Consider the following 115,343-nt stretch of genomic DNA (forward strand, 5'->3'; position numbering starts at 1 on the left):
GTGGCTGCCGCCACCACGTCTGGAGATGAGACCGCCTTTGTCCAAGCTGGCGGTTGCCGGGTCGGTGTGTCTTTTAGCGCTTGCGCTAATCTCCCGGTCATGTCTACCGTGGGCCGACACGAGTTGCATTTCTGCGAGAAAGGCGGGCCTGGCGCTTAACGCAGGTCCATCTTTGGAGGATTTGCGGCGAGTGCTCTTTATTCGGCTTTCTTGGCTTCCCGGCTTTCGAGTCGGGTGAGGCTGAAAACGAGGGCATGGCAGCAGGGTCGGCGAGAAAAGCGAGATCTTTCTGGCAAAGCGCGATTGGCGTCTCGCTTTTGGAGCGCGCCGGCGTATGGTTGGATGGCAAGGGTTCGTCTTGAACCAGGCCCGGACGCTGATGACGACGGCGCTGGCAGGCTTAAGGTTGCACTTGGGCCCTAGGGCTTCAGGCGCCAGAAGTGCCCGGCGTTGCCGCCCAGGGTTTCCGGCCGCAGCGCCCCTGGTCCGCATCGGCAATATGAGCGACAAGCACTACCGAGGGCAGCCCTTGCTGGCGCTCCCTCTCAATCCCCTGAAACAGGGCAAGGATATATCATGAGCGACAATAATCTCCTGGTGGGATCGTATGTGACGAACGAGAAGGCGCCTGACTGGGGCGTGGGCAAAATCGTGGAGCTGAGGGACGGAGGGAACTGGCGGGTGCTCTTTGAGTATTCCGGAGTGAAGATAATGCCTTCCGCCAGCCTTGCTTCGTTCTCTCCTCCGCATAATCATCCGTTGCTGAAGAATGTTACTCCGGCCACGGACCTTTCGGGCGCCAAGTCCTTTGCGGTCATGGAGAATGATTTTGCGGTGCAATTCAAGAACGGCGGCTTTGAAGATCCTGAGTATCTCAAGGAAGAGCGGACCTACAAGGTTGAAGCCTCCGACACCTTGCGGGCCCTGTGCTCCAAAGAGGAGCTTGATGCGCTGATCCAGGCGGGCGATTATGCCGAGGTGTGCGCCCGTGCAACGCGGCCTGTCACCAAAACGAACCTGCTTTTTGCCATTGAAGTCATCAAGCTGGCGGACGGGCTGAAGCGTGTGCCGGAAGCGCAAAAGCTGTTCGCTACGCGTTTTTATTCGTTGCTGCATGGCGCAGGGGAGATCTCGGAAAGGTTCAACGCGTACACCGAAGCGCTGGATAAGTTGGATGCCTGCAAATGGCCTGTTGCGACATATCCCCTGTTCCTGTTCAAGCCTGAGGAATATCCTTTTGTGAAGCCCCGCTATATTACCGAGGCCGCCAAGGCCTATTCCTACGATATCAAATATGAGGTGCATCCCAGCTGGAAAAGCTACTCCAGCATCATCGCCTTTGTTCATTATGTGGCTGGTGCGTTGGAGCGCCGGGGCAAGCTCAAGCCGCGCGACTTCATCGACGTCCAGGGTTTCATCTGGAGCTCCTTGCACGCCTCCCTGGCCCCCAAGAAAAAGGTGGCCTAGCGCAGGGGCCCTGCCGGGGCGGAACCGCCTTGAAACCGAGGAGTGATCCAGGCGCTGATGGACTTCCCCGCCCGCATGGGTTTCGCCATCGGAAGCTAGGGGCCGGTCCAGGTTGCAGCAAGCGGGGGCGGCTGCTCCAGCGTGCAGCAGGTCGCTGACGATTTAGAATATCTACGCAGATTCAGGCGGTCAGGGGAAACCCTGGCCGCTTTTTTTGCCCGGCGCTTTGCTCTCGCCTGTTTTGCCGCCGCCGCCTGTGCCAATGAGAAGCCGCTGGCCTTGAGCTCCCCCGCTTGCTCCTGCCAGTACTTTTCGGTAGATGTGCGTATGAGGTCAGAAGCACGTTTTGGCCCGCCATGAAGGTCTGCGCACACTCGCCGCGCCCCTGTTCTTTCAGCCTGGCCCCGTCGCTTAGGGATACTGCCGGTTTGTTTTCGCAGCCGGAGAGAGGGACGCGTAAGGCCGTCTTGCATCGTGCATCCTCTGCACCCGCCAAGGAGCTCCATATGGCCTGGAACCGATGGTACAGCATGATGAGCAACCTCCGGTCCTCGATCTGGGTTGTCCCGATCATCTCCTTGATTGCAGCGGCGACGCTGAAGCGTTTGGCGGAAAAGCTGGGCGGCTGGATGGTGGACCAGGGCTATTATGACCTGAAGGTGGCGTTCTTCGGATTGAACCGGGAAGAGGCGCACGCTTTCCTTGACCGCATATTCTCCATCAACATGGCGTGCCTGGTGTTCACCTTCGGCTCGCTTCTGGTGGCGATCCAGGTGGCGGGCGGGCAGTACACGCCGCGGATCATCGCCACCACGCTGCTCCGCGACAAGGTCATCCGCTCCATTGTCGGGCTGTTCGCCTTCACCCTGCTATGGACCAACAGGGCGATGATGCAGCTTGGGTTTGACCCCAATGTTCCGCAACTACAGGTCTTTCTGGCCGGCATGTTCGGTGTGGCCAGCCTCATCGCCTTCATCGTGCTCATCGACTATTGCGCGAAGCTGCTCCGTCCGGTGAGTCTTGTGGGCCGCGTCGGCCAGCAGGGAATCCAGGCCATACGGAACATCTATCCCAACCTGACCACCAACGTGCGCACTCCGCACGGTCATTATGGAAAGCGCGGCATGCCGCTGCCGCCCTGGCGCGCAGGCGGCGTGACCGCCGCCATGTCCCCGGCTGTGGAGCGCGGGCCGGCTGACCGCACCATCAGCCATGCCGGTCAATCCGCCATCGTGCTTGCTGTGAATCTGCAAAAGCTGGTGCATGAGGCGCAACGCGCCGACAGCATCATCGAGCTTGTCCCCCAGGTCGGCGACTTTGTGGCCGTGGACGAGCCCCTGTTCCGCGTGTACGGCAACGCAGAGTCCATCGACGCCAGCGTGTTGCGCACGCTTGTGGCTTTCGGCGCCGAGCGCACCATCGAGCAGGACCCGATGTTTCCGTTCCGCATCGCGGTGGATATCTCCCTGAAGGCGCTGTCGCCTGCGATCAATGACCCCACCACGGCTGTGCTCGCCATCGACCAGCTGCATCGTCTGCTGCGCCAGGTGGGCGAGCGCTCCCTCCACGGTCAGGAAATGCTGGACAGCGCCGGGCGACCCCGGCTGATCTTCCGCACCCCGAACTGGGAGGACTTCGTGCACATCACCTTCAGGGAGATACGCCATTGCGGCATCGGCAATCTGCAGGTGGTCCGCCGCTTGCGTGCTGTGATAGAGAATCTGCAGCAATCCCTGCCAGAACATCGGCATCCCGCGCTGCTTATTGAACTGGAGCTTCTTGATCGGGCGGCGGAGCGGCAATACGAATTCCCGGAGGATCTCGCCCTGGCCAGAATAGCTGACTCCCAAGGCCTGGGAGGTTCCTCGGGATCTTCGGAGAACTGAACAGCCGCCTGGGAGGCTGGCGCAGATGTTGTTGCTGGGCGCGCTTTCGGCGCAGCCAGACGAGAAACCCTTGTGCTGTGTTCGTCGTAGGGATATGGAGTAGCAATCCTGATAAGGTCAGTGTTGCAAGCCCAGCCGGTCCACGTGGCGCCGGAGTCGGCAAAAGGCTTCACTGCCGGGCGGTTCCCATGGCCATGCGTCGCCTTGGCTTACCCATATTCCTCCTTTCGGCAGTCGGCGTGGCGCTGTTCTCCTGGTGGCTAGCCCTGCGCGTGGACAAAGACATGCGCGAAGAGCAGTTGGCCACCGCCAAGCTCGTCTCCCAGCTTATCTCCCGCGACCACCTCGCCGCGCTGAATCTGAGTCCCGCAGCCCCTGCCCCCAGAGAGCCCGGTCTACTCCACCTTCAGCTCGATACCATCCGCCGCACCCTGCCCGGCTGCAGCCGAGTGCTGCTGCTGGGGCAGTGGGCCACGGGCGCGCCCGCCTTGCTGGCTCAGTCCGTGGGGGGAGAGCCCCTTTCGTCCCGCAGCGTCGCGCCTCTGGCCGAGAAAGACAACGAGGCCCTGGCTCTGGCCTTTTCCAGCGGGCAGGCCAGCGTCATCGGCCCATTGGACGAGGATGGCCGACAACGGGTGGGGGTGTACATGCCCCTGGCCGGAGCTGGCTCCATGTCCCTGGCCCTTGGGTTGCACCTGGACGCGGAAAACTGGTCCATGGAGCGCGCCGGGCGCATGGCCCTGCCCTTGGGCATGCTGGTGCTGGGATTGGGTCTGGTGCTTTGGCTGCTCGGCGCTTCCGAGGGGGGGGTGCCCAGGGCGCGGCCTGTCATGTGGCTGCTGCTGCCCCCGGTGCTGCTCATGGTTGTGGTGCTGGTGGTGGGCTTTGGCGCCCTGTTGCGCTATCGCGAGCATGAACGCATGCGCGAATCCATACAGCAGAACGTGCACGACCTCTCCCAGGCCTTCCAGAGAACCATGCTTCTGCAGGGGGCGCACCTGCGGGCGATTCTGGGCGGCATCGTGTACGCCGAGGCCAAGACGCTGCCGCCGCTTCTGAAGGCGCAGGACGCGGAAGCCCTGTGGGCCATGCATGAGCAGCTCTACAGCAATCTGCTCCATGAGCACGGCTTCACGCATATGTATTTCATCAGCTTGGACGGAACCTGCATTTTGCGCATGCACGCGAAGGCGATCCGCGGCGACCGCATTGACCGCAAGGTCTTTCAGACGGCTCAAAGCACCGGGCAGGCCGTTGCTGGCATCGAGCTTGGGCGAATGGGCTCCTACACCCTGCGCGCCGTGCAGCCCGTGTATTGGCGCGGAGCCTGCGTGGGCTACATGGAGATCGGCAAGGAGATAGAGGACTTGGTCCATGCCATGCGCGGCGAGCAGACCACGGAGCTGGCCGTGCTGGTGCGCAAGGACCACCTTGAGCAGGGACGTTGGGAAGAGAGCATGCGCCGCTCCAACCGCAACAGCGACTGGAACACCATGGAGCGCGAGGTGCTGTCCTACAGCACCATGGGCTTTTTGCCGCCCGAGGTCACTGCAGCCCTCAAGGGCGTCGGAAATTCTGAAGTCTCGATGCTTGAAGTCAAAACCATGGGCCGCGACTGGATCCTGTCCTCTTTCCCCCTTCCCGATGTGGTGGGCCGGGGCGACGCCCGGATGCTGGTCATGCAGGACATCAGCGCGGTCAAGGCTGAATTCCGGCGTCTGACGGTGCTGGCCGGAGCAGGCCTGGGCGGCCTGCTGGTCCTGCTGTTCGCCCTCGTCTTCGTGCTATTGCGCCGCACGGACCAGGGCATACTCCTGCGGGAAATCGCCCTGCGCCAAAGCGAGGACCGCGCCCGCAAGCTATCCCGCGCCGTGGAGCAGAGCCCGGTGACGGTGGTCATCACCGATCTTGCGGGCACCATCGAATATGTGAACCCCAAGTTCACGCAGACCACGGGCTACACGCCGGAGGAGGCCCTGGGCCAGAACCCGCGCATCCTGAAGTCTGGAGACATGCCCTCCGAGGACTACCGCGAGATGTGGACGGCCATAAGCTCCGGGCGCGAGTGGCGCGGCGAGTTCAAGAATCGTCGAAAGGACGGTGCGGTTTACTGGGAATTCACCTCGGTTTCGGCCATACGCAACCAGGCCGGGGACATCACCCACTACCTGGCCGTGAAGGAGGACATCACCGAACGCAAGGAGGTGGAGCAGGCCCTGCGGGAGAGCGAGGCGCGTTTCCGCAGACTCTTCAGCTCCTCCACCGTGCCCATGGCCTATCTGGGCGGCGATGGCGGCATCCAGGACCTGAACGACCGCTTCTTCCTGGTTTTCGGCTACTCCAGGGATGAACTGTCCACCATTGAGGACTGGTCGCTCCTGGCTCAGCCTGACCCGGCATACCGCAAGCAGGCCATAGCCCAGTGGCGCAGGGCCGTCGCCAAGGCTATGGAGACAGGAGCCGACATCGAGGCCCAGGAGTACCGCGTCACCTGCAAGGACGGAAAGGAGCGCATCGTCGTGGTTTCCGGGATTCTGCTGGACGGCGGAATGCTGTTGAGCTTCTACGACATCACAGAGCGCAAAAAGGCCGAGGACGAGGCTCGCGAGCTGGCCGAGCGTCTGCACAAGATCGCCAGCCGCGTGCCCGGCATGGTGTTTCAGTATCTGCGCCGGCCTGACGGCACCGCCTGCTTCCCCTATGTCAGCGAGGGCATCCGCGAGATCTACCGCGTGGAGCCTGAGGACGTGCGGCAGAGCAGCGCCATGGCGGTCCGGGCTGTCGACCCCGACGACCTGCCCCTGCTTGAGGCGTCCATCCTTGAGAGCGCACAAAGCCTTAATCCCTGGCAATTGGAATACCGCGTGCGCTTTCCGGACGGGGGGGTGCGTTGGCTGGCCGGCAACGCCGTGCCCCAGCGCGAGCCGGACGGGGGCACCCTCTGGCACGGCTTTCTTTCCGACATAACCGAGCGCCGCGCGGGTCAGGAGGCCTTGCGCCAGAGCGAGCAGACACTGCGCGATCTTTACGAGCACGCGCCCGTGGGCATCTTCCGCTCCACCCCGGAAGGCCGCTACCTTGAGGTGAACCGCTACTACGCCAGTATCTTCGGGTACGACAGCCCGGCGGAGATGGTGGGCAGCGTCACTTCCATCGCCACGCAGATCTACCGAAATCCGGCGGACCGGCAACGGCTCATGGAGGCTCTGGACCAAAAGGGCGAAGTGCTGAACTACGAGGTGGAGCGAAGGACGCGCAACGGCGAGGTGCGCTGGGTCTCCTTAAGCATCCGCGCCGTGCGCGGCGCCGGCGGCGAAGTGACGCACATGGACGGATTCTGCTCGGACATCACCGAACAGAAGCTGGCCCAGCAGGCTTTGGTCGAGAGCGAGAGCCGCTTCCGCATGCTGTTCGAGAATTCGCCCGTGGCCTACCAGTCTCTCGACGAGAACGGCTGTTATGTGGATGTCAACGAGCAGTATACGTTTCTCCTGGGTTACTCCCGTGAGGAGCTTTTGGGCCGCCGCTTCAGGGATTTTCTGGCCCCGGAGTCCTCGGAGCGTTTTGACCGCAGCTTTTCCGAGTTCTTGTTCACCGGGCAGAGTGCCGGCGAATCGCGCCTGAGGCACAAGGATGGCCGGACCATTGTCGTCATGTTGGAAGCGCGTGTGCAGCGCGACACCTCGGGCCGGTTCCTGCGCACCCACTGCGTGCTTTATAATATAACCGAGCGTACGGAGATGGAGGCCGCCCTGCGCGAGGCCACCGAGCGCCACCAGCGCATCGCCGATACCGCGCCCCTGGTGCTGTATGACTTTGTGCAGGATGAGAACGGAGAGAGCTGGTACCAGTACCTGAGCCCTCGCTTCAGCGAGATCTTCGAGGTGGAGCCTTCGGCTGTGCTGGACAGCCGCCTGGGCATCGAGCCCTGGGTGGAGCCGGGGGACCTCCCGCGCTTTCAGGATGCGGCCCGCGTGTCTTTGGCCACGGGCGGCGTCTTCAACGTCGAGGTGCGCATCGTCCCGCCGTCCCGCAGGATGAAGTGGGTGCATCTCATGTCCCTGCCGCGCAAGCTGGAAGGCACGCCCTTGACTGTGTGGAGCGGGTTCATGCTCGACATCACCCTGCGCAAGAACATGGAGGAGCGCGTGCTTGAGGCCAGCAGGCAGCTTGAACTCACCACCGCCCATGCAGAGGCCCTGGCCGCCCAGGCCGAGGCGGCAAGCCGCGCCAAGGGCGAGTTTTTGGCCAACATGAGCCACGAGATCAGGACGCCCATGAACGCGGTCATCGGCATGACGCACCTGGCGCTGACCACCGATCTTTCGCCAAAGCAGCGAGACTATTTGAACAAGATCGATCGCGCGGCGCGCTCGCTGCTGGGCATCCTGAACGACATTCTGGACTTCTCCAAGGTGGAGGCGGGCATGCTTACGGTGGAGGCCGTAGATTTCGACCTTGACCTTGTGATGGACGACCTCGCCGGGCTGTTGGCCGTGAAGGCCCACGAAAAGGGCCTGGAGCTTTTGCTCGATGTGGCTGGCGACGTCCCTCGCAGGCTCACGGGCGACCCCCTGCGCCTGGGCCAGGTGCTGGTGAATCTCGCGGGCAACGCCGTGAAGTTCACCCAAGCGGGCGAGGTGCGCATCGCCGTGACCTCGCTGCCCTCGCCAGCGCCGGAGCAGGCCCGGCTGGCCTTCGCCGTGCGCGATACGGGCATAGGCATGACGCCGGAGCAGCAGGCCAATCTCTTTCAGGCCTTCACCCAGGCCGACGCGTCAACCACGCGGCGTTTTGGCGGCACCGGTCTCGGGCTGTCCATCTCGCGCAGGCTGGTGGAGCTCATGGGCGGCGACATCACAGTGACCAGCCAGCCGGGCCAGGGCAGCGAGTTCCGCTTTGAACTCACCCTGCCCCTGGCGGCGGAGCAGGGCCGCGTGGCCGCGCCGCAATCATTGGCGGGCAGGCGCGTGCTGGTGGTGGACGACAGCCGCTCGGCTCGTGAGATAATGGCCGCTGGGCTGCGCCGCCTGGGCCTGCAGACGGAATTGGCCTCAGGCGGGAAGGAGGCTTTGGCTCTGCTTGCCGAAGCGGCCAAGGCCCCTGGCGGCAAGCCGTTTGAGCTGGTTCTGCTGGACTGGCGCATGCCGGGCATGGACGGAGTGGAAACGGCGCGGCGCATGCGCGAGGATGCCGGGATTTCTCCACAGCCCGCCGTGGTCATGCTGACGGCCCATGACCGCGAGGCTTTGGCCCGCCTGCCGGAGAGCGGCCTGGCCAGCGCGCTGCTCATGAAGCCTGTGGGGCAGTCGCTTCTGCTCAACACCCTGGTGGAGGTCTTCGGCGGCAAGGCTGTGACCCCTTCTCTGGCGGCGTTGCCCCTGGACCCCGGCGCTTGGTCGGCTTTGAAGGGTTTGCGCGTGCTCTTGGTGGAGGACAACGAGATCAACCAGCAGGTGGGGCAGGGGATTTTGGAGCGCGTGGGCGTGGCGGTGACCTTGGCGAGCGATGGCGAGACGGCGTTGGCGCTCCTGGCTGTGCAGCCCTTCGACGTTGTGCTCATGGATATTCAAATGCCTGGCATGGACGGCTTCGAAGCCACCCGGCGCATGCGAGAGAACGAGGCGCTGCGCGCCTTGCCGGTCATCGCCATGACGGCCCACGCCCTGGCCTCGGACCGGGAGCGCACCCACGCCGCAGGCATGTGCGACCATGTGACCAAGCCCATCGATCCCCTGACGCTGTATAGGGCCCTTGCCAGGCACGTGCGGAGCATTGAACCGGGCGGCGAGGAGTCTTCGCCTGTTCTTGGGGAGGCGGCTGCGGAGGCCCCAGCGGCAGATTTTTTGGCGGCCCGTCTTGTTGAGAGGCTGCCGGACGTGGATGTTGGCGACGCCCTGGACCGTCTGGGCGGGGACGCGGAGCTGTATCGCGATCTTCTGAGGCACTTCTCCGTCCAGTATGCCGACTGTCCGGCGCAGCTGCGCCAGGCGGTCCAGGCCGGGGACCTTGTGGGAGCCCGGTTCCTTACCCACAGCCTGCGCGGCGTGGCCGCCAATCTTGGCGCGCGGGCAGTAATTCCCGCTGCAACAGCGCTGGAGCGCGCCCTGGCCGAGGGCGCGGACGAGGCTTCGCTTCTGGATCTGTGCGCTGGCGTGGGGCAGGCCTTGTCCGCCCTTTTGTCCGCCCTGCAAACGCTGGATGCCGGAACCGCGACTCCGCCGGATGCGGTTTTGCCGACGGCAGAGCCTTCGGCCCCGGCAGAACGCCGCGCAGCCCTGGAGTCCCTGATTCTGGCCCTGCGGTCCCGCAGGCCCAGGGCCTGTGCGGTCGCGTTGCGCGCCTTGCGCGCCCTGAGCTGGGCGCGATCTGATGCCGCAGCGGTGGAGGCCATCGCCGCCTTTGCCGGGCATTTTCAGTATGCCGAGGCGCTGGCAGGGGCCGAGGCGATGCTGAATTCCCTGAAGGAGGGCGTCTGACGTGAGGTCCTTGCCGGAATGCGTGATTCTTGTGGTGGACGACGCCGAGATTAACCTGAGCATACTGACTGAAGCCTTTGCCGACGAGTACGAGGTGGCCGTGGCCACCAATGGCCGCACCGCCCTTGAGGCCGTGGCCGACTCTCCGCCGGATCTCATTCTGCTGGACGTGATGATGCCGGGCATGGATGGCTATGAAGTGTTGCGCAGGCTCAAGGAATACCCGGCCTGGGCGGATATTCCGGTGGTCTTTCTTACAGCCCTTTCCGATGTGGGGAGCAAGGCGCGCGGGTTTCGCCTGGGCGCGGTGGACTACGTGTCCCAGCCCATTGAGCTGGAGGAGGTGCGCGCCCGCGTTGCCACCCACCTTTCTCTGCTGCTGGCCCGGCGCGAACTGGCGCATCAGAACGAATTGCTAGAGGAGAAGGTGCGCGAGCGCACCCAGGAGCTCATCCTCACCCAGCAGGCGGCCATGGAGGGCCGGGGCAGCCAGTTCGATCCTGACCTGACCGATTTGTTTTTGACCATGCACGAGGAGTTTCGCTCGGTGGCCTTGGCCTTTATGGAGAACGAGGACGAGCGCCCCGGGCTTTTGGCCGCTTGCGGCGAGGCCGCTGTCTAGCCGGACAGGCGGGCCAGTTCGGCCACAAGGTTCTTGATGTCGTGCGGGCCCAGGGGCTTGGGCAGGAAGGCCAGCGGGCCGAGGGCCAGGGCCCGCTCCTGCGTCGCCGCGTCGGTGTAGGCGGAGGTGAAGGCCACAGGCGGCCCCTGGCGGTCTTGTATGGCCTGGGCCGTGGCGATGCCGTCCAGCTCCCCTTCCAGGTGGATGTCCAGCAGCACCAGGTCCGGCCTTTGGCTGTCCAGGGCGGCCAGGGCCTCCTCGCCCGAGGGCACACAGCTGACGACGCGATGCCCAAGCCCCCGCAGCATGCTTGCCAGGGCCAGGGCGATGATGCGCTCGTCCTCCACAATCAGCACGGCGAGACTGTTCAGGATCTCTCCTCCGCCTGCGCGTTCGGAGGCTGCGAAGCCGTCAGGCATGCATCTCCCAAGGGCATCTCCAGCCGGAACAGGGCCCCTGCGGGGGTGCTGTGCGCGCTTATCTGACCGGCAAGCTGCTCTGAGAGGCTGGACACCAGGGTCATGCCCAAGGTCGGGGTTTCAGTGATGTCAAACCCTTCGGGCAGGCCCGGGCCGTTGTCCTCCACCTCAAGGACCAGCAGCACCCCTTCGCACAGCAGCGAAACGCGCAGGCGGCCCTCGGCTTGTGCGGAGTTGCCGAGCCGGAAGGCATGCTTCACGGCGTTCATCACCAACTCGTTCAGGATGAGTCCGCAGGGAATTGACCGCGTCACAGGCAGGAGTATTTTGTCCACCTGGCAGTTGAGCTGCACCGGGATGTCCGCGCTGGTAAGCACCCGCTCCACAAGCCGGGGCACATACTGGCGCATGTCCACGGAGGAGAGGTCCTGGGCGCCGTAGAGCTCCTCATGCACCAGGGCCATGGCCTGGATGCGCTTCTGGCTTTCGGTGAACAGCTCCTTGTCCTGGGGCAGGCTCACGTACTCCATTTGCAGGAACAGCAGGCTGGAGATGATCTGCAGGTTGTTTTTGACCCGGTGGTGGATCTCCTTCAGCAGGATTTCCTTTTCCGCCAGGGAGCGCTTGACCACGTCCATGGCCTCTTTGCGAAGAGTGATGTCCATGCCGTAAAGATTCACATAGCCCTCGGGGGGGACGAGCCGGGTCACGAAAGCAAAGGTGCGGCCATCGTGCGCGACTTCGAACTCCACCATGGCCTTTGAGGAAAGGGCCGCCAGAATGTTGGCCCCGTAGGGCTCCGGTAAGGGCAAGCCGTGAACGCACTGCTGCTCCGTAAGAACGTTTCGGCTGGCCTTGTTTGCGAAGCGCAACAGGCCGTCTGGCCCCACGCGCAGCACGGGGTTCGGGTTCTCCTCCGGGAAACGCGCCTGGCTCCTGGCCTCCTGGTCGGAAGCAAGGGCCTGGGTGTAGGTGCTGGCGAGATCCTGCTGCATGTGGTTTACGGCCATGCACAGGATGTCCAACTCGTCGCCCGCCCATTTTTTGTCCAGGCGGAGCTCCCGCATGTTGCTTTCCTTGGGGCTGATGCGCGTGGACTGGAAGTGCCGGGCCAGGGCGGTCAGGTGCTGGGAAATCATGTTGCGTGTGAGCAGGAAGATGGCCAGGGAAACCAGCGCCACCATGCCGGTGTCGAACCCCAGAGAGATCAGGGCGGCGCGCAAGGCTTGGCTGCGGGCCAGGCCCAGGTCGATCTGGATCCGCAGGGAGCCAAGGCGCACCGGGCGTCCATCGTGCTGCCGCACCAGGGCTGCCTCGTGCACCAGCACATCTTTGGTTTTGCTCTGGCCCCGCTCCACCACAACCTTGTCTTCGTCGACCACGGCGGCGTAATTGATCCCTGGGATATTGATCATGCCCTCAAGCTGCAGGGCGAGCTGCTCGGTGTTGACCTCCCAGAGGCTGTTGGCGAGGGACTTGAGCTCTGCGCTCTTGATGGTGCTCAGGTGCTGGTCTGCTTCAGCCAGCTTCTGGCGATATTCCCAGGCTGCGCGGAGCCCGGCGATGATAAGGATAAGGGCAACGGAGAGCAGCAGCAAGCGCCGCAGCAGGCGCATCGTCAGGGGCGAGGTGACGGTGAAGCTTGGGACGCTCACTGTCGGGCCCCGTCCATCACGGCCTTGGTGATGCGCTGCTGGGTGCCGTCCCGGCGCATGCTGCGCAGGGCTTCCGCCAGCTTTGGAACCAGGGCGGCGTGGCGCTTGTTCAGATAAAGATACATGGGCTCGGTGGCCAAGGGCGGGCTCAGGGCGCGCATGCCCTGGTAGCCGTGAGTGCGGATGATCTCGCGCCCGGTGTAAAGACCGCCCACGATGGCCTCGACGCGGCCCTTGTCGAGCAGCGCGAAGGTGGCCTCCTCATCGCGGACGCGTTGCAGGTGTTGCCCGTTCCTAAGGTTCATCTCCACAATCTTCCAGCCGTTGACGACGCCCACGTGCCGGCCTTGCAGGTCGGCCCAGGTGGTGGCGTTGAAATCCGGCGAGCGGGTGAACACCGTGAAGATGAGCTCGCTTACAGGCTCAGGCACCATGATCAGATTTGGATATTGGGCAAGAGGGAGTCCTGCGATGCGGGTGTAGTTGCCATCGTCGATGCCGGCGTTGGCGTTTTGCAGGCAGCGCTCGGACGGCAGGATGATCAGCTTTACTTCCACGCCGATGCGCCGGAAGGCCTCGGCCACGATGCGGTCCTCGAAGCCTGTGCCGTTTGGCCCGGAATGGGGCGGGGCGCCGTCGGTGTTCAAAACCAGCGGGCGGGCCTGGGCCGCATGCGCAGGGAATGCCGCCAGCAGCAGGCAGACGAGAGTGCCAAGCACTCGCTTGCAATAAGTATCTTTACTGACCATGTGCCACATTAGCCCTTTCGTGCAGCAGAGGGCAAGCGTTGTGTTTGAAAAGAGGGCGCTCGTCTAAATGCCTCGTGTCATTCGTTTGCGCCCGTACATCGTCGCCAAATATCCTTGGCGAGCGTCATCGCATGGGAAGTTCGCGGGCCGCATCTAGGCTTTGGGGGCAGGCGCTGCGCAGATGTCCTGAAAATGTTTCTGCCTGGGGAGGTTCCATAACTCCTGCCGCTCCAGGCACCGCATGAACTGCTCCACGCTGTTGCCTTGCCCGAAATGGAAGCAGGGCGCGCAGCTTTCCATGCTCCAGCACTGCCGGATGGATTCCAGCATGGCTTTGCGGTTCTCCGGCACGTTGTGGATTGACTCGTGCAGGAACCGGCCCTTTTGCCGCGACCCCACATTGATGGTGCGCACGCCATAGATGGGGGCCTCGCGGATGCCTGCGCTGGAGTTGCCGATGATGAAACGCGCGTTGCGCATCAGTTGCAGGAAGAACTCAAAGCGCATGGACGGGAAAAGCCGAAAACGCGAGTTGCCCTTCAGGGCCTCGTAGGCCTTGTGGATATGCTCGCTGCCTGCGTCGTTGTTCGGCGAGATGACGACAAAGTCCAGCAAGGAGTCCTGCAGGGCCAGGGCGAAGGCCTGCGCGCGCTCCACCTGTGTCGCCGGCTCGGTGGTCACCGGATGGTAGAGGGCAACGGCGTACTGCGGGAACCGGATGTCATAGCGTTCGCGCACGGCGTCCAGGTCCGGCAGGTCTGGCGAGAGCATGATGTCGATGTCCGGCGAGCCGATGACGAAGACCGCGTCAGGGTGTTCGCCCATCTGGAGCAGGCGTCCGCGCGCCTCTTCATTGGCCACGAAGTGCAAATGGGCCAGCTTGGTCACGCTGTGGCGGATCATCTCGTCGATGGTGCCGCTTCGCTCGCCGCCCTCCACATGGGCCACCAGGATGTTGCGGAAGGCGCCCACGATGGCCCCGGCCAGGGTCTCCAGGCGGTCGCCGTGCACCACGATCATGTCGGGCGGATCTTCGGCCACATATTTGCCCAGCGCCTCCACCGTGTTCGCCAGCACCAGGTCCATGGCCTCGCCGCCCACCTGGTTCATGGCGGTGAAGACATTGGAGAAGCCTTCGCGCTCCACCTGGCGGTAGGTGTAGCCATAGCGCGCCAGCAGGTGCATCCCGGTGACGAAGATGTGGCACTCCATGTCTGCGCTGGTCTCCACCGCACGCATCAGCGGCTTCAGCTTGCCGAAATCCGCCCGAGTCCCGGTGATGAAGAGTATGCGCCGTTTAGCGGTCATGGACCATGTCCCAGTCGATCTGCGTGTTCACGTCGATGTCCTGGCTGGCCGTCTTGCCCAGCAGGCTTTCGAAGTGTTCGGCCAGGATCTTTCCGGTGCCGGGGCGCTTGACCCACAAATTCGCCTTGCTGAAGGCCTCGCCCTTCTTGATCGCGCCGATGGTGACGCAGGAGGCGTAAGCGAAGTCGATGGTCACCTGCTCCTCGGGCAGCACGCCTTTTGTGCCGCCCAGGGCCTTGTGGATGATGGCCGAGCCTTGGATGAGCTCCTTCATCTCCTGCGGGTCCATGGACAAAGACACGTCCGGTCCGGGCCAGGCTTTGTCGGATGTGAAGTGCCGCTCCAGCATGGTGGCGCCCAGGGCCGCCGCGCCAAGGCAGGGGTAGATGGTCAGCGTGTGGTCGGAAAGGCCCACCACGGCGTCGGGGAAGGCCTCCATGAGCTGCACCATGGCCCCCAGGCGGACCTTCTCCGGCGGGGTGGGGTACATGCTGGTGGTGTGCATGAGGCCGAAGGGCACGCCGCGCCTGCGCAGGATGTCCACGCTCTTGGCCACGCTCTCCATGCTGTTCATGCCTGTGGAGAGAATCACCGGTTTGCCGAAGCTGGCGATGTGGTCCACCAGCGGGTAGTTGTTGCATTCGCCGGAGCCGATCTTGTAGCCGGGCACCCCCATGGCTTCCAGGCGGTCTGCCGCGGCGCGGGAAAAGGGCGTGGACAGGTAGATCATGCCCAGGCTCTGCACCAGGTCCATGAGCTTGCGCTCGTCGGCCTCGGAGAGCTGGCAGCGGTCCATGATCTCGTAGATGGACACGTCGGCGTTGCCGGGGATGACCGCCTTGGCCTGGGGGCTCATCTCGTCCTCCACCACGTGGCACTGGAACTTCACGCACTCGCAGCCGACTGCATGGGCATCGCGCACCATGCGTTCAGCCTTGGCGTAGTCGCCCTCATGGTTGATGCCGATTTCGGCGATGACGAGGGGGGCGTGGTCCGGTCCGATCTTGCGTCCGGCCAGGGTGATTTCGGGCATTGCTGGCTCCTTTTCATGACTCGCGTCAGCGTGGGCGGACGATAGAGAAAAGGGCGCGAAGAATCAAGGCGGGCGGCGGCGCGGGGAAGCCGGTGTGGAGGGGGTGCGCGCCGACTCGATGGCTCGCGGCGTGGATGCTACTCCAGCGGATTGCGCCGGGTGATGAGCCGCACCGCGCGCTCGGACAGGAAGTAGTCCACGGCCCAGTTGGCCAGCACGAAGAGCCGATTGCGGAAGCCGATGAGATACGCCAGGTGGATGGCCAGCCAGAGCAGCCAGGCCGGAAGGCCCTTGAGCTTGAGCGGACCAAGGCGCGCCACCGCCGCCCTTTTGCCGATGGTGGCCATCATGCCCTTGTCCAGATAGCGGAAAGGCCGGACTTCCTGCTTGCGCAGGAGTCGCAGGATGTTATGCGCGGCGTGGCGGCCTTCCTGAATGGCGGGCGGCGCGAACATGGGCAGGGGCCGCCCCTGGTGGTCGGCGCGGCAGATGTCTCCGGCCAGGAAGATTTGGTCGTGCTCCGGGCTTTGCAGGCTTGGCCGGGCCAGAAGCTGGCCGTTGGGGGCCTGGGGCATTCCCAGGCGCGCGGCCAGGGGCTCGCCTTTGACCCCGGCGGTCCAGACGGTGGTGGCGGCGTGCAGGGACGCCCCGTCCTTGAGCTCCACGCCCTGCGGGCCCACGCTGCTTACCTGGGCGTTTACGCGCACGTCCACGCCAAGGGCCGTGAGCTTTTTTCGGGCATAGGCGCGCAGGCTGTCCGGGAAGCCGGGGAGCAGGTCGTCGCCCGCCTCCAGCAGGGTCACGCAGGGCCGGTCCAGGCCCAGGCGCGGGAAGTCGCGCTTCAGCGCTCCAGCCATGAGTTCAGCCATGGCTCCTGCCAGCTCCACGCCGGTGGGCCCGCCGCCAACCACGATGAAGCACAAGCGGTTCAGGCGCTCCGCAGGGTTCGCGGTCCAGGCTGCGGCCTCGAAGCTGCGCAGAATGTGGTTGCGCAGGCGCACGGCCTCCTCCAGGTTTTTGAGCGAATAGGCGTGAGCGTCGGCCCCGGGCACGCCGAAGGTGTTGGTGACGCTGCCGGGCGCCAGGAGCAGGTAGTCGTAGGGCAGACGCAGGATGTTGCCGTCTTGGCCTTCTGCCGTGAGCACGCGCTGCGCCAGGTCCACGGCCTGCACCTCGGCCATGAGGAAGTCCAGGTTGGCGGCGCGGCGGCCCAGGGCGCGGATGATCCCGCGCACCGGGGCGGCGATGTGCTCCGACTCCACGGCTGCCGTGGCCACCTGGTAGAGCAGGGGCATGAAGGTATGGGCGTTGTTGCGGTCGATGATGAGCACTTCGCAGGGGCCGCCAGCCAGCTCGCGCGCGGCGAAGATTCCGGCGAACCCGGCTCCGACGATGATGACGCGTGGCTTGGTATGCTGCATCTGTCCTCCCCAAGGGTGCGGACTCTGCGCGGCCGTGTTTCGCGTGCCGGGGCCAGCCCCCGGTGAAAAGCTGCTCCGCCCTATGGTTCCAGCATGGCCAGCAGCCGGGGCAGCACCGCCTCGGGCGTAAGCCCGGTGAGGCACTTGAGGTCGTGGGGGCAGCCTGTTTCGCCGCAGGGCTGGCAGGGCAGGCCCAGGGCCACGTCCTCATGCCCAGGGCCGGGGAAGGTCCAGGCGTCGCTGCTGGAGCCGCGCACCGTGAGGGTCTTGGTGCCCACGGCCACGGCGAAGTGCCGGGGCGAGGAGCAGTTGCCCAGGTGCAGCGCGGCCAGGGATAGGATGGCGGCCATCTCGCGCAGGGTGGTCAGGCGCGGGGGCACCATGAGCTGCCCGGGCGGCAGGCCGGCGGCCAGGGCGGCTTCGCGCACCTGCTCAACCATTTCGAACTCGCCGGGGCCGTAGAGCAACAGGAAGCGCAGGTCCGGGCGCTGCTTGGTAGCCAGGCCCAGGAGCTTGGCGTAGTGCCCGGCGGGCCACAGCCGCCAGATGCGCCGGTGGGTCGCGTCCACGGTGACGAGGCGCTGGCCGGGCTTAAGGCCCCAGGCGGCCAGCTCTGCGCGGGCGTGGTCCCTTTCGGCGTCGGTCAGGTGGATGCGCGGGGGATCGTTCTCCCAGGGGAGATTGAAGGCGTGCATGAGCACCCCGGCCTTGCACTTGGCGGCGTATGGGCCGGAGACCTTGGCCCAGTGGGTGTACACGAGTTGGTTGTACCAGGGCGGCGGGTAGGAGAGCTTCACCGGCGCATCGGAGAACAGCAGCACCCAGCGGATGCGCGGCAGCTGCTGGAAGTCGATGACCAGATCGTAGCGGCCCATGCCGCCGCCGGTGCCCACCTTGCGGTAGTAGCGCAGGGACTCCAGTACGCCCATCTTGCGGTCCATGGCCCAGACGTGGTTGACTTCCGGGTTGTTCTCCAGCGCGGGCGCGCATTTCTTCTCGGTGAACACGTCGATTGCGGCGTCCGGCCAGCGCTTTTTGAGCATGTGGATGCTCGGCGTCAGCAGCAGCACGTCGCCTATCTGGCGCAGCTGGCAGCAGAGGATGCGCCTCGGGTTCAGGCGCTCCAGGCCGTCGATGCGGCAGGAGGTCGGATTGGCCATCTACAAAATCTCCGGGCTGGGAATGGGGGTGACGAAGCGTCCTCCCCATTGGCGGATATAGTCCAGCTGCGACATTAATTCATCCTTGATGTTCCAGGGCAGGATGAGCACGAAGTCCGGCTTCTGCTCGCGGATGGCCTCCGGGGCAAGCACGGGGATGCGGCTGCCGGGCAGGAACAGCCCTTGTTTGTGCGGGCTGGCGTCGCACACGAAGGCCACCTGGCCGGGTTTGACCCCGCAGAAGTTCAGGAGCGTGTTGCCCTTGGCCGCCGCGCCATAGGCCGCGACCTTCTTGCGAGCCAGGGTCTGCTCGGCCAAAAATCCCAGCAGTTCTGCCTTGATGCGCTCCACGCGCTCCTGGAAGCCCTGGTAGTAGGCCGGGCTCTGCATGCCCGCCGCCTGCTCCATGCGCAGCAGAGCGTTCAGGCGCTCGGTGCCCTGCGCCAGGGGATCGGCCTCGCGCCGGGCGTGGATGCGCAAACTGCCGCCGTGGGTGGCAAGCTCCTCCACATCGAACACGTTGAGCCCGTGGGCGGCGAAGACGCGGCGCACGGTGGTGAGGGAAAGATATGAGAAGTGCTCGTGGTACACGGTGTCGAACTGGGCAGACTCCACCAGCCGGTACAGGTGCGGAAACTCCATGTTGATGAGTCCGCCGGGCTTGAGCGCCAGGGCGAGCCCGCCAACGAAGTCGTTCAGGTCTGGGACGTGGGCCAGCACGTTGTTGCCGATGATGAGATCGGCCTGTCTGCCCTCGCTGGCGAGCCGGGTGGCCAGGCCCACGCCGAAAAACTCCTCCAGGGTGTCCACGCCCTTTTCCCGGGCCGCACGCGCCGTGCTGGCCGTGGGCTCGACGCCCAGGGCCGGAATTCCGGCCTTGCGCACGTACTGCAGCAGGTAGCCGTCGTTTGAGGCGATCTCCATGACCAGGGAGTCCTTGCCGAGGCCGAGCCTGGGCAGGGCGGATTCCACGTAGGCTCGGGCGTGATCGAGCCAAGTGCGCGAGAAGGACGAAAAGTAGACGTATTCGCTGGAGAATATTTCCGTACTGCTTTTGACCTCGTCCACCTGCACCAGGAAGCAGTCCGGGCAGACGAAGAGCTTCAGCGGATAGTAGGCCTCAGGCCCGTTCAGCTCCTCAGGCTTGAGGAAGGAGTTGGACGGCGGAGCGGCGCCCAGGTCCAAAAAGACCTGGGAAAGTGTCGTATGGCAGAAGCGGCAGTTCATCATGTCTCCAGTGGGGCGAAGTCTGGGCCCAGAAGCGGGTGGGCGCGGTCGCGGGCCGAAGGCTCGGCTGCGGGCAGGGGCCAGGCGATGCCTAGCTCCGGGTCGTCAAAGCGTATGCCCCCCTCGTGCTCCGGGCTGTAGAATTCCGTGTGCAGGTACAAAAGCTCGCAGTCGGCCTCCAGGGTCTGGAACCCGTGGGCAAAGCCCTGCGGCAGGTAAAAGGCCAGGCGGTTCTCTGGCGAAAGCTCTACGGCATGCCATTTGAGGAACGTTGGCGAACCCTTGCGCAGATCCACGGCCACATCCAGCACGCGGCCCTTGAGGCAGCGGATGAGCTTGGCCTCGGCCTTGGGCGGGCGCTGAAAATGCATGCCGCGCACCGTGCCTTTGGCTGCAGTGAAGGAGTGGTTGACCTGGGCGATTGGCCCGGGCAGGCGCAGGGGCGCAAGCTCACGTGCGCAGAACAGGCGCGCAAAGCAGCCGCGGGCGTCGCCCACGGGCGTGGTCTCCACCACCATGAGCCCGGCCAGGGGCGTTGCGTGCAGGGTCAGGCTGGCCATGGTCGGCGGCTACTCGTCAAAGAATTCGTCGATGCGGGTGTTGCACAGCTCGCGCAGGTCCGGCGTCTTGGAGGACGGTCCATCGGCCCAGGCGCGGTACCAGCCGCAGGTCCATACTAGGGCCGCGTCCAGGTCCAGCCTTGGCCGCCAACCCAGCAGAGCGTGGGCCTTGGCGCAGTCCAGGGTCAACAGGCCAGCCTCGTGGGGCCCGGTGTCCTTGTCGCGCGTCAGGTCCAGGCTGGCCTCCGGCCCCCAGAGCTCGGCGAAGCGCGCGGCCACGGCCCCAACGGTGCGTACGTCGCGGCTCGATGGCCCGAAATTCCACGGCCCGGCGAACTGATGCCCGGACTCCACCATGCGCCGCGCCAGCAGCAGATAGGCGCTCACCGGCTCCAGCGCATGCTGCCAGGGGCGGACAGCCTGCGGGCGGCGGATGCGCACGGCCTCTCCCTTGGCAAAGGCCCGGGCCATGTCCGGCACGAGCCTGTCCGTGGCGAAATCGCCCCCGCCGATGACGTTGCCCGCGCGGGCGGTGGAGACGATGGTCCCGTGCTCACGCAGGGTCTCCGGTCCGAAAAATGAGCGCGCATAGGATTGTGCGGCGATCTCCGCGCAGCCCTTGCTGGCCGAGTACGGGTCGTGCCCGCCCAGGCGGTCGGTCTCGCGGTAGCCATGGACCCATTCGCGGTTTTCGTAGCACTTGTCGCTGGTGACAACCACGATGGCACGGCGCTGGCCCTTTTGCGGCGGATTCCGGCGGCAGGCCTCCAACAGGTTTACCGTGCCCATGACGTTGGCCGCAAAGGTGCCTGCCGGGTCGGCGTAGGACGGGCGCACCAGCGACTGGGCGGCCATGTGGATGACCACCTCGGGGTCGAACTCGGCCACGGCCTGAGTCAGGCGCGGCAGGTCCAGAACATCGGCGTGGATGGAGGCAAGACCCGCCAGGGGTTCGGCATCCATGCGCGTGAGGCTGAAGAGGCTGGGCGTGCTTGGCGGGTCCAGGGAATAACCCAGCACCTTGGCCCCGGCGCGCGCAAGCAGCAGGCACATCCACGCGCCTTTGAAGCCCGTGTGCCCGGTGACGAGCACCCTCCGGCCCTGGTAAAATCCGTCCATGACGCGCAGCATGGGATCTCCTTTTATTTGGCCTTGCGAGCTTACCAGACTTTCCAGCCGGCCCGGCCCTCGTTCCACAGCTTGTTCAAATATTCCGTGTCGCGCAGGGTGTCCATGCAGGCCCAGAAGCCGTGGTGGCGGTAGACCATGAGCTGGCCTTCATTGGCCAGGGCCTCCAACGGGCCGTACTCCAGGTCGCAGGAGTCGTCGTCGGTGACGCGTTCGAAGATGGCGCGGTTCATGACCATGTAGCCGCCGTTGATGAAGGCGTCCTTGCCCTGGCCGGGACCGGTGGGCTTCTCGTGGAAGCACGTCACCCGGTCGCCGTCGAGCTTCAACTCCCCGAAGCGAGAGGCCGGGTTCACGCCGGAGAGCGTGCAGATTTTGCCGTGGGACTTGTGGAAGGCGATGAGCTTATCCAGGTCCACGTTGGCCACGCCGTCGCCGTAGGTCAAAAGGAAGGTGTCGCCCTTGACGTACTTTTCCACCCTCTTGAGGCGCGCGCCCTTGAGGGCTTTCTCTCCTGTGCTGGCCAGGGTGATCTTCCAGCCGCACTCTTCGTGGCAGGAGTGCAGCTGGGCCTGGGCCGGCTTGCCAAGCTCTATGGTGACGTCGTTGTTCATGGCCTCGTAGTTGAGGAAATAGTCCTTGATGCTCTCGCCTTTGTAGCCCAGGGCCAGCACGAAGTCCGTGTGCCCTTGGGAGGCGAAGATCTTCATGATGTGCCACAAGATGGGCCGTGAACCGATGCCCACCATGGGCTTGGGCCGGAACTCCGTTTCTTCGCGCAGGCGGGTGCCGAGACCGCCGCAGAGCAGGACGACTTCCATATGCAGGTCCTTTCGCGTTCGAGATTAAGGTTTGAAGATCAGGCCCTGGCCCGTAGGCATGGAGAGCACCTGCACGCCGCGCTGGGCCGCAAACTCGTCAAAGGCGCGCTTCTGCGGCTCGTGCAGCTCAAAGCCGTAGTCATCGAGCACCATTACAGCGCCGCTGACCAGCTTGTCCCAGAAGTGCTCTGCCGCCGCAATTTCCGGGGCCACGCAGTTCATGTCTATGGACAGATAGCTGACTTTCTCCGCTGTGACCTGCCCAAGGGTGCCGGGGATGACGCCCTTCACCACGCGCACGCCGGGGTAGTTCTTGAAGGTCTCCTTCACCGCGCCATGGCATTCGGTGTAGTAGTCCCTGTGCGCGGTGCGCCCCTGGCCGCGCTCTTCCTCGTTGATCAGGTCCTCGTCCAGGCCGTGGTAGGTGTCGAGCAGCCAGAACAGTTTGTCGAGCTTTTCGAAGCCTACATAATGGCAGATGGCGCGGCTCATGCCGCCCCGGTTCACGCCGCACTCCACGAAGTCGCCCTCGAGGCCCACGGCCTTCTGCGCGGCCCAGCAGGCGACGTAGGTCCGCCAGGCAGGTTCGCCGCCGGGCCAGGATCCTGTGGCCTTGCCCAGGCGGTAGCTTTCGGCGAAGAGCGGGTCATGCATGAAGTCGGTGTTGTGCCGTGTCACCAGCCCGTCTTGCGAGAAGGTCGGGTCCGGAAAATGGATGAATTTGTTGGGCGCGCCGATGCAGCGGATGATCTTGGACAAGGGCGTGGGCAGAGCGTCCAGGGCGGCGCGGCGCAGTTTGCGAAGCATTATATATCTCCTTGGCGCTTAGTCGCGCACGCAACGCAGGTAGCCGCGCGGGGCCATGCTCACGCTGAGCTTGGCGTCCATGGCTTCGTCGATGACGAAACGGTCATTGGTCTTGAGAAAGGCGTCCACGGCGGTCATGGGATTGTCGCCCAGGCCCCAGGGGCGGTCCGGGTAGAAGTCGCCGGGCATGATCTCGACCACAGTGTCGAAGACCACCAGCCAGCCGCCTTTTCTAACCAGGGGCGAATAGAGTTCCAGCTCACGCAGCACGTGTTCGTGGGTGTGGTTGGAGTCGAGGACCACCAGCGGGTTCTTGCATCCAGCCAGTTCGGCGTGCACGCGCTGGGCCATGGCCTCGTCGATGCTCGAGCCTTCGAACATGCGGATGCGCGGAGACATCGGGTGGGCCTCTATGGCGGCCCTGTTGTGGGCGCGGATGTCGATGTCCACGCCGAGCACGAAGCCGTCGCCGCCGAGCAGTTGCAGCAGCGAGGCCGAGTAGATCAGGCTGCCGCCGTGGGCGATGCCGGTCTCAAAGATGGCGTCGGGGCGCATATCCCAAACGATCTCCTGCATGGCGAGCATGTCTTGCGGGTACTGGATGATCGGGCGGCCCATCCAGCTGAAATTGTAGGAGTAGCCAGCCTTTGTGGATTCCTCGGTAAAGGCCTGCGCCGTGGTCTTGAGCTCCCGGTTCTGACCCATGGCGCGGATTCGCTCGGCGCGCTCCTGGATGAAGGCTCTAGCTTCGTCCACGGTATCCATCTTTTCCATGTGCGATCCCTTTGCAGCGGATGTCCTGCGCGTCGCCGGCGGCAAGGGCCGCGGCGAGTTTCGTTGTGTCGCCCCAGAAGCTCATGGGCTCATAGTCCGGGTAGGGGTAGCGGCCCAGGTTGAGCCGCATTGCGGCTCTGTGCAGGCGGAGATGCGCTTCCACCAGCGCGCGCACCGTCACCGGGTGGCCGCTGGCGCAATTGATGACGCCCGTGACCACGCTTTGCGCGGTCACGCGAACCAGTATGTCGGCGACATCCTCCACCGGAAGATAGTCGCGCAGCTGCTCTCCGCCGGACATGTCGAACTCCAGCATATTGTTTTGAATAGCCCGGTCAAGTTGGGAGAGCAAGGATTTTTCGGACTGTCCAGGTCCGTGCATATAGAATAGGCGTACCCATTGCAGCGCAGTGCCGCTCTCAGCGCAGAGGGGCTCAAGCGCCCGCCGCAAGGCGTCCTTGGCCCGGCCATAGGCCGTGGTGGGCTGTGGGGCGAGCTCCTCAGTCAGGGCTCCCTCCCTTAGTCCATATTCCAGGCAGGTGCCGGACACCAAAAGCCTTTTGGCTCCGCGGCTGATGAGCTGCGTCAGGAATTCCTGGTGCCGGGGCAGAACCTCTTCCTCGTGGACGTTGGATTTGTAGGCGTTGAGGTGCTCCCAGGCCAGGTGCAGAATGCGCCCGTGCCCGGCCAGGTGGTCCAGCTGCTTCGGCGAAAGCCGGGCCAGGTCGCCCTGGACGAACTCTACCTGGCCGCTCCAGGGCATAGCCCCGGCTTTTTGCGCATCGCGGCAGAGCACCGTGACAGGAACCCCGCGCGCCAGCAGCGCCCGCACCACATGAGAGCCGATGAAGCCAGTGCCGCCGGTGACCAGCACGCGCATATCCTTGCAGTCTGCCATGTTGTTGTTACCCCGGGTTGCACTCCAGGCCGGTGAGGAGGCAGGCAAGCTCCTCGTGGGCCTGGGCTCCAGCCGGGGAGAGGTACGTTTCCAGCGCGGCGATGCGCGCGGCCTGCGCCTGGGCGTCCTGGCTGGCGGCCTGGCCAGGAACAAGCACACGCGCCAGCCGGCGGGCGTACTTTGGAAGCTTTCGCCATAAAGGCCTGCGTTTGCCTCGGGCGCAGTAGCCGACCACAAATCCAGCGATGGAATCGAGCACCGCCTGTCGCGCCGAAGCCTCGTCCAGGCCGGAAACCTCGGCCATGATGTGGCTGAGCCGTTTCGTGAACAGGCCGTAAACTTCACGGTACTGGGGCGCGGTGCTGACGACGCCCAGATTGTCGCAGCGGGGGCCCGCAAGATCCACGCTGGGGATTATGTCCCGCACAGTGTGCAGGGTGGGCAGCACCGCCACTTTGCCCAGCATGGCCGCTACCATGCCCAGCGCCAGTTCCGAGGAGGCGTAAAAACGCTCGGCCTCGTGCCCTGGGCCAAAGCTGCGGCGCAGAACCTCTGCGCGCAGCACGGCGTAGAAGAGCGGCACATAGGGCTGGCAGAGGTCAAGCAGGCGCTGGCGGGGAACGTCAGACAGGATGCCCGCCCGGTGCGTGTCCAGGTAGCAGGGTTCCACAAGGCACCGGCCCGCTTGGCGCAGCACGCGCACATAATGGCCGTGCGCGCCCACATGGTCGGGGTGCGCATCCAAAAAGTCGGCGCAGCGGCGCATGCTGGCGATGTTGGTCAGGTCGTCGTCGGCGCAGAGCACCGCGTAGGGCGTCTCTACGGATTCCGCGAGGCGCTGGAGCTTGGACTCAAAGGGCATGCCCGGCAGGTGCAGGTAGCGGGCCATGGGGAAGTCCATCGCCAAGGCAAAGGGTTCCTGCGTGGAGTCGGCCACGATGACGTTTAGCCCGCTTGCCGCGTAGTGCCGCAGGGCGCGCGCCAGCAGGAGGGGCCTGCGGTGCGTGGGGATGAGTATGGTCAGTTGCGGGCTGTGCTGCATGGCTGGGGACTATGGTCCGCGCTGCGGGCTTTGTCAAAACAGACTTGTGCTTTGCGGAAAATCTGGCGCGTTGTTTGCGCTGGGTTTGCTGATTGCCTCCACTCCGGCCCCAGTGTTGAGCTGTTGCGTGTTCATGCGCCCTTGCTGCCCGGAGTAACGCGGGCTCCGGGCGACATGCGCACCAGGATGTCCATGAGGTCGTCCACTGCGCCAGCGCCCACCGCGCTGGCCTGGTGCCCGGACAGCAGGCTGCTCACGGCGCTCTCATCTGCGGCGCGCAGAGCCAGGCCCTCGGGGTCGCGCCCGGCGATGCGGTTCTTGGCGCGGCGAAAATACTTGGGCAGTTTGCTCCAGAAGCTGCGCCGCCGGGTCTGGCCGCAATAGCGCGAGGCGAACAGCGCCACAGCGTCGCGAACGGCCTGCTCCGCAGCCTGGGGAGCCAGCCCCTGGCGCTCGGACAGCAGCGCCGCTGCTGCGGCCACGAACCGGCCATACTCCGCAGCATGCTCCGGCAGGGTGGACACCTTGTCCAGCCCGTGGCGGCGGTTGGGATCCTTGGCCGCGCCGCTCGGCGCCGCCTCGCGCACGCCGAAAAGCATGGGCAGGCGCGCGTGCTTGCCGTGGATGGCGGCCACAAAGGCGAAAAGCATCTCCAGCAGGTTGCCGTTCTCCAGCCCCTCGGCCAGCCGCACGTAATCGCGCAGGGACTGGACGCGGTGCACCGCGTGGTTCACGGGCACGTAGGGCGAGGAGATCTCCAGCAGGCGCTCCGTGGCAAGGGCCGACTCCACGCGCACCTCCAGGGCCTGGGGATACGCGGGCCGCAGATGGATTCCGCCGGGTTCGAGCAAGGCGTTCAGGAGGTCGCCCTGGGCCGAGGAGCAGTCCGGGTTGGCCTCCAGAAACGCCTGGCAGGCGGCCACGGCGCGCGGCACGGTGAAGTCGTCGTCCGCGCAGAGGACCACAAAGGGCGTCTCCACCATGGGCGCAACCTGCGAAAGCTTCTGCACGTATCCCTGGCCAGGAAAGTGCCGGTAGCTCACCCGCGCGGGCAGCGAACCAGCCTCTGGCAGGGCTTGGGCGCTGGAGTCCGCCACCAGGATGTCTGCGTCCACGTCCCGGTAGTAGTCGAGCGCCCGGCGCAGGGAGCCGTGGCGTTCGTGGGTGGGGATGATATACGTGATGGGCGCGGCCATAGGCCAGAATCCTCCAGAACAACAGGGGCAAAACCTAGAGGGCTTGCGGCACGCTGTCAACAACAGGCCTACTTTCCCGCATTGGCAAAGGGACCGGATCTTGCATTGTCTTGTGTATCAGGCCACAATGAATTCTGAACTTTCTGACCTGCGGGCAACGAAAGAGGAGTGAGAATGAGCGCGTGGAAGGATTTTATGACCGATGTCGCCGGGCTTCTGGCCCACACTCAGACGCATACCCATGGCGGCGTGCGGTCAGATGTGGAGCAGGCCTTTGCCCACTGGGTCGACTGGGCCGTGCTCACCCGCAGTGCTGGCGGAACCGCCTACTTTGCTGGAAACGGGGCAAGCGCATCCTTGGCCTGCCATTTTTCCGCCGACTTGGCCAAAAATGGCCGCGTGCGCACCCAGGTGTTCACCGACCCCTCGCTCATGACGGCCCTGGGCAACGACGTGGGGTTCGACTCTGTGTTTTCCGAGCCCCTTACCTGGTTCGGGCGCGAGGGCGATCTGCTCGTCACAATTAGTAGCAGCGGCAATTCGCCCAACGTTATTAAGGCTCTGGAAGTAGCCCGCAGCAAGGGCATGCGTTCCGTGGCCCTTTCGGCCATGCGGGCCGACAACGCCAGTCGCCGCCTGGCCGACCTTTCGTTTTATGTTCCCGCGCATACCTACGGCCTGGCCGAAACCTGCCACGCAGCCATTCTGCACCACTGGATGGATTTGGTGGAGGCGCAGAGCCGGTAGCCTGGCGTCTCCCACCGGCGAGCCTGCGGAGTCCTGAGGGCGTATGCCCTCTGTTTGGGTCCAGAGGCGGCGTTCCCTGTTTCCCTGCTAAGCCTCCGGCGTCAGCGCCTCAATCTCCCTGGCCCAGCGCGGGTACTGCGCGGTCAGCGTGTCGCGGCGGCCGTGTTCGTAGTCGCAGAAGTCGAAGCCCGGGCTCACTGTGCAGCCCAGCAGGGCGAAGCGTCCGCCGGGGGCGAGCCGCGTTCCTTGCCAGACGCCGCGTGGGACGACCATTTGGGGCCGTTGCCCGGCGGGAATGTCTGTGCCGATGACATGGGTTGTGCCTGACCCGTCTGGATGCAGTTGCAGCATGTGCACTGGGTCGCCCAGGTAGAAGTGAAATATTTCGGTGCTGGCCACGCGGTGCAGGGCGGAGAAGCGCGTGGGCGTGACAAGGTAGTAGATGGCGGTGGCGCATGCGCGCGGGCCGCTTTGTCCCGGTCCGGCCGCCCCGGCGGGCAGAATGCGCGCCGAACGGTAGGTTTCGGCGTAAAGACCGCCTTCTTGGGGCAGGGGCGCAAGGCCCAGGGCGCGCACGATGGCGTTTATTTCCGGGTCGTCTGGCAGTGGCCCGCGAGGGTTGGTTCTCATTCTTGCTCCACTCTCGGCAGTTCGAAGTTTTGGCGCAGATACTGATTCAACGCCGCCAATTCCTGCCGCAGGCCTTCCACACAGTCACGAAACTGGCCGAAGTCTCCCTGCTGGGCGCATCTTTCCGCCTGTGCCGCCAGCAGCGCCGCCCGCGCCGCCCCGATGGCCCCCAGGGTCCCCCTGGCTCGATGGGTCGCAAACACTGCAGCCTCGAGGTCCTGGGTGTGCAGCACCCGGTCGAGGGCCTGTTCGATTTCCGGCAGGCTGATGTTCATGAACTGCTGCAGCATGGCTGCCAACAGGTCCTCGTGGTCGCCGAAGGTGCGGCGCAGGTAGTCATGGTCCAGGTGCGGTTCGATGGTCTGGCCGGCAGAAACGCCGGAATGTGGCGCAACGGATTCCTGAGCCAGGGCCGTGCGGTTGCGTGCAGCTGCAATAACCCGCTCCATGGCGGCGAAGAGCGTCGCCTCATCAGCTGGCTTGGCCACGGCGTCATCCATGCCGGAATCGAGGAAGTTCTGGCGGTCCTCGTGTGAGGCATAGGCAGTGAGGGCGATGACGGGGATGCCTGCGTTCTGCGGCCCGGCCCCGCCTTTGCGTATCCGCTTGGTGGCGGCGATGCCGTCCATGCGCGGCATTTGCACGTCCATGAGCACCAGGTCGAACTCCTGGGCCTGGAGCGCGGCCAGAACCTCCAGGCCGTCGCCCACGCACGTCGCGCGGTGCCCCCCGCAGACGAGCAGGTGCTCCATGAGCACGCGCCCGATGGCGTTGTCCTCGGCCAGAAGCACGCGCAGGCCCGCTGGTTGAGGCTCGCCGGTAACGGCCCCGGAGATGAGCGGCAAGGAGGCAGCAGGGACGGATTGGCTGGCCGCAATAGCCTCCCGGTTCAGCTCGAAGACGGCGCTGGCGCTGACGGTTGTGCCTTGGCCCAGGGTGCTGGCGATCTCAACGCCGCCGCCCATTTGCTCCGCCAGATTCTTGCAGATGGCCAGCCCCAGGCCTGTGCCGCCGTGCTGCTTGGCGTAGGAACTGTCGGCCTGGCTGAAGCTGTCGAAGATGTGCGGCAGGTAGCCGGGGTCGATGCCCATGCCCGTGTCCGCGATCTTGAAGACCAGGCGCACCTGGTTGTCAAAATCCTGCTCCGGGCCTGCCGGACGCGGCGCCAGGGCCACATCCACGGTTATGCCTCCGGTTTCGGTGAACTTCAGGGCATTGCCCAAAAGGTTGCGCAGCACCTGGCCCAGGCGTCCCTCGTCGCCCACCAGGGCGTCGGGCGCATCCGGGTCCACGCGCACGTCGAAGCTCAGGCCGCGCTCCCGCGCCAGCAGGGCCGTGGGACCGGTCATGGTCTCCAGGCTGTGGCGCAGGGCAAAGGGCGCGGGCCGCAGGCGCATCTGCCCGGCCTCGATTTTGGAGAAGTCCAGGATGTCGTTGACCACGGCCAAGAGCGCTCGCCCGGACTCTACTGCCATGTCGGCCAAATGACGCTGGTCCTCGTCCAGGCGCGTCTGGGCCAGCAGCCTGGTGGTGCCGATGACCCCGGCCAGAGGCGTGCGGATCTCGTGGCTCATGTTGGCCAGGAACTGGGCCTTGGCCTGGGTGGCGGTCTCGGCTGCGGCCTTGGCCCGGCGCAGGGCGTCTTCGGAGCGCTTGCGCTCGGTTATGTCCGTCAGCGCGCCCACATACCCGGTGAACGTGCCGTTGGCGTCGCGCAGGGCGGCGGCGCGCACCAGCACCCACTTGCGGATTTGCCCCGGCGAGAGCAGCCGGTATTCCGCCACAAAGTCCTCGCCTGTGCGGGTCATTACGCGGAAACCATCCAGGGTGGCCTTGCGGTCGGCCGGCGCCAGGGTCTTGAACCAGCCCAGGCCCAGCGCCGCGGACTTCTGGAACCCGGTGATGCCGGACCAGGAGTCGTTGACATAGGTGCAGCGGCCATTGGCGTCGGCCTGGAAGATGCCCACGGGCGACACCTGGGCCAGGGTGCGGAAGCGCTCCTCGCTCCTGGCCAGGGCGTCCTCGGCCGCTTTGCGTTCGGTGATGTTGCGGGCCGCGCCCACGGAGCCGATGACTATCCCCTGGTCGTTGACAAAGGGAGCCTTGCGGACCTCGTAGATCTCGAAGCGGCCTCTGTTGTAGCCGCATTCCTCGTAACGCCCTGCCGCGTGCTCATCAATCCCATCGGCATCAGCCTGGCCGCAGGCCAGCTGGATGGTGTGCCAGTTGGGATCATCCGGGCATTCGGCCTGGTTGTTTTCCCAGAAGTTGCGGTCCGTCTTGCCCAGGGCGGCCTGGGGGTCATCCACGCCCAGAAACTGCTCGCAGGTGGCCTTGTTGGCGAAAAGGTAACGGTTCTCCATGTCCTTGGCCCAGATCATGTCCGGCACGTTGTCGCACATGAGCCGGAGCATCACCGCCAGTTCGCGGTAGCGCAGTTCGCTCAGGCGCAGGGCCATCTCTGCGGTTTTGCGCTGGGTAACGTTCACGGCGTAGATGTTGACGTAGCCCTTGTCCACAAAAGGCGTCACGGTGAAGCTGTAGATGCCGCTGACGTAGGAACGCTCCGAGGTGCGCGGCTGGGCCGAGGCCAGGGCCAGGCGCAGCTCGCGCCTGAGCTCGCTGGGGAGCCTGCCGCCCACCTTTTGCCCCCAGCTCTCCAGCAGCGGCTCGGCCGAGGGGTTGGCGAAGAGCAGCACGCCGGTCTTGTCCGCTCGCAGCACCGGGTGCGGGTTCTCCACCGGGAACCGGGCCACCAGCGCGAGGCGCTCCTCGGCCAGCTTGCGTTCACTGATGTCGCTCAAGGTGCCGGACATGACCAGGGGACTGCCGTCCGGGGCGAAGCGGAACACCCGGCCGCGCTGGTGCGTCCAGACCCAGTGCCCCTCCTTGTGGCGCAGGCGCAGCTCGCAGTCATAATAGGGCGTCAGCCCGGCGAAATGGCATTCCAAGGTTTTTGCCGAACGCCCCAGGTCTTCCGGATGCGCAAGCCCCAGCCAGGTGTCGCTGTCCACGGGCTGAAGCTCTTCCAGGCTGTAGCCAACAATTTCGGCATACCGGTCATTGAGCGTGAGTTCGCCCGCGGCGATGTTCCACTCCCAGGTGCCTGCGTTGGTTCCCAAAATGACGTCGGACAGTCGGCGCCGCTCCTCGCGCAGGGCATCCTCGGCCTCTTTGCGACGGGTGTTGTCCACGTTGAAGCCCACAATGCCCGCGCGTCCGTCCGGGAACTGCACCTGACTTTTGAAGACCATGCGGTGCTCGGCTCCGCCGCCCTCCGTGGGCCATGAATATTCATAACTCACGGTTGCCCCCGGTCCGGCCTCCAGAACGCGCTGGTCCCATTCCCGGTGCAACCCGGCAAGCCAGGACGCCCCGAAATCCTCGATCGAGCGACCGATGCAATTGTCGATGGCGCCGACGCCGTGCATGTCTGCAAAAGACTGGTTCACCAGCAGATATCTGCCCTCGGTGTCTTTGCAGAAGAAGGTGTGCGGCAGGGTGTCGAGCAAGGTCTGCAGGAAGCGGTGGCTCTGGGCCAGCTTGTGCTCCGCCTCATGCAGGCTCGTTGTGTCGATGTTTACGCCCACCACGCGCAGCGCCCGTCCATTTGAGTCCAGGTGCGCCAGGGCCGAGGCCTCAACGTGCCTGATCCGGCCATCAGGGAACTGCACGCGGAACGAGGCCTCAAAGCGGCCCCCTTCGTCCGTGGCGGACATAAGGGCTTGGCGCACCGCCTCGCGATCCTCCGGGTGCACCCGGCACAGCCAATCCTCCGGGGTGCCGGTGCGGTTGCGGTCCTTCAGCCCGTAAAGCTCCTCCATCATTGGATCCAGGTGTAGGCCGCCGGTGACGAGGTTCCAGTCCCAAAGTCCGATGCGTCCTGCGCGCACGGCCATCTGGAAACGCTGCGTCATCTCGCGCAGGCCCTGCTCCGCAGCCTGCCGCTCCAGAATGCTCCACAGGCCGTCGATGAACAGCTTGAGCTGGGTGGCGTCCTCCTCGGTGTAGGGAGCCTCCTTGTTGGCCACGCCCACCACGGCGCGCACCCGCCCAAGGCTGATGACCGGCACGGACAGAAAACGTTTGAGCTCCACATGGCCTTCCGGGCAGCCGCGCTTGCCGGGATGCGGCGCGGAGTAATCATTCACCAGCACGCTTTGGCGCGAACGCACGGCGTCGCCCCAAAGGCCGATGTCGTCCAGATGGTAGGTGTCTTGGGCATCCTTCACGGCGCACATGTCATGCAGTCCCGGGGACCAGGAGTGCAGCGTGAATTGCCTGGCTTCGTCGTCGTAGGCGCAGATGTAGCCTATGGGACTGCCGGTCATGTCCAGCACCTGCTCCAGGGCGAAATCAAGAAGCTCCTGGCGCGAAGCCTGGTGCATCTCGTGCAGGCGCAAAAGGGCCGAACGGCGCAATTGGCGCTGGCGTTCGGCCTCTCGGGCGGCGTGCTTGCCGGTAATGTCCGCCACCAGGCCGCAGGAGCCCCGGAACTGCCCGTTGGGGTGGTACAGCGGGAAGGGCATGACCCGCACCATGCGCCTTGTTCCATCCCGACGCACGAGGCAGGTCTCGTATGCCTGGCGCGAGCCCTGGCGGCGCGCGGCCAGCCGTTCCGGGCCGAGGAGGCTTTCCTCCTCGGTGACCAGGGAGAAAATGTGGCGGCCTTCCAATCCCTCCGCCTCTGCAGCCATGATCCTCGCAAAGGCCGGGTTGGCGTAATTGATGCGCCCGAGCTCATCGCAGAGAACCACGCCCTGGTCCATGGACTCCACCAGCGCCTGGAAGCGGCCCTGGCTCTCGGAAAGAGCAGCTTCGGCCCGCACGCGGTCGGTTACGTCCTGAACCGTTGATAGGAGCAGGTGCTGCCCGCCGGACTGGAAGGGTCCGGAATGCACCTCAACGTTGCGCAGGGAGCCGTCCTTCAGCCTGTGCACAAAGTGGAACACTCCGCCCCGTGCGCCGGCCTCAGACAAAGTTGCCGCAAGCTCTTCTGGCGGCAGGGTGTTGAGGAGCTGGACGTTGGCCGACTTGAGCTCTTCCCGCGTGTAGCCGTAGAAATCCGCCGCAGCATGGTTGACGTCGCGAATGGCCCCATCCGTGGGATCCACCAGAAGGCCCACGGCCCGGTTGTTCTCGAACATGGCCTGATACATCGCGCGGCGCTCGGCCTCGGCAGACTCCGCCGCCTTGCTTTCGGAAATATCCTTTATGGCGCCGATGAAGAATCGGGCCGAGCCGTCCTCCCGGCGCGATACCCCCACGTTCATAAGGGTCCAGACGACCTGACCGTTCTTGCGCAGCATGCGCGTTTCAAGCTGATAGCTGTCTTTGCGCGCCTCCAGAACTTCGGCCAATATCTGGGTGTTCTCCGCCCTGTCGTCGGGGTGGGTGACGTCGAGCCAGCCCAGGGCCACAAATTCCTCACGCGTGTAGCCCAGAAGCCCCAGCAGCGCAGGGTTGGCGTCCTGGAAGCGCCCGGCAGGGCCGCCTACCCCGATGGGCACGCTGGAATGCTGGAACACGGCGCGGTTGTATGCTTCGCTCTGGCGCAGCTCTTCGGTCATCTGGCGAGCCAGGTTCTCAGCGCGGGCGCGGGTGCGGTCAAGGTTGCGCATGATGAGAAAGACCGCGCCAGCCAGCATTGCGCCAACAAGCAGCAGCACCAGGGGCTCGCGCCGCGCAGATGCGGAAAGCGGCTGTTCCGGCCAGCTGAAGGTCACAAGCCACGTGCGGCCATGAACGCCGAGGGAGACCGTGCGGGCATACTGCGCCTGCGCAGCGGTCGGCTTGTTGTACAGCAGATGCTCCGGGGCCGTTGCGCCATCATAAATGGCGAGGCCCAGGCGGGCGCTCTGGAGGCCAAGGGCGCCGTCAACCAGGTCTGCAATGCGAAAAGGGCTGTAGACAAAGCCCCGCAGGGCCGCGCGGCGCTCGGCCACAGTGCCCGTTGGCTGGCCCGCCCAGTACACGGGCATGTAGAACAGGCCGCTGGGATTGGGCTGGCTGGGATCATCCCGCGCCAGCGCGACCTTGCCCGTGAGCGTTATTTCACCGGTGTCGCGTGCGCGGTCCAGGGCGGCGCGGCGCGTGGGTTCGGAATAGAGGTCAAAGCCGATGGCCCGCTGGTTCAGCTCCTCCACGGGCTCGGTGGCGACAACCAGGCAGTATTCGTCGCGGCGGCCAGGGGGATGCACCGTGAAACCGGGCCGATCAGCCTGAAGCTCCTGCTGCTTTTGGGCGAGCATGCGCCCTGGCACATGGATGGCGTACCCGAGGCCCCGGGCTCCGGGGTGGTTTTCGGTGTGGCGCAGGCCGGACACGTAGCCCCGCCACTCCGCGTTGGTGACCTTGCTGCTGTTGTTGAGAAGGCCCACGCCGCCTCGAAGCAGCATTTCGAAGTCCTGGGTGCGCTCAACAAGCCGTCCTTGAACGAGAGCGACTTCGCGCTCAAAGTCCAGCCGATCCGCGCGGCGGTAGTCCGTGTGCGAGGCCAAGGCCAGAGCCGCCGCCGCCGCAAGGATGAGCAACGGCGGCAGCCAGATCTTCCAAAACGGCAATGGCGGGGCTGCTGCAAAGCCGTCGGGGGGGGGCGTCTTGCATTTGGGCATCAGGGCCTCGGGCGACGCGGCTTGGCGCGCGCCGCAGGAGTATGATCGCTTCATGAGTCGGGCAACATCAAAGAGCTACCAGAGCGCGTAGCCGCAAGCAAGGCCTCACTGGCTAAGGGCCGGGGCCCAAACAGCGTAGAACCCGGCCTGGGGCGGCAGCAGGCTGTCCAGGCTCAAATGGATGAGGGCAGGGCGCAGATCCTCGGCCTCGGCGCTGGCCTGATACCAGGTGGAGTCTGCCGCAGGGCGGCGGCGGTAGGTCACCACGCGGGCGTCTTCCGGCAAACCGGCCAGGCTGGCGGCCTTGGCCACGGCGTCCTCCATGTAGCCCACGGAATCGATGAGTCCAAGGTCCCTGGCCTCCTGGGCCGTGAACACGCGGGCCGAGGCCGCGATGGTCAGGGCGGCGGGTTCAAGCTTGCGGTGCTGCTGCACCAGATCCAAAAAGCGTGCGGCCTGGGCCTTGACCATGGCCTCGGCGAGCTTCTTTTCTTCCGGGGTGGAGTCGCGGAAGGGCGAGCCCATGTCCTTGTGCAGGCCGGACTTGCTCACGTCCACGCCCACGCCGATCTTGTCCAGCAGGCCCGCCACGCGGGGTTGCAGAAAGATCACACCCACGCTGCCCGTTACAGTGGTCGGGTGCGCGATGATGTGGTCCGAGGGCAGGGCCACGTAGTAGCCGCCGCTGGCGGCCAGGCCCATCATCACCGTCACCACCTTGGCCTGGGTTTCCTGACGGTAGCGCATGAGCTCGTGGTAGACGATGTCGCTGGCGGTGGTTGTGCCGCCAGGGGAGTCGACCTTGAGCAGCACGGCCTTGATGTCCTTGTCCTTTCTGGCCAGCTTGAGCTGGGCCGCGACTTCCTCCACTACGCTTTGCCGCGTGCGCAGCATGCTCTCGCGCGGGCGTTCGCTGATGAGCCCGTCCACGCTGATGAGCAGGATCTTGCCGCCGCCCGTGCCGGACAGGGTCTGCTCCTTGTAGGGAGCGCCCGGCGAGCCGAAGGGATTCACGTTGAACGCGCAGCCGGTGAGGGCTAAACTGACGAGGAGCAGAAGGGGAAGCAAGGCGGTTCTGATGGGGCGCATACGTCCTCCGTGGGGTTCCAAAAAGTCAGGGGCTTGCGAACAGGCTCGCAATGGAGTTCAGCCGAGACAGGGCGGGCGAGGCGGACAGGGCCAAAGCCGCAGCCGCAGCGGTTTCGCCGATGACGATGGAGGCTCCGAGGAAGTCGCCGTTGACGCCGTTCACGGCGCGCGCCAGCCGATACAGCGGGATGAGCCCCAGAAGCGCCAGAAGCGTCGCTGAACCGGCGGCCACGGGCAGCAGGGCCAAGGTCGGCGCGAGGGCCAGACAAAGCGCCCAGGCTACGGCGGGAGCGGTGGCCCCGGCCAGAAACAATCCGCCCAGGCCAGGCCGGATGAGCCTTCGGGTGATCCGGCCAAAAACCACGGCGCAGGCGCGGCCAAACACGAACATCCAGGGCAGCGCCCAGACCGTCCAGGCCGGATGCGCGCGCAGGGCCTCGGCCAGCAGCACGGTCTGCCCCAGAAGCGCCAGCACAAGGGCCGCCACGCCGAAGGTGCCTGAGCGGCTGTCCTTGATGATGACCCAGAAACGCTCCGGGTTTAAATGCTGGCCCGCGCCGTCCATTACGTCGGCCAGGCCGTCCAGGTGCAGCCCGCGCGTGAGCCAGGCCGAGAGCATGACGCACAGCCAGGCCTGAGCCAGAGGTTGGCCAGCAAAAAGACCGGCCAGCACCGGGCCGCAGGCGGCCAGCCCGATGACCAGGCCGCACAGGGGCAGGTGGAACATGCTGCGGCGCATGTCGGCCTCGTCAATGACGCGGGCTGGGGCCAGGCGCGAAAGAAAACCCAGGGTGGCGAGGAAGCGGAGAAACGCGCAGGGCGGCATGCGTGGTCAGTTCCAGAGCAGGCGCACGGCGTCGCCCCGGCGCAGGCCGAGGGCCTCTGCCGCAGAGGCCTGGTTGGCCGCAAGTTCAAGGAAGCCCTGGCTGCCCGCCAATAGGCCTATCTCGCCGGGGCCAAGGTCCGCATAGGTATGCACGGGCAGCACGCCCCGGCGCTGGCCCCAGGGCATGCGCAGCCAGGCGGGCGGCTTGGGCGGGGCGAAGTTGGCGCGCAGGGAGAGCAGGCAGTTGCCGTAGCGGTCCACGTGCAGCACGCGGACGTCCACGCCGCAGGGGCCGCAGGACGGATCGGCCCAGGCCGGGCGTTCAATGTCCGTGCGGTCCATGGGCAGGCCCAGGCCCGACATGGACTCGCCATGGGCCAGCCGGGCGGCCAGCGGCGCGAACACGTCGCGGCCATGAAAGGTGGCCGAGGCCTCATACTGCTGGGCGGCGAGAGAAAGATCATAAACCTGGGCCGCAGCCAGGCCGGGAGTGAAGAGCAAAAGGCCCAGCAGGCCGTTGTCCGGGGCCAGGAAATCCTGCCCGCCCGCCTCGGTCTCGATGTGTGCGCCGATGATGCGCCGGGTGGAGCCCACGCCGGGGTCCACCACGCACACGAACACCGCGTTGGACGGAAAGTGCAGTGCGCTGGCCGCCAGGAAAAAGGCCGCCTGATCCACGGCAAAGGGCTCCACCTGGTGGGTGATGTCGAGAATCTGCGCGCCGGGTGCGTTGCGGGCCAGGGCTGCGCGCAATTGGCCTGCGTAAGGGTCCGCAAGGCCGAAGTCGGAAAGCAGGGCGAAGGGCCGCATCAGTATTCCTTCCGGCCGGAAAATCCCTGGCCCAGCACGTTGAACCCGGAACCCATGATGAGGAACGCGGCCGGGTCGATCTCGTAGACCAGCTCCTCCAGGCGCTTGACCTCAAGATTGTTCAGCATGACGAGCACCACCTGCTTCTCCTCCCCGCTCCAGCCTCCGCGCGCCATGAGCATGGTGGCTCCGCGGCCCAGGCGGTGCAGCACCGACTGCACCACGGCGGCGGGCGAGTTGGAGATGACGAGGGCCATGCGCCGCTCGCTGAACATGGACAGGCAGGCGTCGGTCACCCAGCCCACAAGGAAGTTCATGGCCACTGAGTACAGCACGGCCTCAAGCTTCATGGTGGCGAAGCCGATGGCGAACACGCCAAGGTTGAACAGGAACTCGAAACGGCCGATGGGCATGCCCATACGCTCGCGGACGGCAACGGCCAGGATGTCCGCGCCGCCGGTGGAGCCCATGGACCGCAGCGCGATGCCGATGCCCGCGCCCAGCGTAACGCCGCAGGCGATCACCGCCAGCCAGGGGTCGGTGACGGGCAGCACGTAGTGCATGCGCTCGACGAGCACGCTGGTGGCGGCCATGCCGTACAGGCTGTAGAGCACGAAGCGGCGGCTGACCATGTACCAGCCCAGAACCATGATGGGCAGATTGAGCAGGAAGTACCACACGCCGGCGTCCAGAGCCGGTATGAAGTGAAACCCGATCAGCGCCAGGCCGGAGACGCCGCTGCTGAGCAGGCCGTGGGGCACGGCCACGCATTTGATGGCAAAGGCCACAAGAAAAGATCCCACAGTGAGCAGGAACAGGTTCCAGGGAACCGTGAAGGCGTAGCGGCGCAGGCTGCGGCGCAGGGAATCGGGGTTTGCGGTCGTCATGGGGTTGTACCTGCGGGGATCTTACAGGATTCCCTTGGACAGGGAAAGGGCCGGGCACACTCCTCCCCCGGCGCGCGTCCCGATGCCGCGCACCCCTTCAGGAGCCCCTTTCAGCCGTGGTTCCGCCCCACGCATTCGCTATAGGCTGTGCAACATGCGCGAAACGCTCAGGCACTCTGCATGATAGGCGCAGTCGCCCTGATCGCAGTAGCCCTCGCCAGCCCTGCCGAAGCAGTCGAAGTGCCCCCCGGAGCGCTGCTCAAGGCGCACGCTCTCCACGCGGGCCAGCATGGCTTCGCGGCTGGTCATACGCTTGGCGGGCGTTTTGGCGGAGGTCTTCAGCGCCGGGGCTTTCGCCGGGGTTTTCGTGGCCGGGACAGCGGCCTGGATCTTTTTGGACGGGGCAACCGCCTTGGGGGCGCTGGAGGCCTTTTGCGTCTTGCTTGACGAGGTTGCCGCAGTCTTCTTCATGCTTGCGCTCATGCTGCTTCCACTCCTTTTATTCTGGCGACTATTGGTATTCAGCATTAGAATACTTGATCCTGCGAAGGATGCAAGACCATTTGAAAGAGAATTCGTGTTTGAAACGTGGCGCCGGGGGGCGGCGCTCGCGGCGCCGCCTTGCCAAAGCCGCTTGTTTTCTCTATTTCAGGAACACGAAAACGCAAATGGAGTCACCGCATGAATGTGCTTGTCATCGGTTCTGGCGGCAGGGAACATGCCCTGTGCTGGAAGCTATCCAAGAATCCCGGAGTGGACAAGGTCCTGGCCGCGCCCGGCAATGGGGGCACCAACGAGGTGGCCCAAAATGTGGACGTGAAGGACGACGACATCGAGGGCTTGCTGGCCCTCGCCAAGGCCGAGAACGTGGGCCTTGTGGTTGTTGGGCCGGAGGCTCCGCTGGTTGCGGGCATCGCCGATGCCTGCGCGCGGGAGAACATCCCCTGCTTCGGGCCGGACGCCTTCGCCGCCCAGCTTGAGGGCAGCAAGGCCTTTGCCAAGAACGTCATGCGCGATGCGGGCGTGCCCACAGCGCCCTTCGGAGTGTTTGACGACGCCGAGGAGGCCAGGGTTTATGTGAAGAGTCACGGCGCGCCGCTGGTGGTCAAGGCCGATGGCCTGGCCGCAGGCAAGGGCGTTGTCGTCGCCAAGACCGTGGAGGAAGCCCTTGAGGCCATCGACGACATGATGGTGAAGAAGAGCTTCGGGGCGGCTGGCGCGCGCATCGTCATCGAGGACGCCCTGATGGGCGAGGAGGCCTCGTTCCTGGCCTTTTGCGACGGCGTGAACTTCGCGCTCCTGCCCTCGGCCCAGGACCACAAGGCCGCGTTCGACGGCGACACCGGCCCCAATACGGGCGGCATGGGCGCGTACAGTCCGGCCCCGGTGCTGCCGGAGTCCAAATACGCCGAAACCGCAGAGCTGTGCATCCGCCCCATTTTAAAGCGCCTGGCCGAACTGGGCCATCCCTTCAAGGGTGTGCTGTACGCCGGGCTCATGTTCACCAAGAGCGGCCCCATGGTGCTTGAGTACAACGTGCGCTTCGGCGATCCCGAATGTCAGCCCCTGCTCATGCGCCTGGACGCGGACCTTGTTCAGATCATGCTGGCCTGCGCGGCCGGGCGGCTTACGCCGGACATGGTGCGCGTGCGGCCCGAGACGGCGCTCTGCGTCGTGGTGGCGGCGCCAGGCTATCCCGGCTCCTATCCCAAGGGTATGGAGATTTCCGGCCTGGCCGAGGCCGATGCGCTCTCCGGCGTGAAGGTTTTCCAGGCAGGCACCAAGGCCGTGGACGGCAAGGCCGTCACCAGCGGTGGCCGGGTGCTGGGCGTCACGGCCCTGGGGTCCACGCTGGCGGAGGCCAAGGCCAAGGCCTATGAGGCCGTTGCCAAGGTTGGCTTCGACGGGTGTTTTTTTCGCCGCGACATCGGCGACAAGGGCATTGCCCGAAACTATAATCCTAAGGAGAAGACAATGACCAAAGTTGCCGTTTTCATGGGAAGCGCATCCGACGAAGACCTGATGAAGCCCTGCGCCGAGACCCTGGCCAAGCTCGACATTCCCTATCTGTTTACCGTGACGAGCGCCCACCGCACCCCGGAGCGCACCGAGCGGCTGGTGACCGAGCTTGAGGCTGCGGGCTGCCAGGTGTTCATCTGCGCCGCGGGCATGGCCGCGCACCTGGCCGGAGCCGTGGCCGCGCGCACCACCAAGCCCGTGCTTGGCGTGCCCCTGGCCGCCTCGCCCCTGGGCGGCATGGACGCCCTGCTCGCCACGGTGCAGATGCCTCCGGGCTTCCCCGTGGGCACCCTGGCCCTGGACAAGGCCGGAGCCAAGAACGCCGCCTGGCTGGCCGCGCAGATCCTCGCCCTTTCCGACCCGGCCCTGGCCCTGCGCCTGAAGAAAGAGCGCGCCGAGTTCCTGCCTGCGGTGGAAAAAGCCGCCGCCGCAGTGGAGCAGGCCGACGCCGAGCGCCGCGCCCACAAAAAGGACAAGAAAGACAAAAAGGACAAATAGTGGCCAGCGTGCCCGCCCCCCGGCTCGCGGATGATAAAGGCCGCCAAGTCAGCTATCTGCGCCTCTCGGTGACGGATCGCTGCAACCTGCGCTGCCTTTACTGCGATGGACAGATGCGCCAGCGCCTGACGCACCACGACGTGCTGCGCTACGAGGAGCTGCTGGAGCTTATGGGCATGGCCCAGGCCCTGGGCATCGGCAAGGTGCGGCTCACCGGGGGCGAGCCCTTTGCCCGCAGGGACTTCATGGAATTCCTGGAGAGCGCCCGCGCGCGTTTTCCGGACATGAGCCTGCGGCTCACCACCAACGGCACCCTGGTGGCGCCCTATGCCGCGCGGCTGGCAGCAGCCGGGGTGGACCGCGTGAACATCTCCCTCGACACCCTGATGCCGGAGACCTTTGCCCGCATCACCGGTCAGGACCTCTACGCCGAGGTTCGGCGCGCCATCGACGCCTGCATCGGGGCGGGCATCAGGGTCAAGATCAACGCCGTGGCCATGCGCGGCGTCAACGACCTGGAGCTGCCAGGGTTTCTGGCCTTGGCGCGCGAACTGCCTGTGGACATCCGCTTCATCGAGTTCATGCCCATGGGTGGGGCCGAATGGCGTGCCGAGCAGGTCTGGCGCGCCTCGGACATTCTGGAGAAGGCCCAGGTGCTGGCGCGGCTCACCCCGCTTCCCCGCGACGCGGAGGACGCAGGCCCGGCTCAGATGTTCGCCATTGAGGGAGGCCGGGGGCGGCTCGGGCTCATCACCCCGCTTTCCAACCATTTTTGCGGCTCCTGCAATCGCCTGCGCATCACCAGCGGCGGCGTGCTGCGCACCTGCCTGTTCAGCGACCGCGTGTACAGGCTGCGGGAGGCGCTGCGCCACCCGAAACTCGGCCTGCCCGCTGTGGAGCGCATTGTGCGCCTCGCTTTGCGCAATAAACCCCTGGGCGCGGAGCTGCTGGCCGCGCGCCGGTCCGGCCAGGGCGTTTCTGAAGCGGCCATGTCGTCCATTGGCGGATAGCGAGGGCAGCCGCCCCATTCATGCGGGCCCGCCCGCCGATGACGCTTTCCTAATTGTGTAGTGAACGGTCCCGGTTCCGCAATGAATAGACCTACTCGCTCGTTCAGCCTCGCCGCTCGGCTCAGATCCATGCTGTGGGCCATGCTGCTTTTGCCCATCTTGGCCGGGGTGGGCTTTTTCCTCGCGCACTCCAGCCGCACCCTGCAGGACAAGGCCGTCGGGGAGCTCAAGGCCGCTGTCCGCTTGCAGCAGCAATTCATAGAGCAGTGGGTTAGCGAGCGCTCCGGGGACATCGACTTCCTGGCCGCAGACCCGCGCATCCTGGCGTTGCCCCCGCAGGCCCTGAACGACCTGTTTCTGGGCATCCTTGGCGGAATTCCCGGCTTCATTGACATCATATATGTGGACGAGACCGGATTCACCAAGGTGGACCCCAAGAGTCCGGCGGGGGTGGACCTGTCCGACCGAGACTACTTTCTTATGGCCAAGGCCGGTAAAAGCAACGTTTCCGATGTGCTGGACAGCCGACTGTCTGGCGAGAAAGTCTTCGTGGTCAGCTCGCCGGTGCACGACGCCCGTGGTGTTTTCAAGGGCCTGGTGCTCGGGGCCGTGAGTCTTGAGGCTTTGTCTACCCTCATGCAGACCGTGCAGGACGAGTCCGCCAGCCGGACCTACCTGCTGCGGGCCAACGGGGAGCTCATCGCCCCAAGCGGACCCGATGGCGGCTGGGCGGGGCTCAAGCCCGGCGACACGCTCTTCGAGCGGGCGCTGGCCAATGAGGAGTCGCGGGGCATTTACAGAAGCGCCGAGCAAAAGCGCGTGGTGGGCACCTACCAATGGGTGCTGGGCGGCAAGTGGCTTCTCGCTGCGGAACGTCCTGAGTCCGACATCCTGAGCACTCACGCCTGGGTGCTTGGCGTTCCGCTGCTCGGGGCGACGCTGGTGTTTTTGATTTTTGGGCCTGCGGCGCTGCGGCTGGCGCGTTCGCTGGACGCTCCCCTCAGGCGCCTTGAAGAGCACGCCCGGCAGATCGAGGCCGGAAATTTCGATGTGGACTGCACCCCCCTGTCCAGCAGGGGCGTGCCGGAAGAGGTGCTGCGCCTGAACCAGGCCTACTGCCTCATGGTGGACCGCGTGCGCATAGCGCTGGATGCTCTGCGCCAAGCCTCCTACACCGACTTTCTGACCGGAGCGGCCAACCGCAAGCAGTTGTTCCTCGAAGGTCCGCGCCTGTTGGACGCTTCGCTCCGGTCCGGGCAGCCTGTCAGCCTGCTCATGCTCGATCTGGATTTTTTCAAGCGCGTCAACGACACCTTCGGCCATGCCGCAGGCGATGCCGTGCTGGCGGGATTCTCATCCCTGCTGCGCAATGCCATCCGCAAAAGCGACCTGTTCGCGCGCTATGGGGGCGAGGAATTCGCCGTGCTGGCGCCTAACGCCGGAGCTGTTTCGGCTCGCGAACTGGCGGAGCGCATCCGCCAGGCCGTGGAGCGGCTGGAGGTCCCTGCGGGCGGAGTATCCGTTCGATTCACCGTGAGCATCGGCGTCGCAACCCTGGAAGGCCCTGTATGGCCAAGGGAGGAAGGGAGCGGGGCAGAGCCCCTGGAGGCTTTGCTGGCCCGGGCCGATGAAGCCCTGTATCTGGCCAAGGCTGCGGGTCGCAACAGGGTGGAGCTGCTGGCCCTGGAGCACAATACAGCCCAAGCTTAGACCCCCGCCGTTCCTCGTCATCCGGGCCGACCGCAGCCTCCAGTAGCCTTCCCTCGGCGTCTAGTTGACAGGGGCTCCGCGTTTTTGCGCGCGCCCCGCCGCAGACTTGCGCAGGCGCACCACCTGAGTGCTGAAGCTGTTTTTTCCCGGCTGGCACACCGGGCACCCCTCAGACACGATCATGCACTTCTCGTCCAGGGTGCCAGCGTCAATGCCCGCCCAAGCCAGGATTCGGGTGGTGTCGCCCGGACTCCAGAGCACAGGCTGCCCGCACTTCGAACACTCCACATACAAGAGCTCCGGGTCGAACTTCTCGGTGTACATACCGGCATCTCCTTGCTGCTGTTCTCTGCCGCCCGCGCCGCAAGCGCTTGGACCGGGGCTGGCAGGGGCCTGTGTCCTTGTTTTAAGATAACCCTCCCAGCATAAAGCGCAAGGGCTGTGTAGCGTGTGCCCCCCGGCCCGCTCTTCTTTGCTCTAAATACGCGAAGAGGTGTTTCTACGTATATTTTTGTGTATATTTGGGCCGCTTCCTACTTTACTTCCCGGCTTTACTACCGTATTTTTGTTAAGCAGTGCTGTTTTGCTGTCGCCAGATGGCTGCACCACATGCCAAGATGATCGATAACCCCCTTTGAGGAGAATACGATGGACGATTTTCTGAAGGAAGCACTGGACATCGTTAAGGCCCAAGCGACTGTGCGGACTATGACGGAGGAAGAGATTCTCTCCATGGTGCGCAGTTTGTGCAATGGCATCCGTTCCATCAGCGAAACGACGGTAGAGGATGATGATGTCGCGGCTGTTCCCACCGAGGATCCTAAAAAGGCTGTCCGCGAAAAAAGCATTCTTTGCCTGGAGTCTGGAAAAGCATTCAAAGTGCTGACCAAGCGTCACCTTGCTAAATTCGGTCTGACTCCGGACGAATACCGCGCGAAATGGGGCTACCCCAAGAAGATGCCCCTGGTGTGCAAGGAATTGCAGCGCCAGCGCCGCAAAAAGATGAAGGAAATGAGACTTTGGGAGAAACGCGTCAAGAAATAGCGTTTTCCGTTCTTCAATTGAAAAGGGGGCCAGATTGGCCCCCCTTTTTTTGTCTGGCGCTTGCGCGGCTAGCGGGCGTGGCGCTTCTGCAGCCAGGCGCGCACCATGATGGCCGCCAGGTTCATGCCAAGCACCAGGCCGATGAGCACAAGGGCCGTGCCGTACTGGATGGGCCGGGTCTTCTCGATCTCGGTTCCTGCCGTCGCCAGCACGTAAATGTGGTATGGCAGAGCCATGACGTCTGAAAAGATGCTGTCCGGCATCTTGGGCGTGTAGAATACCGCCGCCGTGAACATGATGGCTGCGGTTTCGCCTGCCGCGCGGCCCACTCCAAGGATGCTGCCCGTCAATATGCCCGGCAGGGCGCTGGGCAGCACCACCCGCCAGATGGTCTGCCACTTGGTGCCGCCAAGGGCGAGGGAGGCCTCGCGATAGGTGTTGGGCACGCTGCGCAGGGCCTCCTCCGCTGTGCCAATGACAACCGGCAGGCACAGCGCTCCCAAGGTCAGCCAGCCTGCGGCGAGCGAAACGCCAAGCTTCATGACCGTGACGAAAAGCCCCAGACCGAACAGCCCGAACACGACAGAGGGCACTCCTGCAAGGTTGTTCACCCCCAGCCGGATGATGCGCATCATGGTGCCGGGCCGCGCATACTCGTGCAGATAGATGGCGCTTGATACGCCAAGGGGCAGAGCCACTGCCATGGCTCCAAGAGCCAGCAGCAGCGTGCCGACGATGCAAGGCCACACGCCGCCCTCGGTCATGTTGTTTCTCGGAACCTCCGTCAGGAAGTCCCAGCTGATGGCCGATATGCCGTTCTTCACCAGAAAGCCCACAATAATCACCAACGCGGCGGCCACAATGAGGATGGCTGCGCGCAGCAGCAGGAACACAAGCCATTGCGTTCCTTTGCGCCGGATGTCGCGCCCTTTGGAGACGTTCAGGGACACCGAACCAGGCGAAGGGGCGGAAAGTGCGGAGGCGGCCGGTTGGCTCATGCGTTCTTCCTCATGGTTGCAGGCTTCTCGTTACAGCGAGGCGGAGCCAGTCTGGCGGTGCTTATGGGAAATGTAGTCGGCCAGGACGTTGAAGAACAGCGTCACCAGGAACAGCACCATGGCGATGGCGAAAAGCGAGTGGTAGTGGTGGCTTCGGAACGGGGCTTCGGCCATTTCCGCCGCGATGCTGGCGGGCATGGGCCGCACGGGACCGAAGAGCGAATCTGGCAGGACCGCAGCGCCGCCCGCCACCATGAGCACCACCATGGTTTCGCCGATGGCCCTGCTCATGCCCAGGATGACGGCCGTGCCGATGCCGGAAAGGGCCGCCGGAAGGGTGACGCGCAGGAGCGTTTCCAGATGCGTGGCGCCAAGGGCCAGGCTGGCCTCCTTCAGCTCGCGCGGAACCGCGTAGATTGCGTCCTCGGAAACGCTGGCGATGGTGGGCACGCTCATGAAGGCCAGCATCAACGAGGCGTTGAACAGGTTCAGGCCGATGGGGATGTCGAGGAGCTCTTGAAGGAATGGGGCCATGACCACCATGCCGAAGAAGCCGATGACCACCGAGGGCAGGCTCGCCAGCATCTCTATGATGGGCTTGGCCAGGGCGCGCACGCGCGGGCTGGCTATCTCGGCCAGATACACCGCGCTCATGACGCCCAGCGGAATGGCCAAAAGCGAGGACAGGGCCGTCACAGCAGCGCTGGCCGTAATAAGCGGCAGGATTCCATAGTCGGGCCGGGCCTCGTCTGTGGGGTACCAGTCCAGGCCGAACAAAAAGCCCTTCGCGCTTACAAAGGTGAAGGTGGGCAGCCCCTCCATGAACAGGAAGACCATAATCAGCGCCAGCACCGCCAGGGAGGTGATGGCCGCGGCCAGAAAGGCCCGCTTGATGAGCAACTCTTTGGTTTGTCTGTGCATGGTGTCCTTCATGCCTTCTTTGCCCTGACCCGTCCCCCCCCCCGCGCCGAGGGGGCGGGGGGGACGGGGCGCAAAGGAAGGTCTTCTTGGCGCCACGGGGAGGGGGAACTTGGGGCGGCGCCGTGCTTTGATCTCTAATTCGTACGTCTACTTCTTGGCCTTCTGGGCGCCCTTGGCGTCCTTGAGGCCCTTTACCGGCACGTAATCGACGGAGGCAACGATCTTTTGGCCGGCGTCGGAGAGGATGAAGTTCACGAACTTGGCCACATCGCCGGTGGGCTCGCCGTTGGTGTAAAGGTAGAGCCCGCGGGAGATGGGGTAGGTACCGTTCAGGGTGTTTTCCACGCTGCCGACGACGCCTTCAACGGTGAGGGCCCTGAGGCCAGGAGCGTGGGCGTAAGCCAAGCCCACATAGCCGATGGAGCTCTTCTGCTTACTGACAACCTGGGCCACTGCGCCGTTTGAGGCCTGCATCTGGGCGCGGGCGTAAACGCGCTCCTTCTTCAACACATGCTCGCCCCAGTACTCGAAGGTGCCGGAGGAGGAATCGCGGGAGACCACGGAGACGGGACCAGCGCCGCCAAGCTCTTTCCAGTCGGTGATCTTGCCGGTGTAGATGTCCTTCAGCTGGGCCAGGGTGATGTTCTTGACGGGATTGGAGCTGTTGACCACGGGGGTGAGGCAGTCATAAGCGATGAGGATAAGCTTGGGATTGACGCCTTTTTCCTTGGCCTGCTTGAGCTCTGACGCCTTCATCTCGCGGCTCAGCATGGCCAGGGGGGCGCTGCCGTCGATGAGGGCCTTTGCGCCGTCGCCGGAGCCGGAGGCGGAAATGGAGATGCTGATGCCCTTGTTCTGAGCCATGAAGGCTTCAACAGCCTTCTGCATGATGGGCTGGACGGTTGTGGAGCCCTTGACGGCGATGTCGCCCGCGAACGATGTTGCGGCGAGGCCCAAAACCAACATGGCGGCCAGGGCGAGGCTTAAGCGTTTCATGCGTTCCTCCGAATAGGGTTGATGTTCATGTCCGGTACGGGCATCATATAGACGCGCCATGTGACGGTTGTGTGACAGCGGGGAGAAAGGTGGGTGACGCGCCGGACAGCGGAAACCCGCAACGGTTTTGGAGCGAGCATAGCACATCTGCGGCGCAGGTCCAGAGCCGGAACCATTCAGGAGGAAGCTTCATGCAGGTCGATTACGCCATCATCGGAGCCGGGCCCACGGGCCTGGGCGCGGCGCGCAGGCTGACCGAGCTGGGCTGCCGCTCCTTCGTGGTCCTGGAAAAAAACGCCTACGCCGGGGGCCTGGCCGCCAGCTTCAAGGACCCCCAGGGCTACACCTGGGACATCGGCGGGCATGTGGCCTTCTCGCATTACGAGTATTTCGACCGCCTGCTGGACGACCTGCTGGGCGACGGGCAGCTGCACCACCAGCGCAAGGCCTGGGTGCGCGCCTGCCAGTCCTGGGTGCCTTATCCGTTTCAGAACAACATCCGCCACCTGCCCAAGGACGCCCGCTGGGAGTGCGTCAAAGGCCTGCTTCCCGGCAACCGCCCGGATGGGCCGCCCGAAAATTTTCGCCAGTGGATCCACGGCGTGTTCGGCGAGGGCATCGGCAACGTGTTCCTCTGGCCCTACAACTTCAAGGTCTGGGCCATCGACCCCGCGCACATGAGCACCTCCTGGGTGGGCGAGCGGGTGAGCATCGTGGGCCTTGAGACTGTGCTAAAAAACATCATTCTTGAGTTGGACGAGCACGGCTGGGGGCCCAACCGCACCTTCGCCTTCCCGGCCTCCGGCGGCACGGGCGAGATCTTCCGGCGCATGGCGCTGCCCCTGGCCGAGCACATCCGCTACGGCTGCGGCGCAGCCAGGGTCGACTCCAAAGCCAAGACCCTCATCACGGATTCCGGCGAGGAGATCACCTACGGCGCGCTGCTCAACACCGCCCCCCTGGATCTGCTGATTACGAATCAGCTGTCCTCGCCGCCGGACGCCATGGTGGCGGCGGCCAAGCTGCTCAAGCATAACGGGGTGTATGTGACGGGCGTGGGGGCGCGCGGCCGCACGAGCTTCCAGGGGGCCGAGGACGATCGCTGCTGGATGTACTTCCCGGATGACGACTGTCCTTTCTACCGCGTGACGAATTTTCACAATTACGCGCCCGCCAACGTGCCCGGCTCCGACCCAGGCCGCGCGGCGCTCATGTGCGAGACCAGCTACTCCGAGCACAAGCCCGAGGATCTCTCGCGGATCATGGACCGCAGCATCAAGGGACTGGACACGGTGGGGCTTCTGGCGAAGAATGCGGAGATAGAGAGCCGCTTCGAGCTGGACGTGGAGTACGGCTACCCCGTGCCCTGCCTGGAGCGCGACCTGGCCCTGCGCACTCTGCAGCCCTGGCTTGAAGCCCAGGGCATATACTCGCGCGGGCGCTTTGGCGGCTGGAAGTACGAGGTGGCCAATATGGACCACAGCGTCATGCAGGGCGTGGAATGGGCCGAACGCATGATGCAAAACACACCGGAGAAGACCTACTCGTGGAACTGACCGATCCTGCGGTTTTCGCCGCCCGGCGCGAGCGCCTGCGCGCCCGCATGGCCGAGGAGAATCTCCCGGCACTGCTCGTCAACCACGCGGCCAACCGCTACTACTTGTCCGGCTTCGAACTCCACGACTCCCAGTGCAACGAGTCCGTGGGCTGGCTTGTGATCCTGGCCGACAAGCGGGCGGGCGCACGCGACCTGCTCCTGACTGATGCGCGCTTCACTGACGCGGCCAAACGCCTGTGGCCCGAGGAAGACCTCGTCATCTACGGCCCAGGAAAGCACGCGGCCCTGGCCGAGCGCCTGCACGCCTTGGGCGTGCGCACCCTGGGCTTCGACCCCAAGGCCGTCAATGTTTTTGATTACGAGGCCCTGCGCGAGCACTTCGAGCTGGCGCCCAGCTCCGGTCTTGTGGAGACCCTGCGCCGCGTGAAGGAGCCAGCCGAGATCGAGCTTTTGCGCGCCGCTTGCGGCCTGAACCATAGGGTCATGCGCGCCCTGCCTGATGTGCTGGTTCCCGGCATGAGCGAGTCCGAGGCCTCCTGGGCCATCGAGCGCCTGTTCCGCGAGGCCGGGGCCGAGGGGCTCTCGTTTCCGTCCATTGTGGGCGTGAACCAGAACGCCGCCCTGCCTCACGCCATCCCCGGCGACACCAAGATCCCGCGCGAGGGGCTGGTGCTGGTGGACGCGGGCTGCCGCCTGGCCGCCTACTGCTCAGACCAGACGCGCACCTTCTGGGTGGGCCGGGAGCCCACGGAGCGCTTCCAGGAAACCAAGCGCCTAGTGCTGGACGCGCAAAAGGCCGCCATGCAGGTCATCCGCCCAGGCGCAAAAATTGTAGACTCCTACCACGCGGCCCGGCGAGTGTTCGAGGACGCGGGCGTGGCAGCGCAGTTCACGCACTCCCTGGGCCATGGCATCGGCCTGGAAACCCACGAAGGGCCCAGCCTCAGCCCCCGCGCTGAAGGCGTCTTCGTCCCGGGCATGGTCGTCACCGTGGAGCCCGGCCTGTACGACGCAGCCTGGGGCGGCATCCGCTGGGAATATATGGTCGTGGTCACCGATACCGGCTGCGCCGCACTCTAACGCAAAGGAATTTATGACCTCGCATCGATTCGGGCACGTGGCCCTCATGGGCCCGCCCAACGCCGGCAAAAGCACGCTGATGAACCGCATTCTGGGGCAGAAGCTGGCCATTGTGTCGCCCAAGCCGCAAACCACCAGAAACGCCATCAGCGGCATCCATTCCACGGACGAAGCCCAGATCGTGTTTTTGGACACGCCGGGCGTGCATCGCATGGCCGGGCGCATGAACCGCCTGCTGCTTGAGGCCGCCTGGGGCGCGCTGCACCAGTCGGATGCCGTGGTGATCATTCTGGATGTGCAGCTTTACGCCAAGAAGCCGCAGCTCTTCGACCGTGAGATCCGCCCCCTCACCGATCCCGTGAGCCGCGTGGGCAAGCCCCTGTTCATCGCCGCCAACAAGGTCGACATGATCCGGCCCAAGGAAAAGATGCTGCCGCTTTTGCTGCGCATCGGCCAAGCCTTCCCCCAGGCCGAGGTGTTCCCCATCTCCGCGTCGACGGGCGAGGGCGTGGACGCCCTGCTGGCCGCCCTCACCAAGCTTTTGCCCGAGGGCGAGTCCCGCTACCCGGAAGACCAGCTCTCCACCGCATCCCTGCGCTTCATGACCTCGGAAATCATCCGCGAGAAGCTGTTCTTGGAGCTGGAGGACGAGCTGCCCTATAACACGCTGGTGGAGATTGAGCAGTGGGAGGAGCCCGAAGAGGGCGTTATGCGCATCAACGCCTGCATCCACGTGGCCAGAACCACCCATAAGGGCATGGTCATCGGCAAGGGCGGGCAACTGCTGAAAAAGGTGGGTACCGCCGCGCGCGTGGAGCTGGAAGTGCTGCTGGAACGGCCCGTGCACCTGGAGCTCTGGGTCAAGGTGCGCGAGGACTGGACCGAAGACTCCGCCTTCCTGCGCGAGATGGGCCTGGGCGAATAGAGGGAAAAGAGAAAAGAATCTTCCGGGGGGAGGATTGATTACCCCCGAGCCTCCTCAGGATAATTGAAGCGGCCAGGGACGAGCTTTGCTCGTCCCTGGCCGCTTCAATTACAGCTGCGGTGCCGGAAGCGTTCACCCATCACCCGACATTCGGCCCAACCAAAGCGAAGGGCTCCTTCCGGCGTCTTTGCCGGAAGGAGCCCTTCGCGTCATGGGGAGCCCAGAGGGCGCATGCCCTCTGGCGGGGTGCAGGGGGCAGCGCCCCCTGATTCTCTTACAGCCCTTCGCCCAGCGCAGCGGCCAGACCGGGGATGGTGTAGTCTTCAGGCTGGATGTTCGGGACAAAGCCGAAGCGCTCCAGGGTCTTGGCGGTGACAGGCCCGATGCAGGCGATCTTCACTTCCGGGTACTTTTTCAGGGTATCGGGCGCGAGCAGGGTGAAGAAATTCTCCACGGTGCTGGAACTGGTGAAGGTGATGGCCTGGATCTTTCCTTTTTCCAGAGCGTCCACGATTTCGGAGGGATCCTGCTGGGTGAGCTTGGTCTCATATACTGGCAAAATGCGGACGTTGGCTCCGGCCCGGGCCAGCTCTTCAGGCAACACCTCGCGGGCCACCTTGGCGCGGGGGATGAGCACATGCTTGCCCGCAATGCCGCGCTCGAGCAGTCCGGCCACCACTTCCTCGGCCACGTATTTGGCCGGAACGAAGTCCGGGGTCACGCCGCGCGCCTTCAGTTCGTCGGCGGTGGCGGGCCCGATGGCGGCCACGCTGAGTCCGCCCAGGGTGCGGGTGTCCAGGCCGATCTCGGCCAGCTGGTTCCAGAAGTGCTTCACCCCGTTCACCGAGGTGAAAATGAGCCAATCCACGGCGCCCAGGCCAAGGATGGCCTTCTCGACCTCTTCGTAATCGTCCAGGGGCTCCACCGTGATGGTGGGGAATTCGTATACGCAGGCGCCCATGTTTTTCAACACGTCGGCCAGGTCGGTGGCCTGTTCGCGGGCGCGGGTGACCACCACGCCCTTGCCGAGCAGCGGTTTCTTCTCGAACCAGGAGAGCTTCTCGGCCAGGGAGCACACGCCGCCCACGACGATGATGCTGGGCGCGGCGAACTTGCGCTTCTCGGCCTCGGCGGCCACGTTCTCCAGGGTGCTGACCATGCTCTGCTGGTTGCAGCGCGTGCCCCAGCGCACCAGGGCCACGGGGGTGTCCTTGTGGCGGCCGTTCTTCATGAGGTTGCCCGCGATCATGGGCAGGTTCTTGACGCCCATGTAGAACACCAGGGTGCTGTTGCTCTTGCCGTAGACTTCCCAGTTGTGGCCGGACTCTTCCTTGGTGGGGTCTTCGTGCCCGGTGATGAAGCACACGCTGGTGGTGTGGTCGCGGTGGGTGACAGGAATGCCCGCGTAGGCCGGAGCAGCCACGCCAGCGGTGACGCCGGGCACGACTTCGAAGGTCACGCCCGCCTCGACCATCTCCTCGGCTTCCTCGCCGCCGCGGCCAAACACGTAAGGATCGCCGCCCTTGAGGCGGGCCACGCTCTTGCCCTCTTTGGCCTTGCCGATGATCAGCGCGTTGATCTGGTCCTGGGGCAGGGTATGGTCGCCGCCCTTCTTGCCAACGTAGATGATCTCAGCATCCTTGCGGGCGTATTTGAGGAATTCCTTGTTGGCCAGGTAGTCGTAGACCACCACGTCGCAGGTCTCGATGAGCTCCTTGGCCCGGATGGTGAGCAGGCCGGGATCGCCGGGACCCGCGCCGATGAGGTAGACTGTGGACATGGTGTTCTCCAATCAGGCTTTGCGTATCAAGGTGATGGCCCGCGCATCGGCCAGGACCACGGAGGTCTCGACCTGGCGCGCCGGGATGTTCCAATAGGTGCGCAGAAGTGTTTCCTTTTCCGCATGCGAGGTCAAGGTGAAGCCGTGCTTCTGGTAGAAGCCCACGGCCCAGTTCGCGGCGGCCCAGGTGCCCATGAGCATGGGCCGCTCAGCAATGCCCACAAGATGCGTAAGCAGCTTGCCGCCCACGCCCTGTCCGCGCTGCGCAGTGCGCACGTAGGCATGGCGTATAAGCGTCACGTCGCCAATGCCCGCAGGGGCATCGTTGGCAACGTCCTGAATGCCCATGACGCCCACCAGTTCGCCGCCGACCTCAGCGCCCCAGAAACGCACGCCAGCGGTGATTTCACTGCGCAGCTCGTCCAAGGGCATGTAGGGCTCGTGGTAGCGGTCCGCCGGGATGACGCCCTTGTACGCGGACGCGGCGTCGTTGACGATGTCCGCCATGCATGGCTCCTCAGCGGGAACGCAGGGCCGAATACGCATTTCCTGTGCGGCAAAAGACATAGTCCTAGGCCTCCTCGGTCAGAGCGCTCTTGAGCCGCTCCTGCAATTCCGCCAGTTTTCCTTTGGCGTCCTCCAGGCCCGCCAGCTTCTCCTGCTCCGCAGCCACGATGTCGGCCGGGGCGTTGCCCGCAAAACCGGGGGCCGAAAGCTTGCCCTTGAGCGCGGCCAGCTGCTTGTCCAGCTTGCCCAACTCCTTGTCGAGCCTCGCCACCTCGGCGTTGAAGTCCACGATGCCCTTGAGGGGCACGAAGATGCGCGCGCCCTCCACAACCGCCGTGCCGCTGGCGCGGGGGCCGGTCTTGCCCGGGCCGATGTCCGAGGAATCGATGCGGCCCAGCTGGGCGATCAAATGCGCGTTGCCCGTGAGCACGGCCTGAGCGCCGTCAAAGGCGCCGTCGGTGTCGATGATCAGCGGCAGCTTCTTGGCCGGTTCGATGCACAGCTCGGTGCGGATGGTGCGCACAGCACCCACCACGCCCTGGAAGAAGGCCATGTCGCGGGCCGCCTGCGGGCTTTTGCACTCCGGCCTGCGCACAGGATAGGGCTGGCAGGCAAGTTCCTTGTCCGTAATGCCGGGCAGCACGCTCCAGATCTCCTGGGTAACGAAGGGCATCACCGGGTGCAGCAGCACCATGGTCTCAGAAAGCACGGTCAAAAGCACCTTGCGCGTGGCGTCCTTTTTGGCCTCGTCCTCGCCGTAGAGGTCGCCCTTGGCCATTTCCACATACCAGTCGCAGAACTCGTTCCAGATGAACTTGTACAGGCCCTGGGCGATGTCGTTGAAGCGGTATTCCAGGGTGGCGCTCTCCACCTCGTCCTTCACTTCCTCAAGGCGGTGCAGGATCCAGCGGTTGGCCAGGGGCGCGTTCTCAAGGGCCTGGGCCAGCGTGGCCTTGGGGGCCTCGGGCAGGTTCATGAGGGCGAAGCGGGCGCTGTTCCAGATCTTGTTCACGAAGTGGCGGTAGCCCTCGATGCGCTTTTCACTCAACTTGATATCGCGCCCCATGGCGGCGAAGGCGGTGAGGGTGAAGCGCAGGGAGTCGGTGCCGTACTTGTCGATCATCACCAGCGGGTCGATGACGTTGCCCGTGGACTTGCTCATCTTCTTGCCCTGCTCGTCGCGCACAAGGGCATGAATGTACACGTGGTGGAAGGGCACCTGCTCCTGGAAGTGGATGCCCATCATCATCATGCGCGCCACCCAGAAGAACAGGATGTCGAAGCCGGTGACCAGCACGCCAGTGGGATAGTAGGCCTTGAGCTTGTCCGTCTTCTCGGGCCAGCCCAGGGTGGAGAAGGGCCACAGGGCCGAGCTGAACCAGGTGTCCAGCACGTCGTCTTCCTGCTTCAGCGCGCCGCCGCACTTGGCGCAGCCATGCGCGAGGTCAGCCGGATCCTCCATCTGCACTAGGAGCTCGCCGCAGGCCTGGCAGGTCCAGGCCGGAATGCGGTGCCCCCACCAGATCTGCCGGGAGATGCACCAGTCGCGGATGTTGTCCAGCCACTCGTAGTAGGTCTTTTCCCACTGGGCCGGGAAGATCTGCGTCTGGCTGGGCACGGCCTCGCGCGCGGCCTTGGCCAGGGGGCCCACCTTCACGAACCACTGCTCGCTCACGTGGGGCTCGATGACGCTCTTGCAGCGGTAGCACTCGCCCACGCTGTGGTCGTGGTCGGCGATGTCCACCAGGAGGCCCAGCGCCTCCAGATCCTCCACCACCTTGTCGCGGCAGGCGGTTTTGGAGAGGCCCCGGTAGGCCTCGGGCGCGTTCTCGTTCATGTGGCCCGTGTCGTCGATGACCGGGATGACTTCGAGGTTGTGCGTTCTGGCCAGCGCCCAGTCGTTCATGTCGTGGGCGGGCGTAATTTTGAGGCAGCCGGTGCCGAATTCCTTGTCCACGTAGGCGTCGGCTATGACCGGGATCTGCTTGCCCACCAGGGGAAGAACCACTGCCTTGCCGATGGCGTGGGTGTAGCGCTCGTCCTCCGGGTGCACGGCCACGGCCACGTCGCCCAAGAGGGTCTCGGGGCGCGTGGTGGCGACGATGAGTTCGCCGGAGCCGTCGGCCAGCGGATATTTGATGCGGTAGAGCTTGCCCTTCTTGGGGGCGTGCTCCACCTCGTCGTCGGCCAGGGCCGTGTGGCAGCGGTTGCACCAGTTGACGATGTAGTTGCCCTTGTAGATGAGCCCCTCGCCGTACAGGCGCACAAAGACTTCGCGCACGGCCTTTGACAGCCCCTCGTCCAGGGTGAAGCGCTCGCTGGTCCAGTCCACTGATGCGCCCATGCGGCGGATCTGGTTCAGAATGCGGTCGCCGTACTCCTTTTTCCAGTCCCACACGCGCTCGATGAACGCCTCGCGGCCCAGGTCGTCGCGCTTCTTGCCCTCTTTTTTCAGCTGGCGCTCGACAACGTTCTGCGTGGCGATGCCCGCGTGGTCGGTGCCGGGCACCCAGAGCACGCTCTTGCCCTGCTGGCGCATGAAGCGGCACAGGATGTCCTGAAGCGTAAGGTTCAGCGCGTGGCCCATGTGCAGCGCGCCCGTGACGTTGGGCGGCGGAATCACGATGGAGTACGGCTGCTTCTCGCCGGAAAGGACTTCAGCCGGATTGGGCGAGAAGGTCTTGTTGTCCTCCCAGTGCTTGTTCCAGCGGGCCTCCACATCAGCGGGCTCGTAGCCCTTGGGCAATGCGGCGTCCTGCGGAGCGGCGGGAGCGGAAATATCGGACATGAATTCTCCTTGAATGCGCGGTTGCCGCGGCCAGGCGGCGGTTTGCCCCTTTTGCCGGTGCCCCTTGTCAGGGTCGGCTTGCCAGGGAGGGCGGGCGCGGATAGGATGCCCGGAAACCCTGGGAGCTCAAATGACGCGCGTTTTCGTCTTGTGGGATGACTCGCACCTGTGGGGCCTGCTGGTGCTGCGCTCGTTGCGCGCGCTCGGAGTGCCCCACGGGATTTTACGCGCACATGACATAGCCGAGGGCGCGCTGTCTGGCAAGCCCGAGGCCTTCGGCCCGTCTCATGGGGGCTCCGCCATCTCGGGCGGTGGAGAAGCGCACGCCCAACATCCTTCCCTGCTCATAGTGCCGGGCGGCTGGGCGCGAGGCAGGGCCCTGCGCCTGGGCGAAGCCGGGCTCGCGGCCATCCGCGAGTTTGTAGCACGCGGCGGAAACTATCTCGGCTTTTGCGGCGGCGCAGGCCTGGCCCTCACCAGCCCGCGTCCGGGCGAGAGTCTGAACCTCTGCCCCTGGGGCCGCATGGGCTTTGCCGGGCGCTTGCAGCATTTTCTTTCCGGCGACGTGCGCCTGGGCCTGAACGCGGGCGCAGGCGATGACCTGATCCTGCCCGGCGCAGCCGAAACCCTGGCGCAGGTGTGGTGGCCCGCCCAGTTCGCGCCGCCGCCGCGCGCGGCCAATGACGGCGTCATAGTGCTGGCGCGCTATGCGGGCCTTGGCCCGGACTTCTGGGTGGCCGACCTGGACCTCTCGCGCTTCCCGGACGAGGCGCTGAACGATTGGGAGAACCTCTACGGCCTGCAAGTGCGGCCGAATTTCCTGGCAGGCCGTCCGGCTGTCATCTCCGGCCGCTTCGGCCAGGGCCGCTACGTTTTATCCTACCCGCACCTGGAAACGCCGGATTCGCCCCAGGCCAACGCCTGGCTGGCGCACCTGCTGTGCGGCCTCGCGGCGGACGACTGCCCCGGCGACACGCGCATCCCAGCCTGGAAGGTCGGCCAGGAACCCGCGCTCTGGGCTGACCCAGCGCTGCTGGAGGCCAAGGCGGCGCTTAAGGAGGCCATCGGCGTGGGGCAGGAGCACCTGCTTCTGTTCTGGCGCAACCCCTGGCTGCTTGGCTGGCGGCGCGGCGTGCCCGGTCCGGGCATCAACAGCGTGTACGCCCTGGTGTGCGAGGCCCTCGAATGCCCGCCGCCCGCTCCGGGCAGCCCGGCCCAGACCTTCTGGGACGCGCACGCGGCCGACTTCGCACGCCTGGCCACCCTGTTTTGCAAGGGGCTCTCCGGCCTGCTTCTGGCCGAGCGCCTGGACATGACCGTGCGCCAGACGCCGGGCGTGGATGGGGCGGACGACATGTTCTCCAAAAACCTGCGCGACATGCGCGCCGCGCTCTTCGGCCCGCCGCCAGGGGCCGGGGGCATCTGCGGCCAGATGCTGGGGCTGCTTGAGGATCTGTGCGCGGGGCTGTGGGACACGACCGCCCGTTGACACCCGTCCGCGCCTGAACTACCGCATCTTCAACGCATTCACCCGGCCCTGCGGGACGACCCGCCTGCGCCGCCCTTCCATGGGGACGACCCCGCCAGCTTCAAGGAACACCATTATGTCGTGGATCTATCTGGTCATCGCCGGGGTCTTCGAGGTCGCCTGGGCCGTGGGGCTCAAGTCAACCGAGGGCTTCACCAAGCTCGTGCCCTCCCTGCTCGTCGGCGGGGCAATGATCGCCAGCATGGGCCTGCTGGGCCTGGCCGTGCGCCAACTGCCCATCGGCACAGCCTACGCCGTGTGGACGGGCATAGGCACCCTGGGCGCGGCCATATTCGGCATGCTGGTGCTGGGCGAGCCAGCCGGAGCGCTGCGCCTGGGCTGCATCGGGCTCATCGCCGCAGGCATCGTGGGCCTCAAGCTGCTGCACACGTAGAACCAAGCGCCTGCCAGCAGACGCGGGACCCGGCGCAAGACAAAGCAAAAGCCCCCGAGCCATGCAGGCTGCGGGGGCTTTGTCATCAAAGTGCTAACTTTCTGAAGGTGCTTCTTTTCTGCTAGTAGCGGCGGGGCGGGCGGGGAGCACGCTCCTTGGCCTCGTTGACGCGCAGGGTGCGGCCACCGAAGTCTTTGCCGTCGAGGGCCTCAATGGCCTTGACGGCTCCTGCGTCCTCCATCTCCACAAAACCGAAGCCGCGGAAACGGCCGGTTTCGCGATCCATGACGAACTTGACCATCTGCACCTCACCGAACGTGACGAACAGATCGCGAATTTCATCTTCCTTGGCGCTGAAAGGCAGATTGCCAACGTAAATGGACTTCATCGCTTCCTACTCCTCAAGTGAAATACACGGAATACCCGCCTTGTTTCGCCCGCGTACGACATCACCCGAAGCCGCGTTTGGACGCCCCAAGCTTGCCTTGACCTATTTGCCGCATTATCCCAGCACATAAAAAACAGCAAGGGTAAAAAGACCTGAATACGGGGGTGTTGCAAGAAAAAACTCATCGCTTGATTACCCTGCCTTGCCACCCCTGCCAGGGTAAAAGCTGCGGAGCCTTACGCAATCGACGTTTATTGGTCTTTTTAGCCCCGGCGCCGCAACAACGGCCCCCGGCTGCCCCCTTCAAAAATATCTAATGCAGGGCTGGCGCTTGCATCATACAAATCAAGCAGCTGGTTGGCCTTTTCCACCTGAATCTCCGTGCGGGCCCCCTGCGCGTTCATATACTGCTCCGGCCCGGATTCCCCTGCACGCGTCTGCGCCCGCGCCGAAATCCAGCTCGAAACGCCGCTTTCTGGCCCTTCCGCCAGCGCCTCCGTGGTTTTCGTCTTTAACGCGGAAAGGAACCCCTCAGCCCCCAGCAGGGTTTCCTGAACCGCATCGGGCCGCGAAAGCAGGGCGGTCAAAAATGTTTCCTCCGCCAACCATAAGAACTGGCTGGCGCGCTCGATGCCGATCTGACCCAGGGCGCTGGCGCGGGTGGCTGCCATGCTGTTCCAGCCGTCAGCCAAGCCGGGCCGGATTTCCGAGGCGCTCTTGGTCAGCATGGCGCCAACGTCATTGTAGGCCGAGAGCACATCGGCCAGGGAGTCGGCGAGGCCCGTCGCGCCCTCGATGACGCGCACGGGCGCTGCCTCGCCAAAGGTGCCGGAAACGCCAAGGGTGAGTCTGCCGGAATCGGCGCTGAAGGTGCCGGTGGGGCTTTGGCGCACCTGGCCGTCGATAACGGCCTCCCCAGTGCTGCCCGGATGGGCCAGAACATCCATTCCGAGCGCGGCCAAGAAGTTCTCCGAGGCAGCGTCCGCGCCGGAAAGCCTGAGCCGCCAGCCGCTCTTCTGCGTTGCCGGCAGCGCCTCCACGCCCAAGGCGTCGGCAAGGCCGTGCTGCCCGCCCACGCTGTCGGGCAGATCCCACACGCGCTTGGCCGGCACCAGCCGCGCCACCATGGCCGGGCTGGCCGAGCCCAGCACATTGGCCATGCGCGAAAGCACATCCCGCCATGTGTCGCCGCTGGACACCCGGATGCTCACGCTGCCAGATTCACCCAGGGAGTCCGCGCTTTGTCCAACAGTGGAAGGGCCCACAAGATAGTCCAGGGTGTAATTGCCTGGGGCCAGGGTGGTGGGCGCTTCGGGGTCAAATCCCTGGCTGGCGTAGCGGGTGGGCTTCGCCGCAGCAAGCCCCGTCACGTTGGTGACGCCCTTGTCCGCTAGGCCGTCTTTGCTGCCGGGGCTCACGTTCTCGGCGGAGAGCCCCAGCCAGGAGGCCAGCCTGTTCGATGCGCTGGCCGTGGCCGCCAGGTCCACGTCCAGACGCGTTAGTGAGGCGTCGGCGCGCAGGGCCAGGGTTTGCAGACCGTTCAAGTAGCCGTCGGTGCTGGTGCTCGCCAAGGCATCCACGGGCAGGGACGAGGCGTTCACTGCCCCGGCCACGGCGTCGAAGACTTGTCCAGTGGTCCAGCCTGAGCCGATGCTGACGCTCAGTTCGTCCGACCTCTCGCCCAGGGACAAGGTGAGGGCGTAGGTTCCCGCAGCCATGCCCGAGGCCGAGGCCCCGTTGCGCGGGGTGGTGGCAAGGCGTTCCTCCAGGGAGGACACGCCATAGGGATTCAGGGTGGCGGAGAGGTCGGCGGAGAGATTGGCCGGCACGCTCACCAATCGCGTGCCCGACAAACCCGAGCCCGGCAGGCCGGACCCGGAAAGACCAGAGGGCCAGACCACGGCGTCGAGGCGTTGGTTGAGGCGGCTGAACGCGCCGGAGAGGGTGTCGGTCAGGGAGCCGATGAGGCGGTTCTGGGTGGCGGCGGAGAAGGGGTCGCGAGTTTCCGGGGCGGCGGGATCGGTTGGGCCCACGCGCACGCGGCTGTTTTCAATATAGAGGGAGACCCCGGCAGCAAAACTGGTCTGCCCGGGTTCAACCGCGTTGGCTCCCTCCTGCCATCTGAAGGTCGTCATCTCCCCTGTCCTTTGAAACGGCGTCCGCAGCGGCAGCGCTCTCCCCCTCGCCGGGGTAGAACACCCGCTCCATGCACAGGCCCATGGCCGGGGCTGTGGGCGGGGCGATGCTGCGGTCACGCCCTTCGAGTATGCATCGGACGTCTGCGGGCGTGACTTTACCCCTGCCCACCGCCACCAGGCAGCCCATGATGTTGCGCACCATCTGCTTCAGGAAGCCGTTGGCCTGGAAACGCCAGACCATTTCCGGCCCGTCGCCCGGTTCGCGCCAAATGCCCGTCAGGGTGCGCACCGTGCCGCGGGAGCCCAGCGGCGTGCCCAGGTTGCGGAAGCTGTTGAAGTCGTGGGTGCCCATGAGGATGCCTGCGGCCTCGTCCATGGCGGCCACATTCAGGCGTGGCGGCAGCACGTCCCAGACGAACCTGCGGCGCAGGGGATTTACGTGGCTGCGGTCGAGCCACAGAGTGTAGGCGTAGATCTTCGATTGGGCATCGAACTGGGCGTGAAAATTCGGAGGTGCGACAGTGGCCGAGACCACGCGCACGTCGCGGGCCAGCAGGCAGTTCAGGGCCTTGGCCCAGGGCACGTGGGACAGGTGCTCCGGGGCGTCGAAGTGCGCGCACTGGCCCAGGGCGTGAACGCCGGAATCCGTGCGCCCTGCGGCCTGCACGTGGGTCGGGGCCTGGATGATCTTGGCCAGGGCCGCTTCCACGTCGCTCTGCACCGTGCGCACGCCGCCCTGGTGTTGCCACCCCGCGAAATCAGTGCCGTCGTAGGCCAAAAGAAGCTTGATGCGCATCGTCTTCGCCGTCTTTGTCATGGGCCCGCACCTAGCACAGCCCCGCCCGGGCGTCCACGGGGAGTTCTCCGCGTGGTCCGCCAGGACGGGGCTGATGGTTTCAAAAAATCAGGTATCGGCGGGCTACTGGCCGGGGCCACCCTGCATGGGGGCCTGGATCTTGGTCATGGCCTCGGTCAGCTTGGCGGCCTTGTCGGTCTTCACGTAGGTCATGATCTCGCCAGCCACCTTGGGCTTCATGCCGGTCAGAATCTTGACGGCCAGCTCCTGGTCCATGTTGGACAGCACCTCGGCGGCCTGCTTGGGCTTCATGGCCATGTAGGTGTCCACCTGGCGCTTTATGCGCGCATCCTTCAGCACGTCGGCCTCGTCGAGCAGCTTCTTGATGGAGCCCTCCACGCGCTTGAGCTCGGCCAGCTTGTCGTCGATGCTCTTCTCCATGGCTGTCAGCGCGCGCTCCTTGGCGGCCAGCTCGGCCTCGCGGCGGTTGGCGCCTTTGGCTTCCTGGCTTTCGCCCACCTTTGCCTGGGGGATGGCGCTCTCGGCCAGCATGTCCGGCTCTGCGGGCGCGGCTTCGGCAGCCGGAGCCACCGCTGGGGGCGCCGCTGGCTTGGACGGCTGACCGGCCAGAGCCTTGGGAATGGGCAAGAGATCCTGCTCGGCCAACTGCTTCCACAAATCCAGGCCCAGCGCCCCAAGCACAGTGAGCTTGAGGGCGGCCACAACGGACAGCGCCAGCAGGACCTTAACGATCCTGGGGCTTATAGCGAAGCGTGGCCATTTCATCATACTCTTTCTGCTCTTCGAGGTTTTCTGCGACATGGTGTTTCCCGGCCTGCCGGTCCTTGAGTTTTTCCAGGAGTTTCTTCTCCCGGGAGCGGAGCACGGCCTCTTGGCGACAGGATTGCAAAAACGAGGCCAGCCGCTCCAACTCAACCACTGCCGCAGCCACGTCGCGCTCCAGGGCCTCGCGGTAGCGCATCCACAGCCAAATATCCGCCTGGGTCGCCGCATCGCCGAAGCCCTTGGCCAGGTGCGCTGCCAGCCTCGCCTCGATGTCGTCCAGGGCCAGCTTCTGGGCGTCGTGGGCGGCCTTGGCCTTGGCCAGCGCCATGCGCGCCTGGTCCTCCAGCTGTCGCCGGTACTCCAGCACCTTTTCCAGGCGGAACACGAATGGTTTGGCCATGCCCGTAGATGCCACGATCCCAGGCCTGCGGCAAGGCCCCCGGCCCACGCCCGCCGTCAGGCCCAACGGCACCCCGTGCCAATCATTCAAAAGCCCGCCATGCGGCGGCAAAGGCGCGCCTGCTTGCGCGGGAGCCCCTATGGGTGTACGGTCCGGGCTCCCGGAACGTCCACGCACAGCCCCATGAGGACCCCCCATGAGCACAGCCCCGCGCGCCATCATCTTTGACCTGGACGGCACCCTGCTGGACACCCTGACCGACCTGGCCGACTCAGGAAACGCGGCCCTGGCCGCCCTTGGCCTGCCGCCGCACCCGGAAGACGCGTACCGCTATTTCGTGGGCCTCGGCATAGAGGAGCTGGTGCGCCGCATGCTGCCGGAGCACCGCCGCGATCCAGCCACCACGCAGGAGGCCGTCGCGCTCACTTCGAAAGAATACAAGCGCCGTTGGAAGGACAAGACCCGGCCCTACGAGGGCATTCCGGAACTGCTGGAAAACCTGCGCCAGCGCGGCCTGCCCGTGTGCGTGCTTTCGAACAAGCCGCAAGTCTACACCGACCTCACCGTGCAGGAGTTCTTCCCGGGCTGGCCCTTCGCCTTTGTGCGCGGCGCCCGGCCCGAGGTGCCCAACAAACCGCACCCGGCGGGGGCATTGGCCCTGGCCAAAGACCTGAACCTGTCGCCCGGCTCCGTGCTCTTTGTGGGGGATACGGCCACGGACATGAGAACCGCGCATGGCGCGGGCATGTTGCCCGTGGGCGTCTTGTGGGGCTTCCGCGACGAGGCCGAGCTCAACGACAACGGTGCGTTGCAGATCATTGCCCGGCCTGCGGAGCTGCTGGCCCTGCTGGACTCGCCCGCCTTGCTTGCGGGCCTTGCCCGCGCGGCCAAACCGGGAGCGTAGACGCCATGAACCTGCCCCGGCCCGCAAGCCCATGCCCCCTGCCCGGGGGCGCGGATCTGCTGAATGCGGTGAACGCGGGCGTGCTGGTGCTCAACCCGGACAACGGCGAGATCCTCTCGGCCAACGACCGCGCCCGGGGCATACTCTGCGCCGGGGGACAGCTTCCGACCCTGGGCAGCCTGTTCCCGCGCGGCGAGTTCCGTCTGGCTGACCTGCTGGAAGGCGTCAGCGGCGTGGAATGCCGGGTCTACGGGTCCCAGGGCCAGCCCGTGCCGGTGCTTCTCGCTTCGCGCCTGGTGGAGCGCCCCGACAGCCAGGCGAGGCTCATCCTCACCATCACTGACCTTTCCCTGCTGCGCCGGGCCGAGGCGCGCTACCAGAGCTTCTTCGAAAACGTCATTGAGGGCGTTTTCCAGTCCACCAAAAGCGGCCGCTACCTCATGGTCAATCCAGGTCTTGCGAGCATTTTGGGCTTCGACTCCCCTGAGGAGCTCATCGCCCACTTCAAGGATCTGCGCAGCCAGCTCTACGTGGACCCGGCGGACCGCGACACCCTCTTCCGCGTCCTGGGTGAGTCCGGGCAGATCAAGGGCTTTGAGACGCGCTTCATCTGCAAGGACGGCTCCACCCGCTGGATCTCCCTCACCGCGCGCGAGGTGCGTGACCCCACCACCGGCGAACTTCTGTACATCGAAGGCCTGAACATCGACATCACGGCGCGCAAAGAGGCCGAGCGCGCGCTGAAGGAGAGCGAGGAGAAATTCCGGCACACCTTCGACCAGTCGCCCATCGGGGCCAGCATGGTCAGCCTGGACAACACCTTTATGCGCGCCAACGAGGCCTTCACCCGCATCACCGGCTACACCGAAGACGAGCTCAAGCGCATCACCTTCGACTCCATCACCCACCCGGACGAGCGCGGCGAAAGCCTGCGGCAGTACGACCGGGTCAAACGCGGCGAGATCGACTCCTGGGAGCAGGACAAGCGCTACATCCACAAGAACGGCCACGAGGTCTGGGTTCACCTTTCCGCCGGGCTGGTGCGCGACTCCTCCGGGCGGCCGCTGTACCTGCTGCCCATGGTGCAGGACATCAACCACCGGGTGGAGACCGAGCGGGCCATGCAGGCCATCCACGCCGAAAAGGAGCGCCTGCGCTCCGGCCTGGAGGCGGTGTTCCGCTCCATCCCCGACGCCATCGTCACCGTGGACACGAACATGCGCATCATCCAGACCAATCGCGCCCTCTCCGAGATCTGCTGCATCGGGGAGGAGCTGCGCCAAGGCAAGGATCTTGCCTGCGCCAGCGGCTCGTGCAAGCGGGGCTGCTTCACGGTGCTGCGCACCACCCTGGAGACCCGCAAGCCGGTGTTCGAGCACCGCGTGGAATGCCAGTCTCGCGCGCCGGGCAAGGTGGTGGTCATCAACAGCTCGCCGCTCATCGACCAGGACAACAACTTCGCGGGAGCGGTGCTGGTCATCCGCGACATCACCCGCCTGGCGGACCTGGAGAAGCGCCTGACGGACCGCCACAGCCACCGGGGCATCGTGGGCAAAAGCAAGGTCATGCAGGACATCTACGCCGTGCTCGACCAGCTGTCCGACGTGGAGTCCACTGTGCTCATCACCGGCGAATCGGGCACGGGCAAGGAGCTCATCGCCGAGGCGCTGCACTACGGCGGCTCGCGCTCCAAGGGGCCGCTCATCAAGGTCAACTGCTCGGCCCTGTCCGAAAGCCTGCTGGAGAGCGAGCTCTTCGGCCACATGCGCGGGGCCTTCACAGGGGCCATCCGCGACAAGATAGGCCGCTTCGAGGCTGCGGAAAGCGGCACCATCTTTCTCGACGAAATCGGCGACATCTCTCCGCGCATCCAGTTGAACCTTCTGCGCGTGCTTGAGCGAAAGGAATTCGAGCGCGTGGGCGACTCCCGCACGAGAAAGGCCAACGTGCGCGTGCTGGCCGCAACCAACGTGGACCTCCTGGACAAGATCCGTCAGGGGCTCTTCCGCGAGGATCTCTATTACCGCCTCAAGGTCATGGTCATCCAGTTGCCGCCCCTGCGCGACCGCACGGAGGACATTCCCCTGCTCATGGCCCACTTCATCAATCAGTTTCAGGCCAGCTTCGGCAAGCGCATCACCAAATGCTCGGACGAGGTCATGCGGCTGTTCATGACCTACCCCTGGCCGGGCAATGTGCGCGAGCTCAAGTACTCGCTGGAGCACGCCTGCATCCTCTGCCCCGGAGGCGAAATCGCCAGCGCGCACCTACCGGTGGACCTGCTGCGCTTCGGAGAGGGGCACACCAGCCCGCGACTGACGAATCTGCCGACTCAGCGCCGGGTGGCTGGAACCGGTCTGACCCGCGACGACATCCAGCGGGCACTGGCCCATGCGGGCGACAACCGGACCAAGGCGGCGCGGCTTCTGGGCGTGGACCGGCGCACTTTGTATCGCAATATGGCGAAACATCAGATAGGCTGAAAGCCCCCGACCTAGGCGGGACGAAACATGTGGCGCCCCACACGTGTGGCGCCACATGTGTGGCATTCGCCACATGTTTCGCAAAAAACGAGCAGTGGCGCTGCGAGCCTGTTAGAAACCCAACACCCCAGAAATAAATGCTTTTCTTTCAGCAAAGCTCCGAAAGTTGAACCAGGGCCGGACTGGCACACCTATTGCTCAAACAGACCTTGCGCGCATACTCGGCATGGCCGAATTTTGAGAGGGGGCTCATGCCTGCCGAGGGCGCACGGGGGAAAGGCCGACAAGAGGCCGAAACGTAGCGGGGGGCCACGCCCCACGCACAACCACGTTCCGCTTTACGCGGTTCAAGGAGCAGGGGAATGGCAGAAGCAGGGGTGAAGAAAGCATTTTACAGGTCTTTGTACTTCCAGGTGATCATGGGCATCTGCATCGGCATCGCCCTCGGCGTGTTTTTCCCGGGCAAGGATGGCCTGGCCGCACAGATGAAGCCCTTTGGCGACGCCTTCATCAAGATGATCAAGATGATCATCGCTCCCATAATTTTCTGCACCGTCGTGGTGGGCATCGCCAAAATGGGCGACATGGGCAAGGTGGGCCGCGTGGGCCTGAAGGCCATGCTCTATTTCTGGACCATGACGCTCTTGGCCTTGGCCATCGGCCTGGTGGTTGTGAATTTTTACCAGCCCGGCGCGGGCATGAACCTCGACGTGTCCACCATGGACATGAGCGCGGTTGAAAAATACGCGGGCAGCGCCAAGAAGCTCTCCACCATCGACTTCATTCTGAACATCATCCCCACCAACGTGGTGGACGCCTTCGCCAAGGGCGAAATCCTTCAGGTGCTGTTCTTCTCCATCTTCTTCGGCCTGGCGCTCTCCGCCCTGGGCGAAAAGGCCAAGACCGTCACCAAATTCATCGACGAGTTCGGCAAGGGCCTGTTCAAGGTCGTCCACTACATCATGTTCTTCGCGCCCATGGGCGCCTTCGGCGCCATGGCCTACGTGGTTGGCGCCCACGGCGTGAGCAGTCTCCAGCAGCTCATGTACCTCATGGCCGGCGTGTACACCACCTGCTTCCTGTTCATCTTCGTGGTGTTGTGGGCCGTCTGCCGCATGGCCGGCTTCAGCCTGTGGCGCTACCTCTGCTTCATCAAGGAGGAGATCCTGCTGGTGCTCGGCACCTCTTCTTCCGAGTCCGCCCTGCCGCGCATGATGGCCAAGATGGAAGTGGCCGGCTGCAACCGCTCCGTGGTTGGCCTTACCCTGCCCATGGGCTACTCCTTCAACCTTGACGGCACCTGCATCTACCTGACCATGGCAGCGGTGTTTCTGGCCCAGGCCACCAACACCCCGCTGACCCTGAGCGACGAGCTTTACATGATGGGCATCCTGCTCCTCACCAGCAAGGGCGCAGCCGCAGTCACCGGCGGCGGATTCATCACCCTGGCCGCCACCCTGGGCTCCCTGCACACCATCCCCATCGCCTCCATCGCCGTGCTGCTGGGCGTCGACCGCTTCATGAGCGAGGCGCGCGCCATCACCAACCTCATCGGCAACGGCGTGGCCACCATCGTGGTCGCCAAGTGGGAAGGCGCGCTGGACACGGAAGCCATGAACAGGGCCTTCTCCGGCAAGAACGAACAGGCCGAGGATTCCCCGGAAGAAATCATCGACGGCGAAGCCGTCCCTGTTGTCATCCATGCTGACAAGGGCTAACGCCCTCTGATCCCAAGAACACAGTGCCTGGAGGATTTATGTCTCTTTCCTCGACCGCCAACCACCCGACCCTGAACGCGCGCCGCATGGACGGCGTTCTCGACTGGGCGCAGATGCTCTCCGGAGTCGGCCTCATCGCCTTCATGTGGGCGCACATGCTGCTGGTGGGCAGCGTGCTCTTAAGCCCGGCAATCATGAACGACATCGCCGAGTTCTTTGAAAAAAGCGGCATGGCCCAGGTGGGCGGCCCGCTCATCTTCCTGCTCTTCATGGCGCACTTCGTCCTGGCCGCGCGCAAGATCCCCTTCCGCCTTGAAAACCAGAAGACCATCTGGGAGCACGCGAAGCTGCTGCACCACGCCGACACCTGGCTGTGGGTGGTGCAGGCCTCAACGGCCATGGTCATCCTCATCATGGGCGCCATCCACATGTGGGCCGTGCTCTCCGACCTGCCCATCGTGGCGCTGAAGTGCGCGGAGACCCTGCAAAAGAACAAGTGGTGGCTGGCGTTTTACCTGCTGCTGGCCCCGCTGGTCCACGTCCACCTCGGCATCGGCCTGTACCGCATCGCCGTGAAATGGGGATTTGCAGGCCGCGCCGAACGCAAGGGACTCAAACGCTTTGTTAATGTGCTGATCCTGGTCTCCGTTGGCATCAGCGTGCTGACGCTGTTCCGGTTCTGGTTCATGGAAGCCTAGGGAGATACGGAATGCAGACTATCTACACCGACGTACTCGTCATCGGCGCCGGCCTGGCCGGCGAACGCGCGGCCATCGAAGCCGCACAGGCGGGCTTCTCCGCCATCTGCTTGAGCCTTGTGCCATCGCGCCGTTCGCACTCCTCCGCCGCCATGGGCGGCATGCAGGCGGCCCTGGGCAACTGCGCCAAGGGCGACGGCGACTGCCCCGACGTGCACTTCTCCGACACGGTGAAGGGCTCTGACTGGGGCTGCGACCAGGAAGTGGCGCGCATGTTCGCCGACAACGCCCCCATTGAGATGCGCCGCCTGGCGCATTGGGGGGTGCCCTGGGGCCGCGTGGTTCCGGGCAAAGGCAGCTACTTCAAGGGCGGCAAGCTCTACGACAAGGAAGAGAAAGAGGAAAACCGCGGGCTCATAAATTCCCGCGACTTTGGCGGCACGGCCAAGTGGCGCACCTGCTACGTGTCCGACGGCACGGGCCACAGCGTGCTCTACACAGTGGACAACGTCTGCGCCAAGCTGGGCGTCGAGGTCCACGACAAGACCGAAGCCATCTCCCTGATCCACGACGGCGCGACCTGCTTCGGCGCTGTGGCCCGGTGCCTGCGCACGGGCGAGCTGCGCGTGTACCTGGCCAAGGCCTCGGTCATCGCCACTGGCGGCTTTGGCCGCATCTACCCCGGCACCACCAACGCCGTCATCTGCGACGGCGGCGGACACATCACGGCGCTGAACACCGGCATCGTGCCCATGGGCAACATGGAGGCCGTGCAGTTCCACCCGACAGGCATCGTGCCCACGGAGATCCTGGTCACCGAGGGCTGCCGCGGCGACGGCGGCACGCTCCTCGACGTCAACGAAGAACGCTTCATGCACGTGTACGAGCCTGAGAAGCAGGAGCTGGCCTCCCGCGACGTGGTGGCGCGCTGGATGACGCACCACATCCGCCAGGGCAAGGGCGTCAAGAGCCCCTATGGCGACCACCTCTGGCTGGACATCCGCCACCTGGGCGAGAAGCACATCACCGGCAAGCTGCGCGAAGTGTATGAGATCTGCACCTCGTTCCTCGGCGTGGACCCCATCCACCAGCTCATCCCGGTCCGCCCCACCCATCACTACAGCATGGGCGGCGTGCGCACCAACAAGGACGGCGCGGCCTATGGCCTGGGAGGCCTGTTCAGCGTGGGCGAGGCCGCCTGCTGGGACATGCACGGCTTCAACCGCCTGGGCGGCAACTCCCTGGCCGAAACCGTCGTGGCCGGCGGCATCGTTGGCAAGAAGATCGCCGAGTTCCTGCAAGGAGCAGAGGTCACCTTCAACTCCGCCGTCATCGACGCCGAAGTGAAGAAGCAGCAGGAGCGCATCCAGAACGTCATCCGCTGCAAGGCCGGGACCGAGAACGTCTACAAGGTCCGCGCCGCCATGCAGGACGCACTGTTCAAGGGGGCCAACATCTTCCGCACCAAGGAAGGGCTCACCGAGTGCATCGCCACCCTGCAGGAAACCCTGGCGCGCGCGCGCAAGGTCGGCCTCAAGAGCAACGGCCTGGGCGTGAACCCGGAACTCTCCGCCGCCCTCAAGATCGAAGGCCAGGTCAAGATGGCCCTCATGCTCTCCTGCGGAGCGCTGAACCGCACCGAGTCCCGCGGGAGCCACAACCGCGAGGACTTCCCGGCCCGCAACGACCGCGACTGGCTGTCGCGCACTCTGGCCTACTGGAAAAGCGAAACGGACGACCTGCCCACCCTGAAGTACGAGGCCGCCACGCAGGTGTTCCACATCCCGCCCGGCGACCGCGGCTATGGCAAGAGCGAGATCATCAAGGCCGATGCTAAGGCCGAGAGCAAGGGGGAGTAGGGCATGGCCAGATCGCTGAAATTCAACATCTTCCGGTACAACCCCCAGGACTCTGAATCCACCCCGCACATGGAGTCGTTCGTGCTGGAGGAGACGGACTCCATGACCTTGTTCATCGCCCTGAACCGCATCCGCGAGGAGCAGGACCCAAGCCTGCAGTTCGACTTCTGCTGCCGGGCCGGCATCTGCGGCTCCTGCGGCATGGTGATAAACGGCCGCCCGGGCCTGGCCTGCCACACCAAGACCAAGGACCTGCCAGCCGACATCACCCTCTTGCCCCTGCCGGTGTTCCAACTGGTGGGCGACCTCTCGGTGGACACGGGCTCCTGGTTCCGCGAGCTCTACGACACGGTTGAGTCGTGGATCCACACCAAGAAGGTCTTCGACCCCGCCGCGCCCGAAGAGCGCATGGAAGACGAGGTGGCCGAGTCCATCTACGAACTTGACCGCTGCATCGAATGCGGCTGCTGCATTGCGGCCTGCGGCACCGCGCGCATGCGCCCCGACTTCCTGGGCGCCGCTGGCATCAACAAGGTGGGCCGCTTCCTCATCGACCCGCGCGACGAGCGCACCGAGCAGGACTACTACGAGATCATCGGCACCGACATGGGCATCTTCGGCTGCATGGGCCTGCTGGCCTGCGAGGACGTGTGCCCCAAGCACATGCCCCTGCAGAACCAGCTGGGCTTCCTGCGCCGCAAGATGGGCATCACCGCCCTCAAGAACTTCTTCGGGAAGTAGCCGCAGGGCTTCGGGCAAGGAGACCACATGAAGGAAATCAAAGCGGCGGACATCTCGGCGGCCGTGGCGCGCATGTGCATAAGCGCCAACACCAGGCTGCCCGACGATGTCCGCAGGAAATTCGAGGAAGGCCTGGCCAACGAGACCACGGCTGCCGGCAAGGAGATCTTCCGCCAGCTCATCGAGAATGCGGACCTCTCCTTCGACACCAAGCTGCCTCTGTGCCAGGACTGCGGTTTGGCCGTGTTCTATGTGGAGATGGGCGAGGAGGTCGTGGTTCCCGGCGGCATCAACAAGGCCATCAACGAGGGCATGGTCAAGGGCTATCAGGACGGCTTCCTGCGCAAAAGCTCCTGCGACCCGCTGACGCGAAAGAACACCGGCGACAACGGCCCGGCCATCATCCACATGGACATGGTGCCCGGAGACGGGCTCAAGATCAGCTACATGGCCAAGGGCGGCGGTTCTGAGAACATGAGCCGCGTGACCATGCTTTCCCCCAGCCAGGGCTGGGAGGGCATCAAGAAGTTCGTGGTGAACCGCGTGGCCGAGGCAGGGCCGAATCCCTGTCCGCCCATCATCCTTGGCGTCGGCATCGGCGGCAATTTCGAGATCGCGCCCAAGATCGCCAAAAAAGCGCTCTTGCGTAAACTCGACGACACCCACCCGGACGCGAAAATCGCCGAGATGGAGGCCGAACTCCTGGCGGCGGTGAACAAGCTCGGCATCGGGCCCATGGGCCTGGGCGGCAGCTACACCTGCCTGGCGGTGAAGATCGCCATGGCCCCCTGCCACATCGCCAGCCTGCCCCTGGCCGTCAACGTGCAGTGCCACAGCGCCCGGCACGAGGAGGCGGAGTTCTGATGCCCACTTACTCGCTGAACACCCCGCTTACGGATGCGGACATCGAAAAACTGCGCGCGGGCGACGTGGTGCTCTTGAACGGCATCATCTACTCTGGCCGCGACGCCGCACACAAAAAGCTGATGGAGCTTCTGGACAAGGGTGAACCCCTGCCCTTCGACCTCAAGGGAGCCTCCATCTACTACGTCGGCCCCTCCCCGGCGCCCCCGGGCCGCCCCATCGGGTCCGCCGGGCCGACGACCAGCTACCGCATGGACGCCTACGCCCCGCGCCTCATCGCGCTCGGCCTCAAGGCAACCATCGGCAAGGGCAAGCGCTCCGATGAGGTGAAGAAGGCCATGGCCGGGCACAAGGCCGTGTACTTCGGCGCCACCGGCGGAGCGGGCGCGCTTCTGTCCAAGTGCATCACCGCGTCCAAGGTCATCGCCTTTGACGAGCTTGGGCCGGAGGCCGTGCGCGAAATGACCGTGCAGGACTTCCCGCTGCTGGTCATCAACGACGCCTTTGGCGGAGAGTTGTACGCCAAGCCCAACCTCGAAGATTAGCTTCAAGACTTCCGGGGAGGTCGACGCGTGGCGCTACCGCCGCCGACCTGCCTCCTGGCCCCCCGGTCGCCGCTGCTGGGCCGCCCCCAGCTGTCCCGGATCAGCAGGGACAAGCACCCAGCCGCAGGCAGACATGACGGCGCAGGAGACGCACCTGGGCGCGGGTGGACGCAAGTCCGCCCGCGTCCTTGCTCTTATCCCCCCCCTTTGCTACGCTGAACTCTCCAGTCGGGATTTCCTCCCGCCTCCACCCACGCAGAACCTGCATTGCCGGGTTCTGCCCCGAAGGAGCCGCCCATGCAGAGCCCCCTGCAGGCCATCGACCTCACCACCAGCCGAGACCAGAGCTTTGTTGAGGACGTGGCGCGGGAGTCGGGCCAGGATCTCCGAAGCTGCTACCAGTGCGGCAACTGCACAGCAGGCTGCGCCTACACCATGAACTACGACATTCCCGTGCACCAGATCATGCGCTTGGTGCAGCTGGGCCTGCGGGACAAGGCGCTCTCCTGCCGGTCCATCTGGCTGTGCGCCACCTGCCAGGCCTGCACCACCCGCTGCCCCAACAACATCGAGGTGGCCGTGGTCATGGACGTGCTGCGGCACATGGCTCGCCGGGCCGGGCACGCCCCTGAGCGGCTGGTCAAGACCTTCACCGACGGCTTCCTGGCATCGGTGGCGCGGCATGGGCGTGTGTTCGAGGCCGGACTGGCAGCCTGCTTTGCCCTCAAATCCGGCAAGCCACTGCAAGACGCCGGGCTTGGCCCGGCCATGCTCTCGCGCGGGAAGCTGGCCTTCCTGCCCCATGAGCCGGGCGGAAACGGCAAGGCCGAAGTGGCAGCAATCTTCCAACGCTTCTTGAAAGACCAGGAGAGCGGCAAATGAGCGCGCCCTTGGGCTATTATCCCGGCTGCTCCCAAAGCGGCACTGCGGCCGAGTACGACATCTCCACCCGCGCCTGCTGCAAGGCCTTGGGCATCGAACTGGCCGACGTGCCGGACTGGACCTGCTGCGGCTCCACCCCGGCGCACACCGTGGACCACCACCTGGCCGGGGCCCTGTCCGCGCGCAACCTGCTCCAGGCCCAGGCCGCTGGCTTTGACCGCGTCATCACGCCTTGTCCCAGCTGCTTGTCCGCCCTCAAAACCGCAGACGCCCATCTGGCCCACGAGACCTATCGCGCCAAGGTGGAGCACCTGCTGGGCCGCCCCGGCCCCGGCCCAGTGAACTGCCAGAGCGTTCTCCAGGTGCTCTTCGAGCAGATCGGGCCAGGGGGCGTGAAGGCCAAGGTGACGCGGCCCCTTACGGGTCTGCGCGTGGCCCCGTACTACGGCTGCATCATGAACCGCCCGCCCGGGCTCATGAACTTTGACGACCCGGAAAACCCCATGGCCATGGACGCGCTGCTTTCCGCCTGCGGGGCAGAGGTTGTGGACTTCCCCTTCAAGACAGAGTGCTGCGGCGCGGCCTTCGGCATGCCCAGACTCGACGTCATGCAGCGTCTTTCCGCTCGGATTCTGGACATGGCGCGGTCCTGCGGGGCCGACGCCATCGTGGTGGCCTGCCCTCTGTGCCAGATGAATCTGGATCTGCGCCGTGGCCAAGTGAACAGCGCTTCGGGGCAAGATATCACCATGCCTGTTCCTTACTTCACCCAGTTGCTGGGCCTGGCCCTCGGCCTGCCCGATGCGGACCTGGCCCTGGGCAAGCTGGTGCTGCCCCTGGCCCCGGCCCTGATCGCCGCGAAAGAGCGCGAGGCTCAGCGTGAAGCCCACCGCGAGGGCGAGCGCGCCGCGAAGGAAGCCGTCAAGGCCGGTCACAGGCCCGCCCCACAGCCTGTTTGCGAGGAGGACGCGCCATGCGCATAGGCGTCATGGTCTGCCACTGCGGCAACAACATCGCCGCCACCGTGGACTGCGAGGCCGTGGCCGCAGCAGCCCGCGAGTTTCCGGACGTGGTCTACGCCACTGACCACATGTACGCCTGCTCCGATCCGGGCCAGAAGACCATCGAGCAGACCATCCGCGACCTGAAGCTCGACGGCGTTGTGGTGGCCTCCTGCTCGCCCCGCATGCACGAGATGACCTTCCGCCGGGCCGTGGAGCGCGCCGGGCTGAACCGCTACATGTTCGAGATGGCCAACATCCGCGAGCATGTGGCCTGGATTTCCCTTGACCGCAAGCGCAACACCCAGAAAGCCACGGATCTGGTGCGCATGGCCGTTGAAAAGCTGCGCGTGGACCGGCCCCTGACCCCCAAGAGCTTCGACGTGCAGAAGCGCGTGCTCATCGTGGGCGGCGGCGTGGCCGGCATCCAGGCCGCGCTGGACTGCGCCGACGGCGGGCTGGACGTGCTGCTGGTGGAGCGCAAGGCCTCCATCGGCGGCATCATGAGCAAGCTCGACAAGACTTTTCCCACCATCGACTGCTCCGTGTGCGTGCTGGGCCCCAAGATGGTGGACGCGGGCCAAAACCCACGCATCACCCTGCACACCTGCTCCGAGGTGGAGGAGGTGTCGGGCTATGTGGGCAATTTCGAGGTCAAGATCCGCAAGCGCACCACCTATGTGGACTGGACAAAATGCACGGGCTGCGGCGCCTGCCAGGAGAAATGCCCCAGCAGGAAGGTGCCCGACGCTTTCAACGAGAACATCAGCCTGACCACGGCCATCAACATTCCCTTTCCCCAGGCCATTCCCAAGCGCGCGACCATAAACGCCGCCCACTGCATCCGCCTCACCAAGGGCAAGTGCGGCGCCTGCGCCAAGATCTGCCCCACCGGGGCCATTGACTACGAGATGCAGGACGAGATCATCACCGAAAAGGTGGGAGCGATCATCGCTGCCACGGGCATCACGCTCTTCGACCACACCAGGCTGGGCGAATACGGGGCAGGGCGCTATCCGGACGTGGTCACCTCACTGGCCTATGAGCGCATGCTCTCGGCCTCCGGCCCAACCGCCGGGCACATCAAGCGCCCCAGCGACGGACGCGAGCCCAAGACCGTGGTGTTCATCTCCTGCGTGGGCAGCCGCGACCGCAGCGTTGACCGGCCTTACTGCTCCGGGTTCTGCTGCATGTACACGGCCAAGCAGGCCATCCTGACCCGCGACCACATCCCGGACTCCAAGGCCTTCGTGTTCTACATGGACATCCGCGCCAACGGGAAGGGCTACGAGGAGTTCGTGCGCCGCGCCCAGGAAGAATACGCAGTGGAGTACGTGCGTGGCCGCGTGGCCCACATATACCCCACTGCGGGCCCGGATGGCGGGCAGCTCATGGTGCGCGGGGCGGACACGCTTCTGGGCGCGCAGGTGGAGGTGGCGGCGGACCTGGTGGTGCTGGCAGTGGGCGCGGAGTCGTCTACGGGTGCGCCGGAGCTGGCGGAAAAACTGCACATTTCCTACGATCATTACGGCTTCTTCATGGAGAGTCACCCCAAGCTGCGCCCGGTTGAGACCAACACCGTGGGCATCTTTTTGGCTGGCGCCTGCCAGGGACCGAAAGACATCCCGGCCAGCGTGGCCCAGGCCAGCGCAGCCGCAGGCAAGGTGCTGGCCCTGCTCTCCAAGGACAAGCTTGAAAGCGATCCGCAGATCGCCCTGGTCCAGGCCATCCGCTGCATCGGCTGCGGCAAGTGCGAACGCACCTGCCCCTTCGGCGCCATCCGCATGCGCGAGCTGCGCGACGGCTCCAAGCGCGCCGAAGTGGTGGAGACCGTGTGCCAGGGCTGCGGCATCTGCAGCGTCACCTGTCCCGTGCGGGCCATCCAGCTCCAGCACTTCACCGACTCGCAATTGCTCGCGGAGGTCAATGCCCTATGCAGGACATGGGACGAGACTACAGAATCATAGGTTTTCTGTGCAACTGGTGCTCCTACGGGGGCGCGGATGCGGCAGGCGTGGCGCGGTTCAGCCAACCCACCGACCTGCGGATCATCCGCGTGCCGTGCTCCGGCCGCGTGGACCCCATGTTCGTGGCCAAGGCGCTTTTGTCCGGGGCCGACGGCGTGCTGGTCTCCGGCTGCCACCCGCGCGACTGCCATTACACCGAGGGCAACCTCTACGCCCGCAGAAGGCTGGAGATGCTGCGGCGCTTCCTGCCCGTCCTGGGTGTGGACGAGGGCCGCTTCGAATACATCTGGGTCTCGGCGTCGGAGGGCTCGCGCTGGCGCGACATGGTGACCAAGTTCACGGACAAGATCCACCAGCTCGGCCCCATGCCGCGCATGACCGAGCCCGCCCGCACCCTGTGCGCGCTTGACGGCATGCTCGGCCAGTCCCTGGCCCAGCCGGACATGACCCAGCCGGGGCAGCCTGTTCTGCCGGACTGGAGCAAACCGGCGCCGCCTCTCACCCCAAGGGCCGACGCCATGCTGTCCATGTCCGACATCGCGGGAATCGCCCCTGAAACCAAGGGGGACGGCAATGGCCGCTGACCAAGCCAAGGACGCCCGCCAGGCCGAACTGCGCGCTTCGGTCATATCCGAGCTGCCCAACGTGGATTTCGTGCTGGGCTACGCCAAGGGCTTCGACCCCCTGCACGCTACGCCGATCACGGTGCGGAGTGAAAAGGACGCGGCCCGGCTCATCTTCGACGCCACCTGCGTGCAGAACCTCACCACCGGACTATACGGCCTCAAGGGCAAGCGCATCGGCCTCGTGGTCAAGGGCTGCGACTCGCGCTCAGTGGTCCAGCTGCTGCAAGAGAAGCTGGTGGAGCGCAGCGAGCTGGTGATTTTCGGCATGCCCTGCGACGGCGTGCTGGATCTGGCCAAAATCCGCGTGCGCACGGACATCACCCAGGTGCGCGGGGCAGAGGTAACGGGCGAGGAAGTGCGCCTGCTGCTGCCCGACGGACCCAAGGTGCTGCCCCGGCGCGATGTGCTGGCCGACAAGTGCCTGCGCTGCCGCTACCCCAACCCCATAGTCTCCGACCACCTCATCGGCCAGGAGCTGACGCCCCAGGGGGCCGAGGACACCTACGCCGACCTGGACGGGTTCGAAAAGCTATCGCCCCAGGAACGCTTCGACTTCTGGAAGCGCCAGATGAGCCGCTGCATCCGCTGCTACGCCTGCCGCAATGCCTGCCCGCTATGCGTGTGCAAGCACGTTTGCCTGGCCGACAGCCGCGACCCCCACTGGCTTTCAGCCGAGGCCACCTTGCAGGAGAAATGGCTGTTCCAGGTCATGCATGCCCTGCACCTGGCCGGGCGCTGCACCGAATGCGGCGAGTGCCAGCGCTCCTGCCCCATGGGCATCCCCATCCTGCTCCTCAAGCGCAAGATGAACCGCGAGCTCAAGGAGCTCTTCAATTACGAGGCCGGCGTGGACCCGGAAGCCGTGCCGCCGCTGCACACCTTCCTCATGGAGGAAGACAAGATCAAGGACCGGGGGCAGCTATGGTAGCACGATTCCTGGCCACCGAAGCCCTGGCGGACATCGCCGCCGCCTGGGCGCGCGACCACCGCCTGCTGGCGCCCGTGCGCGAGGGAGCCGCCGTGCTCTACCGCCCGTGGGCCAAGGACATGCACCCCTTCCTGGGGCGGCCGCCCACGTCCTCGGCCAAAGAGGCGCTCTTGCCCCAAACCGAGAACCTGCTGACCTACACCTACCGCAAGGACCGCGATGACCTGACGCGCACCGAGGTGTTCCTGGCCGAGCCATTGCCGCAGGAGCCCACCCTGGTGCTGGGCTCGCGCCCATGCGACGCCAGGGGCCGCAAGCTCCTTGACCGCGTGTTCCTGGAGCGCGGCGTCAAGGACCCGCTGTACGAGGCCCGGCGAAAAGCCACCCTGTTCGTCACCGTGGCCTGCGAGCGCCTGGAGAACACCTGCTTCTGTCACTGGACCGGCGGCGGACCCATGTCCGAGGAAGGCTCTGATGTGCTGCTCTTCGCGGTGAGCGGCGGGTTTGCGGCCAAGGCCATCACCGAGGCCGGGGAACAACTGCTCGCCCCCCTGCCCGAGGTCGGCCCGCAGGTTCAGGAAGAACTGGCGGCCAAGCTCGCCAGCCCGGTGGAGCCCGGACCCGCGCCCGACCTGTCCAAGGCCCCGGAGCGTTTTCTCAAGCTCTTCGGCGACATGGATTTCTGGATGGACCAGTCGGCGCGTTGCCTGTCCTGCGGTGTCTGCACCTACCTGTGCCCCACCTGCTCGTGCTTCAACATCACTGATGAAAACAGCGGCATGAAGGGCAAGCGCCTGCGCACCTGGGACACCTGCATGAGCGCCCTGTACACGCTGGAAGGCAGCGGCCACAATCCGCGCGTGAGCCGGGCCCACAGGCTGCGCAACCGCGTGGGGCACAAGTTCTGCTACCACCCGCAGGAATTCCCGGCAGCGACAGCCCAGCCTGAGTTCTCCTGCACGGGCTGCGGGCGGTGCATCAAGTCCTGCCCCGTGTCCGTGGACATCCGCAGCATCGTCCTCGACATTCTGGAAAAAGGTGACAAGTCGTGAGCGCGAACCCCTACATGCCGATGCTTGGCACCATCATCGAGACCTATGACGAAACCCCGGACGTCAAGACCTTCCGCGTGGTTCTGAAGGACGAGGCCGCCATGGCCGCCTTCCGCTTCCAGCCGGGACAGGTGGCGCAACTGTCCGTGTTCGGCACTGGGGAAAGCACCTTCGTCATCTGTTCGCCGCCCACCCGCATGGACTATCTCCAGTTCAGCGTCATGCGCGTGGGCGAGCTGACACACCGCCTGCACACCCTGCGCGAGGGCGACCCCATCGGCATCCGCGGGCCGCTGGGCAACCATTTCCCTCACGCAGACATGAAGGGCAAGGACATCGTCTTCATCGGCGGCGGCCTGGGCCTGGCCCCCCTGCGCACCCTGCTGCTGTTCATGCTCGACAACCGCCAGGACTACGGGAACATCACCCTCGTCTACGGAGGGCGCACCCCGGAGCATTTATGCTTCAAGGACGAGCTGAAAGAGTGGGCCGAGCGCGGCGACATGCGCGTGGAGCTCACCGTGGACACCCCGGACAAGGGCTGGACCCAGCGCACCGGCGTGGTTCCAGCCGTGCTCACGGACCTTGCCGTAAGCCCGAAGAACGCCGTTGCCGTGACCTGCGGCCCGCCCATCATGATCCGCTTCACCATCCAGGCCCTGGAGAAACTGGGCTTCACGGACGAGCAGATCGTCACCACCCTGGAGCGGCGCATGAAGTGCGGCATAGGCCTGTGCGGCCGCTGCAACATCGGCGAAAAATTCGTGTGCGTGGACGGTCCGGTTTTCACGCAGGCCCAGTTAAAAAAACTCCCCCAGGAATTCTAACCCCCTGAAAAATAAACTGCGCCCAGCACCCAGGGGGCATTGACATCTTGCCTGAAAAGCGTATTTGGCAATCATAGGCTTTTTCCTTCAACCAATTTGGGGAGGACACGCCAATGGGTCAGTCATCTTCGTAACCGTCTGGGGAAGGCCAGCCGCCAACCAGCCCAGCCCGGCGCATTCGCGGCCCGGCAGGGAAGCTCCCAAAAAGACCCTTGCACAATGGCAAGACAAGTCTGGAGCGGCCCGGAACGAAAAAGACCACGGCGGCGCAAGGCCACACCGTTCCTGAAAGAGTTCACCAAGACGCCCCTTTCGGAGCTACAGGGGGCCGCCCGAGACAACCACCATGGCGCCAGGAACCAGGCGCATCTGCACAGGCAGAGGTGGACACGTAGGCATTAGAGGCCGAAAACCCCGTTGCCGGTCCATAAAGGCGCACAGAAGGCCAGGACCCGCACCGCAAGTCGACCAGGCTAGGCGAACCACGCCCCGGCGCTGCGACCGGAAACGGACAAACGTGGAAAAAGCGTCACAGGCGTCGGCCCCCGCAAGGGAGTGCCGAGAAGAGCATATAAGAAGTTCAAAAGGCCGCTTCGGGAAACCGGGGCGGCCTTCTTCTTTCTCGCGCGCCGGCAGACCGGACTTGTTGCGGGGCAACCGGTCCACGTTGACAATCCCCGCTAATGGCGTAGTGGGATTATAGCCCCCCTGCCTACAACCATTGCGGAGGAACGCCCCATGAAGAAATCACTCTCAACGCTCCTTTCCGCTGCCGGGCTGTGCGCCCTGCTGCTGCCTGTTGCCCTCATGGCCGCCGACATGACCAAAATGCAGACGGGCATGGGCCATGCTGCCGGAACCGGAATGTCCATGATGCAGGGAGCCGACGGCATGTCCCTGATGATGCACATCACCAAAACCGACCCGTACATGAAATGGGACCTGATGCCCGGCACCACAAGGATGCGCCAGGGCATGGAGCCCCACGGCGCCCTGCAGAACGTCTACGTGAACAAGCTGGCCCTGAAGGCCATCAAGGACAAGGCTGGCATGCTGCCCGACGGGGCCATCATCGTGAAGGAGAATTACGCGCCCGACGGCAAGCTCGGCGCCATCACGGTCATGAGCAAGAAGAAGGGCTACAACCCCGAGGCTGGCGACTACATGTGGCTCAAGTACGGGCCGGACATGAAGATTCAGGCCGAGGGCAAGGCCGCCCCCTGCATCAAGTGCCACACCAAGGCCAAGGACAACGATTACGTTATGCTCGCCCCCCTCAAGAAGTAACCGCTAGAGGACAGAATCAAAGGCCGCCTCGGACAAACCGGGGCGGCCTTATTCGTTGCATCAGACCACGCGCCTACTGGAAGCGAAAGAGCACGAATTCGGAAGCCTTCAGGCTGCCGTCCTTGTCCGCATCGGCCCTGACATAGTCAGCCCTGTGCTTGCGGGCGAAGTACTCGTCCAGGTCCTCGCGGCTCACATAGCCGTCGCCGCTCAGATCCAACTCCCTCGCCTTGATCGCTCCCTGGCCTTCAAAGCCCTTGACGCCTGCCTTTTTCAACTCCTCCGGGGTGAGGATGCCATCGCGGTTCAAGTCCACGTCTCCGACGCGGAAGGGCGTTGCATCCGCCCGCTGTTTCTTCGCATAGGCCAGAACCTCGTCCAGGGTCACGCGGCCATCGCTGTCGGTATCCACATGATGAAAGGCCGTTCCGCCTGTCTGCGCAGGGGGAATAATCTGGGCCTGGACCGGGACGGCGAAAAGGGCGCACAGAAGCGCGGCCAGGGTTGCCTTGAAAACGGATGGGGCATTGAGGCGCATGGGGGGTGGTCTCCGGTATTTGATGGTTAGAGGAAGCGCACGGGCGGGCGTTTGCGCTCCGGCAGGCGCTTGAAGCCGTACTTGGGGCGGCCAAGCATCAGCGCCCCGTAAATCTTATGGCTTTCCGGAATGCACAGGGCCGAGGCTATGGACTTGCGCCGCCCGGCTGCGTGGGTGAACAGTCCGGCCCAGCAGGTGCCAAGGCCTAATGCGTGGGCCGCCATTTCGAAATGGCAGAGGGCGATGACGCAGTTGCTGGTGTTGTCCATGCCGCCTTTGGGCGCGTGGGCCACCACAAGCTGCGGCGCGCCGCGCAGAATCAGGTCCGTGCCCTGGTCCCAGGCCGTGAGGTAGGGCATGAAATACGGCAAGCGGCGAAGGGATTTGGCCGTCAGGTCCACCAGAAGCACCATGAGGTCCGGATCTTCCACCACGATCCAGTTCACAGGCTGGGTGTTCACGCCCGAGGGCGCATAGCGCGCGGTGTCGATGCAGCGGCGCACCAGCTCGCGTTCCACGGGCTTGTCGCGGAAGCGCCGCACGCTGCGCCGGGAGCGCAGGAACTGTTCCGCAGCTTCGGGTGAAATGTTCAGCGTTTCATCGAGGGGAATCAGGTCCTGGGCATGCTTGCCCGCCAGGGAAAGCGCCCCGGTAGGGCACACTGCGACGCAGTGGCCGCAGAGGATGCAGCGCTCGGCGGCGTCCGCCGCCACCACGGGGAACTTGTCGGCCCCGCGTGTGAGCAGAAAGGCCGGGCACTCGCTGATGCACAGGCCGTCCTTGTTGCAGAGGGAAAGATCGATGTCGATATGGGCCATGGCGTCCTCCTTGCTCCCTCCCTTCTACATGCCTGCGATGATCCCCACAACTGTTCCGGTCATGAGCGAGGCCAGCACCCCGGCGATGAGGGCGCGCATGCTCATGGCCGTGATCTCGCCGCGGCGCTCCGGGCACAGGGTGCCAAGCCCGGCGATGAGTATCCCCATGCTGCCGAAATTGGCGAAGCTGCACATGGCGTAGGTGAGGATGAGCCGCGTGTGGGCGGAGAGCGCATCGGGCGGCAGGGCGGCCATGTCCATGAACGCCAGAAATTCATTCAGGATGATCTTGGTTCCGATGAGCGCGCCAGCCGTGTGGGCCTCGGCCCAGGGGACGCCGATGAGCCAGGCCACGGGCGAAAGCAGAACTCCCAGGCCTCGCTCCAGGGTCACGGGAGCGCCGGCGATGTCTGGGAACAAGCCCAGGCCCAGGTTCGCCAGTTTCACCACGGCCACGAACACGATGAGCATTGCCACGATGCTCCAGAAAAGCTGGAGGCCCTCCCAGGTGCCCTGGCACAGGGCGTCCACGCTGCCGGAAGCTCCCGACTTGGGCATCTCGCGTCCCAGGGTGGGGGCGTTGTCCTCGGGCAGCATCAGGGCGGCCACCAGAAGCGCCGCCGGGGCGTGGATGATGCTGGCCGTGAGGATGTGGCCGAGGGCGTCGGGCACCACAGGGGCAAGAACCGAGGCGTAGAGCATGAGCATGGTGCCCGCGATGCAGCTCAGACCTGTGGCCATGAGGGCGAACAGTTCGCTACGGGTCATGGTGGCGAGGTACGGGCGGATCAAAAGCGGCGACTCGATCATGCCGAGGAAAATGCAGCCCGCCGCGCCCACGCCAAGGGCTCCGCCAATGCCCATGGTCTTTTCGAGCAGAAGAGAAAACAGGCGCACCACCCGCTGCAGGATGCCCCAGTAGAAGAAAAGCGAGGAGAGCGCCGCGATGACTATGACCAGCGGCAGGGCCTGGAAGGCCAGACTGAAGCTGAGGGCCGGGTTGGCCGGGCTGAAGGGCGCAGGCCCGCCGCCCACAAAGCCGAAAACGAAGGCCGTGCCCGCGCGGGTTGCCGTCTCCGCAGCCTGCACAATGGAGTTCAGGCCCATGAACAGGGCCTTGAAGGCTGGCACCTTGAGCACCAGCCCCGCGATGACGAACTGCAGGCCCAGCCCGGCGGCGATCATGCGCCAGGGAACGTTGCGGCGATTCTCGCTCAAAAGCCAGGCGGCAAAGATAAGACAGAAAAGGCCCAAGGCGCTGTGGATCATGAACACTCCCGTACGCTGCGTAATGCGGCATACATGCGTGATTTTCCGCCGTTTGTGAAGAGGCGGACCCGCTCGCCGTTGACCCTTGGCCCTGGCGCAGGTATTCGTCGCCAAGGCGACACGCATGCGGCGAACGCCAAAGGAGCCCAAGTGACCAATACCGAACCCGGCCTGCTGCGCACGAGCCTGCGCTTCACTTGGCAATGCCTGGGCCAGATCAGCCTGTTGCGCGCCAGCGTGCTCTGGCCTGTCCTTGGCATCACCCTGTTGTGCGTCGGCTTGGCGGCCTTCGGCGTCACCCAGCACCTGGAAAACCCGAAACAGGCGGGGGTCTACTCGCCGCGCCTGTTCGCCTTCCTGTTTCTCCCGGCGGAGTTCCTCATCTACGACCTCATCCTGGGCAACCCGGAGCCGCGCCTCACCCTCAAAAGGCTCTGGCTGGACTGGCGCTTCGCCCGCTCCGCCTGGGCCTGGCTCAAGGCCGGGCTCGCCGTCGCCCTGCCGGGGGCCGCGCTGATGCTCGTGCTCATAGGCATCACGGTCGGGTTCTCCAAGGGCGCCAAGCCTTCCCTGCCGCAGGCGGGCGTGCTCGTGGCGGGCATTCTGGTCATCCTCAGCGCGACGGCGTACCTGCTTTTCCGGTTCTTCTACCTGAGCCTGGCCGTTGCCCGGCGCGAGCAAGAGCCCATGCGCACGGCCTTCCGCGAGACCAAAGGCCACTTGTGGCGAATCAGCTGGATGCTCTTCTGGCCTTACACGGCCATTCTGGGCGCAAGCATCGCCATGGAGCTTGTGGGGCCGCTCCTGGAACGCGAGATGGGGTTTGTGGGCCTCGCGCCCTGGTTCCTGCTGGACGCCTGCCTCACCGGATTTCTGTGCTGCCTGTCCGCTGCGGTGATGGCCTTCTCGTACCAGCGGCTGGGGCTTGAGGATTCGCCATCGTCCGGCCAGGATGCGGCGATGCCACAGCCCCCCCAGCACCCGTAAGGGGACGCTGGAGGCTGTAGCCGCTTTGTTTGGCGCGCGCCTGCGGAAATCTTTCGGCTGTCGGCACGTTCGTCTTGGCCGAAAAATATGCCAAGCCCAAAAAAGAGCGGGCCGCCCGGCGAGGGGTTCACCGGACGGCCCTTGGGGCATATATGGGGAAAGACGTTACTGCTTAGGCAACAAGAGTCTGTCCGTGTGAAATCTCCCTGCGCACGTCCTCAAGATCAATGACCACCGGGTCGATCATGCTGTGGCCGCCGCGTTCGCCCCAGGAATAGTCAGTGGCGAACTGGCCGTCGTACCGCACGTCATCCACGATGTAGAAGCCGTCCTCCTTGAGCAGGCGGTCCCAGCGGTGGACGAAGAACTCGAACTTGCTGGGGTCGAAGTCCGACACATTGGCCCAATGCCAGGTCAGGGAGCAGACCTCGTCATCATAGCCCATGAGGGCCAGGTAGCGCGCCTTGCTGTCCAGGTACATGCGGCGGCGCAGCAACACCGCAGCCTCCTTGATGGGCGCCGGGTCGAAGGAAATCTGTCGTCCGTCCGCCATTACCTCCACCATGGACTCGTCGCCGAGCTTCATGCCGCAGGTGCAGGTGTTGCCCTTGCGCCACCACTCCAGATACTTGCTCTTGTATATGCTGCGGCCCTCTTCGCGGATCTTCTGAGCGGTGGCCGAGGAGACGGGGTGAAGGGCCAGATCGCAGCAACGGCCGGAGATGGTCAGGTTGAGATCCATGTGCGTCCTCCAGAGTGTTGAGTGCCGACTTGAGGGGGCGTTCAGTTGCGCCCGGTATTTGCCTGGATAAAAGCAAGTCCTGGGCCAATCGCGTATCTGTTCGAATTTAAAGTGATTGTTTGCGCAGACGCGAAAAGCCATTTCCCGACGGACGAATTTTGCGTCCGCCCCTCTTGACCTGCGCCCCTGGCGGAGGCAGATTCGAAACCAAGAGGCAGGCTCCAGGCCTCCGGAGGAACCACAGTGCATCACCCCCTGGGCAAACCCTTCCCATGCACCTCGCTCTGTTCGTTCATCATGGATTCCGTGGCCGACGGAATCTTCACCGTGGACCGCGAGTGGAATATAATTTTCTTCAGCCAAAGCGCCTCGGACATCGTCGGAATGAGCGCGGAGGCCGCCGTGGGCCGCAAGTGCTGGGAGGTCTTCCGCACCGAGGGCTGCAACGAGCAGTGCGTGCTCAAGCAGTGCATCGCAGAGGACCGCAAGATCGTGGGCCGCGTCATGATTGTTGAGCGCGAGGACGGCACGCAAGTGGCGGTGAGCGTGAGCGCCGCGCCCCTCAAGGACCAGGCGGGCAACGTCATCGGCGGGGTGGAAAGCTTCCGCGACCTCTCCACGGCCCCAGGCAAGCGCAGCGTCGGCAAGCTGCCCAAGGGCTTCTATTCCCGCGATCCGGGCATGGCGGAGATCCTGCGCATTCTGCCTCAGGTGGCGGAAAGCGAGGCCACAGTGCTGCTCCTGGGAGAATCCGGCACGGGCAAGGAATTCTTCGCCCGCGCCATCCACGACCTTTCCCCGCGCCACAAGGGGCCCTTTGTGGCCGTGAACTGCGGCGCCCTGCCCGAGCATCTCATGGAGTCGGAGCTCTTCGGCTACAAGGCCGGAGCCTTCACCGACGCCCGGCGCGACAAGCCGGGCCGCTTCCAACTGGCCGATGGCGGCACCATCCTCCTCGACGAGATAGGCGATCTGCCCCTGCCCCTGCAGGCCAAGATCCTGCGTGTGCTGCAGGAGCGCGTGTTCGAGCCCCTGGGCGGAGTCACGGGCGTAGCGGCGGACGTGCGGGTCATTGCCGCCACCAACCGCGACCTGGAGCGCATGGTGACAGAAGGCGGCTTCCGCCAAGACCTATATTTCCGCCTCAACGTGGTGCGCATGACCCTGCCCCCGCTGCGCGAACGTCGGGGCGACATTCCCCCCCTGGTGGACGCCTCCCTCAAGCGCCGCAGCCTCACCGGCGGCAAAGACATTGAGGGGCTCTCGCAGGAGGCCATGCGCCTGCTCATGGCGCACCCCTTTCCGGGCAACATCCGCGAATTGGAAAACATCCTGGAATACGCCTGCATCCTCTGCCCCGGCGGACTCATTCAGGTGGAGCATCTGCCTGCGGACGTGCGCACCTGCGAGCATCCCGGCCCGCGACCGGCAGGATCCACCGCTCCCATGACCATGGAGGAGATCCGCCACCAGGCCGCAGTGGAGGCCGTGGAGCGCAACGGCGGCAACAGGAACGCCGCCTGCCGCGAACTGGGCATATCCAAGGACACACTGCGGCGCATCCTCAACCGGGCCGAGGACAATCCGCTGGACGTATCTAATCAGGTCTGGACCTAGGGAAAGCGGGAAGGGGAAACGGACGCAGATTTCGTCCGCCCGGGGGCAAAAAACGCATAATTCGTCCGTGGGTGAAAACCGTCAGCCGGGCGACAGCGCTCTTTCGAAACAATTCCAAAAAAATCTGTCAGGGCAAGGGCGCGGCGGCAAGCGGCATCCGCCAGCCGGAGCCGAAACTGCGCCAGGCCACCTTGATGCCGGGCGCGGCCTGCCTGCGCTTGAACTCGGCCCCCTTCACCAGGGCGCACACGCGGGCCACGGTGGCCGCGTCGAATCCGGCGGCCATGATCTCGGCTGCGGTCTTGTCCTTCTCCACGTGCAGGGCCAGGATGGCGTCCAGCACCTCGTAGGGCGGCAGGGAGTCCTGGTCCTTCTGGCCGGGCTTCAGCTCCGCCGACGGGGCCTTGTCCATGATGGCCTGGGGAATGGCACGACCTTTAAGCGCGTTGATGTGCCGGGCCAAGGCGTAGACCTGGGTCTTGGGCAGGTCGCTGATGACCGCGAACCCGCCGCTCATGTCGCCATAGATGGTGCAGTAGCCCACGGCCAGCTCGCTCTTGTTGCCTGTGGTCAAAAGCAGCGCGCCCGTCTTGTTGGAAAGGGCCATGAGCAGGTTGCCCCGGATGCGCGACTGGATGTTCTCTTCCGTGGTGTCCTGCGGCAGGCCAGCAAAACTCTCGGCCAGGGCTGTGTTAAAGGCTTGCATCAACGGTGCGATGGGGATGGTGCGGGTTTCCATGCCCAGGTTCCGCGCCAGCTCCAGGGAGTCGTCCACGCTGCCCCGGCTTGACCAGGGCGAGGGCATGAGCACGCCCAGAACATTTTGCGGCCCGATGGCTTCCGCAGCCACAGCAGCAACCACTGCGGAATCGATGCCGCCGGAAAGGCCCAAAAGCGCCTTCTTGAACCCGCACTTGGAAAGATAGTCCCGCGTTCCCAGCACCAGCGCCCGCCAGGTCTCAGCCGGGGCCGAAAGGTCGTCTGTTGGCAAAACCTGGGGCCTGGCGCCGGAAAGATCCGCCACCAGCACGTCTTCCTCAAACCCGGCGGCTCGCGCCAGCAGAGTCCCATCAGGACCGAAGAGGGCGCTGCGGCCGTCGAACACCAGCTCGTCGTTGCCGCCCGCCTGGTTGCAATAGGCCAGGGGAAGGCCGTGTTTTTTGGCGATGGACGAGAGCATGTCCTGGCGCACGGACTGTTTGCGCAGGCTGAAGGGTGAGGCGGAAAGATTGATGAGCGCCGAGGCGCCGGCGGCCACGGCTGCCTCCACGGGATCCACAGGGTACAGGCGGTGGGGCCAGTAGTCCTTGTCGTTCCAGAGGTCCTCGCAAATGGTCACCGCCAGCCTCATGCCCCGGTATTCCACCACGCCCGCCCCGTTCGAGGCGTCCCCGGACTCGAAATAGCGCGCCTCGTCGAACACGTCGTAGGTAGGCAGCAAGGACTTGCGCACGCTCAAGCGCACGGTTCCGTCCTCGCACCACAGGGCCGCGTTGTAGAGCCCCTTGCCCAGGCCCGAGGCGTTGACCTCCGGGCAGCCCAGCACCAGGGCCGGGCCAGCGGGATGCCTGGCGTGCAGGCGCGCTGCCAGGGCCTCGGCCTCGGCGCGGGCGGCGCACGCAAAGCCAGCATACAGCAGCATGTCGCGGGGGGGGTAGCCGGTAAGGGCCAGTTCCGGGGTGATGCACAACTCGGCTCCGAGAGCCACGGCGCGGTCAAAGGCCGCCTCCACGCGCGCGGCGTTGCCGCGCAGGTCGCCCACCTTGGGGTTCAGCTGGAGCAGGCCGATGCGCACGAAATCTCCTTGCGGACTACTGGCAGGAGCCCGGCGCGGCGGAGTCCGGGCTGCGGCTGGTGACGATCTCGCGCACCTTGTAAGGCGTGGCCCCGGAAACAGCGTCGTGGGTGTTCACCAGCACCTCCAGGATCAGGCCGGTGCTCATGAAGCCCAGGGACGAAAGGTAGAGCAGCACGGATCCGAGGAACGGCGGACGCGTGCCCATATGCTCGCCGAAAACGAATTTGTCGAAGAACATCCAGCACATGAGCAGGCTGGCCGTCATGAACAGCCACAGGCTGATGCGGCCAAAGAGATACACGGGCCGCTGCTTGTAGGAGTTCTGAAACCACAGAAGCACGATGTCGAACAAGACGTCCACGCTGCGGCCAATGCCGTAGTGGCTCTTGCCGGCAAAGCGCGGGGGCGCGCTGGTGGGCACCTCGCATACGGCGCCGCCCTGGCCGTAGACCAGGGCCGGAATGAGCCGGTGCTGGCCCTCACGCAGCTTGAGCCCGCGGGCTACCTCGCCTTTGATTGCCGACAGGCCGCCCATGTCGTGGATGTCGCATTTGCTGGTGGCGCGCATGAGATAGTTGGCGACGAGGCTGGGAATGCGGCGCAGCATAAGGGATTCCTGGCGGCGCTGGCGCATGCCCTTCACCAGGTCGTATCCCTCGCGGATCTTTTCGATGAGGCTCGGAACTTCCTCGGGCGGGTGCTGCAGATCGCCGTCCATGATGACCACGTAGCGGCCGCAGGAGTGCTGGATGCCGGCATAGATGGCCGTGCACTGGCCCCGGTTGCGCGCCAGAAACACGCCCACCAGGTTCGGGTCCGTGGCGGAGAGCTCGCGGATGATCTCCGGCGTCTTGTCCGTGCTGCCGTCGTTCACCAGAATGATCTCGTGGCTGACGCCCATGCCGACAAGGACGGCGCTCATGCGGCGATGAAACTCGCGCACGCAGAGTTCCTCGTTGTGCATGGGGGTGACGATGCTCACCTCCACGGGAAATTCGCCCGGGGCGTTGGTAGCGGCAGATGCGTGCATTGGTGTTCCTTGGTTCTCTGGAAATTTCCGGCCCGGTTCAGGGCCGCGGGGTCCGGGTGGATGGATCGAGCTGGCCGTAGTGGACCAGCAGGGCGCCGGCTTCCTTGAGCACGCCCCCCCAGCCCTTGGCGGCCAGGGCGTCGCGCTCGGCCACCCACTGCCCGGCGATGCGCATGGGGCCGTATTCCGGCGGCAGAGGACCGTCCGTGTCAACCGGAGCGCCAGGGTGGCACACCACCTCCAGCACATCGGGGCGCACCCGCTTCATATACTCGGCGAGGCGGCTCGGCAACAACTCCGCGCCCTGGTCGGCCACGCCGAACACGCTGTGGGGATGGGCCACGCCCGCCGCGCCAGGCAGTTGATGCAGCAGGGCGAAGGTGGTCAAAATGCGCGCGCGCAGAGCGCCCTTGTCAAAGCGCGCAAGCTCCACACGCTCCACGGGTCTGCGCACCCAGCCGATGCCGAAGCGCGCGGCCACGCGGCTGGCGGCCTCGAAAAGCCCTGGCCAGACATGGATGTGCTTTTCCGAGTCCAGGTGCGTTGGCGCGACGCCTAGCTCAAAGGCCCGCTCCACCTGGCGGGTCCACTCGCGCTCCACGTCCGTGATGCTGAAGGCGCGGGAAAGATAGCGTTTGAAGAGTGCGGTGTAGTCGCCCAGAAACAGGCCGTCTGCGCGAACAAGGCCGGGGATTTCTCGCGCCGGGCTTTCGGGCCTGCCGCGCAGAATGTTCAGGTGCACTCCCACGCCGATGGGGCCGGAAAGCCGGGCCGCGGCCTTGGCGTCCGGGCCGTTCACCAAAAGCGTGGACGAGGTGACGCGGGAGAGCCCGGCAAGGTCCTCCACAGCTCGCCGCACCGCAGGGTGCAGCCCAAGATCATCCACATTCACCACGACAAACATAGGGGTATGGTACCCCCTGGCGGCCCGAAGGTAAAGCAGCCCCCGCCAGGATCCGTGCCGAATTTCCTTCGGAGCCTGACGGACAGAGGCTTTACGGCATTTTTCTCTGGCAAACTCTTGCGCCCTGGGATAGAAGCAAACAAATTAGAGATCACACCGCAGGGACAGCCTTGCCCCAGCGGAGAACAGGAGGAATCGCATGCTCATCGAGAACTGGATGACCAAAGAGGTCATCACCGGCACGCCGGAAATGTCCATGATGAAGGCGTCCAAGATCATGAAGGAGAAGGGCGTCGGCCGGCTGCCCATCGTCGACGAAGCCGGGGTGCTCATGGGCTTGGTGTCCGACCGCGACATCAAGGAAGCCTCGCCTTCCAAGGCCACCACCCTCGACATGCATGAGCTTTACTACCTGCTCTCCGAGGTGAAGCTCAAGGACATCATGACCAAGAAGGTCGTGACCATCAAAAAGGGCGAAACCGTCGAGCGCGCCGCCCAGCTCATGCTTGAAAGCAACATCGGCGGCATGCCGGTGGTGGACGACCAGAACAAGGTCGTGGGCATGGTGACGGACTCCGACATCTTCAAGGTGCTGGTGCGCATCACCGGCGTCATGGAAGGCGGAGTGCAGATTGGCGTTCGGCTGCCCAACGAGCCGGGCGGCCTTGTGCCAGTGCTTGATTTTCTGAAGGACAACGGGGCGCGGCTCATGAGCCTGCTCACGTCCTGCGAGCCCGCCGATGTGGGCATGCGCGACGTGTTCCTGCGCATCCGCGACATGGACAAGACGGCCATGAACGCGCTCAAGGCCGAGATGCACAAGAAGTTCGAAGTGGTTTACTGGGTCTAACCCCGGTAAGGATTTCGGGACAGGGGGTTTACCCTTGGGGCCGGGGGGTGCAGCTCCCGGCCTTTTTTTGTTTTTGGGGCGGTGTCTGTTACTCCGCCATCAGCCCATAGCCCTTCAGCTTGCGGTACAGCGAGCTGCGGTCCAGGCCCACGGCCTCGGCCAACTTGCTCACGTTGCCGCTGAACTCGCGCAGCTTGGCCTCCAGGAACTTGGCCTCAAAGGCCGCGCGGGCCTCCTTCAGGTCCAGCGGCCCGGCTGGAAAGCTGTCGGGCATGAGCCCATCGGCCAGATCGTCGTCGTCGTCCGACACGGAAACCGAGGGCGCGGAAGCGCTGGAGGTCAAGGTGGGCGCTAGCGCGGACGCCTGTGCTGCACAGTGCGGGAGCGCTCCGCCATCCGAGGCGGAAATCCGGCACTGGGTCAGGATCTCCGGCGGCAGCTTGTCGGCGGTGACGGGTCGGCCATTCATGATGATGAGCATGCGCTCCACGAAATTTTTCAATTCGCGCACGTTGCCCGGCCAGGGGTAGCTGGCCAGCAGCTCCAGGGTCTGCGGACCGAAGAGCGCGCGTTTGCACCCGCCCCGGCGCACCAGTTGGTCCACAAAGTCCTCGATGAGCAGCGGAATGTCGCTGGCGCGCTCTCGCAGGGGCGGCACGGTGAGCGGAAACACCTTGAGCCGATAGTACAAGTCCTCGCGGAAATTGCCCGCGCGGATCTCCGCTGCCAGATCCTTGTTGGTGGCGGCGATGACCCGAACATCCACGGTGATGGTCTTGCGCCCCCCAACGTGCTCGAAGCGCTGCTCCTGCAGGATGCGCAGAATCTTCGCCTGGGTCTTGAGGCTCATGTCGCCGATCTCGTCGAGAAACAGCGTGCCCTTGTGGGCAAGCTCGAACTTGCCGATCTGGGCCTTGTCCGCGCCGGTGAAGGCGCCTTTCTCGTGACCGAACAATTCGCTCTCGATGAGTTCTTCCGGGATGGCGGCGCAGTTGACGGCCACCAAGGGCTGGCTGGCGCGGCGGCTTTGGGCGTGCAGCAGCCGCGCGGCGATCTCCTTGCCCGTGCCGTTCTCGCCGGTGATGAGCACCCAGGCGTCGGTGGGGGCCACCTGGCCGATCATTCCCTTCAGCTCGCGGATCGCCGGGCTTTCGCCCGTGAGGGTGACCTTCTGGTCGCCCAGGGACTGCCGCAAGGCCAGATTCTCCTGCTTCAAGAGCGAGAACTCCAAGGCCTTGCTGGCGGTCAGCAGCACCTTTTCCAGCGAAAGCGGCTTTTCGATGAAGTCAAAGGCCCCGTTCTTGAGGGCCGTCACCGCAGTCTCAATGGTTCCATGTCCAGAAATCATGATCACGGGCAAATCGGGCCGCTCTTCCTTGATGCGAGCCAGCACGGACAAACCGTCCTGTCCGGGCAGCCAGATGTCCAGGAACACCAGGTCAACGGCCTCGCCGGACTCAAGGTGCTCAAGCCCGGCCTCGCCGCTTTCGGCCTCGGCCACGGCAAAACCCTCGTCCTCCAAAATGCCCTTGAGGGAAAAGCGGATGCCGGACTCATCGTCCACCACCAGCACGCGTCCAGGCGCGGTCATGCGATCTCCTCTGCTGTCGTATCTGCGGTCGCCGCCACGCCCTGGCCGACCTCCTCAAAAAGATAGCCATCATCAACCAGGGCCAAGCAGGCGTCGACGGCCTCGGCGTCATACAGGGTCCCCCGCCCGGCGCGGATCTCATCCAGCGCCGATGGCAACCCAAGAGCCGCGCGGTAAGGCCGGTGCGAACTCATGGCCTCCACGACGTCTGCCACAGCCAGGATGCGCGCCTCCAGGCAGATGTCCTGGCCCTTGAGGCCGCCGGGATAGCCGGAGCCGTCCAGGCGTTCGTGGTGCTCAAGCACGACGCGGGCCACGGGCCAGGGAAACTTCACCTCGTGCAGGATCTCGAAGCCCACCTCAGGATGGGAGCGCATAAGAGCCATCTCCAGGTGCGACAGTTTCGCCGGCTTGGAGAGAATCTCTGCAGGCACATAGACCTTGCCCACGTCGTGCAGGGTGCCTGCCATCTCCAGCCCTTCCAGGGCGTCCTCGGAAAAGCCCATGCTGCGGCCAATGGCGCAGGCCAGCCGGGCCACGCGCTGCTGGTGCCCCGCAGTGTATGGGTCGCGCTTTTCGGCCATGCTTGCCAGGGCCCGCACGGTTTGGCGAAAGGTGGCCCGCAGTTCGGCAATGCTGGTGCGCAGATCAGCCTCGGCCCGTTTGCGCAGGGCCATGTTGCGAATCACCAGCACGCGGCCCTGCAGCCCTGCGCGGCCATTGCCGCGGCCCGGCGCATAGAGCGGCGACACGGACAGGGCCACCGGCACGTCCTCTCCGTCCAGAGTCACCAGGACCATATCTTCGCACAGGGGGGGGCCGCCTTGCGGCACGCACAGCTCCTCAAGATTCTCAACCGGCTCACCGGTGATCCCGTCCTGAATGCTGAACAGCCTGCGCCAGTCCTGGCCCACGGCCTCGGCCACATGCAGGCCAAGCAACTGCCCGCCAGAGGCGTTCATATAGGTGACGTGGCCGTTTCTGTCCGTGGAAAGCACGGTCTCGGACAGGCTCCCAAGGGTGGTGGACAGCAGGTGTTCGCTCTGCTTGAGCCGCGCTTCGGCCTCGAACTTCACCAAGGCCATCTCAATGCCCACAGAGAGCTCATGGTCCTCGAACGGTTTTGTCAGAAAGCCTGCGGGCGCGGTTTCCTTGGCGCGCTCAAGAGTGGACTCATCGCTTGCGGCAGTGAGGTATATAACCGGAAGGCAGTGGCGCTGCATCAGTTCGCGAGCTGTGTCGATGCCGTCCAGGGGGCCGGACAGCAACACGTCCATGAGCACCAGGTCCGGGTTGCAGGACTCGGTCAGCCGCAGGGCCTCGGCTCCGCTGGACGCGCGCCCGACAACCTCGAAGCCCAGGCGCGAGAGCCGGGCCTGGATGTCCAGGGCGACGATGGCCTCATCCTCGACCACAAGTATTCTGCCTTTGCTCATGTTCGCCTCCGCCACAAGCCTACGCTGCCGCAACCGAGGCTTCAAGGGCCTGGAGCAGGGAGGGATACCGAAAACGGTAGCCTGCGGCCAGCAACCGCGCGGGAATTGCGTTCACGCCTGAAAGCAGCACTTCCTCGGCCATCTGGCCCAGCAGCAGCTTAAGGGCGAAGGCGGGAGCGGGCAGGAACGCCGGCCGGTGAAGGGCGCGCCCCAGGGCGCGGGCAAAGCCCCGCGAATCCACGGACTCTGGCGCGGAAAGATTGAAGGGCCCGGAAAGCCCAGGAGTCTGGATCAGGAAAGCAATGGCCCCCACCTCGTCGTCCAGATGGATGAAGGGAAGCATCTGCTTGCCGCCCCCCAGCGGCCCGCCCAAGCCCAGGCGGAAGATCGGCAGCATCTTTTCAAGGGCTCCGCCGGGGCCAAGCACCATGCTGGTGCGGATAACGACTCGACGCACGCCAAGGGCTTCGGCTCCCAGTGTGGAGGCCTCCCAACCCATGGCCACCCGTGACAAGAAGTTGTCTCCCGGCCCGGCGGATTCGTCAACGGCCTCCACGCCGCGCGCGCCATAATAGCCCACGGCAGAGGCCTGCACCAGCATGGCCGGAGGCGCTTTAGCCTGGGCGATGGCGTCCATCACCGCGGCCCCTGCGGAAAGGCGGCTGGCTTCGATGCGTTGCTTGACCTCCGGGGTCCAGCGTCCGGCGGCGATGTTCTCACCCGCGAGATTCACAATGGACGTGTCCGGGGTGATGAATTCCGCCCAGCCCGTGCCGGTGCTGCCATCAAAGGGCGCGCCGATGATACGCCCCGCAGGCCCGCCAGAGCCCAGCTGGGCCGCCACCTTTGCCGGGCGACGCGAGGGCACGACGACCTCATGCCCCTGGGCCGCCAGGAGCCGGGTCAGCGCCGAACCGATGAAGCCAGTGCCGCCAAGGATGATTATACGCATACAAGTTTTTATACGCACAATCCGCAGCAAGGGCAAGAGAGTGGGGGGAGTTTCAATTCTGCGGCACGAACGCAAGGTCCACGAGCAGGCCTGACGGATAAAAACAGAAGGCCCGAAGCCCCTTCTGCATATTAGACAGGCGCGCGCAAATACCGTACAAGGCTATCGCCCTCCCGGGCATATATCGCCAACGCCGGGGCAACCCGAACCACCCCGACACGCGGACGAGGAACATGACAGAGACTCAATACATCAGGAATTTCAGCATCATCGCGCATATCGACCACGGCAAGTCAACCCTTGCCGACCGCATCCTGGAAATCACCGGGGTGGTCTCCGCGCGTGACCAAAAGGCCCAGTACCTGGACAAGATGGATCTTGAGCGCGAACGCGGCATCACCATCAAGGCCCAGGCAGTGCGCATCCCGTACACCGCCAGGGACGGGAAGAAATACATCCTGAACCTCATCGACACGCCGGGCCACGTGGACTTCTCCTACGAAGTCTCGCGTTCGCTGGCCGCCTGCGAAGGCGCGCTCTTGGTGGTCGACGCCTCGCAGGGCGTGGAGGCCCAGACCCTGGCCAACGTCTATCTTGCGCTGGACAACAACCTTGAAGTCGTGCCGGTGCTGAACAAGATCGACCTGCCCAGCGCCGAGCCCGAGCGTGTTTCCCGCGAGATCGAGGAAGTCATCGGGCTGGACTGCACCGATCCCGCCATGGTGAGCGCCAAGAGCGGCCTGGGCGTGGCCGACTTGATCGAACGCGTCATCACCCACCTGCCGCCGCCTCAGGGCGATGCCGACGCTCCCCTCAAGGCGCTTATTTTCGACTCCTGGTACGACACCTACCTGGGCGTCATCGTGCTGTTCCGCGTGCTGGACGGCACCCTCAAGAAGGGCGAGAAAATCCGCATCTTCTCCTCGGGCAAGGAATTCGAGGTTATGAAGCTCGGCGTGTTCAGCCCGGAGAGCGTCGAGATGCCGGACTTCGGCCCCGGCGAGGTGGGCTTTCTGTGCGCCAACATGAAGGAGCTTTCCGACGCTCCGGTGGGCGATACCATCACCAAGGCAGCCAATCCGACCAAGACGCCTTTTCCCGGTTTCAAAAAGGTCAAGCCCATGGTTTTCTCGGGCCTGTACCCTGTGGAGCCCAACGAATACGAGATGCTCAAGGTTGCGCTGGAAAAGCTCCAGCTCAACGACGCTGCCTTCAGCTTCGAGCCCGAGACATCCAAGGCCCTGGGCTTCGGCTTCCGCTGCGGCTTCCTGGGGCTTCTGCACATCGAGATCGTTCAGGAGCGCCTGGAGCGCGAATTCCAGGCCCGGCTCATCACCACCGCGCCCTCGGTCATCTACACAGTGGAGACCACGGACGGCCGCAAGCTGACCATCGACAACCCGAGCCTGCTGCCCGACCCGAGCAACATCGCGGCCCTGTACGAGCCCTTCGCCAAGGTGGAGATTCACGTTCCCAACGACTTCGTGGGCAACGTGCTCGGCCTGTGCGAGGAAAAGCGCGGCATCCAGAAAGACATGAAGTACCTGACCGCCAGCCGCGTGGTCATCACCTACGAAATGCCCTTTGCCGAAATCATGTACGACTTCTTCGACAAGCTGAAGTCCTCCACCAAAGGCTACGCCTCCCTCGACTACGAGATCATCGACTACCGCCAGTCCGACCTGGTGCGCCTCGACATCCTCATCAACTCCGAAGCGGTGGACGCCTTCTCGGTCATCGTGCACCGGCAGAGCGCTTACCCCTTTGGCCGCAGTCTGGCGGAAAAGCTCAAGAAGAGCATCCCCAAGCAGATGTTCGAGGTCATCATCCAGGCCGCCATCGGCAACAAGATCATAGCCAAGGAGCGTGTGGCTCCCTTCCGCAAGGACGTCATCGCCAAGTGCTACGGCGGCGACATCACCAGAAAGCGCAAGCTTCTGGAAAAGCAGAAGGAAGGCAAGCGCCGCATGCGCCGCATGGGCAACGTGGAGATCCCCCAGGAAGCCTTCCTGGCCGTGCTTAAGGCCGGCAGCGACGACTAGCCCCGCCGCACCATCCGCGACGAGAACAACCGCGCGACCCCCAGCCGCGCCAAAGGAACACGCATGAATCCCAGATGGCTCAAGACCCTCAAGGAATATATCGAAGCCCTGCTGGTGGCCGTTGTTCTGGCCCTCATCATCCGGGCCTTCGTGGTCCAGGCTTTCAAGATCCCCACGGGCTCCATGCTTGAGACCCTGCAGATCGGCGACCAGCTGCTGGTGAGCAAGTTCCACTACGGCCTGAAGCTGCCCTTCTCCGACAAGATTCTGGTGCCCGTGTACGAGCCCGCGCGCGGCGACGTCATCGTGTTTGAATACCCCTTCAACGAGAAGCTGGACGCCAACCGCCCGCAGCTCAAGGACGTGGACTTCGTCAAGCGCATTGTGGCCCTCCCGGGCGACACCATCGAAATCCGCGGCAAAGAGGTCTTCGTCAACGACAAGCTCGTCACCGGACCCTACGTCCAGCATGTGCGCGAGGACATCGAGCCGAGCCCGCTGCCCGAAGGCCACCCCCCCATCACCATCGACCCCAAGTCCTACTTCGACCACTGTGAAGACACCACGAGCACCTGCCGCGCCAAGCGCGACTGGATGCCCAAGATCACCGTGCCCGAGGGCCAGTACTTCACCATGGGCGACAACCGCGACGAATCCTTCGACTCCCGCTTCTGGGGTTTTGTGACCCGCGAGAGCATCAAGGGCAAGGCCATGGTCATCTACTGGTCCTGGACCGGCCCCTCGAACATCCGCTGGGAGCGCCTGGGCAAGATGATCCACTAGCGCACGGGCGCCGCCAAGGCCTGAGGCCAGCATAATGAGCGAACGCGCGCGCGCCTCCCTGCTGTTGGCCGCGACGGCCCTCATCTGGAGTTCCGGGGGGCTGGCCATCAAGCTGGTCAGCCTGCACCCCATGGCGCTCACCGGGGTGCGCAGCGCGCTTTCGGCCCTGACCCTGGCGCTCATCTTCCGCAAGAATCTCAGCTTCGCCTTCACCCCGGCGCGGGCCTGCGCGGCCATAAGCTACGCCGGGCTGCTCATCTCCAATGTGGCCGCCACCAAGATGACCACATCGGCCAACGCCATCCTCCTGGCCTACACCGCGCCGGTGTACGTGGCCTTGCTCGCACCGCGCCTGCTGGGCGAAAAGACGCGCCCTTCCGACTGGCTGTTCATCGCCGCCGTGCTCGCGGGCATGGTGCTGTTTTTCCTCGACCAGCTCTCGGCTCAGGGGCTGCTAGGCAATTTTGTGGCCGTGGGCTCCGGCCTGTGCTACGCGGCCTTCACCCTGTCCATGCGCGCGCAGAAGGACGCCTCTCCTGTTGAGTCCGTGCTCCTGGGCCACGGCCTTACGGCCCTCGTGGGCCTGCCCTTCCTGATCCACGGACTGCCCAGCGCGGAAGGCTGGCTGGGCCTGCTCTACCTGGGCGTGCTGCAGCAGGGCGTGTCGCTGGCGCTCTATGTCTGGTGCATCAAGCGCCTGGGCGCGCTGGAGGCCATCCTCATCATGACCCTCGAGCCCATCCTGAATCCCGTCTGGGTGGCGCTGGGGGTGGGCGAGTTGCCCGGCCCGTGGGCGACGATCGGCGGGCTGGTGGTGCTTGGTGCCGTGACCCTGCGCAGCGGGCTTCAGGCCCGGTCCGCCACGCAATAGGCCGGAAGCACGACGGAAAGCACTGGGCAAAGGGCTTCAAATCGCATACGCTCTATGCAAAGCCACACGCCAAGGAGCCCCCCGTGATCGCCAAAGTCCGCACCGCCGCATTGCTCGGCATTGAGGCCGTGCCCGTCGCACTGGAAGTTGACCTGGCGCGTTCGGGAATGCCTGCCTTCACCTTGGTTGGCCTGGCGGAGGGAGCTGTGCGCGAGGCCAAGGAGCGCGTGCTCTCGGCGCTGAAAAACGCCGGCCACCGCCTGCCGCCCTCGCGCATAACAGTGAACCTGGCTCCTGCCGACCTGCGCAAGGAAGGCAGCGGCTACGACCTGCCCCTGGCCCTGTGCCTGCTGGGCGCGGCGGAAGTCATCGACGCGGAGCGGCTGGAAGGCTGGTTCCTGGCCGGAGAGCTGTCCCTGGACGGAAACCTCGGCCCGGTGCCGGGCATCCTGCCACTGGCCATAATGGCCCGGGACCAGGGCGCGCGCGGACTCATCGTGCCTGCGGAAAACGCCGCCGAGGCCGCTGTGGTGCAGGGCCTCTGCGTGTACGGGGCGCGCAGCCTGGCCGAGGCCGTGGGCATCGTCACCGGCGAGCTGACGCCGGAGCCCGCGACTGTGGACGTGGACGCCCTGTGGGCCGGGCAGGCCGCCTTCGATGGCGACTTCTCCGAGGTCAAGGGCCAGGACCACGCCAAGCGCGCCATAGAAATCGCCGCCGCAGGCGGTCATAATCTGCTTTTCGTCGGCCCTCCGGGCAGCGGCAAGACCATGCTGGCCCAGCGCATCCCTACCGTGCTGCCCCCGCTGACCTTCGACGAGGCCCTGGAAGTAACCAAGATATATTCCGTGGCAGGCATGCTGGAGCGCGACGCAGCGCTCATCGTGCGCCGTCCCTTCCGACCACCGCACCACACCATTTCCGACGCCGGGCTCATCGGCGGGGGGGCCAACCCCAGGCCGGGCGAAGTCTCCCTGGCGCACCGGGGCGTGCTCTTTCTCGACGAGCTGCCTGAGTTCAAGAAGCATGTGCTGGAGGTGCTGCGCCAGCCGCTGGAAGACGGGCGGGTGACCATTTCCCGCGCCGCGCTCTCCCTCACCTACCCCTCGGACTTCATGCTCATCGCGTCCATGAATCCCTGCCCCTGCGGTTACCTCACCGACGAACGACACGAGTGCTCCTGCCAGCCGCTCGCCATTGGGCGGTACCGCTCGCGCATCTCCGGCCCGCTCATGGACCGCATCGATTTGCAGGTGGAGGTGCCCGCCGTGCCCTACGAGGATCTGAAAGCCCCGCGCGGCAACCGCGATTCCGCCACCATGCGCGCAGGCATCCTCAAGGTGCGCGCCATGCAGGCGGAGCGCTACCAGGGCCAGCGCATCCGTCTCAACGCCGACCTCACCGGAGCGGCGCTGGAGCGCTGGTGCGCCGTGGGCGCTGCTGAGCAACAGTTTTTGGAACAGGCCGTGCGCAAACTCGGCCTCTCGGCGCGGGCGTATACGCGGGTGCTGCGCATCGCCCGCACCATCGCGGACATGGAGGAGGCGGAGACCCTCGGCATCGGGCACCTGGCCGAAGCCATCAACTTCCGCACCATGGACCGCGTGAACCAGCCGCAAGGGTGATGGGGGGGGCATGTCACGCCCACGAGTTCGCATTTTCTGCGATTATTCGGCAACTGGCATTTGGGACTATCCCCTCTATCCCAGCGATGATGACGACCAGGATTGGTACCCCTACTTCAGAACAGACGTGGACACGGCTCATGAGCCTGACCGGTTCATTCTAAGGGACCTCGCCCTGTGGAACGAACGATGGGAGGCCGTATTCCAGGCTTGGGTTGACACCGCGCTATACAATGAAGGTACTTTTGACTGCTCCCTCTTTGACCCCGACGCCTTCACCGCTGAGGGGTTTCGATTGGCGTACGAGTTAAAGTGCAATCACCCTGACTGGGAGGTAGTTTATATTGACGAAGTTGCATACGAAAGGAATATCGCATCCAAGCAAAAGGAGCGGCGCTCGTTCACCTATGAAATTAGCCTTGGTGACAACGGCGAAATGGTGCTGCGGGAACTGTGACAGACGCTGATGCCCGCCTATGGCACTTGGCCGAAGCCATCAACTTCCGCACCATGGACCGCGTGAACCAGCCGCAAGGGTGAAGGCCCAGCAATTCCCCTTCGCATGGGGAGATTGCAGTGTGCTGGCGATGCGCAACGCGCAAGCCAACCAAGGCTCTCTCATTACTACGCTAGGTTACAAAACATTTTCGAACTGTACAAATCCTCCTGCGCGTAGGGGATTGTTTTACGAATCGAGCCGTGCTACCCTCCGGGCGTATCCAAAACAGCTTCAGCCAGGCCACCCTTGAGCGCCGGGAGGAATCGTGTTCGCCCTGTACGATCTGGCCGCCGGGCCGCTTTTCGCCTTTTCTCTTTCGGTTTTCGTGCTTGGCATGGGCTGGCGCGTGCTGCGCTTCCTGCTGCTGGCGAAACGCGCGGACCCCGCAGCCCTCAAGGGCTTCCGCCTGGTTTGGGCGATAAAATCCATTTTCCGCTGGCTCGTGCCCGCCAATATCACCGCGCGCGAAAACCCCCTGCCCACCGTTGCTGGCTTCGTGTTCCACCTGGGGCTCCTGGCCACGGCGCTGTTCCTCCAGGCCCACGTCATCCTGTGGGACCAGGCCTGGGACATCTCCTGGTGGACCCTGCCGGACGAAGTCGCCGATTATTTGGCCTTCGCCTGCCTGGGGGCCGGAGCATACCTCATCCTCCGCAGGCTGGCCGCGCCCCAGGTGCGCGCCCTCACGGGGCCCAGCGACTGGCTCGTGCTCTTTCTTTCCCTTGCGCCTGTGCTTAGCGGCGTGCTGGCCTATCACCAGTGGGGCGACTACGACACCATCATCGCCCTGCACGTGCTGGCGGCAGACCTGCTGCTGCTGATCGCGCCCTTCACCAAGCTTTCCCACGTGGTATTGTTCTTCGTGTCCCGCGCCGTAACCGGCAGCGACTTCGGCAAGCGCAACGTCGGCGCCTGGTAGCCAAGGAAGCAATCATGACCCTCGACATCCCCAAGCTGAAACAAGCCCTGAATTCCCGCAACGGCGCGCGCCTGCGCATGTGGCTGGACATCTGCGCCCATTGTGGCCTGTGCGCCCAGGGCTGCCATTTCTACCAGTCCGACCCACGGCCCGAGCACGTGCCCGCCCACCGCATGAAGCCCATGGCCGAGATGCTGCGCAAGAAGGGCGAGGTGAACGAAGAGTTCATGCAGTGGCTGGTGGACACCGTGTACGGCACCTGCACCATGTGCCAACGCTGCACCATGTTTTGCCCTTATGGCATCGGCATCGCGTTCATCGTGCGCGCCACCCGCGCCCTTGCCGTCAGCCAAGGGCTTACGCCGCCGGGCCTGGCCTCGGGCCTGCAGAACGCGCTGGACGTGGGCAACAACCTTGGCATCACGGACGAGGAATACCGCGAGACCATCGAGTGGCAGCTTGAGGAATTGCAGGAGGAGATGCCGAACGCGGTTGCGCCCATCGACAAGAAGGGCGCGGAGGTGCTCGTCACCTTCCACCCGCGCGACATCAAATTCTACCCGCAGAACCTGTACGGCTACCTGAAGCTCTACAACGCGGCAGGGCTCGACTTCACCTTGGCGGGCAGCAAGGGCTGGGATTCGACGAACATCGGGCTTTTCGCCGGGGACGACCCGGCTGCGGCAGAACTGTGCGGACGCGTGGTTGCCGCAGGCGAGAACCTGGGGGTGCGAACCATCCTCACCGCCGAGTGAGGGCACTCCATCCGCGCCCTCAAGTTTGAGGGACCGAACTGGCTGAAACGAGACTTCCCCTTCGAGGTCATGGCTCCCATGAAGATGTGGGCCGACCTGCTGCGCCAGGGGCGGCTCAAGCTTAAACAAGGCTTCCACAAAGAGTCCGTGACCTTTCAGGACTCGTGCAACTTTATCCGCAACGCCGGGCATTTCGAGGACTCGCGCCTGCTCATGCGCCATGTGGCAGCAGACTTCCGCGAGATGCACCCAAACGGCGTGCATACCTATTGCTGCGGCTCCGGCGGCGGGCACGGGCTCATGAGCGAGTACAAGCAGAAGCGCCTGGCCACGGCCAAGGCCAAGGCCGAGGCCATCCGCGCCACCGGGGCTGATGTCACTGTTGTGGCCTGCCACAACTGCGAGGACGGCATCCGCGACGGTCTCAAGGCCCACGAGGTGCCCTCGCAGGTGCATCTGTTCAGCAACTATCTTGCCGAGGCCGTGGACCTGGATTAGGGCGGCGGTCCCTGTCCCTAACGGGGCGGCCGTCCACTCCGTTTTGGGATTTTCACTCAGGAAATTCCCCTTTACCCCTTTACATTTCAGGCGCAAAAACATACTGAGCCCTGTTGGCGCGCCTATGCTAACCCCAGTATTAATACAACAAATGGCGACGTCGCATCCAGCTATTCACACTGGCTGTTCGTTCTTTCGGCGAACACCAGTGATGTTCTGCACACATCACCCGAGTAATACGTATCCTGGGGGGGCTTATGCCGCGCATTAAAAGTCTTGGAACAGTACTCATTCTGTCTGTTACACTTATAGTGGCTTTGACAATTTTGGGAATCGTCTTCTACGTCTCAAAATCCTCGTACAATGTCAGCCTGCACTTGCAACAGCAGTCCATGGAGCAACTCTCCACAGCTACGCGATTGTCCCTGGACAAGTTTACCTCCAGCACAGAAACTCTTGTAGACTCCCTGGCGGCGCAGAAGGCCCTACGAGAAGCCTTCGAAGGCGACCCCAAGCGCGCGAAAGAACGCCTGCGTGAATACATCACGATCAACAAGGAGTACTGGGCCCTGTTCCTCTTTGACGCCCAGGGCGTCATCATTGCGGGGTACAACGCCAAAGGTGAGGATCTGGCCGGACAGAGCCGGGCCGACCACGACTACGTCAAGTCAATTCTGGGTGGGCAAGACAACTACTTCTCCAAGGAAATCATAAAGGCCAAGAGCGGCGACGGCGACATTTTCATCTTCTCCGTGGCGCGGAGCATCAAGAGCGCAGAGGGCAAGGTGCTGGGCGGCGTGGGCGCATTCCCCAAGTGGGAGACCTTCACCACAGCTTTCATCGACCCGCCCCGCTTCGGCAAACGCGGCTACGGCTTCATGCTCGACGCCCAAGGCCGCTTAATCGCCCACGCCATGGACAAGGCGCTTATACTCAAGGACATGCGTGAGCATGAGTTCATTCGCAAAGCTCTGGAGCTGAAAAACGGCTCACTCTTCTATGACTGGAAGGGCGAGCAGAAAATCCTTACAGTATCCACCGATCCGAAAACCGGATGGGTGCTGTGCATGAGCGCCTACGTGGACGAAATGACCCAGGCGGCACGCACTCAGCGGAACATCCTTCTGGGCATCGGCGCCTTGGCCGTGCTGCTCTTGTGCGGCGGCATCGCCTTCGTGGTGCGCAAGCTTGTGGTCACCCCCGTGAAGGACATCCAAAGCTTCACCGAGGCTATAACTGCTGGCGACTTTAAGGCCGAGCTGGACTCGGACTTCCACTACGAGATGGCGGGCATGGCCCACAACATCAAGGGCATGGTGGCCGAGATAAAGACCAAGCTCGGTTTCTCCCAGGGAGTGCTGGACGGCATACCCACCCCGTGCGGCATCGTGGGCCCGGACTTCAAGATGCTCTGGTGCAACCAGCAGGTCTGCGACTTCCTGGAAAGACCCAAGAAACCCTCGGCGTACGTGGGCATGAAATCCGGTGAATTTTACTGGAGCGATCCCAACCGCGAGACCATGTCCGACAAAGCGATCCGCAGCAACTCTCCCATGAAGGGTAAGGTGGTCTGGAGCGGTGCGAGCGGAAAGCAGAAGCACGTTGATGTGTCCACCACCCCGTTCTACGATCTTGACGGGCACCTGCTCGGATCCATCTCGTTCTGGTCCGACATAACCGTAATCATGGATAACCAGGCGAAGATCGAGAAACAGAACGAAAGCATCGCCCAGGCGGCCATTGCGGCCAACGCCGTGAGCGATCAGGTGGCCTCGGCGTCAGAAGAGCTGGCCGCACAGATCGAGCAGTCCAGCAAGGGGTCCGACGAACAGCGCGCGCGTACCACCGAGGCCGCAACGGCCATGGAGGAGATGAACTCCACCGTCATGGAGGTGGCCAGAAGCGCCGGCAACGCCGCGGACCTGGCGGAAAAGGCAAAGCACAAGGCGCAGCAGGGCTCGGACCTGGTGGACAAGGTGGTGTCGACCATCAGCGGCGTGGAGCGCCAGGCCACAATTCTGAAGGATGACATGACCGAACTGGGCAAGCAGGCCGAGGGCATCGGCCATGTCATGAATGTCATTTCCGATATTGCCGACCAGACCAATCTGCTGGCTCTGAACGCCGCCATTGAGGCAGCCAGAGCTGGTGACGCCGGACGCGGCTTCGCCGTGGTGGCCGACGAGGTGCGCAAGTTGGCCGAGAAGACCATGAACGCCACCCGCGAAGTGGGCGAGGCCATCCGGGGCATCCAGGAAAGCGCCCGCAAGAACATCCACAACACCGAGAGCACGGGCCTGGCTGTCCAGGCCAGCACGGAACTGGCCCACGAGTCTGGCGAGGCCTTGCGCGAAATTGTGGGCATGGTGGACCAGACTGCGGACCATGTGCGCGGCATCGCCACGGCCAGCGAACAGCAGTCCGCCGCCAGCGAGGAGATCAGCCGCTCCACCGAGGAGATCAACCGCATCGCCTCGGAAACCGCCGAGGCCATGCTCCAGTCCGGCCAGGCCGTAGGCGATCTGGCGCGCCTGGCCTCTGAACTCAAGGGAATCATAAACACCATGAACCACGGCTAGACGCGCCGCACACCCAGCCACGGCTGCGTTCATACACGGAGCAAGGCAACAAAAAAGGGAGGGGCCTGACGGCGCGCCTCCCTTTTTCGCGTTGCGACTGGTGTGGAGTGTTCTAGCGCAGGCCCTTGGACTGCAGGAACCCGCTGTACTTCTTGTCCGTGCCCATGATGTGCTTCACCAGCCAGTCTTTAAGGAAGCGCATGATGTCCATGGTCACCTTGGCCTGGCCGCTCTTGAGTCCGGCTTCGAAGTCCAGCACCTGCTGCACCAGCTTGGCGTGGAGCTCCTTGTGGGCCGCCGTTTCCGGGTAGCCGTAACGCTCGAAGTACTCCTCCTCCTGGCCGAAGTGCTTCACCGTGTATTCCTTGAGCCGCTCCACAACGCCCGCCAGCACGGCGTCTGACTTGCGCGCGCGCATGCCCGCGTGCAGCTCGTTGATGAGTCCGAGCAGCACCTTGTGCTGTTCGTCGATGAGCCGGATGCCCACGGAGAGATCATCGGTCCAGGTCATAAGCTGCTCGCTGGAGGTGACGCCGGTGAGCTTGCCGCTGGCCATGGCCTGGATGATGGAATCCAGTTCCTCGGCCAAGCCGGAGATCTCGACCACGACGCGGGTGGAGCTTTCCACGCTTTGCGCGGTTTGCCGCGCCACTTGGTTCACCTCGGCCACGCTGCGGTTGATTTCCTCGCTCGTGGCGGACTGCTCCTCGCTGGCGGTGGCGATGGAGGCCACCTCAAGGGCCGTCTGCTGCACGATGCTCACGATCTCCTCCATGGCCTGGCCGGAAGCTTCCGCCAGGCGGGAGCTTTCCACGATGTCGCCAGCAGCCTCGTCCACGGCAAGCACGTTCTCGCGGGCGCGGTCCTGAATGTTGCGCACGGAGTCGCCCACCTGCTTGGTTGCGGTCATGGTCTTCTCGGCCAGCTTGCGCACTTCGTCGGCAACCACGGCGAAGCCGCGTCCGGCGTCGCCCGCGCGGGCCGCCTCGATGGCGGCGTTCAGAGCCAGCAGATTGGTCTGGTCGGCAATGTCTGAAATGACGCCCAGCACCTGCCCGATGCCCTCGGCCTGGTTGCCCAGGGTGGTCATGGTGTCCTTCAGGGTCAGAATGCGCTCCTTCACGCGGCCGATGCTGCCCACGGCCTCTCGCACGCCGCGCGCCCCGGCCTGGGCGTTGCCCTTGGAGCGCTCCGCGCTCTCCGCCGCGCTGCCGGTATTGCGGGCGATTTCGAGGATGGCCTCGTTCATCTGCTCCATGGCCGTAGTGGTGCTCTCCACTCGTTCGCGCTGCACCATCACGTCCTTGCCGACGTGGTCCATATTTTCGTTCAGCTCGCGCACGGCGCCGAAAATTCGCGTGGCGGCCTCGCCGGCCTTCCGGGAAGCAGCATTCATGTTCTCCAGCAGCTCGCGCACGTTGGCCTCCGCGCTCCGGCTTTCGCCCAGGGCGCGCTCCACCTCGGCGGAGTGGCGCTCGGCCTCGGCCTCCTTGTCGCGGGCGGCCTTCACAGCCCCGGCCAAGTGCTCGACCATCCGGCACAGGCTGTCGCGCAGCTCTGCGTACTCCACCGGCATTTCGCCGCCCGGACAGGCTGCGTCCTTGCCTGCTGCGACCTCTCGGGAATAGTCGCGCAGGAGCATGAGGGGCCGCATCATCTGGGAATGCACGGTCCATAGCAAAAACGCCCCGCCAAGCGCGGCCACGCTGAAGAACAGGGTATGCAGCAAATGCGAGGAGTCCGTCAGCATGCTGTATGCAAAGGACGCCGCGCCGCCGCAAACCAGCACCAGCGACGAGGCGACGAGGCGGGTTTGTACTCTTGAGGTCTGATTAGTGGACATGCGCTACTCCTTGCGAGGGGATATAAAGCTGAGGGGGGAAAGCTTCGCCTGACCGCGAGGGTGCTAGGAAACCAATGCCGACGCACGCTGCCAGGAGTTATTACCATTTCGGCTTTTCATGCACAACCCATTAGACACCATAGATCTTTGCGGGATAAAATCCGGCGAAGCCAGGAGGACTTCCCTCTTTGCGATCCGGCCAGAGCTGTGACCGTCTCCAGCGGCACACCGCAGGCAGACGGGCTGCTCCGTTCCTGCTCTGAAGCCGCGCCCCGCCGCCAAGGACCTCCCTCGGTTATCCGAGGGCGCGTTGACGGGGGCTTTGCCCCTGCGTAGTATTGCCCTATGCACGACACCATCGCCTGTCCAGACGCCCAGGCTCAGCACGAAAAACGCAAAGCCGCCCTGTCGTCGGTGTTTGCGGCCTTGGCCCTTACGGCCATGAAGCTGGCGGTGGGCATCTCCTCCGGCAGCCTGGGCATCCTGTCAGAGGCCGCCCACAGCGGACTGGACCTGGTGGCGGCGGGCGTCACCCTTTTCGCCGTGCGGCTTTCGGCCATGCCTGCGGACCGCAAGCATCCCTTCGGCCACGGCAAGGTGGAAAACCTCTCCGCCCTGGCGGAAACCCTGCTCTTGCTCGGAACCTGCGTGTGGATCGTGGTGGAGGCCGTGGACCGCCTGCTGCACCCCAAGCCCGTGGAGGCGACCCTTTGGGCCGTGGGTGTCATGGTGGTGTCCATCGCCGTGGACTACTCGCGCTCGCGCATGCTCTTGGCTGTGGCGAAAAAGCACAACAGCCAGGCCCTGGAGGCCGATGCCCTGCATTTCTCCACCGACATCTGGTCCTCGCTGGTGGTGTTGGCTGGCCTGGGCGCCCTGGCCCTGGCCGATCAGTTCGACCAAGCCTCACCCCTGGTTCCCTGGCTGCATCGGGCCGACTCCCTGGCTGCCCTCGCCGTCAGCGGCATCGTGCTCTGGGTGTCCATCCGCCTGGGCCGCCAGGCCATCGACGTGCTGCTGGACTCCGGCGTGCAGGAAGCCCAGGACGGCATCGAGCGGGCTGTGGCCGCCGTGCCCGGCGTGCTCTCCATCCGCCGCGTGCGCGTGCGCCAAAGCGGCCCGGCCAGCTTTGTGGACATGCTGCTCGGCGTGCGCGCAGGCATGGGAATGGAGGACGCCCACGAGGTGGTGCGCCACGCCAGGGCTGCAGTCCAGTCCGTGCTGCCGGAAGCCGACGTGCTCACCGAGCTGCGTCCGCAGGAGGACGGCCCGGCAGGCTTTCTGGACCGCGCGCGCGACCTGGCCAACACCTTTGACGTGGGCGTGCATGACATGGACCTGCGCAAGATAGACGGCGTGCTGCACCTGAACCTGCACGCCGAGGTGCCGGAAGGGCTCTCCCTGGCCGAGGCCCACCGGCGCATCAGCGAGATGGAAACCGCCCTCAGGGCCGAGCTTGGCCCCAGGGGCCGGGTGGTGACGCACATTGAGCCCTACGGGGCGCACCCCGAACCTACTGAAGATGATCCCGAAAGCACCGAAACCCTGCGCCAGGCCATTGCCGAGGTGGTGGAGGAGACCCCCGGAGTGTGCGACATGCATGGGCTCACGCTCCTGCGCTCCGGCGCGCGGCTGTCCGCCTCGTTCCACTGCCGCATGCACCCTGGAACGCCAATCACCCTGGCCCACGAGCGCACCAACGCCCTGGAGGCGGCCCTGCGCACGCGCCTGCCCCAACTGGTGCGCGTCACCATCCATGTGGAGCCGGACAATACAGGCATGGCGATCCTCGACCCCGGTCTCCCGGCCTGAGACCTCAAGGCCTGCAGCACCCTCCAGGTGCCAATGTTGACAGCCACGCGCCTCCAGGCTAGCATTCTATAGTTATAAATTCGCCAGAAGGACATCGAGTAACGGAAGACGGTGCAAATCCGTCGCAGACGCGCTGCTGTAACCGGGAAACGTGCCCGCCGCGCCCACTGAACCGTCCAGGTTCGGGAAGAGCGTGGCCCTATGGCCGGGGAGTGGTCTCCGCCCGGAAGCCAGAAGACGACTCGACACAGAACCATGACGCAGGCCTCGCGACCAGGGCCGGAGAATCATGGGCGCGCCTCCCCTGGCGCGTCTTCCGCTGGGTGCCGCCAGCATTTCCCCGCCCCCTCGCGTCTAGCGCCCGCGCCATTTTCTGTGGTCCTGGCCAAACGACCGGAGGTTCTCACATGCTGACACACACTCTGGGCTTTCCCCGCATGGGCAAGGCCCGCGAACTCAAGAGCGCGCTGGAAGCGTTCTGGGCAGACGACCCGACACGCGAACCGGGCCGCGAACCGAGCAGGACGGTCCTGCTGGAAACCGCCCGCGCTCTGCGCCTGCGCCACTGGGCCGCACAAGTCCAGGCGGGCATCGACATCGTGCCCGTGGGCGACTTCTCCCTCTACGACCACATGCTGGACATGGCCGTGCGCCTTGGCCTGACTCCGAAACGCTTCGCTGATTCCAGCGGAGCTAAGCCCTCGGACCCGCTTGATTTGTATTTCCAGATGGCCCGCGGCGGCTCGGATACGGACCGCGCAGCCATGGAGATGACCAAGTGGTTCGACACAAACTACCATTACCTGGTGCCGGAGCTCTCCCGCGCCCAGGCCTTCGCTCCAGACGCCAGCGACCTCCTGGGGCAGTTGTCCGACGCCCAGGCCGCAGGCTTCCGCACCAAGGTGGTGCTGCCAGGCCCCTGCACCTTCCTGCACTTGAGCAAATCCGTCGATCCCGGCTTTGACAGGTTCGAACTTTTGCCAGCCCTGACTGAGGCTTATGCGCAGATTGTCGGCCAGCTTGCCGCCCACCACACGGGCGGAGCCGACTGGCTCCAGCTGGACGAGCCGGTGCTGGCCCTGGACCTGCCGGCGCACCTGCCCCGCAAGTTCCGCGCGGCCATCTCCCGGCTCATCCAGGCCGCAAAACCGGCCAAGGTCATGCTGGGCACCTACTTCGGCGCCGTGGCTCACAATGCAGACGTGTACTCCGGCCTGGAGCTGGGCGCCCTGCACCTGGACCTTGTACGTGCGCCGGAGCAGCTGGGTGGGATATTCGCTCACCTTGCGCCGGGCACGGCCCTGTCCGTAGGCGTCGTGGACGGCCGCAACGTCTGGAGGGTGGACGCAGGCCGCGCCCTGGCCCTGGTTGACCATGCCGTCGGCGTGCTGGGTGAGCAACGCGTCATGGTTGCCCCGTCCTGCTCGCTCCTGCACTGTCCGGTGGATCTGGACGGCGAGACCGCCCTCAATTCCGAGGTGCGCCAGTGGATGGCCTTTGCCCTGCAAAAATGCGACGAGGTGCGCAAGCTGGCCGACTGTGCGGGCGGCCTGGACCGCAGCCGCGGCCTATCCTGTGCGGACTGGCTGGCGGACAACCTGGCCATTCTGACGGCGCGGCGCAAAAGCCCGCTGCTCAACAACCCGGACGTGCACAGCCGCATGGCCGCGATAACGCAGGACCAGCTCTCCCGCGTCCTTCCCTACCCGGAGCGCGCCGTTCTGCAACACGAGGCCCTGGGCCTGCCGCTCTTGCCAACCACCACCATCGGCTCCTTCCCGCAAACCAAGGAAGTGCGCCAAGCCCGCGCCAAGCTCAAAAAGGGCGGGATTCCGCCGGAGGCCTACAAGACCTTCATGGAGGACACCATCCGCGAGGTCGTGGCCGTGCAGGAGCGCCTTGGCCTGGACATGCTGGTGCATGGCGAGCCCGAGCGCAACGACATGGTGGAGTATTTCGGTGAGCAGCTGGCCGGGTTCTGCTTTACCCAAAACGGCTGGGTGCAAAGCTACGGCTCCCGATGCGTCAAGCCCCCGGTCATTTTCGGCGACGTGAGCCGCCCAGGGCCAATGACCGTTGAGTGGTCGCGCTTCGCCCAGGCCCTGACGCAAAAACCGATGAAGGGCATGCTCACCGGACCGGTGACGATCCTTTGCTGGAGCTTCGTGCGCGATGACCAACCCCGCGAGGACACCTGCAGACAAATAGCCCTGGCCCTGCGCGACGAGGTGACCGACCTTGAAGCCGCAGGCATTCGGGCCATTCAGATAGACGAACCCGCCCTGCGGGAGGGCCTGCCCCTGCGGCGCGCCGCCTGGGACGCCTATCTCCGCTGGGCCACGGATGCCTTCCGTCTGGCCGTGGGCGCGGCGCGTCCGGAAACGCAGATCCACACCCACATGTGCTACTGCGAGTTCAATGAGATCGTGGACTGGATCGCGCGGCTCGACGCCGACGTCATCAGCATTGAGGCCAGCCGCAGCCGCATGGAGTTACTTGAAGCATTTCGCCGCTTCAAGTATCCTAACGAAATAGGCCCCGGCGTTTACGACATCCACAGCCCGCGAGTGCCCGGCGTTACGGAGATGCTGGGCCTTTTGCGCCGCGCCGCCGAGGTCATCCCAGCGCAGCGTCTTTGGGTGAACCCGGACTGCGGGCTCAAGACCCGCGCCTGGCCCGAGACCCTGACCAGTCTGGCGAACATGGTCGAGGCCGCAGCCATCGCCCGCAAGGAGCTGGCCCAGGCATAATCGAAAACCACACCCGGCGCGGGCATCCCCGCAAGTCGCCCGCGCCGGGACTACGAGCGGAGGCCCCATGCCCGACACCTTGTCCATCCTCGCCCTGCTGCCCCATTTCGGACTGGCCCCTGGCCGTGTGGCCCCGGAACATGCGTTGCCCGGCAGCCCGGAACGCTCCATCGAACGCTTTGCCGTGGATGACGACCAGGGCCGCACCTGGATGCTGGAGCGCATCCCGCCGGAACAGGCCCTCCGGCGCGAAGCGCTGGGAAACCTGCTGGCGGACCTGTCGCGGAATCCGGCCTTAGCGCCGCTCATCCCGGCTTACAGGCCCGTGGCCCTCGCTGCGGATGGCCAGACAGAAGGGGAAACCGCCGCGATGCGCTTCGTGTTGCGCTCGGACGAGGCACCCCACGCGGGGTGCTGGATGCTTTCGCCCTTTGTGGCCGGGCCGGAACTGCCCCGGCCCAGCTATCTGGACGACGACTGGCGCGGCGAGGCCATGGGGCGCGCAATTCTGGCCCTGCAGCGCGCAGGCCAGGCCCTGCCGACCCTGCTGGCGGCTCCGCAGGCCGCCCTGGCCTCCTTCCGCGACGAACTCTTCGCCGCCGTGGCTCGCCACAAGCCGCAACTGCTGGCAAGGCTGAACCCTGTGCGCGAAGCCCTCAGTGAACTTGCCGCAGTGCTCAAGGCCGTACCCAGCGCCCTGGCCCACGGCGACCTGCACCCCCTCAACGTCATCTGGGGCGCGGACGCCGCGCGGCCCCTCCGGGCGCTCATCGACTGGGAATTCGCAGGCGCGCGGCCCCGGCTGTACGACGCGGCCAACTGCATCGGCTGCGCAGGTTTCGAGCACCCCTCCGGGCTGGTGCGGGGCTTTGTCACCGGGCTGGTGCGCGAACTGCGCGCAGGCGGCATGCCAGGGCCGGAGCTGGGGCTCCTGCCCCTGTTCGTGCTGGTCACGCGCCTGGGCTGGCTTTCGGAATGGCTGCGCACAAAGGACGCCGAGCTCCTGAACATGGAACTGGACTATCTGGACATCCTGCTGGACGAGCAGGAGAATCTGGCAGAACTCTGGTGCGAGGGGTAGGGCCTAGCGGCCCACCCGGCGCTGCAGCAGAACAAAATCCGCCAGGGTCAGCAGGGTCATGGCCTTGAGCACCGGCACGATGCGCGGAATGGCGCAGATGTCGTGCCGCCCGGCTATGGTGATGCTCGCCGCCTCGCCCTTGCTGTTCACTGTCTGCTGCACGCGCGATATGGACGGGATGGGCTTCACCCCCACGCGCAGAATGATCTCCTGGCCGCTGGCCATGCCGCCCAGAATTCCCCCGGCGTTGTTGGACAAAAATCCGCCCGGCGTCATGGGGTCGTTGTTCTCGCTGCCCGTGAGCCGCGCGGCGGCGAAGCCCGCGCCAACCTCAACGCCCTTCACCGCGCCCACGCCCATGAGGGCATAGGCCAGGCGCGCGTCCAGCTTGTCGAACACCGGCTCGCCAAGGCCCGCAGGAACGCCGCTCACGCGAATCTCCACCACGCCGCCCAGGGTGTCGCCAGCGCCTTTCACGGCGCGCACGCGCTCTTCCCAAATGGGTACGATGTCCCCATCGGCGCTGAAATATGGCCGCCCCAAAGCACCCGAGAAATCGCGCTCCCTGGCCTCGATGCCGCCCAGCTCCACAGTGGCGGCGCACGCCTCGATGCCTTGGGTGCGCAGAAACTCCTGGGCGATGGCCCCGCCCGCCACGCGGGACACTGTCTCCCGGCCTGAAGAGCGCCCCCCGCCACGGTAGTCGCGCAGGCCGAATTTGGCGTCATAGCCCAGATCCGCGTGGCCGGGCCGGTACACGTCCATGATGGCCGAGTAGTCGCGGGAGCGCTGGTCCTCGTTCATTATGATGAAGCCGATGGGCGTGCCCGTTGTCCTGCCCTCGAACACGCCGGAGAGCAGGCGCACGGCGTCGGACTCCTTGCGCGCCGTGGCGGCGAGGCCTCCCTGGCCGGGCTTGCGGCGGTCCAGCTCCTGCTGGATGATCTCCTCGCTCATGGGCAGGCCCGGCGGGCAGCCGTCCAGCACGCCGCCAAGGCCCGCGCCGTGGGACTCGCCAAATGTGGTAAGGCGAAACAGGGTGCCGAAGGTGTTGCCGCTCATGTTCCCGTCCTTGTGCTTACTATTCTTCCAAAAGTTTCAGGCAGGCCGTTGTCCCAGCCTCGAAGTCCGAACCGCCGAAAAGCTCCAGCACCGGTACGCCGGAAAGGGCTTCCAGGCACTCACTAGCCGTAAGCCGCGCGGTCTCAAGGGCCTGCGGCAGATAAAACGCGCCGGGCGGCTTGCGGAAAGCCTCCAGCAGATCCGGGCGGCTCGCCAGGTCCACGCGCCGGGCCTGCATGGGGCCGCCGCCGTGCCGCCAGTTGAGCACCGCCAAACCGGACAGGGGCGCGGCCAGCCGGAACCGCGAACCCTTCGCGTTTTTCATGGACGTTGCGGCGTCCGCCAACTCGTCCGCAGCGCCAAAGCACTCGCCGATGACCGCGTCGAATTTGTCTTCTACCGCATACAGGGCCGCAGGGGGCAGGGCCGCATAGGCGCGGCGCAGGCCGGGCGGCAGGGCGCAAGCCAGCAGCGGGGCCAGGTCCGGGTTGCCGAGGGCCGTGCCGGGGTTCAGCCGCGGGTGTTTGGGAATGCCGTGCAGCACGGGACGGGCCTGTGTTTTCGGCTCCACAAGCACCCGGTCGTTGCTCAAGAAATCGCAGCCCTGCGCCACCAGATGCAAGGCCAGGGTGCTTTTCCCCATGCCCGCGAACCCGCACAGGGCGAGCCCCAGCGCGCCTTTCACCACGCCGCTTGCGTGGCCGAGGATCCAGCCCTGCGCCACGCGGCGCTCCATGTACCGGGCGCAAAGAAAATTCACCAGCTGGTTGCGGTTCTGCGCGCACGGCCCA

92 protein-coding genes, 1 pseudogene and 1 riboswitch (1 of these 94 running past the window's edge) are annotated in these 115,343 nt (G+C 64.9%); of the genes and pseudogenes, 45 read left to right on the forward strand and 48 right to left on the reverse strand.

Annotated elements, in window-relative coordinates; all coding sequences use genetic code 11:
- The first annotated feature begins 576 nt into the window (after positions 1–576).
- From Q8O35_RS02530 to Q8O35_RS02545, 4 genes are all read left to right on the forward strand, one after another.
- Complete coding sequence (locus tag Q8O35_RS02530; RefSeq protein WP_305570250.1) at positions 577–1,467, forward strand: hypothetical protein; 891 nt, start codon at positions 577–579, stop codon at positions 1,465–1,467.
- Between the two features lie 506 nt (positions 1,468–1,973).
- The gene (locus tag Q8O35_RS02535) at positions 1,974–3,353 is read left to right on the forward strand and encodes a DUF2254 domain-containing protein (RefSeq protein WP_305570252.1); all 1,380 of its coding nucleotides are present in this window, start codon (positions 1,974–1,976) and stop codon (positions 3,351–3,353) included.
- 188 nt (positions 3,354–3,541) lie between these two features.
- Positions 3,542–9,832, forward strand: coding sequence for a PAS domain S-box protein (locus tag Q8O35_RS02540; RefSeq protein WP_305570254.1), 6,291 nt, complete (start codon positions 3,542–3,544; stop codon positions 9,830–9,832).
- Between the two features lies 1 nt (position 9,833).
- Positions 9,834–10,454, forward strand: a complete 621-nt coding sequence (locus tag Q8O35_RS02545) for a two-component system response regulator (RefSeq protein ID WP_305570256.1) — start codon at positions 9,834–9,836, stop codon at positions 10,452–10,454.
- Here the strand turns inward: Q8O35_RS02545 and Q8O35_RS02550 are convergent.
- The 16 genes from Q8O35_RS02550 to Q8O35_RS02625 all read right to left on the reverse strand — a co-directional run bounded on the left by Q8O35_RS02550 (position 10,451) and on the right by Q8O35_RS02625 (position 26,652).
- A complete protein-coding gene (locus Q8O35_RS02550) occupies positions 10,451–10,873 on the reverse strand; it encodes a response regulator (protein ID WP_305570259.1) in 423 nt (140 codons plus the stop codon). The two genes, Q8O35_RS02545 and Q8O35_RS02550, sit on opposite strands and share 4 nt — an antisense overlap.
- Positions 10,822–12,528 (reverse strand): histidine kinase dimerization/phosphoacceptor domain -containing protein, encoded by a 1,707-nt coding sequence (locus Q8O35_RS02555; protein ID WP_305570261.1) that lies wholly within the window; start codon positions 12,526–12,528, stop codon positions 10,822–10,824. Before Q8O35_RS02555 ends, Q8O35_RS02550 begins: the two co-directional genes overlap by 52 nt.
- Positions 12,525–13,277, reverse strand: coding sequence for an ABC transporter substrate-binding protein (locus Q8O35_RS02560; protein WP_305570263.1), 753 nt, complete (start codon positions 13,275–13,277; stop codon positions 12,525–12,527). The genes Q8O35_RS02555 and Q8O35_RS02560 overlap by 4 nt, the downstream gene beginning before the upstream one ends.
- Positions 13,278–13,430: 153 nt before the next feature.
- Complete coding sequence (gene neuC / locus Q8O35_RS02565; protein ID WP_305570265.1) at positions 13,431–14,585, reverse strand: UDP-N-acetylglucosamine 2-epimerase; 1,155 nt, start codon at positions 14,583–14,585, stop codon at positions 13,431–13,433.
- The gene (locus tag Q8O35_RS02570; RefSeq protein WP_305570268.1) at positions 14,575–15,618 is read right to left on the reverse strand and encodes an N-acetylneuraminate synthase family protein; all 1,044 of its coding nucleotides are present in this window, start codon (positions 15,616–15,618) and stop codon (positions 14,575–14,577) included. Before Q8O35_RS02570 ends, neuC begins: the two co-directional genes overlap by 11 nt.
- 137 nt (positions 15,619–15,755) lie before the next feature.
- A complete protein-coding gene (locus Q8O35_RS02575) occupies positions 15,756–17,039 on the reverse strand; it encodes an NAD(P)/FAD-dependent oxidoreductase (protein ID WP_305570270.1) in 1,284 nt (427 codons plus the stop codon).
- 80 nt (positions 17,040–17,119) lie between these two features.
- Entirely contained in the window at positions 17,120–18,199 is a 1,080-nt protein-coding gene (locus tag Q8O35_RS02580) for a glycosyltransferase family 9 protein (protein ID WP_305570272.1), read from the reverse strand.
- Positions 18,200–19,426 carry a class I SAM-dependent methyltransferase gene (locus Q8O35_RS02585; protein WP_305570274.1) on the reverse strand — a complete coding sequence of 409 codons (1,227 nt, stop codon included), beginning with the start codon at positions 19,424–19,426 and terminating at the stop codon, positions 18,200–18,202.
- The gene (rfbC, locus tag Q8O35_RS02590; protein WP_305570276.1) at positions 19,426–19,986 is read right to left on the reverse strand and encodes a dTDP-4-dehydrorhamnose 3,5-epimerase; all 561 of its coding nucleotides are present in this window, start codon (positions 19,984–19,986) and stop codon (positions 19,426–19,428) included. The genes Q8O35_RS02585 and rfbC overlap by 1 nt, the downstream gene beginning before the upstream one ends.
- A gap of 9 nt (positions 19,987–19,995) precedes the next feature.
- The gene (gene rfbG / locus Q8O35_RS02595; RefSeq protein WP_305570278.1) at positions 19,996–21,117 is read right to left on the reverse strand and encodes a CDP-glucose 4,6-dehydratase; all 1,122 of its coding nucleotides are present in this window, start codon (positions 21,115–21,117) and stop codon (positions 19,996–19,998) included.
- 29 nt (positions 21,118–21,146) lie between these two features.
- Positions 21,147–21,935 carry a glucose-1-phosphate cytidylyltransferase gene (gene rfbF, locus Q8O35_RS02600; RefSeq protein ID WP_305570281.1) on the reverse strand — a complete coding sequence of 263 codons (789 nt, stop codon included), beginning with the start codon at positions 21,933–21,935 and terminating at the stop codon, positions 21,147–21,149.
- Positions 21,936–21,959: 24 nt separating this feature from the next.
- The gene (locus Q8O35_RS02605) at positions 21,960–22,742 is read right to left on the reverse strand and encodes a TylF/MycF/NovP-related O-methyltransferase (RefSeq protein WP_305570283.1); all 783 of its coding nucleotides are present in this window, start codon (positions 22,740–22,742) and stop codon (positions 21,960–21,962) included.
- 18 nt (positions 22,743–22,760) lie between these two features.
- Entirely contained in the window at positions 22,761–23,516 is a 756-nt protein-coding gene (locus Q8O35_RS02610; RefSeq protein WP_305570285.1) for a cephalosporin hydroxylase family protein, read from the reverse strand.
- A complete protein-coding gene (locus Q8O35_RS02615; protein ID WP_305570287.1) occupies positions 23,485–24,414 on the reverse strand; it encodes an NAD(P)-dependent oxidoreductase in 930 nt (309 codons plus the stop codon). The genes Q8O35_RS02610 and Q8O35_RS02615 overlap by 32 nt, the downstream gene beginning before the upstream one ends.
- 7 nt (positions 24,415–24,421) lie before the next feature.
- Complete coding sequence (locus tag Q8O35_RS02620) at positions 24,422–25,456, reverse strand: TIGR00180 family glycosyltransferase (protein WP_305570289.1); 1,035 nt, start codon at positions 25,454–25,456, stop codon at positions 24,422–24,424.
- A 131-nt stretch (positions 25,457–25,587) separates the two neighbouring features.
- The gene (locus tag Q8O35_RS02625; RefSeq protein WP_305570291.1) at positions 25,588–26,652 is read right to left on the reverse strand and encodes a TIGR00180 family glycosyltransferase; all 1,065 of its coding nucleotides are present in this window, start codon (positions 26,650–26,652) and stop codon (positions 25,588–25,590) included.
- A gap of 174 nt (positions 26,653–26,826) precedes the next feature.
- Between Q8O35_RS02625 and Q8O35_RS02630 the strand changes: the two genes are divergently transcribed.
- Positions 26,827–27,399, forward strand: a complete 573-nt coding sequence (locus Q8O35_RS02630; RefSeq protein ID WP_305570293.1) for an SIS domain-containing protein — start codon at positions 26,827–26,829, stop codon at positions 27,397–27,399.
- 87 nt (positions 27,400–27,486) lie between these two features.
- Here the strand turns inward: Q8O35_RS02630 and Q8O35_RS02635 are convergent, their stop codons facing one another.
- From Q8O35_RS02635 to Q8O35_RS02665, 7 genes are all read right to left on the reverse strand, one after another.
- Positions 27,487–28,029, reverse strand: coding sequence for a cupin domain-containing protein (locus Q8O35_RS02635; RefSeq protein WP_305570295.1), 543 nt, complete (start codon positions 28,027–28,029; stop codon positions 27,487–27,489).
- Positions 28,026–34,697, reverse strand: a complete 6,672-nt coding sequence (locus Q8O35_RS02640; RefSeq protein ID WP_305570298.1) for a PAS domain S-box protein — start codon at positions 34,695–34,697, stop codon at positions 28,026–28,028. The genes Q8O35_RS02635 and Q8O35_RS02640 overlap by 4 nt, the downstream gene beginning before the upstream one ends.
- A gap of 51 nt (positions 34,698–34,748) precedes the next feature.
- On the reverse strand, positions 34,749–35,732 hold the full coding sequence (gene sppA / locus Q8O35_RS02645) for a signal peptide peptidase SppA (protein ID WP_305570300.1): 984 nt from the start codon (positions 35,730–35,732) through the stop codon (positions 34,749–34,751).
- A gap of 25 nt (positions 35,733–35,757) precedes the next feature.
- Positions 35,758–36,558, reverse strand: coding sequence for an adenosylcobinamide-GDP ribazoletransferase (locus Q8O35_RS02650; protein WP_305570303.1), 801 nt, complete (start codon positions 36,556–36,558; stop codon positions 35,758–35,760).
- A gap of 6 nt (positions 36,559–36,564) precedes the next feature.
- Positions 36,565–37,368, reverse strand: a complete 804-nt coding sequence (locus Q8O35_RS02655; RefSeq protein WP_305570305.1) for an S-adenosyl-l-methionine hydroxide adenosyltransferase family protein — start codon at positions 37,366–37,368, stop codon at positions 36,565–36,567.
- Positions 37,368–38,255 carry a YitT family protein gene (locus Q8O35_RS02660; RefSeq protein ID WP_305570307.1) on the reverse strand — a complete coding sequence of 296 codons (888 nt, stop codon included), beginning with the start codon at positions 38,253–38,255 and terminating at the stop codon, positions 37,368–37,370. Before Q8O35_RS02660 ends, Q8O35_RS02655 begins: the two co-directional genes overlap by 1 nt.
- A gap of 138 nt (positions 38,256–38,393) precedes the next feature.
- Positions 38,394–38,738, reverse strand: a complete 345-nt coding sequence (locus Q8O35_RS02665; RefSeq protein ID WP_305570310.1) for a hypothetical protein — start codon at positions 38,736–38,738, stop codon at positions 38,394–38,396.
- Positions 38,739–38,936: 198 nt separating this feature from the next.
- On the opposite strand from Q8O35_RS02665, the pseudogene purD reads away from it, so the two are divergent.
- The 4 genes and pseudogenes from purD to Q8O35_RS02685 all read left to right on the forward strand — a co-directional run.
- A pseudogene (gene purD / locus Q8O35_RS02670) lies at positions 38,937–40,205 on the forward strand (phosphoribosylamine--glycine ligase); the annotation flags it as partial.
- A 24-nt stretch (positions 40,206–40,229) separates the two neighbouring features.
- Positions 40,230–40,772 (forward strand): 5-(carboxyamino)imidazole ribonucleotide mutase, encoded by a 543-nt coding sequence (purE, locus tag Q8O35_RS02675; protein ID WP_305570510.1) that lies wholly within the window; start codon positions 40,230–40,232, stop codon positions 40,770–40,772.
- Complete coding sequence (moaA, locus tag Q8O35_RS02680) at positions 40,772–41,782, forward strand: GTP 3',8-cyclase MoaA (protein WP_305570312.1); 1,011 nt, start codon at positions 40,772–40,774, stop codon at positions 41,780–41,782. Before purE ends, moaA begins: the two co-directional genes overlap by 1 nt.
- Before the next feature lie 81 nt (positions 41,783–41,863).
- The gene (locus tag Q8O35_RS02685) at positions 41,864–43,492 is read left to right on the forward strand and encodes a GGDEF domain-containing protein (protein WP_305570314.1); all 1,629 of its coding nucleotides are present in this window, start codon (positions 41,864–41,866) and stop codon (positions 43,490–43,492) included.
- A gap of 60 nt (positions 43,493–43,552) precedes the next feature.
- Here Q8O35_RS02685 and Q8O35_RS02690 read toward each other — a convergent pair whose 3' ends face one another.
- Complete coding sequence (locus tag Q8O35_RS02690; RefSeq protein WP_305570316.1) at positions 43,553–43,816, reverse strand: hypothetical protein; 264 nt, start codon at positions 43,814–43,816, stop codon at positions 43,553–43,555.
- Between the two features lie 324 nt (positions 43,817–44,140).
- Between Q8O35_RS02690 and Q8O35_RS02695 the strand changes: the two genes are divergently transcribed.
- Positions 44,141–44,536, forward strand: a complete 396-nt coding sequence (locus Q8O35_RS02695; protein ID WP_305570318.1) for a MucR family transcriptional regulator — start codon at positions 44,141–44,143, stop codon at positions 44,534–44,536.
- A gap of 68 nt (positions 44,537–44,604) precedes the next feature.
- On the opposite strand, the gene pstA is transcribed toward Q8O35_RS02695, so the two are convergent.
- From pstA to Q8O35_RS02710, 3 genes are all read right to left on the reverse strand, one after another.
- A complete protein-coding gene (gene pstA / locus Q8O35_RS02700) occupies positions 44,605–45,534 on the reverse strand; it encodes a phosphate ABC transporter permease PstA (RefSeq protein WP_305570320.1) in 930 nt (309 codons plus the stop codon).
- Positions 45,535–45,564: 30 nt separating this feature from the next.
- Positions 45,565–46,455, reverse strand: coding sequence for a phosphate ABC transporter permease subunit PstC (gene pstC / locus Q8O35_RS02705; RefSeq protein ID WP_305570322.1), 891 nt, complete (start codon positions 46,453–46,455; stop codon positions 45,565–45,567).
- A 147-nt stretch (positions 46,456–46,602) separates the two neighbouring features.
- Positions 46,603–47,451, reverse strand: a complete 849-nt coding sequence (locus tag Q8O35_RS02710) for a PstS family phosphate ABC transporter substrate-binding protein (protein ID WP_305570324.1) — start codon at positions 47,449–47,451, stop codon at positions 46,603–46,605.
- Positions 47,452–47,642: 191 nt separating this feature from the next.
- Between Q8O35_RS02710 and Q8O35_RS02715 the strand changes: the two genes are divergently transcribed.
- Genes Q8O35_RS02715 through era form a run of 3 tightly spaced genes read left to right on the forward strand, consistent with a single transcriptional unit; the run spans position 47,643 to position 51,014 of the window.
- On the forward strand, positions 47,643–49,007 hold the full coding sequence (locus Q8O35_RS02715) for an NAD(P)/FAD-dependent oxidoreductase (protein WP_305570326.1): 1,365 nt from the start codon (positions 47,643–47,645) through the stop codon (positions 49,005–49,007).
- Complete coding sequence (locus Q8O35_RS02720) at positions 48,998–50,089, forward strand: Xaa-Pro peptidase family protein (RefSeq protein ID WP_305570328.1); 1,092 nt, start codon at positions 48,998–49,000, stop codon at positions 50,087–50,089. The genes Q8O35_RS02715 and Q8O35_RS02720 overlap by 10 nt, the downstream gene beginning before the upstream one ends.
- Before the next feature lie 13 nt (positions 50,090–50,102).
- The gene (era, locus tag Q8O35_RS02725) at positions 50,103–51,014 is read left to right on the forward strand and encodes a GTPase Era (RefSeq protein WP_305570330.1); all 912 of its coding nucleotides are present in this window, start codon (positions 50,103–50,105) and stop codon (positions 51,012–51,014) included.
- 274 nt (positions 51,015–51,288) lie between these two features.
- Here era and cobA read toward each other — a convergent pair whose 3' ends face one another.
- The 3 genes from cobA to Q8O35_RS02740 all read right to left on the reverse strand — a co-directional run bounded on the left by cobA (position 51,289) and on the right by Q8O35_RS02740 (position 56,089).
- Positions 51,289–52,794 (reverse strand): uroporphyrinogen-III C-methyltransferase, encoded by a 1,506-nt coding sequence (gene cobA, locus Q8O35_RS02730; protein WP_305570332.1) that lies wholly within the window; start codon positions 52,792–52,794, stop codon positions 51,289–51,291.
- Between the two features lie 12 nt (positions 52,795–52,806).
- Positions 52,807–53,301 carry a GNAT family N-acetyltransferase gene (locus Q8O35_RS02735; protein ID WP_305570334.1) on the reverse strand — a complete coding sequence of 165 codons (495 nt, stop codon included), beginning with the start codon at positions 53,299–53,301 and terminating at the stop codon, positions 52,807–52,809.
- Positions 53,302–53,365: 64 nt separating this feature from the next.
- Positions 53,366–56,089, reverse strand: a complete 2,724-nt coding sequence (locus Q8O35_RS02740; protein WP_305570336.1) for a valine--tRNA ligase — start codon at positions 56,087–56,089, stop codon at positions 53,366–53,368.
- A gap of 130 nt (positions 56,090–56,219) precedes the next feature.
- On the opposite strand from Q8O35_RS02740, the gene Q8O35_RS02745 reads away from it, so the two are divergent.
- Positions 56,220–57,578 carry a BPL-N domain-containing protein gene (locus Q8O35_RS02745; RefSeq protein WP_305570339.1) on the forward strand — a complete coding sequence of 453 codons (1,359 nt, stop codon included), beginning with the start codon at positions 56,220–56,222 and terminating at the stop codon, positions 57,576–57,578.
- A gap of 115 nt (positions 57,579–57,693) precedes the next feature.
- Positions 57,694–58,011 carry a quaternary ammonium compound efflux SMR transporter SugE gene (gene sugE, locus Q8O35_RS02750; protein WP_305570341.1) on the forward strand — a complete coding sequence of 106 codons (318 nt, stop codon included), beginning with the start codon at positions 57,694–57,696 and terminating at the stop codon, positions 58,009–58,011.
- A gap of 121 nt (positions 58,012–58,132) precedes the next feature.
- Here sugE and Q8O35_RS02755 read toward each other — a convergent pair whose 3' ends face one another.
- From Q8O35_RS02755 to fliJ, 5 genes are all read right to left on the reverse strand, one after another.
- Positions 58,133–58,399, reverse strand: a complete 267-nt coding sequence (locus Q8O35_RS02755; protein ID WP_305570343.1) for an RNA-binding protein — start codon at positions 58,397–58,399, stop codon at positions 58,133–58,135.
- 263 nt (positions 58,400–58,662) lie between these two features.
- The gene (locus Q8O35_RS02760; RefSeq protein ID WP_305570345.1) at positions 58,663–60,534 is read right to left on the reverse strand and encodes a hypothetical protein; all 1,872 of its coding nucleotides are present in this window, start codon (positions 60,532–60,534) and stop codon (positions 58,663–58,665) included.
- On the reverse strand, positions 60,494–61,354 hold the full coding sequence (truA, locus tag Q8O35_RS02765) for a tRNA pseudouridine(38-40) synthase TruA (protein WP_305570347.1): 861 nt from the start codon (positions 61,352–61,354) through the stop codon (positions 60,494–60,496). Before truA ends, Q8O35_RS02760 begins: the two co-directional genes overlap by 41 nt.
- A gap of 102 nt (positions 61,355–61,456) precedes the next feature.
- Entirely contained in the window at positions 61,457–62,122 is a 666-nt protein-coding gene (locus tag Q8O35_RS02770; protein ID WP_305570349.1) for a MotE family protein, read from the reverse strand.
- Positions 62,079–62,519: a flagellar export protein FliJ gene (fliJ, locus tag Q8O35_RS02775; protein WP_305570352.1), complete on the reverse strand. Its 441-nt coding sequence runs from the start codon at positions 62,517–62,519 to the stop codon at positions 62,079–62,081. Before fliJ ends, Q8O35_RS02770 begins: the two co-directional genes overlap by 44 nt.
- 196 nt (positions 62,520–62,715) lie before the next feature.
- On the opposite strand from fliJ, the gene Q8O35_RS02780 reads away from it, so the two are divergent.
- The 16 genes from Q8O35_RS02780 to Q8O35_RS02855 all read left to right on the forward strand — a co-directional run bounded on the left by Q8O35_RS02780 (position 62,716) and on the right by Q8O35_RS02855 (position 80,901).
- Positions 62,716–63,423, forward strand: coding sequence for an HAD family hydrolase (locus Q8O35_RS02780; RefSeq protein WP_305570354.1), 708 nt, complete (start codon positions 62,716–62,718; stop codon positions 63,421–63,423).
- A 5-nt stretch (positions 63,424–63,428) separates the two neighbouring features.
- Positions 63,429–65,906, forward strand: coding sequence for a sigma 54-interacting transcriptional regulator (locus tag Q8O35_RS02785; RefSeq protein ID WP_305570356.1), 2,478 nt, complete (start codon positions 63,429–63,431; stop codon positions 65,904–65,906).
- A 362-nt stretch (positions 65,907–66,268) separates the two neighbouring features.
- Entirely contained in the window at positions 66,269–67,624 is a 1,356-nt protein-coding gene (locus Q8O35_RS02790) for a dicarboxylate/amino acid:cation symporter (RefSeq protein ID WP_305570358.1), read from the forward strand.
- 38 nt (positions 67,625–67,662) lie between these two features.
- Positions 67,663–68,322 (forward strand): succinate dehydrogenase/fumarate reductase cytochrome b subunit, encoded by a 660-nt coding sequence (locus tag Q8O35_RS02795; protein ID WP_305570360.1) that lies wholly within the window; start codon positions 67,663–67,665, stop codon positions 68,320–68,322.
- A gap of 11 nt (positions 68,323–68,333) precedes the next feature.
- Positions 68,334–70,181, forward strand: coding sequence for a fumarate reductase flavoprotein subunit (locus Q8O35_RS02800; protein WP_305570362.1), 1,848 nt, complete (start codon positions 68,334–68,336; stop codon positions 70,179–70,181).
- 3 nt (positions 70,182–70,184) lie between these two features.
- Positions 70,185–70,922: a fumarate reductase iron-sulfur subunit gene (locus Q8O35_RS02805; protein WP_305570364.1), complete on the forward strand. Its 738-nt coding sequence runs from the start codon at positions 70,185–70,187 to the stop codon at positions 70,920–70,922.
- Positions 70,923–70,949: 27 nt separating this feature from the next.
- On the forward strand, positions 70,950–71,786 hold the full coding sequence (locus Q8O35_RS02810; protein ID WP_305570366.1) for a fumarate hydratase: 837 nt from the start codon (positions 70,950–70,952) through the stop codon (positions 71,784–71,786).
- On the forward strand, positions 71,786–72,331 hold the full coding sequence (locus Q8O35_RS02815) for a Fe-S-containing hydro-lyase (RefSeq protein ID WP_305570368.1): 546 nt from the start codon (positions 71,786–71,788) through the stop codon (positions 72,329–72,331). Before Q8O35_RS02810 ends, Q8O35_RS02815 begins: the two co-directional genes overlap by 1 nt.
- Positions 72,332–72,640: 309 nt before the next feature.
- The gene (locus Q8O35_RS02820) at positions 72,641–73,213 is read left to right on the forward strand and encodes a 4Fe-4S dicluster domain-containing protein (protein ID WP_371133086.1); all 573 of its coding nucleotides are present in this window, start codon (positions 72,641–72,643) and stop codon (positions 73,211–73,213) included.
- Positions 73,210–74,196, forward strand: coding sequence for a CoB--CoM heterodisulfide reductase iron-sulfur subunit B family protein (locus Q8O35_RS02825; RefSeq protein WP_305570372.1), 987 nt, complete (start codon positions 73,210–73,212; stop codon positions 74,194–74,196). Before Q8O35_RS02820 ends, Q8O35_RS02825 begins: the two co-directional genes overlap by 4 nt.
- Positions 74,187–76,181, forward strand: a complete 1,995-nt coding sequence (locus tag Q8O35_RS02830) for a CoB--CoM heterodisulfide reductase iron-sulfur subunit A family protein (RefSeq protein WP_305570374.1) — start codon at positions 74,187–74,189, stop codon at positions 76,179–76,181. The genes Q8O35_RS02825 and Q8O35_RS02830 overlap by 10 nt, the downstream gene beginning before the upstream one ends.
- Entirely contained in the window at positions 76,148–76,765 is a 618-nt protein-coding gene (locus Q8O35_RS02835) for a hydrogenase iron-sulfur subunit (RefSeq protein WP_305570376.1), read from the forward strand. Before Q8O35_RS02830 ends, Q8O35_RS02835 begins: the two co-directional genes overlap by 34 nt.
- A complete protein-coding gene (locus Q8O35_RS02840) occupies positions 76,755–77,735 on the forward strand; it encodes a 4Fe-4S dicluster domain-containing protein (protein WP_305570378.1) in 981 nt (326 codons plus the stop codon). Before Q8O35_RS02835 ends, Q8O35_RS02840 begins: the two co-directional genes overlap by 11 nt.
- The gene (locus Q8O35_RS02845; protein ID WP_305570380.1) at positions 77,729–78,787 is read left to right on the forward strand and encodes a 4Fe-4S dicluster domain-containing protein; all 1,059 of its coding nucleotides are present in this window, start codon (positions 77,729–77,731) and stop codon (positions 78,785–78,787) included. The genes Q8O35_RS02840 and Q8O35_RS02845 overlap by 7 nt, the downstream gene beginning before the upstream one ends.
- A gap of 14 nt (positions 78,788–78,801) precedes the next feature.
- Positions 78,802–79,614, forward strand: a complete 813-nt coding sequence (locus Q8O35_RS02850; protein ID WP_305570512.1) for an FAD/NAD(P)-binding protein — start codon at positions 78,802–78,804, stop codon at positions 79,612–79,614.
- A gap of 738 nt (positions 79,615–80,352) precedes the next feature.
- The gene (locus Q8O35_RS02855) at positions 80,353–80,901 is read left to right on the forward strand and encodes a cytochrome P460 family protein (RefSeq protein ID WP_305570382.1); all 549 of its coding nucleotides are present in this window, start codon (positions 80,353–80,355) and stop codon (positions 80,899–80,901) included.
- Positions 80,902–80,974: 73 nt separating this feature from the next.
- Here the strand turns inward: Q8O35_RS02855 and Q8O35_RS02860 are convergent, their stop codons facing one another.
- From Q8O35_RS02860 to Q8O35_RS02870, 3 genes are read right to left on the reverse strand one after another with little or no spacing between them, the layout of a single operon-like run.
- Positions 80,975–81,439: an EF-hand domain-containing protein gene (locus Q8O35_RS02860; RefSeq protein WP_305570384.1), complete on the reverse strand. Its 465-nt coding sequence runs from the start codon at positions 81,437–81,439 to the stop codon at positions 80,975–80,977.
- 26 nt (positions 81,440–81,465) lie between these two features.
- Positions 81,466–82,257, reverse strand: a complete 792-nt coding sequence (locus Q8O35_RS02865; RefSeq protein ID WP_305570387.1) for a nitroreductase family protein — start codon at positions 82,255–82,257, stop codon at positions 81,466–81,468.
- A gap of 24 nt (positions 82,258–82,281) precedes the next feature.
- Positions 82,282–83,526 (reverse strand): NupC/NupG family nucleoside CNT transporter, encoded by a 1,245-nt coding sequence (locus Q8O35_RS02870; protein ID WP_305570389.1) that lies wholly within the window; start codon positions 83,524–83,526, stop codon positions 82,282–82,284.
- 150 nt (positions 83,527–83,676) lie between these two features.
- Between Q8O35_RS02870 and Q8O35_RS02875 the strand changes: the two genes are divergently transcribed.
- A complete protein-coding gene (locus Q8O35_RS02875; RefSeq protein WP_305570391.1) occupies positions 83,677–84,513 on the forward strand; it encodes a hypothetical protein in 837 nt (278 codons plus the stop codon).
- Positions 84,514–84,685: 172 nt separating this feature from the next.
- On the opposite strand, the gene Q8O35_RS02880 is transcribed toward Q8O35_RS02875, so the two are convergent.
- Entirely contained in the window at positions 84,686–85,255 is a 570-nt protein-coding gene (locus Q8O35_RS02880; protein WP_305570393.1) for a hypothetical protein, read from the reverse strand.
- A gap of 243 nt (positions 85,256–85,498) precedes the next feature.
- Here Q8O35_RS02880 and Q8O35_RS02885 point away from each other — a divergent pair, with 243 nt between their 5' ends.
- A complete protein-coding gene (locus Q8O35_RS02885) occupies positions 85,499–86,872 on the forward strand; it encodes a sigma-54 interaction domain-containing protein (protein WP_371133084.1) in 1,374 nt (457 codons plus the stop codon).
- 127 nt (positions 86,873–86,999) lie between these two features.
- Here Q8O35_RS02885 and Q8O35_RS02890 read toward each other — a convergent pair whose 3' ends face one another.
- From Q8O35_RS02890 to Q8O35_RS02900, 3 genes are read right to left on the reverse strand one after another with little or no spacing between them, the layout of a single operon-like run.
- Positions 87,000–88,667, reverse strand: coding sequence for an NAD+ synthase (locus tag Q8O35_RS02890; RefSeq protein ID WP_305570395.1), 1,668 nt, complete (start codon positions 88,665–88,667; stop codon positions 87,000–87,002).
- Between the two features lie 16 nt (positions 88,668–88,683).
- The gene (locus tag Q8O35_RS02895) at positions 88,684–89,700 is read right to left on the reverse strand and encodes a glycosyltransferase family 2 protein (RefSeq protein ID WP_305570397.1); all 1,017 of its coding nucleotides are present in this window, start codon (positions 89,698–89,700) and stop codon (positions 88,684–88,686) included.
- A 37-nt stretch (positions 89,701–89,737) separates the two neighbouring features.
- Positions 89,738–90,604, reverse strand: a complete 867-nt coding sequence (locus tag Q8O35_RS02900) for a ChbG/HpnK family deacetylase (protein ID WP_305570399.1) — start codon at positions 90,602–90,604, stop codon at positions 89,738–89,740.
- A 199-nt stretch (positions 90,605–90,803) separates the two neighbouring features.
- On the opposite strand from Q8O35_RS02900, the gene Q8O35_RS02905 reads away from it, so the two are divergent.
- Positions 90,804–91,454, forward strand: coding sequence for a CBS and ACT domain-containing protein (locus Q8O35_RS02905; RefSeq protein ID WP_305570401.1), 651 nt, complete (start codon positions 90,804–90,806; stop codon positions 91,452–91,454).
- An 88-nt stretch (positions 91,455–91,542) separates the two neighbouring features.
- Here the strand turns inward: Q8O35_RS02905 and Q8O35_RS02910 are convergent, their stop codons facing one another.
- Genes Q8O35_RS02910 through Q8O35_RS02920 form a run of 3 tightly spaced genes read right to left on the reverse strand, consistent with a single transcriptional unit; the run spans position 91,543 to position 95,433 of the window.
- On the reverse strand, positions 91,543–93,045 hold the full coding sequence (locus Q8O35_RS02910; RefSeq protein WP_305570403.1) for a sigma-54 dependent transcriptional regulator: 1,503 nt from the start codon (positions 93,043–93,045) through the stop codon (positions 91,543–91,545).
- Complete coding sequence (locus Q8O35_RS02915) at positions 93,042–94,481, reverse strand: HD domain-containing phosphohydrolase (protein ID WP_305570405.1); 1,440 nt, start codon at positions 94,479–94,481, stop codon at positions 93,042–93,044. Before Q8O35_RS02915 ends, Q8O35_RS02910 begins: the two co-directional genes overlap by 4 nt.
- A 19-nt stretch (positions 94,482–94,500) precedes the next feature.
- On the reverse strand, positions 94,501–95,433 hold the full coding sequence (locus tag Q8O35_RS02920; protein WP_305570407.1) for a TIGR01777 family oxidoreductase: 933 nt from the start codon (positions 95,431–95,433) through the stop codon (positions 94,501–94,503).
- A 233-nt stretch (positions 95,434–95,666) separates the two neighbouring features.
- Between Q8O35_RS02920 and lepA the strand changes: the two genes are divergently transcribed.
- From lepA to Q8O35_RS02965, 8 genes are all read left to right on the forward strand, one after another.
- Positions 95,667–97,475, forward strand: a complete 1,809-nt coding sequence (lepA, locus tag Q8O35_RS02925) for a translation elongation factor 4 (protein ID WP_305570409.1) — start codon at positions 95,667–95,669, stop codon at positions 97,473–97,475.
- A 63-nt stretch (positions 97,476–97,538) separates the two neighbouring features.
- The gene (gene lepB / locus Q8O35_RS02930) at positions 97,539–98,258 is read left to right on the forward strand and encodes a signal peptidase I (RefSeq protein WP_305570411.1); all 720 of its coding nucleotides are present in this window, start codon (positions 97,539–97,541) and stop codon (positions 98,256–98,258) included.
- Between the two features lie 34 nt (positions 98,259–98,292).
- Complete coding sequence (locus tag Q8O35_RS02935; protein WP_305570413.1) at positions 98,293–99,129, forward strand: DMT family transporter; 837 nt, start codon at positions 98,293–98,295, stop codon at positions 99,127–99,129.
- An 83-nt stretch (positions 99,130–99,212) separates the two neighbouring features.
- Positions 99,213–100,754, forward strand: a complete 1,542-nt coding sequence (locus tag Q8O35_RS02940) for a YifB family Mg chelatase-like AAA ATPase (RefSeq protein ID WP_305570416.1) — start codon at positions 99,213–99,215, stop codon at positions 100,752–100,754.
- 10 nt (positions 100,755–100,764) lie between these two features.
- On the forward strand, positions 100,765–101,211 hold the full coding sequence (locus Q8O35_RS02945) for a hypothetical protein (protein WP_305570418.1): 447 nt from the start codon (positions 100,765–100,767) through the stop codon (positions 101,209–101,211).
- Between the two features lie 307 nt (positions 101,212–101,518).
- Positions 101,519–102,172: a nitrate reductase gene (locus Q8O35_RS02950; RefSeq protein WP_305570420.1), complete on the forward strand. Its 654-nt coding sequence runs from the start codon at positions 101,519–101,521 to the stop codon at positions 102,170–102,172.
- A gap of 14 nt (positions 102,173–102,186) precedes the next feature.
- Positions 102,187–103,425: a heterodisulfide reductase-related iron-sulfur binding cluster gene (locus Q8O35_RS14810; protein ID WP_333473914.1), complete on the forward strand. Its 1,239-nt coding sequence runs from the start codon at positions 102,187–102,189 to the stop codon at positions 103,423–103,425.
- A gap of 311 nt (positions 103,426–103,736) precedes the next feature.
- Positions 103,737–106,004, forward strand: a complete 2,268-nt coding sequence (locus Q8O35_RS02965; RefSeq protein WP_305570424.1) for a methyl-accepting chemotaxis protein — start codon at positions 103,737–103,739, stop codon at positions 106,002–106,004.
- Between the two features lie 112 nt (positions 106,005–106,116).
- Here Q8O35_RS02965 and Q8O35_RS02970 read toward each other — a convergent pair whose 3' ends face one another.
- Positions 106,117–107,847, reverse strand: a complete 1,731-nt coding sequence (locus Q8O35_RS02970) for a bacteriohemerythrin (protein ID WP_305570425.1) — start codon at positions 107,845–107,847, stop codon at positions 106,117–106,119.
- Positions 107,848–108,192: 345 nt separating this feature from the next.
- Here Q8O35_RS02970 and Q8O35_RS02975 point away from each other — a divergent pair, with 345 nt between their 5' ends.
- The 3 genes from Q8O35_RS02975 (at position 108,193) to Q8O35_RS02985 (ending at position 113,490) form a co-directional block, all read left to right on the forward strand.
- Complete coding sequence (locus Q8O35_RS02975; protein ID WP_305570427.1) at positions 108,193–109,659, forward strand: cation-efflux pump; 1,467 nt, start codon at positions 108,193–108,195, stop codon at positions 109,657–109,659.
- Positions 109,660–109,718: 59 nt separating this feature from the next.
- Positions 109,719–109,919, forward strand: a riboswitch (cobalamin riboswitch).
- Between the two features lie 147 nt (positions 109,920–110,066).
- On the forward strand, positions 110,067–112,409 hold the full coding sequence (gene metE, locus Q8O35_RS02980) for a 5-methyltetrahydropteroyltriglutamate--homocysteine S-methyltransferase (RefSeq protein ID WP_305570429.1): 2,343 nt from the start codon (positions 110,067–110,069) through the stop codon (positions 112,407–112,409).
- 67 nt (positions 112,410–112,476) lie between these two features.
- A complete protein-coding gene (locus Q8O35_RS02985; RefSeq protein ID WP_305570431.1) occupies positions 112,477–113,490 on the forward strand; it encodes an aminoglycoside phosphotransferase family protein in 1,014 nt (337 codons plus the stop codon).
- A 3-nt stretch (positions 113,491–113,493) separates the two neighbouring features.
- Here the strand turns inward: Q8O35_RS02985 and aroC are convergent, their stop codons facing one another.
- On the reverse strand, positions 113,494–114,552 hold the full coding sequence (gene aroC / locus Q8O35_RS02990) for a chorismate synthase (RefSeq protein ID WP_305570433.1): 1,059 nt from the start codon (positions 114,550–114,552) through the stop codon (positions 113,494–113,496).
- 19 nt (positions 114,553–114,571) lie between these two features.
- Positions 114,572–115,343: the 3' portion of an HprK-related kinase B gene (locus Q8O35_RS02995; RefSeq protein ID WP_305570435.1), read on the reverse strand. 410 nt of this gene lie beyond the right edge of the window; only the last 772 of its 1,182 coding nucleotides appear in the window; the start codon falls outside the window, past its right edge; it ends in the stop codon at positions 114,572–114,574.

The sequence above is a fragment of the Humidesulfovibrio sp. genome, from assembly GCF_030689645.1.
Lineage (GTDB): Bacteria > Desulfobacterota > Desulfovibrionia > Desulfovibrionales > Desulfovibrionaceae > Humidesulfovibrio.

Bases quoted from the DNA above. Each gene is read 5' to 3' on its own strand.
- Q8O35_RS02530 (WP_305570250.1), top strand. From the start codon at position 577: ATGAGCGACAATAATCTCCTGGTGGGATCGTATGTGACGAACGAGAAG.
- Q8O35_RS02535 (WP_305570252.1), top strand. From the start codon at position 1,974: ATGGCCTGGAACCGATGGTACAGCATGATGAGCAACCTCCGGTCCTCG.
- Q8O35_RS02540 (WP_305570254.1), top strand. From the start codon at position 3,542: ATGGCCATGCGTCGCCTTGGCTTACCCATATTCCTCCTTTCGGCAGTC.
- Q8O35_RS02550 (WP_305570259.1), bottom strand. From the start codon at position 10,873: ATGCCTGACGGCTTCGCAGCCTCCGAACGCGCAGGCGGAGGAGAGATC.
- Q8O35_RS02560 (WP_305570263.1), bottom strand. From the start codon at position 13,277: ATGGTCAGTAAAGATACTTATTGCAAGCGAGTGCTTGGCACTCTCGTC.
- neuC (WP_305570265.1), bottom strand. From the start codon at position 14,585: ATGACCGCTAAACGGCGCATACTCTTCATCACCGGGACTCGGGCGGAT.
- Q8O35_RS02570 (WP_305570268.1), bottom strand. From the start codon at position 15,618: ATGCCCGAAATCACCCTGGCCGGACGCAAGATCGGACCGGACCACGCC.
- Q8O35_RS02575 (WP_305570270.1), bottom strand. From the start codon at position 17,039: ATGCAGCATACCAAGCCACGCGTCATCATCGTCGGAGCCGGGTTCGCC.
- Q8O35_RS02580 (WP_305570272.1), bottom strand. From the start codon at position 18,199: ATGGCCAATCCGACCTCCTGCCGCATCGACGGCCTGGAGCGCCTGAAC.
- Q8O35_RS02585 (WP_305570274.1), bottom strand. From the start codon at position 19,426: ATGAACTGCCGCTTCTGCCATACGACACTTTCCCAGGTCTTTTTGGAC.
- rfbC (WP_305570276.1), bottom strand. From the start codon at position 19,986: ATGGCCAGCCTGACCCTGCACGCAACGCCCCTGGCCGGGCTCATGGTG.
- rfbG (WP_305570278.1), bottom strand. From the start codon at position 21,117: ATGCTGCGCGTCATGGACGGATTTTACCAGGGCCGGAGGGTGCTCGTC.
- rfbF (WP_305570281.1), bottom strand. From the start codon at position 21,935: ATGGAAGTCGTCCTGCTCTGCGGCGGTCTCGGCACCCGCCTGCGCGAA.
- Q8O35_RS02605 (WP_305570283.1), bottom strand. From the start codon at position 22,742: ATGCTTCGCAAACTGCGCCGCGCCGCCCTGGACGCTCTGCCCACGCCC.
- Q8O35_RS02610 (WP_305570285.1), bottom strand. From the start codon at position 23,516: ATGGAAAAGATGGATACCGTGGACGAAGCTAGAGCCTTCATCCAGGAG.
- Q8O35_RS02615 (WP_305570287.1), bottom strand. From the start codon at position 24,414: ATGGCAGACTGCAAGGATATGCGCGTGCTGGTCACCGGCGGCACTGGC.
- Q8O35_RS02620 (WP_305570289.1), bottom strand. From the start codon at position 25,456: ATGCAGCACAGCCCGCAACTGACCATACTCATCCCCACGCACCGCAGG.
- Q8O35_RS02625 (WP_305570291.1), bottom strand. From the start codon at position 26,652: ATGGCCGCGCCCATCACGTATATCATCCCCACCCACGAACGCCACGGC.
- Q8O35_RS02630 (WP_305570293.1), top strand. From the start codon at position 26,827: ATGAGCGCGTGGAAGGATTTTATGACCGATGTCGCCGGGCTTCTGGCC.
- Q8O35_RS02635 (WP_305570295.1), bottom strand. From the start codon at position 28,029: ATGAGAACCAACCCTCGCGGGCCACTGCCAGACGACCCGGAAATAAAC.
- Q8O35_RS02640 (WP_305570298.1), bottom strand. From the start codon at position 34,697: ATGAAGCGATCATACTCCTGCGGCGCGCGCCAAGCCGCGTCGCCCGAG.
- sppA (WP_305570300.1), bottom strand. From the start codon at position 35,732: ATGCGCCCCATCAGAACCGCCTTGCTTCCCCTTCTGCTCCTCGTCAGT.
- Q8O35_RS02650 (WP_305570303.1), bottom strand. From the start codon at position 36,558: ATGCCGCCCTGCGCGTTTCTCCGCTTCCTCGCCACCCTGGGTTTTCTT.
- Q8O35_RS02655 (WP_305570305.1), bottom strand. From the start codon at position 37,368: ATGCGGCCCTTCGCCCTGCTTTCCGACTTCGGCCTTGCGGACCCTTAC.
- Q8O35_RS02660 (WP_305570307.1), bottom strand. From the start codon at position 38,255: ATGACGACCGCAAACCCCGATTCCCTGCGCCGCAGCCTGCGCCGCTAC.
- Q8O35_RS02665 (WP_305570310.1), bottom strand. From the start codon at position 38,738: ATGAGCGCAAGCATGAAGAAGACTGCGGCAACCTCGTCAAGCAAGACG.
- purE (WP_305570510.1), top strand. From the start codon at position 40,230: ATGACCAAAGTTGCCGTTTTCATGGGAAGCGCATCCGACGAAGACCTG.
- Q8O35_RS02685 (WP_305570314.1), top strand. From the start codon at position 41,864: ATGAATAGACCTACTCGCTCGTTCAGCCTCGCCGCTCGGCTCAGATCC.
- Q8O35_RS02690 (WP_305570316.1), bottom strand. From the start codon at position 43,816: ATGTACACCGAGAAGTTCGACCCGGAGCTCTTGTATGTGGAGTGTTCG.
- Q8O35_RS02695 (WP_305570318.1), top strand. From the start codon at position 44,141: ATGGACGATTTTCTGAAGGAAGCACTGGACATCGTTAAGGCCCAAGCG.
- pstA (WP_305570320.1), bottom strand. From the start codon at position 45,534: ATGAGCCAACCGGCCGCCTCCGCACTTTCCGCCCCTTCGCCTGGTTCG.
- pstC (WP_305570322.1), bottom strand. From the start codon at position 46,455: ATGCACAGACAAACCAAAGAGTTGCTCATCAAGCGGGCCTTTCTGGCC.
- Q8O35_RS02710 (WP_305570324.1), bottom strand. From the start codon at position 47,451: ATGAAACGCTTAAGCCTCGCCCTGGCCGCCATGTTGGTTTTGGGCCTC.
- Q8O35_RS02715 (WP_305570326.1), top strand. From the start codon at position 47,643: ATGCAGGTCGATTACGCCATCATCGGAGCCGGGCCCACGGGCCTGGGC.
- era (WP_305570330.1), top strand. From the start codon at position 50,103: ATGACCTCGCATCGATTCGGGCACGTGGCCCTCATGGGCCCGCCCAAC.
- cobA (WP_305570332.1), bottom strand. From the start codon at position 52,794: ATGTCCACAGTCTACCTCATCGGCGCGGGTCCCGGCGATCCCGGCCTG.
- Q8O35_RS02735 (WP_305570334.1), bottom strand. From the start codon at position 53,301: ATGGCGGACATCGTCAACGACGCCGCGTCCGCGTACAAGGGCGTCATC.
- Q8O35_RS02740 (WP_305570336.1), bottom strand. From the start codon at position 56,089: ATGTCCGATATTTCCGCTCCCGCCGCTCCGCAGGACGCCGCATTGCCC.
- Q8O35_RS02745 (WP_305570339.1), top strand. From the start codon at position 56,220: ATGACGCGCGTTTTCGTCTTGTGGGATGACTCGCACCTGTGGGGCCTG.
- sugE (WP_305570341.1), top strand. From the start codon at position 57,694: ATGTCGTGGATCTATCTGGTCATCGCCGGGGTCTTCGAGGTCGCCTGG.
- Q8O35_RS02755 (WP_305570343.1), bottom strand. From the start codon at position 58,399: ATGAAGTCCATTTACGTTGGCAATCTGCCTTTCAGCGCCAAGGAAGAT.
- Q8O35_RS02760 (WP_305570345.1), bottom strand. From the start codon at position 60,534: ATGACGACCTTCAGATGGCAGGAGGGAGCCAACGCGGTTGAACCCGGG.
- truA (WP_305570347.1), bottom strand. From the start codon at position 61,354: ATGACAAAGACGGCGAAGACGATGCGCATCAAGCTTCTTTTGGCCTAC.
- Q8O35_RS02770 (WP_305570349.1), bottom strand. From the start codon at position 62,122: ATGATGAAATGGCCACGCTTCGCTATAAGCCCCAGGATCGTTAAGGTC.
- fliJ (WP_305570352.1), bottom strand. From the start codon at position 62,519: ATGGCCAAACCATTCGTGTTCCGCCTGGAAAAGGTGCTGGAGTACCGG.
- Q8O35_RS02780 (WP_305570354.1), top strand. From the start codon at position 62,716: ATGAGCACAGCCCCGCGCGCCATCATCTTTGACCTGGACGGCACCCTG.
- Q8O35_RS02785 (WP_305570356.1), top strand. From the start codon at position 63,429: ATGAACCTGCCCCGGCCCGCAAGCCCATGCCCCCTGCCCGGGGGCGCG.
- Q8O35_RS02790 (WP_305570358.1), top strand. From the start codon at position 66,269: ATGGCAGAAGCAGGGGTGAAGAAAGCATTTTACAGGTCTTTGTACTTC.
- Q8O35_RS02795 (WP_305570360.1), top strand. From the start codon at position 67,663: ATGTCTCTTTCCTCGACCGCCAACCACCCGACCCTGAACGCGCGCCGC.
- Q8O35_RS02800 (WP_305570362.1), top strand. From the start codon at position 68,334: ATGCAGACTATCTACACCGACGTACTCGTCATCGGCGCCGGCCTGGCC.
- Q8O35_RS02805 (WP_305570364.1), top strand. From the start codon at position 70,185: ATGGCCAGATCGCTGAAATTCAACATCTTCCGGTACAACCCCCAGGAC.
- Q8O35_RS02810 (WP_305570366.1), top strand. From the start codon at position 70,950: ATGAAGGAAATCAAAGCGGCGGACATCTCGGCGGCCGTGGCGCGCATG.
- Q8O35_RS02815 (WP_305570368.1), top strand. From the start codon at position 71,786: ATGCCCACTTACTCGCTGAACACCCCGCTTACGGATGCGGACATCGAA.
- Q8O35_RS02825 (WP_305570372.1), top strand. From the start codon at position 73,210: ATGAGCGCGCCCTTGGGCTATTATCCCGGCTGCTCCCAAAGCGGCACT.
- Q8O35_RS02830 (WP_305570374.1), top strand. From the start codon at position 74,187: ATGCGCATAGGCGTCATGGTCTGCCACTGCGGCAACAACATCGCCGCC.
- Q8O35_RS02835 (WP_305570376.1), top strand. From the start codon at position 76,148: ATGCAGGACATGGGACGAGACTACAGAATCATAGGTTTTCTGTGCAAC.
- Q8O35_RS02840 (WP_305570378.1), top strand. From the start codon at position 76,755: ATGGCCGCTGACCAAGCCAAGGACGCCCGCCAGGCCGAACTGCGCGCT.
- Q8O35_RS02845 (WP_305570380.1), top strand. From the start codon at position 77,729: ATGGTAGCACGATTCCTGGCCACCGAAGCCCTGGCGGACATCGCCGCC.
- Q8O35_RS02850 (WP_305570512.1), top strand. From the start codon at position 78,802: ATGCCGATGCTTGGCACCATCATCGAGACCTATGACGAAACCCCGGAC.
- Q8O35_RS02855 (WP_305570382.1), top strand. From the start codon at position 80,353: ATGAAGAAATCACTCTCAACGCTCCTTTCCGCTGCCGGGCTGTGCGCC.
- Q8O35_RS02860 (WP_305570384.1), bottom strand. From the start codon at position 81,439: ATGCGCCTCAATGCCCCATCCGTTTTCAAGGCAACCCTGGCCGCGCTT.
- Q8O35_RS02865 (WP_305570387.1), bottom strand. From the start codon at position 82,257: ATGGCCCATATCGACATCGATCTTTCCCTCTGCAACAAGGACGGCCTG.
- Q8O35_RS02870 (WP_305570389.1), bottom strand. From the start codon at position 83,526: ATGATCCACAGCGCCTTGGGCCTTTTCTGTCTTATCTTTGCCGCCTGG.
- Q8O35_RS02880 (WP_305570393.1), bottom strand. From the start codon at position 85,255: ATGGATCTCAACCTGACCATCTCCGGCCGTTGCTGCGATCTGGCCCTT.
- Q8O35_RS02895 (WP_305570397.1), bottom strand. From the start codon at position 89,700: ATGCACGCATCTGCCGCTACCAACGCCCCGGGCGAATTTCCCGTGGAG.
- Q8O35_RS02900 (WP_305570399.1), bottom strand. From the start codon at position 90,604: ATGTTTGTCGTGGTGAATGTGGATGATCTTGGGCTGCACCCTGCGGTG.
- Q8O35_RS02905 (WP_305570401.1), top strand. From the start codon at position 90,804: ATGCTCATCGAGAACTGGATGACCAAAGAGGTCATCACCGGCACGCCG.
- Q8O35_RS02910 (WP_305570403.1), bottom strand. From the start codon at position 93,045: ATGACCGCGCCTGGACGCGTGCTGGTGGTGGACGATGAGTCCGGCATC.
- Q8O35_RS02915 (WP_305570405.1), bottom strand. From the start codon at position 94,481: ATGAGCAAAGGCAGAATACTTGTGGTCGAGGATGAGGCCATCGTCGCC.
- Q8O35_RS02920 (WP_305570407.1), bottom strand. From the start codon at position 95,433: ATGCGTATAATCATCCTTGGCGGCACTGGCTTCATCGGTTCGGCGCTG.
- lepA (WP_305570409.1), top strand. From the start codon at position 95,667: ATGACAGAGACTCAATACATCAGGAATTTCAGCATCATCGCGCATATC.
- lepB (WP_305570411.1), top strand. From the start codon at position 97,539: ATGAATCCCAGATGGCTCAAGACCCTCAAGGAATATATCGAAGCCCTG.
- Q8O35_RS02935 (WP_305570413.1), top strand. From the start codon at position 98,293: ATGAGCGAACGCGCGCGCGCCTCCCTGCTGTTGGCCGCGACGGCCCTC.
- Q8O35_RS02945 (WP_305570418.1), top strand. From the start codon at position 100,765: ATGTCACGCCCACGAGTTCGCATTTTCTGCGATTATTCGGCAACTGGC.
- Q8O35_RS02970 (WP_305570425.1), bottom strand. From the start codon at position 107,847: ATGTCCACTAATCAGACCTCAAGAGTACAAACCCGCCTCGTCGCCTCG.
- Q8O35_RS02975 (WP_305570427.1), top strand. From the start codon at position 108,193: ATGCACGACACCATCGCCTGTCCAGACGCCCAGGCTCAGCACGAAAAA.
- metE (WP_305570429.1), top strand. From the start codon at position 110,067: ATGCTGACACACACTCTGGGCTTTCCCCGCATGGGCAAGGCCCGCGAA.
- Q8O35_RS02985 (WP_305570431.1), top strand. From the start codon at position 112,477: ATGCCCGACACCTTGTCCATCCTCGCCCTGCTGCCCCATTTCGGACTG.
- aroC (WP_305570433.1), bottom strand. From the start codon at position 114,552: ATGAGCGGCAACACCTTCGGCACCCTGTTTCGCCTTACCACATTTGGC.